Annotated in this window: 95 protein-coding genes and 1 pseudogene (1 of these 96 running past the window's edge); 64 read left to right on the top strand and 32 right to left on the bottom strand. The window is 73.3% G+C overall.

What is annotated here, in order from left to right; all coding sequences use genetic code 11:
- Positions 1 to 90: 90 nt before the first annotated feature.
- From ABZX11_RS14295 to ABZX11_RS14310, 4 genes are all read right to left on the bottom strand, one after another.
- Positions 91 to 786: a hypothetical protein gene (locus ABZX11_RS14295; RefSeq protein ID WP_354913127.1), complete on the bottom strand. Its 696-nt coding sequence runs from the start codon at positions 784 to 786 to the stop codon at positions 91 to 93.
- A gap of 71 nt (positions 787 to 857) precedes the next feature.
- Entirely contained in the window at positions 858 to 1,460 is a 603-nt protein-coding gene (dgt, locus tag ABZX11_RS14300; RefSeq protein WP_354913128.1) for a dGTP triphosphohydrolase, read from the bottom strand.
- A 179-nt stretch (positions 1,461 to 1,639) separates the two neighbouring features.
- Positions 1,640 to 3,001: an amino acid permease gene (locus tag ABZX11_RS14305; protein ID WP_354913130.1), complete on the bottom strand. Its 1,362-nt coding sequence runs from the start codon at positions 2,999 to 3,001 to the stop codon at positions 1,640 to 1,642.
- Between the two features lie 67 nt (positions 3,002 to 3,068).
- The gene (locus ABZX11_RS14310; RefSeq protein ID WP_354913132.1) at positions 3,069 to 4,016 is read right to left on the bottom strand and encodes an EamA family transporter; all 948 of its coding nucleotides are present in this window, start codon (positions 4,014 to 4,016) and stop codon (positions 3,069 to 3,071) included.
- 230 nt (positions 4,017 to 4,246) lie between these two features.
- Between ABZX11_RS14310 and ABZX11_RS14315 the strand changes: the two genes are divergently transcribed.
- Together ABZX11_RS14315 and ABZX11_RS14320 are read left to right on the top strand one after the other, a co-directional pair.
- A complete protein-coding gene (locus ABZX11_RS14315) occupies positions 4,247 to 4,783 on the top strand; it encodes a hypothetical protein (RefSeq protein WP_354913134.1) in 537 nt (178 codons plus the stop codon).
- Positions 4,784 to 4,892: 109 nt separating this feature from the next.
- The gene (locus ABZX11_RS14320) at positions 4,893 to 5,384 is read left to right on the top strand and encodes a hypothetical protein (protein ID WP_354913136.1); all 492 of its coding nucleotides are present in this window, start codon (positions 4,893 to 4,895) and stop codon (positions 5,382 to 5,384) included.
- 30 nt (positions 5,385 to 5,414) lie between these two features.
- Here ABZX11_RS14320 and wrbA read toward each other — a convergent pair whose 3' ends face one another.
- Together wrbA and ABZX11_RS14330 are read right to left on the bottom strand one after the other, a co-directional pair.
- Entirely contained in the window at positions 5,415 to 6,029 is a 615-nt protein-coding gene (gene wrbA, locus ABZX11_RS14325) for an NAD(P)H:quinone oxidoreductase (protein WP_354913138.1), read from the bottom strand.
- A gap of 34 nt (positions 6,030 to 6,063) precedes the next feature.
- Positions 6,064 to 6,879: a lysophospholipid acyltransferase family protein gene (locus ABZX11_RS14330; RefSeq protein WP_176171554.1), complete on the bottom strand. Its 816-nt coding sequence runs from the start codon at positions 6,877 to 6,879 to the stop codon at positions 6,064 to 6,066.
- Positions 6,880 to 7,035: 156 nt separating this feature from the next.
- Here ABZX11_RS14330 and ABZX11_RS14335 point away from each other — a divergent pair, with 156 nt between their 5' ends.
- Both ABZX11_RS14335 and ABZX11_RS14340 read left to right on the top strand, forming a co-directional pair.
- Positions 7,036 to 9,519 (top strand): DNA translocase FtsK, encoded by a 2,484-nt coding sequence (locus tag ABZX11_RS14335; protein WP_176171553.1) that lies wholly within the window; start codon positions 7,036 to 7,038, stop codon positions 9,517 to 9,519.
- A gap of 38 nt (positions 9,520 to 9,557) precedes the next feature.
- A complete protein-coding gene (locus ABZX11_RS14340; RefSeq protein WP_354913141.1) occupies positions 9,558 to 9,971 on the top strand; it encodes a hypothetical protein in 414 nt (137 codons plus the stop codon).
- On the opposite strand, the pseudogene ABZX11_RS14345 reads toward ABZX11_RS14340, so the two are convergent.
- From ABZX11_RS14345 to ABZX11_RS14355, 3 genes and pseudogenes are all read right to left on the bottom strand, one after another.
- Positions 9,964 to 10,227 (bottom strand): annotated as a pseudogene (locus ABZX11_RS14345) (nitroreductase family protein); the annotation flags it as partial. The gene ABZX11_RS14340 and the pseudogene ABZX11_RS14345 overlap by 8 nt on opposite strands.
- 177 nt (positions 10,228 to 10,404) lie before the next feature.
- Positions 10,405 to 10,839: a phospholipase gene (locus tag ABZX11_RS14350; RefSeq protein WP_176171551.1), complete on the bottom strand. Its 435-nt coding sequence runs from the start codon at positions 10,837 to 10,839 to the stop codon at positions 10,405 to 10,407.
- An 86-nt stretch (positions 10,840 to 10,925) separates the two neighbouring features.
- The gene (locus tag ABZX11_RS14355) at positions 10,926 to 11,435 is read right to left on the bottom strand and encodes an amino-acid N-acetyltransferase (protein ID WP_176177811.1); all 510 of its coding nucleotides are present in this window, start codon (positions 11,433 to 11,435) and stop codon (positions 10,926 to 10,928) included.
- 96 nt (positions 11,436 to 11,531) lie between these two features.
- On the opposite strand from ABZX11_RS14355, the gene rimO reads away from it, so the two are divergent.
- From rimO to ABZX11_RS14390, 7 genes are all read left to right on the top strand, one after another.
- A complete protein-coding gene (rimO, locus tag ABZX11_RS14360; RefSeq protein WP_176171550.1) occupies positions 11,532 to 12,968 on the top strand; it encodes a 30S ribosomal protein S12 methylthiotransferase RimO in 1,437 nt (478 codons plus the stop codon).
- Positions 12,965 to 13,606, top strand: a complete 642-nt coding sequence (gene pgsA, locus ABZX11_RS14365) for a CDP-diacylglycerol--glycerol-3-phosphate 3-phosphatidyltransferase (protein ID WP_176171549.1) — start codon at positions 12,965 to 12,967, stop codon at positions 13,604 to 13,606. Before rimO ends, pgsA begins: the two co-directional genes overlap by 4 nt.
- Positions 13,607 to 13,608: 2 nt before the next feature.
- Positions 13,609 to 14,070, top strand: coding sequence for a nicotinamide-nucleotide amidohydrolase family protein (locus tag ABZX11_RS14370; protein WP_354913144.1), 462 nt, complete (start codon positions 13,609 to 13,611; stop codon positions 14,068 to 14,070).
- 99 nt (positions 14,071 to 14,169) lie between these two features.
- Positions 14,170 to 14,628: a helix-turn-helix transcriptional regulator gene (locus ABZX11_RS14375; protein ID WP_167454979.1), complete on the top strand. Its 459-nt coding sequence runs from the start codon at positions 14,170 to 14,172 to the stop codon at positions 14,626 to 14,628.
- 291 nt (positions 14,629 to 14,919) lie between these two features.
- Entirely contained in the window at positions 14,920 to 15,759 is an 840-nt protein-coding gene (locus ABZX11_RS14380) for a PspA/IM30 family protein (protein ID WP_354913146.1), read from the top strand.
- Positions 15,760 to 15,782: 23 nt separating this feature from the next.
- On the top strand, positions 15,783 to 16,772 hold the full coding sequence (locus ABZX11_RS14385; RefSeq protein WP_176171547.1) for a hypothetical protein: 990 nt from the start codon (positions 15,783 to 15,785) through the stop codon (positions 16,770 to 16,772).
- A gap of 457 nt (positions 16,773 to 17,229) precedes the next feature.
- Positions 17,230 to 18,636 carry an amidase family protein gene (locus ABZX11_RS14390; RefSeq protein WP_354913148.1) on the top strand — a complete coding sequence of 469 codons (1,407 nt, stop codon included), beginning with the start codon at positions 17,230 to 17,232 and terminating at the stop codon, positions 18,634 to 18,636.
- On the opposite strand, the gene ABZX11_RS14395 is transcribed toward ABZX11_RS14390, so the two are convergent.
- The 5 genes from ABZX11_RS14395 to ABZX11_RS14415 all read right to left on the bottom strand — a co-directional run bounded on the left by ABZX11_RS14395 (position 18,608) and on the right by ABZX11_RS14415 (position 23,520).
- On the bottom strand, positions 18,608 to 19,639 hold the full coding sequence (locus tag ABZX11_RS14395) for a quinone-dependent dihydroorotate dehydrogenase (RefSeq protein WP_354913150.1): 1,032 nt from the start codon (positions 19,637 to 19,639) through the stop codon (positions 18,608 to 18,610). The genes ABZX11_RS14390 and ABZX11_RS14395 overlap by 29 nt on opposite strands.
- 65 nt (positions 19,640 to 19,704) lie before the next feature.
- Positions 19,705 to 20,265 carry a GNAT family protein gene (locus ABZX11_RS14400; protein ID WP_176171544.1) on the bottom strand — a complete coding sequence of 187 codons (561 nt, stop codon included), beginning with the start codon at positions 20,263 to 20,265 and terminating at the stop codon, positions 19,705 to 19,707.
- A gap of 367 nt (positions 20,266 to 20,632) precedes the next feature.
- Positions 20,633 to 21,679: an adenosine deaminase gene (gene add / locus ABZX11_RS14405; protein WP_354913153.1), complete on the bottom strand. Its 1,047-nt coding sequence runs from the start codon at positions 21,677 to 21,679 to the stop codon at positions 20,633 to 20,635.
- Positions 21,680 to 21,804: 125 nt separating this feature from the next.
- Positions 21,805 to 22,614, bottom strand: coding sequence for a DNA-formamidopyrimidine glycosylase family protein (locus ABZX11_RS14410; protein ID WP_354913155.1), 810 nt, complete (start codon positions 22,612 to 22,614; stop codon positions 21,805 to 21,807).
- 3 nt (positions 22,615 to 22,617) lie between these two features.
- Positions 22,618 to 23,520: a ParA family protein gene (locus ABZX11_RS14415; RefSeq protein ID WP_176171541.1), complete on the bottom strand. Its 903-nt coding sequence runs from the start codon at positions 23,518 to 23,520 to the stop codon at positions 22,618 to 22,620.
- A gap of 106 nt (positions 23,521 to 23,626) precedes the next feature.
- Here ABZX11_RS14415 and ABZX11_RS14420 point away from each other — a divergent pair, with 106 nt between their 5' ends.
- The 3 genes from ABZX11_RS14420 to ABZX11_RS14430 all read left to right on the top strand — a co-directional run bounded on the left by ABZX11_RS14420 (position 23,627) and on the right by ABZX11_RS14430 (position 26,307).
- The gene (locus ABZX11_RS14420; protein WP_176171540.1) at positions 23,627 to 24,352 is read left to right on the top strand and encodes a methyltransferase domain-containing protein; all 726 of its coding nucleotides are present in this window, start codon (positions 23,627 to 23,629) and stop codon (positions 24,350 to 24,352) included.
- Positions 24,353 to 24,431: 79 nt separating this feature from the next.
- A complete protein-coding gene (dinB, locus tag ABZX11_RS14425; RefSeq protein ID WP_354913498.1) occupies positions 24,432 to 25,652 on the top strand; it encodes a DNA polymerase IV in 1,221 nt (406 codons plus the stop codon).
- A gap of 250 nt (positions 25,653 to 25,902) precedes the next feature.
- Entirely contained in the window at positions 25,903 to 26,307 is a 405-nt protein-coding gene (locus tag ABZX11_RS14430; RefSeq protein ID WP_354913157.1) for a DUF3040 domain-containing protein, read from the top strand.
- Between the two features lie 582 nt (positions 26,308 to 26,889).
- Here the strand turns inward: ABZX11_RS14430 and ABZX11_RS14435 are convergent.
- The 3 genes from ABZX11_RS14435 to ABZX11_RS14445 form a co-directional block, all read right to left on the bottom strand.
- Positions 26,890 to 29,430 (bottom strand): DUF3488 and transglutaminase-like domain-containing protein, encoded by a 2,541-nt coding sequence (locus ABZX11_RS14435; RefSeq protein WP_354913159.1) that lies wholly within the window; start codon positions 29,428 to 29,430, stop codon positions 26,890 to 26,892.
- A 309-nt stretch (positions 29,431 to 29,739) separates the two neighbouring features.
- Entirely contained in the window at positions 29,740 to 31,014 is a 1,275-nt protein-coding gene (locus ABZX11_RS14440; protein ID WP_176171538.1) for a DUF58 domain-containing protein, read from the bottom strand.
- Between the two features lie 26 nt (positions 31,015 to 31,040).
- Entirely contained in the window at positions 31,041 to 32,108 is a 1,068-nt protein-coding gene (locus ABZX11_RS14445) for a MoxR family ATPase (protein ID WP_176171537.1), read from the bottom strand.
- Between the two features lie 294 nt (positions 32,109 to 32,402).
- Between ABZX11_RS14445 and ABZX11_RS14450 the strand changes: the two genes are divergently transcribed.
- The 17 genes from ABZX11_RS14450 to ABZX11_RS14530 all read left to right on the top strand — a co-directional run bounded on the left by ABZX11_RS14450 (position 32,403) and on the right by ABZX11_RS14530 (position 50,933).
- A complete protein-coding gene (locus ABZX11_RS14450; RefSeq protein ID WP_176171536.1) occupies positions 32,403 to 32,756 on the top strand; it encodes a hypothetical protein in 354 nt (117 codons plus the stop codon).
- Positions 32,749 to 33,309 (top strand): DUF3558 domain-containing protein, encoded by a 561-nt coding sequence (locus tag ABZX11_RS14455; RefSeq protein ID WP_354913500.1) that lies wholly within the window; start codon positions 32,749 to 32,751, stop codon positions 33,307 to 33,309. Before ABZX11_RS14450 ends, ABZX11_RS14455 begins: the two co-directional genes overlap by 8 nt.
- A 14-nt stretch (positions 33,310 to 33,323) precedes the next feature.
- Positions 33,324 to 33,881 carry a PPE domain-containing protein gene (locus tag ABZX11_RS14460; RefSeq protein WP_176171535.1) on the top strand — a complete coding sequence of 186 codons (558 nt, stop codon included), beginning with the start codon at positions 33,324 to 33,326 and terminating at the stop codon, positions 33,879 to 33,881.
- Entirely contained in the window at positions 33,878 to 34,603 is a 726-nt protein-coding gene (locus ABZX11_RS14465) for an ESX secretion-associated protein EspG (RefSeq protein ID WP_176171534.1), read from the top strand. Before ABZX11_RS14460 ends, ABZX11_RS14465 begins: the two co-directional genes overlap by 4 nt.
- 543 nt (positions 34,604 to 35,146) lie before the next feature.
- Complete coding sequence (gene mraZ, locus ABZX11_RS14470) at positions 35,147 to 35,578, top strand: division/cell wall cluster transcriptional repressor MraZ (RefSeq protein WP_004561064.1); 432 nt, start codon at positions 35,147 to 35,149, stop codon at positions 35,576 to 35,578.
- 213 nt (positions 35,579 to 35,791) lie between these two features.
- The gene (gene rsmH, locus ABZX11_RS14475) at positions 35,792 to 36,745 is read left to right on the top strand and encodes a 16S rRNA (cytosine(1402)-N(4))-methyltransferase RsmH (protein ID WP_354913163.1); all 954 of its coding nucleotides are present in this window, start codon (positions 35,792 to 35,794) and stop codon (positions 36,743 to 36,745) included.
- Positions 36,742 to 37,461: a hypothetical protein gene (locus tag ABZX11_RS14480; RefSeq protein WP_176171532.1), complete on the top strand. Its 720-nt coding sequence runs from the start codon at positions 36,742 to 36,744 to the stop codon at positions 37,459 to 37,461. The genes rsmH and ABZX11_RS14480 overlap by 4 nt, the downstream gene beginning before the upstream one ends.
- A complete protein-coding gene (locus ABZX11_RS14485; protein WP_354913166.1) occupies positions 37,461 to 39,386 on the top strand; it encodes a penicillin-binding protein 2 in 1,926 nt (641 codons plus the stop codon). The genes ABZX11_RS14480 and ABZX11_RS14485 overlap by 1 nt, the downstream gene beginning before the upstream one ends.
- A 259-nt stretch (positions 39,387 to 39,645) precedes the next feature.
- Positions 39,646 to 41,190, top strand: a complete 1,545-nt coding sequence (locus tag ABZX11_RS14490) for a UDP-N-acetylmuramoyl-L-alanyl-D-glutamate--2,6-diaminopimelate ligase (RefSeq protein WP_354913501.1) — start codon at positions 39,646 to 39,648, stop codon at positions 41,188 to 41,190.
- Entirely contained in the window at positions 41,187 to 42,689 is a 1,503-nt protein-coding gene (murF, locus tag ABZX11_RS14495; protein WP_354913168.1) for a UDP-N-acetylmuramoyl-tripeptide--D-alanyl-D-alanine ligase, read from the top strand. The genes ABZX11_RS14490 and murF overlap by 4 nt, the downstream gene beginning before the upstream one ends.
- Positions 42,686 to 43,768, top strand: coding sequence for a phospho-N-acetylmuramoyl-pentapeptide-transferase (mraY, locus tag ABZX11_RS14500; protein WP_176171529.1), 1,083 nt, complete (start codon positions 42,686 to 42,688; stop codon positions 43,766 to 43,768). Before murF ends, mraY begins: the two co-directional genes overlap by 4 nt.
- A gap of 2 nt (positions 43,769 to 43,770) precedes the next feature.
- The gene (gene murD, locus ABZX11_RS14505; protein ID WP_354913170.1) at positions 43,771 to 45,177 is read left to right on the top strand and encodes a UDP-N-acetylmuramoyl-L-alanine--D-glutamate ligase; all 1,407 of its coding nucleotides are present in this window, start codon (positions 43,771 to 43,773) and stop codon (positions 45,175 to 45,177) included.
- Positions 45,164 to 46,666, top strand: coding sequence for a putative lipid II flippase FtsW (gene ftsW, locus ABZX11_RS14510; RefSeq protein WP_176171528.1), 1,503 nt, complete (start codon positions 45,164 to 45,166; stop codon positions 46,664 to 46,666). Before murD ends, ftsW begins: the two co-directional genes overlap by 14 nt.
- Positions 46,663 to 47,787 (top strand): undecaprenyldiphospho-muramoylpentapeptide beta-N-acetylglucosaminyltransferase, encoded by a 1,125-nt coding sequence (murG, locus tag ABZX11_RS14515; protein ID WP_354913172.1) that lies wholly within the window; start codon positions 46,663 to 46,665, stop codon positions 47,785 to 47,787. The genes ftsW and murG overlap by 4 nt, the downstream gene beginning before the upstream one ends.
- The gene (gene murC, locus ABZX11_RS14520) at positions 47,780 to 49,177 is read left to right on the top strand and encodes a UDP-N-acetylmuramate--L-alanine ligase (protein ID WP_354913174.1); all 1,398 of its coding nucleotides are present in this window, start codon (positions 47,780 to 47,782) and stop codon (positions 49,175 to 49,177) included. Before murG ends, murC begins: the two co-directional genes overlap by 8 nt.
- A 4-nt stretch (positions 49,178 to 49,181) precedes the next feature.
- Positions 49,182 to 50,030 carry an FtsQ-type POTRA domain-containing protein gene (locus ABZX11_RS14525; protein ID WP_354913176.1) on the top strand — a complete coding sequence of 283 codons (849 nt, stop codon included), beginning with the start codon at positions 49,182 to 49,184 and terminating at the stop codon, positions 50,028 to 50,030.
- Positions 50,031 to 50,102: 72 nt separating this feature from the next.
- Complete coding sequence (locus ABZX11_RS14530) at positions 50,103 to 50,933, top strand: NAD(P)H-binding protein (RefSeq protein WP_354913178.1); 831 nt, start codon at positions 50,103 to 50,105, stop codon at positions 50,931 to 50,933.
- On the opposite strand, the gene ABZX11_RS14535 is transcribed toward ABZX11_RS14530, so the two are convergent.
- A complete protein-coding gene (locus ABZX11_RS14535; protein WP_354913180.1) occupies positions 50,930 to 51,844 on the bottom strand; it encodes an AraC family transcriptional regulator in 915 nt (304 codons plus the stop codon). The two genes, ABZX11_RS14530 and ABZX11_RS14535, sit on opposite strands and share 4 nt — an antisense overlap.
- Before the next feature lie 94 nt (positions 51,845 to 51,938).
- On the opposite strand from ABZX11_RS14535, the gene ABZX11_RS14540 reads away from it, so the two are divergent.
- Positions 51,939 to 52,838: an MBL fold metallo-hydrolase gene (locus ABZX11_RS14540; RefSeq protein WP_176171522.1), complete on the top strand. Its 900-nt coding sequence runs from the start codon at positions 51,939 to 51,941 to the stop codon at positions 52,836 to 52,838.
- On the opposite strand, the gene ABZX11_RS14545 is transcribed toward ABZX11_RS14540, so the two are convergent.
- Entirely contained in the window at positions 52,833 to 53,753 is a 921-nt protein-coding gene (locus tag ABZX11_RS14545; protein ID WP_254896861.1) for an EamA family transporter, read from the bottom strand. The two genes, ABZX11_RS14540 and ABZX11_RS14545, sit on opposite strands and share 6 nt — an antisense overlap.
- A 38-nt stretch (positions 53,754 to 53,791) precedes the next feature.
- Between ABZX11_RS14545 and ABZX11_RS14550 the strand changes: the two genes are divergently transcribed.
- Positions 53,792 to 54,691 carry a LysR family transcriptional regulator gene (locus tag ABZX11_RS14550; RefSeq protein WP_354913183.1) on the top strand — a complete coding sequence of 300 codons (900 nt, stop codon included), beginning with the start codon at positions 53,792 to 53,794 and terminating at the stop codon, positions 54,689 to 54,691.
- Here ABZX11_RS14550 and ABZX11_RS14555 read toward each other — a convergent pair.
- Complete coding sequence (locus ABZX11_RS14555; protein ID WP_176171520.1) at positions 54,688 to 55,857, bottom strand: MFS transporter; 1,170 nt, start codon at positions 55,855 to 55,857, stop codon at positions 54,688 to 54,690. The genes ABZX11_RS14550 and ABZX11_RS14555 overlap by 4 nt on opposite strands.
- A gap of 79 nt (positions 55,858 to 55,936) precedes the next feature.
- Between ABZX11_RS14555 and ABZX11_RS14560 the strand changes: the two genes are divergently transcribed.
- From ABZX11_RS14560 to ABZX11_RS14570, 3 genes are all read left to right on the top strand, one after another.
- Complete coding sequence (locus ABZX11_RS14560) at positions 55,937 to 56,485, top strand: ABATE domain-containing protein (protein WP_176171519.1); 549 nt, start codon at positions 55,937 to 55,939, stop codon at positions 56,483 to 56,485.
- Between the two features lie 236 nt (positions 56,486 to 56,721).
- Positions 56,722 to 57,282 (top strand): phosphoribosyltransferase family protein, encoded by a 561-nt coding sequence (locus ABZX11_RS14565; RefSeq protein WP_354913186.1) that lies wholly within the window; start codon positions 56,722 to 56,724, stop codon positions 57,280 to 57,282.
- A 41-nt stretch (positions 57,283 to 57,323) separates the two neighbouring features.
- On the top strand, positions 57,324 to 58,217 hold the full coding sequence (locus tag ABZX11_RS14570) for a LysR family transcriptional regulator ArgP (protein ID WP_354913188.1): 894 nt from the start codon (positions 57,324 to 57,326) through the stop codon (positions 58,215 to 58,217).
- Between the two features lie 4 nt (positions 58,218 to 58,221).
- On the opposite strand, the gene ABZX11_RS14575 is transcribed toward ABZX11_RS14570, so the two are convergent.
- Both ABZX11_RS14575 and ABZX11_RS14580 read right to left on the bottom strand, forming a co-directional pair.
- Positions 58,222 to 60,543 (bottom strand): LuxR family transcriptional regulator, encoded by a 2,322-nt coding sequence (locus ABZX11_RS14575; RefSeq protein WP_176171517.1) that lies wholly within the window; start codon positions 60,541 to 60,543, stop codon positions 58,222 to 58,224.
- Positions 60,544 to 60,689: 146 nt separating this feature from the next.
- Positions 60,690 to 62,846, bottom strand: a complete 2,157-nt coding sequence (locus ABZX11_RS14580) for a non-ribosomal peptide synthetase (RefSeq protein WP_354913190.1) — start codon at positions 62,844 to 62,846, stop codon at positions 60,690 to 60,692.
- A 201-nt stretch (positions 62,847 to 63,047) separates the two neighbouring features.
- On the opposite strand from ABZX11_RS14580, the gene ABZX11_RS14585 reads away from it, so the two are divergent.
- Positions 63,048 to 66,398 carry an amino acid adenylation domain-containing protein gene (locus tag ABZX11_RS14585; RefSeq protein ID WP_354913192.1) on the top strand — a complete coding sequence of 1,117 codons (3,351 nt, stop codon included), beginning with the start codon at positions 63,048 to 63,050 and terminating at the stop codon, positions 66,396 to 66,398.
- The gene (locus tag ABZX11_RS14590) at positions 66,398 to 69,412 is read left to right on the top strand and encodes an amino acid adenylation domain-containing protein (protein ID WP_354913194.1); all 3,015 of its coding nucleotides are present in this window, start codon (positions 66,398 to 66,400) and stop codon (positions 69,410 to 69,412) included. Before ABZX11_RS14585 ends, ABZX11_RS14590 begins: the two co-directional genes overlap by 1 nt.
- 42 nt (positions 69,413 to 69,454) lie before the next feature.
- On the opposite strand, the gene ABZX11_RS14595 is transcribed toward ABZX11_RS14590, so the two are convergent.
- Positions 69,455 to 70,585: a glycine amidinotransferase gene (locus tag ABZX11_RS14595; protein WP_354913196.1), complete on the bottom strand. Its 1,131-nt coding sequence runs from the start codon at positions 70,583 to 70,585 to the stop codon at positions 69,455 to 69,457.
- Positions 70,586 to 70,692: 107 nt separating this feature from the next.
- Between ABZX11_RS14595 and ABZX11_RS14600 the strand changes: the two genes are divergently transcribed.
- From ABZX11_RS14600 to ABZX11_RS14620, 5 genes are all read left to right on the top strand, one after another.
- Positions 70,693 to 71,433: a hypothetical protein gene (locus ABZX11_RS14600; RefSeq protein ID WP_354913198.1), complete on the top strand. Its 741-nt coding sequence runs from the start codon at positions 70,693 to 70,695 to the stop codon at positions 71,431 to 71,433.
- A gap of 449 nt (positions 71,434 to 71,882) precedes the next feature.
- Positions 71,883 to 73,139, top strand: coding sequence for a cytochrome P450 (locus ABZX11_RS14605; protein ID WP_176171512.1), 1,257 nt, complete (start codon positions 71,883 to 71,885; stop codon positions 73,137 to 73,139).
- Positions 73,136 to 78,166, top strand: coding sequence for an amino acid adenylation domain-containing protein (locus ABZX11_RS14610; protein WP_354913200.1), 5,031 nt, complete (start codon positions 73,136 to 73,138; stop codon positions 78,164 to 78,166). The genes ABZX11_RS14605 and ABZX11_RS14610 overlap by 4 nt, the downstream gene beginning before the upstream one ends.
- Positions 78,144 to 78,356, top strand: a complete 213-nt coding sequence (locus ABZX11_RS14615; RefSeq protein WP_176171511.1) for an MbtH family NRPS accessory protein — start codon at positions 78,144 to 78,146, stop codon at positions 78,354 to 78,356. The genes ABZX11_RS14610 and ABZX11_RS14615 overlap by 23 nt, the downstream gene beginning before the upstream one ends.
- Positions 78,353 to 79,723 (top strand): hypothetical protein, encoded by a 1,371-nt coding sequence (locus ABZX11_RS14620; RefSeq protein WP_354913202.1) that lies wholly within the window; start codon positions 78,353 to 78,355, stop codon positions 79,721 to 79,723. Before ABZX11_RS14615 ends, ABZX11_RS14620 begins: the two co-directional genes overlap by 4 nt.
- A 36-nt stretch (positions 79,724 to 79,759) precedes the next feature.
- On the opposite strand, the gene ABZX11_RS14625 is transcribed toward ABZX11_RS14620, so the two are convergent.
- The 3 genes from ABZX11_RS14625 to ABZX11_RS14635 all read right to left on the bottom strand — a co-directional run bounded on the left by ABZX11_RS14625 (position 79,760) and on the right by ABZX11_RS14635 (position 86,027).
- Positions 79,760 to 82,825: an amino acid adenylation domain-containing protein gene (locus tag ABZX11_RS14625; RefSeq protein ID WP_354913203.1), complete on the bottom strand. Its 3,066-nt coding sequence runs from the start codon at positions 82,823 to 82,825 to the stop codon at positions 79,760 to 79,762.
- Between the two features lie 74 nt (positions 82,826 to 82,899).
- Positions 82,900 to 84,201 (bottom strand): MFS transporter, encoded by a 1,302-nt coding sequence (locus tag ABZX11_RS14630; RefSeq protein WP_354913205.1) that lies wholly within the window; start codon positions 84,199 to 84,201, stop codon positions 82,900 to 82,902.
- A 308-nt stretch (positions 84,202 to 84,509) separates the two neighbouring features.
- Positions 84,510 to 86,027, bottom strand: coding sequence for an amino acid adenylation domain-containing protein (locus tag ABZX11_RS14635; RefSeq protein ID WP_354913207.1), 1,518 nt, complete (start codon positions 86,025 to 86,027; stop codon positions 84,510 to 84,512).
- Between the two features lie 191 nt (positions 86,028 to 86,218).
- On the opposite strand from ABZX11_RS14635, the gene ABZX11_RS14640 reads away from it, so the two are divergent.
- The 8 genes from ABZX11_RS14640 (at position 86,219) to ABZX11_RS14675 (ending at position 99,474) form a co-directional block, all read left to right on the top strand.
- Positions 86,219 to 90,478, top strand: a complete 4,260-nt coding sequence (locus tag ABZX11_RS14640) for a condensation domain-containing protein (protein ID WP_354913209.1) — start codon at positions 86,219 to 86,221, stop codon at positions 90,476 to 90,478.
- Positions 90,475 to 92,133: a condensation domain-containing protein gene (locus ABZX11_RS14645; RefSeq protein WP_354913211.1), complete on the top strand. Its 1,659-nt coding sequence runs from the start codon at positions 90,475 to 90,477 to the stop codon at positions 92,131 to 92,133. The genes ABZX11_RS14640 and ABZX11_RS14645 overlap by 4 nt, the downstream gene beginning before the upstream one ends.
- On the top strand, positions 92,130 to 92,891 hold the full coding sequence (locus tag ABZX11_RS14650) for a thioesterase domain-containing protein (RefSeq protein ID WP_354913213.1): 762 nt from the start codon (positions 92,130 to 92,132) through the stop codon (positions 92,889 to 92,891). The genes ABZX11_RS14645 and ABZX11_RS14650 overlap by 4 nt, the downstream gene beginning before the upstream one ends.
- A 3-nt stretch (positions 92,892 to 92,894) precedes the next feature.
- Positions 92,895 to 94,232: a condensation domain-containing protein gene (locus ABZX11_RS14655; RefSeq protein ID WP_354913215.1), complete on the top strand. Its 1,338-nt coding sequence runs from the start codon at positions 92,895 to 92,897 to the stop codon at positions 94,230 to 94,232.
- Entirely contained in the window at positions 94,229 to 95,221 is a 993-nt protein-coding gene (sbnA, locus tag ABZX11_RS14660; RefSeq protein WP_354913217.1) for a 2,3-diaminopropionate biosynthesis protein SbnA, read from the top strand. Before ABZX11_RS14655 ends, sbnA begins: the two co-directional genes overlap by 4 nt.
- On the top strand, positions 95,218 to 96,258 hold the full coding sequence (locus tag ABZX11_RS14665; RefSeq protein WP_176171502.1) for an ornithine cyclodeaminase: 1,041 nt from the start codon (positions 95,218 to 95,220) through the stop codon (positions 96,256 to 96,258). The genes sbnA and ABZX11_RS14665 overlap by 4 nt, the downstream gene beginning before the upstream one ends.
- Before the next feature lie 19 nt (positions 96,259 to 96,277).
- A complete protein-coding gene (locus ABZX11_RS14670) occupies positions 96,278 to 98,578 on the top strand; it encodes a M20/M25/M40 family metallo-hydrolase (protein ID WP_354913219.1) in 2,301 nt (766 codons plus the stop codon).
- Positions 98,579 to 99,006: 428 nt separating this feature from the next.
- Positions 99,007 to 99,474, top strand: coding sequence for a hypothetical protein (locus tag ABZX11_RS14675; RefSeq protein WP_354913221.1), 468 nt, complete (start codon positions 99,007 to 99,009; stop codon positions 99,472 to 99,474).
- Positions 99,475 to 99,489: 15 nt separating this feature from the next.
- Here ABZX11_RS14675 and ABZX11_RS14680 read toward each other — a convergent pair whose 3' ends face one another.
- A complete protein-coding gene (locus tag ABZX11_RS14680) occupies positions 99,490 to 100,098 on the bottom strand; it encodes a hypothetical protein (protein ID WP_354913223.1) in 609 nt (202 codons plus the stop codon).
- Between the two features lie 88 nt (positions 100,099 to 100,186).
- Here ABZX11_RS14680 and ABZX11_RS14685 point away from each other — a divergent pair, with 88 nt between their 5' ends.
- The 12 genes from ABZX11_RS14685 (at position 100,187) to ABZX11_RS14740 (ending at position 111,612) form a co-directional block, all read left to right on the top strand.
- Complete coding sequence (locus tag ABZX11_RS14685) at positions 100,187 to 100,891, top strand: flavodoxin family protein (RefSeq protein WP_354913225.1); 705 nt, start codon at positions 100,187 to 100,189, stop codon at positions 100,889 to 100,891.
- A 3-nt stretch (positions 100,892 to 100,894) separates the two neighbouring features.
- Positions 100,895 to 102,085 carry a cation:proton antiporter gene (locus ABZX11_RS14690; protein WP_354913227.1) on the top strand — a complete coding sequence of 397 codons (1,191 nt, stop codon included), beginning with the start codon at positions 100,895 to 100,897 and terminating at the stop codon, positions 102,083 to 102,085.
- 41 nt (positions 102,086 to 102,126) lie between these two features.
- A complete protein-coding gene (locus ABZX11_RS14695; protein ID WP_354913229.1) occupies positions 102,127 to 102,771 on the top strand; it encodes a sigma-70 family RNA polymerase sigma factor in 645 nt (214 codons plus the stop codon).
- Positions 102,768 to 102,998 (top strand): zf-HC2 domain-containing protein, encoded by a 231-nt coding sequence (locus ABZX11_RS14700; protein WP_354913231.1) that lies wholly within the window; start codon positions 102,768 to 102,770, stop codon positions 102,996 to 102,998. Before ABZX11_RS14695 ends, ABZX11_RS14700 begins: the two co-directional genes overlap by 4 nt.
- Positions 102,995 to 103,870, top strand: a complete 876-nt coding sequence (locus tag ABZX11_RS14705) for a hypothetical protein (RefSeq protein ID WP_354913233.1) — start codon at positions 102,995 to 102,997, stop codon at positions 103,868 to 103,870. Before ABZX11_RS14700 ends, ABZX11_RS14705 begins: the two co-directional genes overlap by 4 nt.
- Positions 103,871 to 104,067: 197 nt before the next feature.
- Positions 104,068 to 104,775, top strand: coding sequence for a response regulator transcription factor (locus tag ABZX11_RS14710; protein ID WP_354913235.1), 708 nt, complete (start codon positions 104,068 to 104,070; stop codon positions 104,773 to 104,775).
- 159 nt (positions 104,776 to 104,934) lie between these two features.
- Positions 104,935 to 106,356: an aminotransferase class III-fold pyridoxal phosphate-dependent enzyme gene (locus tag ABZX11_RS14715; RefSeq protein ID WP_354913237.1), complete on the top strand. Its 1,422-nt coding sequence runs from the start codon at positions 104,935 to 104,937 to the stop codon at positions 106,354 to 106,356.
- Positions 106,353 to 107,396, top strand: a complete 1,044-nt coding sequence (locus ABZX11_RS14720) for an NAD-dependent epimerase/dehydratase family protein (protein WP_217709601.1) — start codon at positions 106,353 to 106,355, stop codon at positions 107,394 to 107,396. Before ABZX11_RS14715 ends, ABZX11_RS14720 begins: the two co-directional genes overlap by 4 nt.
- A gap of 28 nt (positions 107,397 to 107,424) precedes the next feature.
- Positions 107,425 to 108,435, top strand: a complete 1,011-nt coding sequence (locus ABZX11_RS14725) for a glycosyltransferase family 2 protein (protein ID WP_354913239.1) — start codon at positions 107,425 to 107,427, stop codon at positions 108,433 to 108,435.
- A complete protein-coding gene (locus ABZX11_RS14730) occupies positions 108,432 to 109,559 on the top strand; it encodes an endonuclease/exonuclease/phosphatase family protein (protein ID WP_354913241.1) in 1,128 nt (375 codons plus the stop codon). Before ABZX11_RS14725 ends, ABZX11_RS14730 begins: the two co-directional genes overlap by 4 nt.
- The gene (locus tag ABZX11_RS14735) at positions 109,556 to 110,494 is read left to right on the top strand and encodes a hypothetical protein (protein WP_354913243.1); all 939 of its coding nucleotides are present in this window, start codon (positions 109,556 to 109,558) and stop codon (positions 110,492 to 110,494) included. The genes ABZX11_RS14730 and ABZX11_RS14735 overlap by 4 nt, the downstream gene beginning before the upstream one ends.
- A 320-nt stretch (positions 110,495 to 110,814) precedes the next feature.
- The gene (locus ABZX11_RS14740) at positions 110,815 to 111,612 is read left to right on the top strand and encodes an AfsR/SARP family transcriptional regulator (RefSeq protein WP_176171489.1); all 798 of its coding nucleotides are present in this window, start codon (positions 110,815 to 110,817) and stop codon (positions 111,610 to 111,612) included.
- 43 nt (positions 111,613 to 111,655) lie between these two features.
- Here the strand turns inward: ABZX11_RS14740 and ABZX11_RS14745 are convergent, their stop codons facing one another.
- The 3 genes from ABZX11_RS14745 to ABZX11_RS14755 all read right to left on the bottom strand — a co-directional run bounded on the left by ABZX11_RS14745 (position 111,656) and on the right by ABZX11_RS14755 (position 113,616).
- Positions 111,656 to 111,874 carry a hypothetical protein gene (locus tag ABZX11_RS14745; RefSeq protein WP_354913246.1) on the bottom strand — a complete coding sequence of 73 codons (219 nt, stop codon included), beginning with the start codon at positions 111,872 to 111,874 and terminating at the stop codon, positions 111,656 to 111,658.
- A gap of 63 nt (positions 111,875 to 111,937) precedes the next feature.
- On the bottom strand, positions 111,938 to 112,564 hold the full coding sequence (locus tag ABZX11_RS14750) for a response regulator transcription factor (RefSeq protein ID WP_354913248.1): 627 nt from the start codon (positions 112,562 to 112,564) through the stop codon (positions 111,938 to 111,940).
- Positions 112,561 to 113,616 carry a sensor histidine kinase gene (locus ABZX11_RS14755; RefSeq protein ID WP_354913250.1) on the bottom strand — a complete coding sequence of 352 codons (1,056 nt, stop codon included), beginning with the start codon at positions 113,614 to 113,616 and terminating at the stop codon, positions 112,561 to 112,563. The genes ABZX11_RS14750 and ABZX11_RS14755 overlap by 4 nt, the downstream gene beginning before the upstream one ends.
- Positions 113,617 to 113,771: 155 nt before the next feature.
- Between ABZX11_RS14755 and ABZX11_RS14760 the strand changes: the two genes are divergently transcribed.
- Entirely contained in the window at positions 113,772 to 114,344 is a 573-nt protein-coding gene (locus tag ABZX11_RS14760; RefSeq protein ID WP_354913252.1) for a hypothetical protein, read from the top strand.
- Here ABZX11_RS14760 and ABZX11_RS14765 read toward each other — a convergent pair.
- Together ABZX11_RS14765 and ABZX11_RS14770 are read right to left on the bottom strand one after the other, a co-directional pair.
- Complete coding sequence (locus ABZX11_RS14765) at positions 114,314 to 115,300, bottom strand: methyltransferase (protein ID WP_354913254.1); 987 nt, start codon at positions 115,298 to 115,300, stop codon at positions 114,314 to 114,316. The two genes, ABZX11_RS14760 and ABZX11_RS14765, sit on opposite strands and share 31 nt — an antisense overlap.
- 40 nt (positions 115,301 to 115,340) lie before the next feature.
- Positions 115,341 to 115,343 carry the 3' end of a three-helix bundle dimerization domain-containing protein gene (locus ABZX11_RS14770; protein WP_354913503.1) on the bottom strand. The gene runs 291 nt beyond the window's last position, so 3 of the gene's 294 nt are visible here — the last part of the coding sequence; the start codon falls outside the window, past its right edge; it ends in the stop codon at positions 115,341 to 115,343.

A 115,343-nucleotide genomic window follows, 5' to 3' on the forward strand; every position in this document is an offset into this window, starting at 1 on the left:
CGCCGCCATCTGGCACAACCGCGCCACCGGCCAACCCATCACCCGATCACTGACCGCCTACGACCACTGACCGAGTTACGCATTACTCGTCTAGCTGAACCAGGCCCCGAACATCGAACTGTGCGAGCGGCCGCCCAGCCGCTCGTCCAGATAGACGGCTTGGGCTTCGGTCAGCAGGCACATGTAGTCAACGACCGCTCGTGCCCGCCGGGCCGTCGATGTCCTGGTGCAGGCGGCCATGAAGTCCGGGTCCTGGCCCAGGTCGTGGTGTATCGAACGGAGGTGGACGGGAAGGCGAGGGCTCTTGGGGGAACTGGCCAGACAGCTGCTGAGACGGTCGTAAAGCGACTGGATGATGTGTTTCTGTCCCTCCTGCATCACCGCCAGCGAAGGTCTGTCGATGACGTAGAACCAGGTCAGCTCCTTGAGTGCCTCGACAAGGTACTGGCATCGGGGATCCACCGAGACGTACGGGGGTTCGTCCACGAGGGAAACGGCGGCCACGCATTCGGTGAGGTTGGCGGTCGTGATCTTGTTCATGGCCGCACGGTTGCGACTGGTGTCCCAGCACGAGGACTTGATGCCCCCATCGAACCGGCCGATGGCTTTGTCCAGTTCGACCTCGAACCGGGTCATATCGAAATCCGGCAGTTTGCCGAGCCGGCGGCGAGCGTGCTTCGCGATACGGTCCCGGTCGTCGACCAGGTTGTGAAGAGGTATCAGCCCGGCACGGAAGTAGTCCTCGATGTCGTGAGTCGCGTACGTGATGTCATCGGCCCAGTCCATGAGAACGGCGTTCGCGGATCTGAGGTTCCGGGTGGCGCCCTTGCGCGCCCAGCGGAAGTCTTTCAGTTCACTCAGGTAGGCGCCCCACTTGTTGCCGTACCCTCGATCTGTCCAGGCCGGGCCGTGAACGGTGAGCCGGCCGCCGCCGATCTCGGCCGAGGGTATTTAAGTATCGCGTCGAGCGTGGCGCGGGTGAGGTCCAGCCCGGGATGCTCCAGCCGCCTCCTGGCGAGTTTCGTGACGATTCGGAACGACTGGGCATTGCCCTCGAATCCTTCGAGTCCGCCGGCTTCGCGCAGGCAGGCGTCGAGGACCGGTTCGGCGACGTGCCCGAAGGGTGGGTGCCCGATGTCGTGGACGAGCCCGGCCGTTTCCACGACGTCGGCCTGGATGCCGGAGAGGTGCCGGAGGTCTCGCGCCGCCGCGGATTTGTCGTGCTTCAGGTGCTGAACCAACCTGCGGCCGAGTTGCGCCACCTTGAGGCTGTGGGTGAGGCGGTTGTGGAGAACTCGCTGCTCGTTCACCGCAGCAACCTGGGCGACTCCGGACAGCCGCCGGAACGCGGACGAATACAGAACCCGGTCGCGGTCCCGTTGAAATGGTGTCCGGAAAGGGTCCTTCTCGAACTTGACGTGCCGTCGCGCTTCTTCGGGCTTTGGCTTCCGCATTTTCATCCCCTCGCCGGATGGTGGTAGCCATTACCAACGTTGCGGCGAGTCGGCTGTTACGTGATGTCTGCCCGGCGGCCGACATAGTTGCGGCCTCGTGCTGTATCCGGAACGATCTTCCGATGGCCGGACGGCGGGCGTTTCAGTTCAGTATCACTGAGCGCGCACCTGGCGTTTCCGGTCGATCACCCGGCGGCGCGGGCGGATCGACGGCGGATGACCGCGTAGACGCCCAAGATCACCGCCAAGCTGACCAGACTCAAGGACAACTGCGCCCGGGTGTCCGCGTCCACGAACAGCATCGACGCCACCACCACCAGCGTCAGTCCCAGCGTCACCCAGCTCAACCACGGGTACCCCCACATCCGCAGCTTCAGCTTCTCCGGCGCCGACGCCTCGAGCGTCCTCCGCATCCGGATCTGCGAACCGCAGATGATCGCGTACACGATCAAAGCCACCGCGCCCGCCGAATTGATGATGAAGTAGAAAATCTTGTCCGGGGACACGTAACTCATCACCACCGCCACGTACCCGACCGACGTCGACGCCAGGATCGCCTTCCACGGCACGCCTCGCGCGTTCGTGTCCGCGATCCAGCCCGGGGCCCAGCCGTGGCGGCGCAACGCGAACAACATCCGGGATGCCGTGTACAGCCCCGAATTCAGCACCGACAGCGCCGCCGTCAGTACCACCGCCGACACGATCGTCGAGGCCGCCGGGACGCCGAAACGGCCGAACGCCGCCGCGAACGGGCTCGTCTCGCTCGGGATTTCGCGCCAGGGCGTGATCATCACCAGCAAGGCCACCGAACCCACGTAGAACACGATCACGCGCCAGACGATCGTCGACGTCGCCTTGCGGACCGCCGTCTCCGGCTGGTCGGACTCCGCCGCCGCGATCGTCACGATCTCCGCTCCGAAATAGGAGAAAATCACGATCACCACGCCGTGCACCACCGAAAACGGGCCGTTCGGGACGAAGCCGTCGAGGCCGATGTTGCCCACCGAGAAGTGCGCGTCCGGCCAAAGCCCGAGCACGAACAGCGTGCCCAGCACCAGGAACACGACGATGGTGGCGACCTTGATCGACGCCAGCCAGAACTCCGTCTCGCCGAACGAGCGCGCCGAGGCCAGGTTCGTCGCCGTCAGCAGCAGCATCAGGGCCAGGGAAAACACCCACTGCGGCACGCCGGGGATCCAGCCCTGCAGGATCTTCGCGCCCGCGACCGCCTCGAACGCGACCACGCCGACCCAGAAGTACCAGTACAGCCAGCCGATCGTGAAGCCGGCCCAGCCGCCGAGGGCGTCGCGCGCGTACTCCATGAACGAGCCCAGTGACGGCGCCGCGGTCGCCATCTCGCCGAGCATCCGCATCACCAGCACCACGAGCAGCCCGCCGACGGCGTAGGACAGGACAGCCGCCGGGCCGACGGTGTGGATCACCGCGCCGCTGCCGATGAACAGGCTCGCGCCGATGATGCCGCCGAGGGCGATCATCCGGACGTGCCGCTGCCGCAGATCGGGCCGCAGCCCGGATTTCGTCGCCACGTGTCCTCCCCGGGGTGAGCCTGGATTTTCCCACTCGGCGGCTATCCGGTGCAGGATTTGCGCAACGTCACCGCGTGAGCAGCTCCGAGTTGCGCTGCACGACGTACGCGCCGCCCAGCAGGATCGCCGAGCCGAGCAGCTGGGGCCAGGCGAGCTGCTCGCCGAGCAGGACCCACGCCGCGACCGTCGTGATCACCGGCTCGACCAGCCCGAGCACGCTCGCCACCGACGCGGGCAGGTGCCGCAGCGACGAAATGCCGCACACGTACGCGAGCACGGTCGCGACCAGGACCAGCAGCGTCAGCAGCAGCCACACCGGCGGGCGCCAGGCGCCGAACCCGACCTCCGTGCCGAGCAGCCCGGCGGGCCACGTCCACGGCGGCGCGACGAAGCCGATCGCCACCGCGCCGATCACCATGCCCCAGGTGACCAGGCCCAGCGGGTCGATGCCGGCCACCGCGCGTTCGCCGAGCAGGAAGTACCCGGCCGAGCACAGCGCCGCGCCGAAGCCGGCGAGCAGGCCGAGCCCGTCGAGCGTGACGCCTTCCCAGACCTGCGCGACCAGCGCGAGCCCGGCCATGGCGAGCGCGATCCCGCCCCACACCGCCCGCGGCAGCCGGTGCCGCCGCACGAACCGCACCCACAACGCGATCAGCACCGGCGAGACGAACTCGAGCAGGATGGCGATCCCGACCGGGATCCGCCCGGCGGCGACGAAGTAGAGCAGCTGCACGCCGGCCACGCCGAGCAGGCCGTACCCGGCCAGGACCGGCAGCTCGGCCCGCCGCACCCGCAGCTTCCGCGGCGCCACCAGCGCCACCCCGGCGAGCAGCACGACCCCGGCCAGCGAGATCCGGGCCGCGGCCACCTGCTCCGGGGTGATCCCGGCGGACATCGCGGACTTGCCGAGGGTGCCCGACGTGCTGAAGAACAGAGCGGCGAGCAAGACATAGGCGGTCCCGCGGCCCCGGTGGGCAACCCGGGGCGGCGTGACGACGGGCAGTTCGGTGGTCACCACCGGGACTGTAGGTGGCCCGGCGTCACCGCCGAAACCATTTTCCCGGTTATGCCGATCACGTCGACGCCGAGTCCGTTTCGTTACGTTCGGGCGGGAACCGGGCACGGGGGCAGGCGTCTTCCGGATGTCTCGAAAGAGACGGGGGACCCCGCGATTCTTTTCGGCGGGGAAGAGATTCACGCAATTCTCGCGTGCTGTCGTCATGCGATGAATCCTGGAGGGAAACAATGCGAAGAGTTCTTGCTGCCGTCGGTGTGGCCGCCGGTTTCGCGCTGCTGTCGCCGATCACGGCGTCGGCCGCGGAAAAGCCGGAAAACCCGACGATGAAGGTCACGGTGTCGGGCAGCGTGGTGACCATCTCGGCTGTCTGCGACACCGCCGGCACCACGGCCGAAGGGGGTTACGCGGAGCCTCGTGGGCACGAGCCGATCGGCTGGGGAGTCATGAAGGCGAGCGGGAAGAAGCGGTCCATCACGTTCACCGGGGTCCGGCGGGGGAACTACGTGGCCTCGATGTATTGCCACGAAGGCGGACCCGGCTCCGGGGGCGCCGTGCGGAACTTCACCGTCGGGAAGCCCGTCAAGCCGCCGGTGAAGACCGCGCCGCAGGTTGCGGTGAAGCCGCAGGGGGCGCCGCAGACCGGTGGTGGCCCGGCCGATGACGAATCCGGCGGCGTCGCACCGCTCGTCGCGGGCGGCGGCGCGCTCGCCCTGCTGGGTGCGGGCGGCGCCGTGGCCCTGCGTCGCCGCGCGGCCCGGGGCTGACCGGACCGCCGGAGGCGAGTCCGTTTCGTTACGTCCGAGCCGCAACCACGGCGACGGCGGCAGGCGTGTTCCCGGTGCCCCGAAAATCCCGCGATCAATTGGAGGGAAAATGCGAAGATCCATTGCCGCCGCGGGTGTGGCTGCCGGTTGCGTGCTGCTGTCGTCTGCCGTGGCTTCGGCCGATGAGGCGTACCCGGGCAATCCGACGTCGATGAAGGTCACCGTGAAAGGGAATGCGGTGACCATCACGGGTACGTGTGCCACCGCCGACGTCAGGGCCTTGGCGGCTTACGACTTCTACCGTGGTCAGCGGCCGAGCCAACAGGGGATCATGGTTCAGAACGGGAACAAGCACTCCATCACGTTCAGCGGAGTGCAGCCGGGCGTGTGGTACGCCACCATGTCCTGCCTCGAGGGCGGCACCGGCAGTTGGTGGCGGCAGTTCACCGTGGGGGCCACCGGCACGCCGACGCCCACCAAGCCGGCGCCGAAGCCCACCAAGCCGAAGCCGAAGCCCGCGCCGCAGGTGGTGGTGAAGCCGCGCGGGGCGCCGCAGACCGGGGGTGGTCCGGCCGATGGCGAACTCGCCGACCGGCGCTGATCCGGGGGCCGGGCTGGAGCGCCCGGACCTTCACTCCGCCTGCTTCAGCCCGGTCGCGACGTGCGTGGTGATCGTGGCCAGCCGCCGTCCCTGCAGGCGCAGGGCGTCGAGGGCGATGTCGTCCGGTGCCGCGGACTTGCGGGACACGAACGAACCGCCGTACGGGTTTCCGGACTCCTTCAGGTGCGGGTCCGTGTAGCCGAGCGGGACGACGATCGCGCCCCAGTGGTAGAAGACGTTGTTGATCGCCAGCAACGTCGATTCCAGGCCGCCGTGGGCTGTGGACGCCGTCGTGAACGACGTGGCGACCTTGTCCGCCAGCTTTCCCTGCGCCCACAGGCCACCCGTGCTGTCCAAAAAGGACTTGAGCTGGGCGGCCGGGCCGCCGAACCGGGTCGGGCTGCCGACGGCGAGCCCGTCGGCCCACTCGAGGTCGTCGAGGGTGGCGAGCTCGTGGTGCGGGCCGGCGTCGACCCAGGCCTGCCAGCGCGGGTTCCGCGCGATCGCCTCGGCGGGCACGGTCTCCGGCACCGTCCGCACCCGCACGTCGGCCCCGGTCTCGCCCGCGCCCGCGGCGAGGGACTCGGCGAGGGCGGCGGTGTTCCCGGTCGAGCTGTAGTAGACGACGAGTATCCGTGTGCTCACGTCCGCCGACTCTAGGGGTGCGCGGCCGCGCGTCTCACGATCCGGACTGCGGCTTCCAGGGGCTGACCGTGTCGGTGGGCCGCGTCGGGTCGTGGAACCGGGGCCGGTCCAGCTCGTCGCGGCGCAGCGGGACGAGGCCGTCGGTGATCGCCTGCATGATCTTCGCGTGCGCGCGCACGCCGGCGCCCGGCCGCTGCGTGTCGATGTCCGACAGGTCGACGGGGTCGCCGAAGTGCACCCGGAACTTCGGCCGGCGCAGCGGCGCACTGAGCCCGGAGCGCGCCAGCGGGACCAGGTCGGCCGGGCCGTTGACGGTCTCGGTACCCCAGTAGACGGCCTCGTGCGCGCCCCACTGGCTGATCGGGATCACCGGCACGCCCGCCGCCAGGGCCAGCCGCGCCGCGCCGGTCTTGCCGCGCTCCGGCCACAGGCCGGGGTCGTGGCTGATCCGGCCCTCCGGGTAGACGATGATCGGCTCGCGGGTGGTCTTCATCGCCTCGACGGCCTCGGCGAACTGCCCGACGGCGGTGCCGGCGTGCTTGCGGTCGACCCGCAGGTGCCCGCTGACCCGCAGCGCCGGCCCGATCACCGGCGCGTCGAGGATGCCGCCGGCCAGCATGAACCGCGGGTTGATGCCGATCCGCTTGCACGCGGCCATCAGCACGAAGGCGTCGAACACCCCGATGTGGTTCGCGGCCATCAGCAGCGGCCTGCCCCGCAGCTGCGCGGGCACCCGGCCGGTCACCGTGAGCCGCCCGACGAGGTTCACCAGCCCGCGGTCGATGTTGAGCATGGTCCGCCAGATGGCGGGCGCCCGGCGAGCGGTGTTGTCGGAGTTCAGCGCGACCATGGGGCAGAGCATGGCAGACGCCGATTTCACCCGTTTGCGCACTGGCCGGATCGGTTCACCCGGATGGCCGCTCAACCCGCGGTGTGAGGCAGAAGTTCACCCTGGGCCGAGAGTGGCGCGTGGGACGAACCGCCACGGCCGGTTACCGTAAAAGGCATGGCTGGGTCGGCGACGAGGAAGAGAAGCACGGGAAGCGGCGCGAAGGGGGCAGCGGCGCGTAAGCCGCGTACACCTGCGAAGCCCCGTACGTCCGCTCGCAAACCCCCGCCACGCGCCCGCCGCAAGACGCCCGGGATCTTCGGCAAGGGCGTCCGGGGGACCTGGAACCTGCTGGCCAAGGGCCTCGGCACGCTGGCCAGGACGGTCGGCCGCACCCGCGAGCTCGAACCGGAACACCGCCGCGACGGCCTGGCGCTGGGCCTGATCGGCCTGGGCATCGTCGCGGCCGTCGGCGTCTGGTGGCGGGCGGCCGGGCCGATCGGCACCGGGGTGGAGATCGCCACCCGGACCGTCCTCGGCGCCGGGGCCGTCACCCTGCCGCTGGTGCTGGTCGTGGTCGCCGTCGCGCTGATGCGGTCCGAGCCGCACCCGGAGACGCGGCCGCGGATGGTCGTCGGCACGATCATGGTCGTCCTGTCCGTGCTCGGGATGCTGCACATCTTCACCGCGCTGCCCGAGACCAACGACGGCCGGATGTATGCCGGCGGCATCGTCGGCGCGTTCTCCGGCGGCCTGCTCACCATGGGTGTCACGACCTGGGTCGCCGTGCCGCTGCTGATCCTCGCCCTGTTCTTCGGGGTGCTCGTGTTCACCGGCACGCCGGTCCGCCAGATCCCGCACCGGCTGCGGAACTGGGGCCTCGACGAGGACGAGATCGCCGAAGCCGAGGCGCAGCGCTCGGGCTTCGCCACCGACGAAGAGAAGGTCACCGACGCCGACCCCAAGGCCGCGCGGCTGCGCAAGCCGTCCCGGCGCCGCCAGTCCAGCGACGCCGAGCCCGAGCAGCTGGACATCGACGCGATGCTGGCCGAGGCGCCGACGCCGATCAAGCCGCCCAAGCCCAAGCCGGTGCCGGAGGTCGTCGAGAAGAAGCCGAAGAAGCCGGTCGAACCGCCGCTCGCGGTCACCCGGACGGTCGAAGGCGACTACCAGCTCCCACCGCCCGACCTGCTGAAGCTCGGCGACGCGCCGAAGTCCCGCAGCAAGGCCAACGACGCCATGATCGAGGCGATCACCGGCGTGCTGGAGCAGTTCAACGTCGACGCGCAGGTCACCGGCTTCACTCGCGGCCCGACGGTCACCCGCTACGAGGTCGAGCTCGGCCCGGGGGTGAAGGTCGAGAAGATCACCGCGCTGACCAAGAACATCGCCTACGCGGTGGCCACCGACAACGTCCGCCTGCTGGCGCCGATCCCCGGCAAGTCCGCGGTCGGCATCGAGGTGCCGAACTCCGACCGCGAGATGGTTCGCCTCGGCGACGTCCTGCGGGCGCCGTCCACGGTCAAGGACAACCACCCGATGGTGATCGGCCTCGGCAAGGACATCGAGGGCCACTTCGTCACCGCGAACCTGACGAAGATGCCCCACCTGCTGGTCGCCGGTTCCACCGGTTCCGGTAAGTCGAGCTTCGTCAACTCGATGCTGGTGTCGCTGCTCGCGCGCTCGACGCCGGACGAGTGCCGGATGATCCTGATCGACCCGAAGATGGTCGAGCTGACGCCCTACGAGGGCATCCCGCACCTGATCACGCCCATCATCACCCAGCCGAAGAAGGCCGCCGCCGCACTGGCCTGGCTCGTGGAGGAGATGGAGCAGCGCTACCAGGACATGCAGGTCAACAAGGTCCGGCACATCGACGACTACAACAAGAAGGTGCGCTCGGGCGAGATCACCGCGCCGCCGGGGTCCGAGCGCGAGTACCGCCCGTACCCGTACATCATGGCGATCGTCGACGAGCTCGCCGACCTGATGATGACCGCCCCGCGCGACGTCGAGGACGCGATCGTCCGGATCACCCAGAAGGCGCGTGCGGCCGGTATCCACCTGGTCCTGGCGACGCAGCGGCCGTCGGTCGACGTCGTCACCGGCCTGATCAAGACCAACGTGCCCTCGCGGCTGGCCTTCGCGACGTCGTCGCTGACCGACTCGCGGGTCATCCTGGACCAGCCGGGCGCGGAGAAGCTGATCGGCATGGGCGACGCGCTCTACCTGCCGATGGGCGCCGGGAAGCCGGTCCGCATCCAGGGCGCGTTCGTCGGGGACGAGGAAATCGCCGCGGTCGTCAATTACGCCAAGGAGCAGGCGCAGCCGGACTACCAGGACGGCGTCACCGCGGCCAAGGCGGGCGAGAAGAAGGAGATCGACCCGGACATCGGCGACGACCTCGACGTCCTGCTGCAGGCGGCCGAGCTGATCGTGACGTCCCAGTTCGGTTCAACGTCGATGCTGCAGCGCAAGCTCCGGGTCGGCTTCGCCAAGGCGGGGCGGCTGATGGACCTGCTGGAGAGCCGCGGGGTGGTGGGCCCGTCGGAGGGCTCGAAGGCCCGGGACGTGCTGATCAAGCCGGAGGAACTGGAGTCGGTCCTGTTCATGATCCGCGGCGGCGGCCCGGTGGACGCGGACGCCGGCGACGACGAGTAGCCGTGCAACCCGGCCCGGCTCCGTTCCGTCCTGGGTGCGTGGACCTTCAGCGATTCGTAGCCGGACTGTTCGCCTTCGCCGTCGTCACGGTGGGTGCCGGGAGCTCGGTCGCCGCCGGGCAGCCGGTCGCCGGGCCGGCCGTCAGCGCCGCCGCCGGGCAGGAGGTCACGCTGCGGCTGGGGCAGGAGGCCGCCGTGGCGGGGAAGGACCTCACCGTGCGCTTCACGCGGGTGGTCGCCGACTCGCGGTGCCGGCCCGGGATGACCTGCATCTGGCAGGGGGAGGCGACCCTGGCGTTCCTGCTGAAGGAGCCCGGCCGCGGGGAAAGCACCACGGCCGAGCTCCACAGCGGCATCCGGACCGGCCCGCAGGCGACGTCGTTCGCCGCCAGCCGGATCGAGCTGGTCTCGGTGAGCGAGGACGGCGGGGAAGCCACGGTCCGGATCAGCTGAGCGGCGTGCCCCAGTGGTCGAGGTAGGCCACTTCGGACAGCGGGGTGCGCGGCGCGGGCTTGAAGTCCGGCACCGTCGTGTACGCCACCGGCAGCAGCCCGGCCTGCGTGTGGCCCTCCGGGATGCCGAGGATCTCCGCCGCCTCCGCCTCGCGGGCCAGGTGGTAGGTCGTCAGCGTCGACCCCAGCCCGCGCGAGCGCAGCGCCAGCTGGAAGTTCCACACCGCAGGGAAGATGCCGCCGTAGAACGCCGCGTCGAGTCGCGGCCGGGACTCGCACCACGAAGACATATGCACTCGATCAGCTGCTCTCAGGTGCCGCTGAGGCCGGGCGCATGTCCATCGGATCAGTTGCTCGGGTCGCCCGTCGTCCTGGCCGCTCGGGAGTGATCTTCGGCCATTGCCCGGGCCGCGTGTGCGACCCGGGCGCCGACCTCAGCCGCCGAACTTGCGCACCGCCTCGTAGTACGTCCAGGCCGCGCCCTTGCAGGCGATGTTCGACCCGCACACGCTCTTCAGGTCCGTGTACAGGTTGTCGTCGATCTTCAGCCGGTTCGCCTCGGTGAAGCGGCCCTGCTTCTTGTAGTTGCGGTAGCCGAAGTCGTGCCGGTGGCAGCCGGGCAGGAACTTCCAGCCGAACGGGTTGTCCGGGGCCCACGAGCAGCCGTCGGACGACCAGTCGAGCTGGCCGTTGTAGGGCGCGGAGTTCCGGATCGTCTCGAAGTTCGAGAGCGAGGTGCTGAAGAGGTACTGGTCGGTGACCGCCGGGATGTCGACGGCGGCCGCGGTGCCGGTGCCCAGCAGGGCGCCCGCGCCGACAGAAACGGCCACCGTCACGGTGGCCCCCAGGTTCCGCAGTGTCGTGCGCATCGGTTTCCTTGCCGATCGGGGACAAGTGCCCGATCAGCTTCGAGCAGGGCAGTGGCGCACGTCACCGCCCGAAAGGAGGTTTTCACTCACAATTCGAGCAGCATGCGGGAATTTCCCAAGGTGTTCGGCTTGACGTAGGGCAGGTCCAGGAATTCCGCGACGCCGGTGTCGTGCGAGCGCCGCATCTCCTCGTAGACCTCGTGCGACACCGGCGTGCCGTCGATCTCCACGAACCCGTGCCCGGCGAAGAACCCCGTTTCGAAGGTCAGCACGAACAGGCGCTTGAGGCCCAGCTCACGTGCCTCGTCGACCAGCCGGGCGACCAGCACCCGGCCGACCCCCTGGCCGCGGACGGCCTTGTCGACCACGACCGTGCGCAGCTCGGCGATGTCCTCCCAGAGCACGTGCAGCGCGGCCGCGCCGACCACCTCGTCACCCACCTCGGCGACCCAGAACTCCTGGACGTCTTCGTACAGCGTGACCAGGTCCTTCTCCAGCAGGACGCGGCCCGCGTCCGAGTCGACCAGGGCCTTGATCTTGCGGACGTCGGCGATGCGGGCGCGGCGGACGGCCGGGCGGGGCGAGTCGGACAGCACGATCGTCAAGCCTGCCACATCGCTTGCCGGGCGCGGGGACACGACCGGGCTACGCCGTCGTCGGGCCGCCCGGGACCGGCGGCTACCCTGAACGTCGTGCCTTCCCCTGCCGCGGACCCAGCTGCCACCCGACGCGTCTCCCTGCTGACCCTGGGCTGCGCCCGCAACGAGGTCGACTCGGAGGAGCTCGCGGGCCGGCTCGCGGCCGGCGGCTGGGAGCTGGCGGCCGACCCGGAGGACTCCGACGTCGTCGTGGTCAACACCTGCGGCTTCGTCGAGTCGGCCAAAAAGGACTCCGTCGACACGCTGCTCGCCGCGTCCGACACGGGCAAGAAGGTCGTCGCCGTCGGCTGCATGGCCGAGCGGTACGGCCACGAGCTCGCCGACAGCCTCCCCGAGGCCGACGCGGTGCTGGGCTTCGACCACTACGCCGACCTCTCGGCCCGGCTCGACGACGTCGTCGCCGGCCGCAAGATCGCCTCGCACACCCCGGGCGACCGCCGCAAGCTGCTGCCGATCAGCCCGGTCGAGCGGCCCGCCGCCGCGGACGCGGTCGAGGTGCCGGGGCACGCCCAGCACGGCTGGGGCCCGCGGGTGCTGCGCACGCGCCTGGACGACTCGCCGGTGGCCGCGCTGAAGATCGCCTCCGGCTGCGACCGGCGCTGCTCGTTCTGCGCGATCCCGTCGTTCCGCGGTTCCTTCGTCTCGCGGCAGCCGGACGAGATCGTCGCCGAAGCGATGTGGCTGGCCGAAAACGGCGTCAAGGAGCTGTTCCTGGTCAGCGAGAACTCGACGTCCTACGGCAAGGACTTCGGCCGCGACGGCGCCACCGCGCTGGAGCGGCTGCTGCCGCGGCTGGCGGAGATCGACGGCATCGAGCGCGTCCGCGTCTCCTACCTGCAGCCGGCCGAGACGCGCCCGCAGCTGGTCAAGGCCATCGCGACCACGCCGGGCGTCGCCGAGTACTTCGACCTGTCCTTCCAGCACTCGAGCGAGCAGGTGCTGCGCCGGATGCGGCGGTTCGGCTCGACCGACTCGTTCCTGGCGCTGTGCGAGCAGATCCGCGAGTACGCGCCCGAGGCCGGCATCCGCACCAACGTGATCGTCGGGTTCCCCGGCGAGACCGAGCACGACCTGAGCGAGCTGGAACGCTTCCTGACCGGCGCGCGCCTCGACGCGGTCGGCGTCTTCGGCTACTCCGACGAGGACGGCACCGAGGCCGAGGGCTTCGACGGCAAGCTCGACGCCGAAGAGGTCGCGAAGCGCGTCACACGGATCTCCGCGCTGGTCGAGGAGCTGACCGCGCAGCGCGCCGAGGACCGGATCGGCACCTTCGTCGACGTCCTGGTCGAGCTGGACGACGACGGCGAGCTGACCGGCCGCGCCGCCCACCAGGCGCCGGAGGTCGACGGCGAGTGCGTCATCCTCGACGCGCCGGAGAAGGTGCAGGTCGGCGACTTCCTCCGCTGCGAGGTCGTCGACTCCGCCGGCGTGGACCTGATCGTCCGCGCGGCACCGGACGCCGACCGGTGAGTGCGCTCCCCAGCGACGCCGCCGACGAGGGCCTCGCCCACGACGTCCCCGCGCAGGTCCCGGAGCCGACCCCGGTCCCGACGCTCAACGTCGCGAACCTGCTGACGCTCTCGCGCCTGGTCCTGGTGCCGCTGTTCGTGATCGCGTTGTTCGTCGGCGACGGCCACGACACGACCTGGCGGGCGATCGCGACCGGCCTGTTCGCCGTCGCGTCGGCCACCGACCAGCTCGACGGCTGGGTGGCCCGCAAGTTCGGCCTGATCACCGACTTCGGCAAGATCGCCGACCCGATCGCGGACAAGGCGCTGACCGGCGCGGCGCTGGTCGGGCTGAGCGTGCTGGGCGAGCTGGGCTGGTGGGTCACGATCGTCATCGCGGTGCGCGAGATCGGCGTGACGCTGCTGCGGTTCTGGGTGATCCGGCACGGTGTGATCCCGGCCAGCCGCGGCGGGAAGGCGAAGACGATGGCGCAGATCGCCGCGATCGTGGCGTACCTGCTGCCGCTGCCGTCCGGTGCCGACCCGGTGCGGTGGGCGCTGATGGGGCTGGCGCTGGTGCTGACCGTGGTGACCGGCGTCGACTACCTGGTGCGGGCGGTGCGGCTGCGCGCGGCCGGGCGCCGGGTCACCGGGAGCTGAGCGTGGACGAAACGGCCCTGGTCGCGGCCCTGACCGCGCGGGGCGAGACGGTGGCGGCGGCCGAGTCGCTGACCGCGGGCCTGGTCTGCGCCACCCTGGCGCGGGTGCCGGGGGCGAGCGCGGTGCTGCGCGGGGGACTGGTGGTCTACGCCACCGAGCTGAAGGCGGCGCTGGCCGGCGTCTCCGCGGAGCTGCTGGCCGAGCACGGGGCGGTCCACCCCGAGGTGGCGGCCCAGCTGGCCGAGGGGGCCCGCGACCGGTGCGGCGCCACGTGGGGACTCGGGCTCACCGGCGTGGCCGGGCCGTCGGCCCAGGACGGCGTCCCGCCGGGCACCGTGCACGTCGGGCTCGCCGGGCCGGGAACGCGTACAGTGCGTAGCCTGGCCTTGAGCGGCGATCGCGACTTGATCAGGACCGAGTCGGTCTTGGCCGCGTTTGCGCTGCTCGGGGAACATTTGGCGTGAAACACGCGTTCGCCCTTGGCGTACGTGCACACCAACTCCTGCGCCCGGGGCGCCGCTCTGGGTAACGTAGGGGGTACTTGTTCGGAAGGGAGGCGCGTGATGACCGTGCTGTTGCGTGAGGCGATCGGTGATCGGCTCCGTCATGCCCGCACCAACCAGCGTCGTACGCTGCGCGACATCTCCCGCGCCGCCAGGGTCAGCCTCGGCTACCTCTCGGAGGTGGAGCGGGGCCAGAAGGAGGCGTCGAGCGAGCTGCTGGCGTCCATCTGCCAGGCCCTGGACCTTCCGCTCGGCGAGCTGCTGCACAACGTGGCGGCGGACGTTTCGGCCCTCGACAACGTCGAGGTCCCACCGGTCGACGAGCGGATCGTGGAAGGCGCGCCCCGGGAGAAGCGGGGCGCCGAGGCGTCGGCAGCGGGCATCGAAGGCGGCCGCCTGATGTCCGAGCTGATCGGGAACGACCTCGCCGACCTGCGGGTTTCCCCGGCGCCGCGGATGAACACGACGTTGCGGACGACGATCGGCCAGCCCAAGCTGGCCTCGACCATCGCTGCGTAAGCGAGCATTGCGCCGACGGCCCCGGGCACCGAGCCCGGGGCCGTCGGCGTCCCCGCGCCACCCTCGATTTCCGTCGCCGGCCCCGGGCAACCCGCCCGGGGCCGTCCGCGTTGTCTACGGGTAGTGATCGGGGGGATCCCTGAATTCGGCCGGGTCGCCTGGAACGGACGTGGCCGACCTGACACGATGGAACCCGACGCCGGGGTTGGTGCGTTGAACTGTCAGCAGGGGAGCGACGCCCCACACCCCGAGTACCTAGGCCCGTGGGACGCAAGAAGGCAGGCGGAGGAGATGGCCAACCCGTTCGTGAAGTTCTGGAAGTACATGATGGCGGCGTTCTCGTCGAAGATCGACGAGCACGCCGACCCGAAGGTACAGATCCAGCAGGCCATCGAGGAGGCGCAGCGCAACCACCAGGCGCTGACGCAGCAGGCCGCCTCCGTGATCGGCAACCAGCGGCAGCTGGAGATGAAGCTCAACCGGCAGCTCGGCGAGGTCGAGAAGCTGCAGGCCTCGACCCGGCAGGCGCTGGTCCTCGCGGACGAGGCGCGCGCCAAGGGCGACGAGCAGAAGGCGACCGAGTTCGAGAACGCCGCGGAGAGCTTCGCGACGCAGCTCGTCACGGCCGAGCAGAGCATCGAGGACCTCAAGACGCTGCACGACCAGTCGCTGCAGGCCGCGGCGCAGGCGAAGCAGGCCGTCGAGCGCAACTCGCAGATGCTGCAGCAGAAGCTGGCCGAGCGCACCAAGCTGCTCTCGCAGCTGGAGCAGGCGAAGATGCAGGAGCAGGTCTCCGCTTCGCTGAACCAGATGAGCCAGCTGGCCGCGCCGGGCAACACGCCTTCGCTGGAAGAGGTCCGCGACAAGATCGAAAAGCGCTACACCACGGCGCTGGGCCAGGCCGAGCTCGCCCAGAACTCGGTCCAGGGCCGCATGATGGAGGTCCAGGCCTCCACCACGCAGCTGGCCGGCCAGTCGCGGCTGCAGCAGATCCGCGCGTCGATGCACGGCGACTCGGTCGCCCAGGTCACCGACGGTGGCAAGACGGCCCCGGCGTCGACCAGCCAGTCCGACATCCAGCGTGAGATCCAGGCGCGCGTGCAGGCCGAGCAGGGCAAGAACCCGGCCTGACGACGCCGAAGGGGGCGAGCACCATGGCGCAGCAGGGCGGCAGACGCCGTGACTTCAGCGAGCTGAGCGCGAAGCTGGAGAAGCACATCGAGAAGCTGCCCGACTACGCGGTGCGCGCCCAGGAGAAGCTCCAGAAGGTGCAGAAGTACTTCCCGCCGGCCGACCAGGCCGGCGGGAAGCCTGCACCGCAGCGCCCGAACCCGCTGCAACGGCCGCCGGTCCGGCGGCCCGACATGACGGCCTCGCTGTCGTCCATGGCCAGCCAGGTCCCCGCGTTCGCCGAGGCGCGCGCCAAGTGGGATCGCTGGAACCACCCGGCCGCGAAGCTCGAACGCCGCAAGCGCCGGACGTCGAAGGCGCTGACGCTGTGGATCATCCTGACGATCCTGTGCGGCGTCGTCACCGTGGCGGCCGCGCTGGGCTGGATCAGCCCGACCCACGCCGCGATGATGCCGCAGGCGATCACCGCGTTCGCCGGGGTCGTCATCTTCGGCACCTTCAGCGTCCGGTCCGGGCTGAAGCTGCGTGACCTCAAGCGCACCCCGATCCCGGCGGCCCCGGCCGGCCCGCCGCCGCTGCCGCCCGCCCGCTCGGCGGCCCGCGAGCCGATGGAGCGCCTCGCCGAGTGCGAAGCCTCGCTGGGCGAGCTGCTGCGCCAGCTCTCGGTGCCGTCCTCGCTGGGCGCGCCCCCGGTCTCGGAGGTCTCGGTCGCCGACGCCCGCCAGACGGCCACCGAAGCGGCGGCCGCGTTGCGCGGCCTGGCCGCCCGCATCCAGGCGATCGAGCGCGGCCGCGACTCCGCGCCGGCCCGCGAGAAGCCGGCCCTGGACGCAGCGGTGGCCAAGCTCCGCGACCAGCTCGACGACGGCCTCGAGGGCTACCGCGGCCTGGTCGCCGCGGCCGGCCACACGGTCGCCGCGGCCGGCGACGGCCTGGTGACGTCCAAGCAGGCCCTCACCGACGCCACCGACCGCCTGGCCGGCCTCGCCCTCGCCCTCCGCGAACTCTCCTGACCGTGATCCGCAGGTCGACACGCGTGATTGCGGAGTCGACACGCGTGATTGAAGGGTCGACACGGCCAACCGACTCCCGGCCCGGCGTGTCGACCCCCTGATCACGCGTGTCGCCCCCCTGATCACGCGTGTCGACCCTCCCGTCACGCGAATTCGGGGGTTGCTGGGCCGTTCGGATCTCAAACTCGGCCGTTCGAGTGCCGCCGGATGGGTGAGGCGGGGGTTCGTCGCCCGGCGTGCGTGATCGTGCGTTTCACCCCGGCGTCGCGCCCTGTTCACCTTCCGGTGCCGAAACCCGCGCGTAATCGGAAACTGATGGCGACGGAAACGTCCACGCCCTAACGTTTCTGTCATGCATGCAGAGGTGTCACTCGCCGGGAGGCCCGCCGTGCACTGAGGATCGCCGGCGCCGACCGTACACAGTGGACTTTCTCGACCGCCGAGGAAAGGACGCCCCGTGAACACGCTCCCGCCGGATCCGGACCCCGTGCCGATCACCCCGCCCACCGCCTCCCAGCGCGTCATCGCGGCCTTCGAACGCCTCACCGAGGCCGGCCGCCCCGAACTCTGGACCACCCTCCGCGCGGTCGAAGACGTCCTCGTCGACGCCAAGGCCGTCGACGAACGCGTCAAAGCCGGCGAGGACCTGCCGCTGGCCGGCACGGTCGTCGCCGTCCAGGACCTGATCGACGTCGCGAAGCAGCCCTCCGGCCGCAGCGTCCCGGAAACGAGCGCTCCCGTCGTCGCCCGGCTCACGTCGGCCGGCGCTGTCGTGCTCGGCAAGACCGGCGCCGCCATGCTTTCCGGCGCCTGGGACCGCACCAAGGCCGGCGGCAACGGTGCCGCGGTCGCCGTCGCGCTCGGCGTCGTCGACTTGGCGCTGAGCACCGGCGGCGCGGTCCCGGCGGCGCTGAACGCCGTCGCCGCGGTGAAGCCGACGCGTGGCCTGCTGCCCGCCGCCGACAATGTCTCCGTGTACGCGAACGGCCTGGTCGCGGCCCACCGCGCGCTCACCCTGATGACCGGGGGCGAGCGGTCATGGCCCGCCGACGTCCGCCTCGGCGCCGGCGAGCACCCGCGGATCGCCTACCCCGCCGACCTGCCCCTCGGCGAAGCGGCGGGCCTCGCGCTCAAGGCCGTCGTCGCCCGGCTGACCGCGGCCGGCGCCGTGCTCACCCCGGTCCCGGTCGCCGAGCAGGGGTTCGACGGCTTCGACGCCCTGATCGTCCCGACCGTCCCGGAGCAGCCGGGGATCGCCGAAGCGCTGGCCGACCCGGCCGGCGTCGGCCACCGCCTGGCCTCGTGCACGGCCTTCGCGAACCTCCTCGACGTGGCCACGGTGACCGTCCCGGTGCTGCCGGGCGACCGCCGCCCGTTCGGCGTCACCTTCCTGACGCGGGCGTTCGAAGACCAGATCGCCCTCGACCTGGCGACCGTCTGCACGGACGAGCCGATGGCGCCCTACCCGGAGCCGGGCGAGGACGTCGTCGTGTTCGGTGCCCACCTGCGCGGCCAGCCGCTCAACGCCGACCTCACCGCCCTCGGCGCCCGGTTCAGCGGACCGGTCCGGACCACCGAGGGCTACCGGATGGTGCTCCTGGACACCGCGCCACCGCAGCCGGGTGTCGTCGAAGGCGCCACGGTCCTCGACGGCGAACGCTGGCGGCTGTCCCCGGCCGCGTTCGAACGGTTCGCCGCCACGCTGAAGGAGCCGTTCGTGCTCGACCGCGTCGTGCTCGACGACGGCACCGCGCCCTTGGCCGTCCGGTGCCTGGCGGCGGAAGGACCCGGTCTGGACCGCTACGAGTCCTGGCGCGGGTACGTCCGCTTCGCGTCTACCGCCGGGCTGCGAGACGCCGGCTGACGCGGCGCACCAGACCCGGCCCGTGCAGCGCGAAGCCCGTGTAGAGCTGCACGAGCGACGCGCCGGCGTCGACGAGCCGGACGGCGTCGTCCGGGCTCGTGATCCCGCCGACGCCGATGATCGGCAGGCTCCCGCCGGTGTGGTCGTGCACGAACCGCACGACCTCGGCCGCGCGGGTGGTCAGCGGCCGGCCGGACAGTCCTCCCGCCTGTCCGGCCAGGCCGCTCTCCGCGGGCGCGACCCCCTCGCGGGACAGGGTCGTGTTCGTGGCGATGATCCCGGCGACGCCGTGCTCGAGTGCGACTTCCAGCAGCTCGGCCAGGGCGTCGTCGGTCAGGTCGGGCGCGACCTTCACCAGCACCGGCGTCGGGCTGCCGGTGCCGGCCAGCTCGGCCGACGTCGTGCGCAGCTCGCCGAGCAGCTCGGCGAGCGCGGTGCGGTCCTGCAGCTGCCGCAGCCCTGGTGTGTTCGGCGAGCTGACGTTGATCGCGAAGTAGTCCGCGTACGGGTGCAGCGCGCGCAGCGAGAACCGGTAGTCCTCCACGGCGTCCTCGAGCGGCGTGACCTTCGACTTGCCGATGCTGATCCCCAGCGGCACACCCGGTTTGCCGTCGCGGGCGAGCTTGGCGGCGAGGGCTTCCGCGCCGTCGTTGTTGAAGCCCATGCGGTTGATGATCGCGTCACTGGTGGGCAGGGTGAACAGCCGCGGCTTCGGGTTGCCCGGCTGCGCCAGCCGCGTCACCGTGCCGACCTCGACGAACCCGAAGCCCAGCGCGGCCCACGCCGGCAGCGCGCGGCCGTTCTTGTCCATCCCGGCGGCCAGGCCGACGCGGTTGGGGAACCGCAGGCCCAGCACGGTCACGGGGTCGTCGACGCGCAGGACGCCGCCGGGCGCGAACTTGCCGAGCCGGGCCAGTACGCCGATCGTGCGCTCGTGCACCAGCTCGGGATCGTGGTAGGACAGCCGGTACAGCGCCGGGCGGACGATCTTGTCGAAGAACACGCCCCTATGCTGCCAAATCGGCCGGGAGCCGCGACCCGAGCGTCACTCTCGCGTGAAGGCCGACACTAATCGCGGTCCTTCCACTCGTCCTCGAGCATCGCGTAGATCAGCTCGTCGGTCCACTCGCCCTTGACGATCTCGTTTTCCCTGAGGTGCGCCTCCCGGCGCATGCCGAGGCGTTCCATCAGCGCGGCGGACGCGGTGTTCCGGCCGTCGCAGCGGCCGATGATGCGGTGCAGCCCCAGGTCTTCGAAGCCCAGCCGCAGCAGTTCGGTGGTCGCCTCGGCGGCCAGGCCCTTGCCGTGGTGGTCCGGGTGGAAGACGAACCCGATTTCGCCCTGGCGGTGTTCGCTGCTCAGCCACTCGAGGTTCAGGTCGCCGATCAGCTGTCCGGTCGCGGCCAGTTCGACCGCCACGGCCAGGAACTGCCCTTCCTTCGTCAACGTCGAGCTGTGGACGCGTTTCGCGAGCGCCGCGGCCGACTCGGCGCGGCTGCGCGGGCCCCAGTAGAGGTACCGGGCGACGTCGGCGCGGGACTGGAAGGAGTTCAGCGCGTCGAGGTCCCCGGGCGTGAACGGGCGCAGGAGCAGCCGAGCCGTGGTGATCGGGTAGTCGGGCCGGAGCATGCGTCCAGGCTAGCGAGCTTCAGCCGTCTGGGGGACAGAACACCGAAACCCTGATCGCCGGGCGGTCGTCCTGCCACGCCGGGTGGCATGACCTGCACAGATGAGCAGAATGAAGGGACCCCCGGGGTGGCTCTCAGACGCCGTCAAACGTCTGAGCCCGAGCCGGACTGGTGCTCGGAAACCCCGGGGGCACGGTGACTGCCTGGTATTCGCTATCAGGCACCACGTGAAGCAGGCGATGAGCCGAAGGTGGCTCGGTTGTATCGCTGCTCAAAGTCCTCCACGTGCCATCCGCTAGCGGACAGCCACCTCACGAGTCCTGTTGGAATACAACTTAGGACCACCTCCTTTCTCGTGTACTGCCACGCTAGGTGAAGTCCGCGGTGTCGTGCAACGTCATTTGTGTGATCTCGCCCCGCAGGACGGCTTTCCGCTGCTCGCCGAGGAAGGACGCGTCGACGGCGTTCTCCGCGAGCCGGGCCAGTTCGGCCGCGGTGAGCCCCAGCGCCTCGGCCACGGCGACGTACTCGCCGGTGAGCGTGGCGCCGAACATCGGCGGGTCGTCGGTGTTGAGCGTCACCACGACACCGTGGTCCAGCATGCGCCGCACCGGGTGCGCGGCGATGTCCGGGACCTGCCCGGTGCGCACGTTCGACGTCGGGCACACCTCCAGCGGGATCCGGTGCGCCGCAAGGTGTTCCAGCAGCGCCGGGTCGGCCGCGCAGCTGGTGCCGTGGCCGATCCGCTCGGCGCCGAGGTCGTGCAGCGCGGACCAGATGGTGGCCGGCCCGGTGGTCTCCCCGGCGTGCGGGACGCTGTGCAGCCCGGCTTCGCGCGCCCGGATGAAAAACGGCTCGAACTGCGCGCGCCCGACGCCGAGTTCGGGGCCGCCGAGCCCGAACGACACCAGGCCCTCGGGGCGTTCGCGGAGCGCGAACACCAGCGTCTCCTGCCCGGCCCGGACGCCCTTTTCGCCCGGGATGTCGAAGCACCAGGCCAGTTCCACGCCCAGTTCGGCGGCGCGGGCCCGGCCGGTTTCCAGGCCGGTCAGCAGGTCGTCGCCGGACATGCCGTCGAGCAGGTGGTTGTACGGCGTCACGGTGACTTCGGCGTAGCGGCAGTTGTGTGCGGCGAGATCCGCCGCCAACCCCGTGACGAGGGTGTGGATGTCGTGGCGGTCGCGCACCAGCGAGGTGACCGCGAGGTACACGGTGAGGAAGTGGGCGAAGTCGCGGAAGGTGAAGAACTCGGCGAGCGCGCGCTCGTCGGTGGGGACACCGGCGGACGGGCGGCGCCGGGCCAGTGCGAGCACGGTCGGCAGGCTCGCCGAGCCGACGAGGTGGACGTGCAGTTCGACCTTGGGCAGGGCGTGCGCGAACGCGCGCAGCGCCTGCCCGGTCAGGATTCCGGGCATGGCAAAGCTCCCTGGAGTGTTCGGCGAAGGTGACGGGAGGAGCGCGCGCGGCTCAGGGAGCGAGGTCGCCGCGTTCGGTGTCGGCCCCGTAGAGCGGGAGCTTGAACGTCGTCACGCCGCACAGCCTACTGCGGCGGGTAGGTGCCTGTCTGGTCCTTCGGGCAGAACCACGTCGGCCGCCGCTGGACGTCGTGGCCCTGCGTGCGGACCAGGACCTTGCCGCCGCAGCGGAAGCAGCCCTGGCGGGTGCGCTCGTAGACCCAGTTCTTGCGGTTGCGGTCGAGGTGGCCGGTGGTGCTCTGCTCGAAGCGCCCGGCGATGGCGTTGGCCAGCAGCAGCCTGCGGGCCAGCGCGACCGTCCGTTCGGCGTCCACTTCGGACACCGGCGTCCACGGCGTCACCCCGAGCAGGAACGCGATTTCGCACTTGTAGAGGTTCCCGACCCCCGCCATCAGCCGCTGGTCGAGCAGGGCGAGGCCGAGCTCCCGCGCCGGATCGGCGGTGAGGTTGGCGACCGCCTGCTTCCGGTGGTTGTCCGTCCACTTCGGATCCAGCAGGTCCGGGCCGAGGTGGGCGACGAGGTCGTGCTCCTTGCTCGTGGCCACGAGTTTCAGGTCGTGGACGCGGAAGCCGATGGCCTGGGCGTCGGCCGCGGCGAGGATCACGCGGGCGTGGTGGCCGGGCCGCCGCCACTTCGCGCCGGCCGGGTAGACGTCCCACATCCCGTCCATCAGCAGGTGCGAATGCAGCGTCAGGTCGCCGGAGAAGCGGGTGAACAGGTGCTTGCCGACCGTCCCGACGCCGAGCACGTCGCGCCCGGCGAGGTCCACAGTGGCCAGCTGGGGTACGCGGAACTCGCCGCGCAGCAACGTCTTCCCGGCCATGGCCTTGGCGAAACGGCGGGCGACCAGGAAGACGGTGTCACCTTCGGGCACGGCTCACCCCGTGGATTCCGACACCTCGGCCGGCGTGTCGGGCGCTTCGGGTGTCTCCGGGGCCGGGCCCTCGGGCCAGTCCGGGCCTTCGGGCTCCTCGCCGGCGATGCGGTGGCGGCCCGCCCGGTTGGAGCGCAGGATCTTCGCCAGCACCATGTTGAACGTCAGCGCGATCTCCTGGGCGCCCGGCGAGTGCCACTCGTGGATCGGGCTGCACGCGCCCTGCGCCTGCTGCACCGCGAGCCGGTCGGTGATCGCCGTCGGCATCACCAGCGAGCCGAAGTTCTCGCGCAGCTCGGCGATCCGGAACTGGTGTTCGTAGGAGCGCACGCGCAGCTTGTTGACCAGGACGCCGATCGGGCGCAGGTCCGGGTTGAGCTCCTTGCGGATCTTCTCGATCGCCTCCAGGGCGCGGCCCGCGCCGGCCACGGCGTACATCGTCGGCTCGGTGACGATCAGCGCGCTGTCCGCGGCGACCAGCGCCGACTTCGTCAGGCGGCCCAGCGACGGCGGGCAGTCGAGGATCACCAGCTCGTAGGGCGTTTCCCGCAGCGGCGTGCGGTGCAGCTCGTCCAGCGCGCGCGAGAAGTTCGCCAGGCGCTCGCTGTCGGCCTCCGGGTCGTTGAGCAGCTCCAGCTCTTCGGCGCCGACGAGGACGTCGACGTCTTCGCTCCAGACGCTCGGCGCGATCGCGCGTTCCAGCATCTCCCGGGTCGGGGTCTCGAGCACGTCCGCGAGGGTGGCGTCGGTCAAGGGCGGGTCGAGCGAGGTGGTGGCGTTGCCCTGCGGGTCGAGGTCGACCACCAGCGTCCGCGTGCCCCTACGCAAGGCGGCGGACGCGATACCGAGAGCGACCGTCGTCTTGCCGACGCCTCCCTTGAGGCTGAGTACGGCGACCGTGTGCACGTTCACCAGCCTACGGGTGCGGGCTCCCGGTGCCGCCGGGCAAGGGCCGTTCACTCGAAGGGAGGAGGCCGGGAGGCGGGCCGGGGCGGGCACTACCCTGTGCGACATGAAGACGGAGACCGTGGCCGCCCGGGGTTCGGGTGCCGTCCGCCGGGTGCTCGAGGCCGAGATCGAGGCCGCACGCGCCCGGGGCGCCGAGCACCCGCGCGTCGTCGACGTGGGTGGCGGCAGCGGCGGCTGGGCGGTGCCGTTCGCGGCGGCGGGCTGCCGGGTGACGGTCGTCGAGCCGAGTCCGAACGCGCTGGCCACGCTGCAGCGGCGGGCCGAGGAGGTGGGCGTCTCCGAGCTGATCACGGTGATCGCGGACGACTCCGACGCGCTCGGGCGGCACGTCGAGGCCGGCTCGGCCGACCTGGTGCTGGCCCACGGGCTGCTGGAGATCGTCGACGACCCGGCCGTGGTGCTCGCGGCGCTGGCCACCGCGGTCGCACCGGGTGGCGCGGTGTCGGTGCTGGTCGCGAACCGGCATGCGGCGGTGTTCCACCGGGCGCTGGCGGGGCGGGTCGGCGAGGCGCGGCAGCTGCTCGAGAGCGCCGACGGGGTCGTCCCCGGCGACACGGTGCTGCGCCGGTTCACCGCGGCCGGCCTGCAGGCCGGCCTGGAGGCCGCCGGCCTGGAAGTGACCCTGCTGCAGGGCGAGCGGGTGATCTCGGACCTGGTGTCCGGCGACGTGCGTGACGACGAGCTGGCGGAGTTCGAGCGGGTGGCGGCGGCGACGCCGGCGCTGCGGGAGGTCGCCGGCCGGCTGCACGCGGTGGCGCGTCCAGCCTGACCTGCTTCTTGCCCGAAACTGTCGGTGGTGGCCGGTAGCGTCCTGGGGTGTGGGACGAAATGCCGAGTTGCCGGGCGGGATGGGCCGGTTCCGGGTCCGGCCGGGTGAGCCGGTGCCGGACGACACCGGGTGCGGGCTGCTGCACGTCGACATGGACGCGTTCTTCGTGTCGGTGGAGCTGCGGACCCGGCCCGAGCTGGCGGACAAGCCGGTCGTGGTGTCCGGGGGCGGGCCGCGGGCCGTCGTGGCCGCGGCGAACTACCCGGCGCGGAAGTTCGGCGTGCGCTCGGCCATGCCGTTCTCCACGGCGAAGCGGCTGTGCCCGCAGCTGATCAACATCCCGCCGACGTCCGGGCTGTACGGCTCGGTGTCCCGCGGGGTGATGGGGATCTTCCGGGAGCTGACCCCGCTGGTCGAGCCGCTGAGCCTGGACGAGGCGTTCCTGGACGTCAGCGGGGCGCTGCGGCGGCTGGGGGCCACTCCGGCTTCGCTGGGTGCGGAGATCCGCGCGCGGGTCGCGGCCGAACACGGGATCACCTGTTCGGTGGGGGTGGCGAAGGTCAAGTTCGTCGCGAAACTGGCTTCGGGGATGGCGAAGCCGGACGGCATGGTCGTGGTGCCGGCGGCGGAGACCCTGGCGTTCCTGCACCCGCTGCCGGTGTCGGCGCTGTGGGGCGTCGGCGCGCGGACCGAGGAGCACCTGCGGCGGCTGGGTCTGGACACGATCGCCGACGTCGCCGCGTTCCCGCCGGAGCGGCTGAAGAAGTCACTCGGGGTGGCGGTCGGCGAGCACCTGTACCGGCTGGCGCACGGGGTGGACGAGCGGTCGGTGGTGGTCGATTCGCCGGAGAAGTCGATCGGGGCGGAGCACACGTTCGACGTCGACCAGCATTCCCGGGCTTCGTTGGGGCTGGAGCTGCTGCGGTTGTCTTCGCGGGTCGGGGCGACGTTGCGGGAGCGGGGCGTGCGCGGCCGGACGGTGTCGATCAAGGTGCGGTTCGCGGACTTCCGGACGATCACCCGGGCCCGCACGCTGGTCTCGCCGACGGACGTGGCGCGGGAGATCCACGCGGTGGCCGTGGCCTTGCTCACCGAGCACGCGCCGACCGGGGCCGTCCGGTTGATCGGCGTCCGGGTCGAAGGGCTGGACACGGGGGAGGCGGGGGAGCAGCTGGTGTTCGACTCCCCGGCCCCGCGCTGGCGGGACGCGGAGGTGGCGGCCGACGTCGCCCGCTCGAAGTTCGGCTCGGCCGCGGTGCGGCCGGCGTCACTGCTCGGACCCCGGGAAAACGGACGGTGATCTACGGCTTGGTGACGTTCCCCCACAACGGCGGTGAGGCGGCAAAATGGTCACGATCGGCAACGGTGACGGTCCGCAACGCCCGTCGGGCGGGATTTAGCCCAATTCGATCCCTTCTGGATGCGGGATCGGGTAGTCGTGCGGGCGCGGGCCTCGTATCCTGGACAGTGCCACCCCGCCTGGGGTTGGCTGTTGGGTCCAGGACGTTGCGCGGCCCGGCGCCCGCGACAGCTGTGCCGGAGGAGGAAAGATGCCACTCTCCGAGCATGAGCAGCGGCTGCTCGATCAGATCGAGCGCGAGCTCTATGCCGAGGACCCCAAGTTCGCATCCACGGTGCGTGGCACCCGGTTGCGTCGCCCCGCTCGCCGACGGCGTATTCAGGGCATCGCCCTGTTCGTAGTGGGCGTGGCCCTGCTGGTGCTGGGCGTGGTGGTGCCGCAGTTCCGGGTGGCCGACATCCCGCTGATCAGCGTGCTCGGGTTCCTCGTGATGTTCTTCGGAGTCATGATGGCCGTCACATCGATTCGGCACGGAGCCGACGGAGACGGCAAGGGCGGTAGACCAGGCGCACGCGGCGGCAAGGCATCGGGACGCCGGAGTTCCTTCACCCAGAGGATGGAGGAGCGCTTCCGCCAGCGTTTCGAGGAGCAGTAGCGCCGCAAGACCACGAGATCCGCGTCCCTCCATCCGGGGGGACGCGGATCTTCTTGTGTGCTCAGCCTGGTTGGGGCGGTCTGGCTGGGTGTGGTGACGGTGGGTGACCCCCACAAGGGTGAGGCGTCCGACCCGCGCGCTCGCTCCCGCACTCACCCGACCGCTCGGCCCCGCACCTCCGGCTCGCCCCGCATCCGACCACCCGTGGTTCCGCTCGCGGCTCGCCGCGCAGACGGGCGCCTCCCGCCGCGATCATTCGGCCTCGGCGGCTCTCGATCGCGCATGATCACTCCGCCCGGCGGAACCGAAGCCGCCTTCGGCGGACCCTCCGAGGGGTGATCAGCCCCGAACTCGCGTGATCAGAGCCGGAACTCGCGCGATCGAGGGCGGGACTCGTGATTGAAGGGGCATCTCGCGTGATTGAGGAGGCATCTCGCGTGATTGGAGGGGCGACACGCGTGATTGGCGGGGCGACGCGCGTGATTGGCGGGGCATCAGGCTGATGCCTGGCTGATCACGGGTGATGCCTGGCTGATCACGCGTGACGCCTGGCTGATCACGCGGGCAGGAGAGGCGAGGGGGTCAGGTGCGGTTGCGGAAGACCGATCGGGGGAACAACTTCCCCTTCCACGAAAGCGGAGCGTTCCGCCGGAGACTCCGCCGCAGGCCCTCGAAAGCCGGCGGCAGGTCCGGCTGGGGCGTCTCGTCCCCGCCGTACCACGACCTCTCCAGCGCGCCGATCACCGTGCGGAGGTCTGCTCGGCCTTCGTCGTCGAGGTGGTGCTTGGCCGCCAGCTTCTGGCCCGCCACGCGGACCGTGTCGCTGTCCGGGATCGGCAGGCCCCGGTCCGCGCACTCCGCCCGCAGCTCCGCCCACGCCGCGTCGGCCGCGGCCGGCTGGTGCTGGGCGATCTTCTGCAGGCGCCTGCGGCGGACGACCTCGCGGGCCAGCGCCGGACCCGCCACCAACAGCAGCAGGAGCACCACCAGCACCCCCAGCCACCACGCCACCGTCGCCGCCAGCAGGCCGAGGGCGATGATCCACAACGTCACCGCCGCCAGCGGCAGCCAGCCCAGCAGCGCGCGGGGCCGGGACGGGGCCGCCACCTGGGCCGGGGCCCGGACCAGCAGGTCGCCTTCGCTCCGGTCCGGCTGCGGCGGTGCCGGGGCCCGGCTGTCCGGCAGCAGCCTCCTCAGCAACGTCGCCGCGATCAGGGCCGCCGCGCCCAAGGCCGCCAGGGCCAGCGCGATGGTGAACAGCCAGTCGTCGCTGCCCGAAGCGTCCTTGGCCGTCTGGGCCGGGAGGTTCGGCTCGGTGTCGCGGGGGGCTCCGGTCGGCGCCGCGCTCGACTGGACCGTGCTCGGCGCCACCTGGGTGTCGTCCGGCTGGTTGCCGTTCTGCGGGCCGGCCTGCAGGTACGACGGGGTGATGCCGCGGCCGTCGGACAGCGGCGTCGGGTCGAACGTCACCCAGCCCTTGCCGCCGAAGTACGCCTCGACCCACGCGTGCGCGTCCTGGGTGCTGATCGACAGGTAGTCGTTGACCGGCACGCCCGGCGTGAACCCGATCGCCACCCGCGACGGGATACCCGCCACCCGCAGCATCACGGCCATCGCCGACGCGAACTGCTCGCAGAAGCCGCGCTTGCCCTTGAGGATGAAGTCGGCGAGCGCGTCGGCGTCGTTCGCCGGCGCTGTCTTCGTGTCGTAGACGAAGCCGTTCTGCGCCGTGAAGTAGCGCCAGATCGCCGATGCGCGGTCGAAGTCGTTGGACGCGCCGGTGATCAGCTGCTGCGTCTTCGTGCGGACCCGCTCGTCGACCTGGTCGATCTGGCTGTAGCGCGGCGGCAGGTCGTCCACGCGCGGTGTCACGCGCAGCTCGGCAGCCGTCGGTTCCCGCAGCGACGCGTATTCGGTGTACGCCGGTGGCGCTTCGCTGCGGGTGGTGAACACCGTGCCGCTGATCTGGTCGTAGAGGTAGCCGTCGGCGGCGCCGTCGATCACCCGCGGCGCGCCGTACACCGGCAGCCAGTTGTCCCGCCAGCTGGTCGGCTCGACGTCGATCCGGCGGGCGGTGCCGGTGCCGTCGTCGCCCGGGGCGGGCGGCAGCTGCGGCCCGACCGGGACGCCCTGCTGCGAACGGCCTTCGTCGTGCAGGCCCCAGCCCTTGTTGGGGTAGTAGGTGTCGAGCGTCATCGCGCGCAGCAGCCGCCGGTCGGTGCCGAGGCCGCGGACCTTGAACAGCTCGCGGTTGGACCCCTGGTCGAGCATGCCGCGCAGCTCGGTGAACGGCTGGATGCCGAAGCCGCCGGAACCGGCGCCGGGGCCGTTGCCGCCGTCGCCGAACGGCATCCGGCCGACCGTGCCGACCCAGGTGATCGCGCCGCCCAGCAGGCCGAGCACGATCGCCGCGCAGACGACCGCGACCGGCGCGGACAGCATGCCCGGCTTGCCGCTGCGTCCGGGGGCCTCCCGGGTGCGCCAGCGCTGGTGCCGGTGGTTGCCGTCGACGGCCAGCAGGCCGGCGAAAGCCGCCCCGCCGAGCAGGAACGTCCACCACGGCAGCATGTCTTCGCTCAGCGCGGCCGGCACGGCGTAGACGCAGAGCAGCACGAGCCCGGTGGCGGCGGGCGCGGCGGCGGCGACGGTCAGCGTGTCGACGAGGACGGCGACCAGGCCGATCAGGATGGTGACCAGGCAGAGGATCGGCTGGCTGCCCTCGACCGGCGGCAACCCGACCCGGATCTGCTCGGCGGCGGCCGACAGCGTGGTCCCGATCTCGGAAAACGCTTCCGGGCCGGGGATGACCTGCAGGATGCCGTGCGTGGTGAAGGCGCCGGTGATGAGGAAGAGCAGGACGAGCAGCTGCCCGAAGCCGACGAGCACGGTCGGCACCTGCAGCGAGCGGAGCGCCAGCCCGGCCGCCCCGATGAGCAGGACGGCGACGAACAGGTACCCGAACCAGGCCAGCCCGGAGACGACGCTGGTGACGGAGGTGGCGGCGCAGAGGGTGGCGACGCCGGCGGCGGTGGGCGCGAGAATGCTGCTGCGCCAGGCGGAAAGCGGCCGCTCGGGCCGGGGAGCGGGCCGCTCGGACTTCCGCGGTGGGGCGGCGGTGCTCATCGCGAGCCCCCGATCGGGAAGCTGTGGTGGGTGGGGGTGCGGCTGGTGTGCGCGGCGGCGGGCCCAGGCTCGGCTTGGCGCGCGTTCGCCGCGGGCTGCGGGTTCGCGGGCAGCCCGAGCTTTCGCGGCGGGTGGGCGGAGCGCTCGCGGCGGGTGGCTGGGGCTCGGCGCTCGTCGCGGGCCGGGCGCGTGTTCGCGGGTCGCTCGGATTTCCGCGGTGGGGCGGCGGTGCTCATTGCGAGCCCCCGATCGGAAAGCTGTGGTGGGTGGGGGTGCGGCTGGTGTGCGAAGTGTTCGCTGCGGCGATACTCATCGCGGACCCCCGATCAGCGTGCCGCGGCGGGCGCCGCTGCGGCACAGCTCGGCCCACACCTGCGGCATCGGCGAGCCCGGCCCCGCGATGATCACGCCCCACCCGGCCGCGCGCAGCAGCGCCGCCGAATCCTCCGTTGCCGCCGCCCTCTGCTCCGGCGCTGTCACCCCCGCCGACCACGTCGGCGTGTCCAGCAACACCGCCAAGCTCCTGATCCCGCGCGGGCGGTACTGCGTCAGCTCGTGGACCGCCTCCGTGCTCACCGTGCCCAGCACCGCGATCAGCTCCTGACCCTCGGCCGGGTCGCCGGCCAGGGTGATGTCGCGCTGGTGCGCCGGCTGCAGGGCCGCCAGCGCGTCCAGCACCACGTGGTCGTAGTGGTCGCCGCCGTCGCCCGGGGTGTCCGCCAGCGTCACTCCGTGCTCGCTCACCAGCCGGACGCGGTGTCCCGATCGGCGCAGGTGCAGGGCCGCCGATGCCGCGAACGACACCGCCCACTCCAAGCTCGCCGCCGGGCCGCTTCCGTGGTGGGCCGCCGCGCGGTGGTCCAGGAGCACCGTCGTGCCGCCGCGCCACGGGCGTTCCTCGACGCGGACCATGATCTCGTCGCGGCGGGCCGTCGAGCGCCAGTGCACCTTCCGCAGGTCGTCGCCCTGGCGGTACTGGCGGACGATCACGTCCGCCTCGCCCTGCCCGGCGTGCAGCCGGACCGTTCCGTCGTCGCCGACGCCGATGCCCGCGCCGCTCGGCAGGCCCCACAGCGGCACCACCCGGGGCACCACGACCAGCCGCGAGTGCCCGATCAGCTCACGCTCGAACTCGCACAGCCCGAACGGGTCCGTGATCGTCGCGCGCAGCGGGCCGACCTGCTGGATCCCGCGCAGCACCGGCTGGAGCGGGTAGCGCAGGGCGACGCGCCGGTCGTGCGGGAGCCGCTCGACGACGAACCGCGGCCGCGACCCCAGCGCGTACGGCACGCCGTCCTCGAGCAGGATCTCGCCGGCCGGCAGCCGCCCGCTGCGCCACAGCTCCAGCTGGACCTCGCCGTTGCCGCCGACCGCGACCCGTTGCGGGCGCAGCGTTCTGGTGGCGCCGATGCGCAGCCGCGTCGCCGAGATGAACGCGGCGACCAGCAGCGGCAGCGCCACCACGAACACCGCCACCCGCAGCAGGTCGCGCTCGTTGAGCACGAACGAGCACACCGCGGCGGCGATCCCCGCGGCCAGGAGGCAGCGGCCGCGGGTGGTCAGGCCGGACAGGGCACGCAGCATGCCGTTCTCTTCCCCTTCGGCGGAGACTAAGGCCGGGTGCCCTGCGGCACCGGCACCCGGTGCAGCACCGCGCGCACGACGTCGGTCGCCGACCGGCGGGCCGCGTGGGCCTCCGTGGTCAGCACCAGCCGGTGCGCCAGCACCGGGACCGCCACCGTGTGCAGGTCGTCCGGCACGACGTAGTCGCGGCCCGACAGCGCCGCCTGCGCCCGCGCCGCGCGGACCAGGTGCAGGGTCGCCCGCGGGGACGCGCCGAGCCGGATCTCCGGGACCTGCCGGGTCGCCGCGACGACGTCGACGGCGTACCGGCGGACCTCCGGCGCCATGTGCACCGCGCGGACCGTCTCGATCAGGCGGTGCACGGTCTCGCCGTCGGACACCGGCTGCAGGTCTTCGAGCGGGTTGTGGCCGGCGTGCTCGTCGACCATGGCCAGCTCGGCCTGCTGGTCGGGGTAGCCGATGGAGACGCGCGCGGTGAACCGGTCGCGCTGGGCCTCGGGGAGGGCGTAGGTGCCTTCCATCTCGATCGGGTTCTGCGTCGCGATGACCATGAACGGCTGGTCGAGGCGGTAGGTCGAGGTGTCGACGGTGACCTGGTGCTCTTCCATGCACTCCAGCAGCGCCGACTGCGTCTTCGGCGAGGCGCGGTTGATCTCGTCGCCCACCACGATGTTCGCGAACACCGGGCCGGGGCGGAACTCGAACTCGCCGGACTGGCGGTTGTAGATGGAGACGCCGGTGACGTCGCTCGGCAGCAGGTCGGGGGTGAACTGGATGCGGCTGACCGTGCAATCGATCGACCGGGCGAGGGCCTTGGCCAGCGACGTCTTGCCGACGCCGGGCACGTCCTCGACCAGGAGGTGGCCTTCGGCGAGCAGGGTGACCAGCGCGATCCGGATGACGTCGGGCTTGCCGACCAGCACGCGTTCGACGTTGGCGGCGATCCGGCGCGCGGTGTCGTGCAGTTCGTCCAGCGGCACTCTGCCGGGGTGGCCGTGGACCCGGCCGTTGCCCGAGGGCTCCGCCGGGTAAGGCGGCCGCCCGGATGCCTGCTCGCCCGATCCGGGCGCGGCAGACTGGATTCTCGACGTCACTCGACCTCCTGGTGGCGCATGGCCGCGCGCGTTGTGCGCACCGCCGGGCCGAACGGCCCCCTCGCTGCTGTCCGCGCGCAGCGACCAGCCTTCCACCCAGTGTGTCAAACCCGGGCGAACCGGGGGGCGGAACCCCGCGAGCACTTCCGGCACCGCGGATGATGACACTGCGCAAGCAGGGACGATACCCCGAACGGGTGCGTATTCACCCGATTCTGGGTGCTCCCGCTGACGCCCCGCTCTGTCGTATGCTGCGGTTCGAGGTCGCCCGGCTACGGAGAGGCGTATCCCCTTATGAGCGAGCTGCGAACCCAGCCGTCGTATGACGTGCGCGGTTTCGCGGTCGCGCCCGAGCTGGCCACGGACGCGTACGCGAAGCTCGGCCGGCTGCAGGACGTCGTGGGGGAAATGGTCCGCGAGGCCAAGGTGCTCGGCCGGAGCGTGCCGCTGGGTGGTGGTTACGCCGGGGAGATCGGCGAGTTCATGGCCGAGTACGGGATCGGCGGCCAAGGCTCGGCAGTGCAGCAGCTGACCGCGTTCGGCAAGGAGCTGGAGACGCTCAAGCAGCGGATCGGCGAGGCGCTGGCGAAGTACCAGCACGCGGACGAGCAGGCGGCCGGCGGCGTGGACTGCGTGGGTGGTGGCTGAGCCGGTGCGCGCGCAGCCGAGGGTGCGGCGGTGGCTCGCGCCCCTCCTTCTTCTCCTGCTCGCCGGCTGCGGGCGGCCGCCGAGCGCCGAGCCGGCGGGGCACGCGGTGACTTCCGCGTCCGCCTCGGCCGCGGCCCCGCCGGTCGCCTGGACCGGCCTCGCCGCGCTCGACCCCTGCACGCTGCTCTCCCCGCAGGACCGGTCGGCCGCCGGGATCAGCGTCCTCGGCAAGCCCAAGGACATCGCCGGCGCCCGCGCGTGCGACTGGAGCGTGCCCGGCACCTTCGGTGTCACCGTGACCCTCACCGCCACCGACGGGCTTGCCGATCTCGACGTCGCCAAGAAGAACGTCACGAAGACGACGGTCGGCAGGCACCCGGGCTGGAAGGTCGCGGACAAGAAGGCCGCCGACGGCACCTGCGCGGTACTCCTCGGGGTCGGCGACGGCGCCAGCGTCCAGATCGACGTCAGCAACACCGGCTTCTCGGACACCCCGCTCGCGTGCCGCCGCGCGGGCACGGTGGCCGGGCTCGTCGAACCCAAGCTGCCCTGACCAGGAGGTGCGCCGTGCCCGAACCCCCCGTCGCCACCGCGCGGTACGAGGCCTACAGCCACGAGGCGATGGCCGCCGAGGTCTCCCGCGGCAACGACCCGGTGGCCGCGGGCGAAGCGGGCGCGCGCTGGGACGGCCTGGCGAAACGGCTGCAGGAGTCCACGGCCGACGTCGCCGCGCTGGTCGCCTCGTCGGACGAGCACTGGCGCGGCCAGGCCGGGGACGCGGCGCGGGCGGCGCTGGGCCGGGCCGCGCAGTGGCTTTCGCACTCGGCCGCCGTCTCGGCGTCGGTGGGCCAGGCGGTCGGAGCGCAGGCCGAGGCGGCCGCGCGGGCCCGGGCCGACATGCCGCCGCCGGTGACCTACGACCCGGCGTCGATGATCCGCGACGCCGCGTCCAGCGGGAGCGTCTTCGTCCTGGCCGGGCTGGCGGAGGAGATGGCGGCCCGCCGGGCCGCGGCGGAGGCCGCGCGGCAGAAGGCGATCGACGTCCTCCGGACGCGGGACACCGCGCTGCGCGGGCACGTGCCCGCCGAGACCTTCCCGGCCCCGCCGGCGCTGGGGCGGGCTTGATCCGGGTTTCGGCGTCGGCGTTCGACATCCTCTGGACCGACCTCGGCCACGACCGGCCGCCGGAGCCGCTGAGCGTGCGCAGCGTCGGCGTCACCGAGGCCGAGCGGGCCGAAGTGCGGAAGGCCGTCTACGAAAACCTGGCTTCGCGGGGCCTCTACGACGGGGGCAGGCTGGAGCCGGCGCTGGCCGCGCGGCTGGAGCTGCTCGCGGACGCGGACGTGTTCGTCGCGTGCGAGGCGCTGGCCGACATGACGGCGGCGGAGCCGTTCCGCGCGGTGACGGCGGCTCGCGGCCGCCGTGGCGTCCTGGCGACCCAGCCGGAGCAGACGATCAGTCTGGATTCGATCCACCCGGGCGAGCTCGCCTCGGCGATCGTCGACGTCCTGCCGGAGCTGGCGGCCGGCCCGGGTTACGGGGTCAGCCTCCCGGCGTCGACGCTGTCTTCGCAGGTCGCGTCGGGAACGGCGGCGGCCCAGCTGGAGGAGGTCCGTGCGATCCAGGCGCGGCCGGTGTTCGCGGCGGGGCAGTTCAGCGTGAGCCGCCGGTCGGGAGCGGGCCGGGTCGAGCGGGTGGGCGGGCTGACGTGGTTCGACACCGACGTCGGGGCCTACTGCGCGACGAAGACGCCGGGCCGGGGTGGGGCGGAGTGGGTGACGGTCAGCCCAGTCGACAGCACCCGCCTCGCCGCCCGCGTCACCGCCCTCCTCACCCCGGAGGACTGAGCCTCGGAGCGTGATCCGGGGCGGAACCGGCGTGATCGAAGCCGGAACCCATGTGATTGAAGCCGGAACTCGCGTGATTGGGGCCGGAACTCGCGAGTTACGGCTCTGATCACGCCGGTCACGTGTCTCATCACGTGGGTTCCGGCCCGGATCACGGCGGATCCGGGTTCCGTCACGCCTGGTTCCCCACTGGGCCCCACCCGCGTCCCCCACTGGACCCCACCTGGGTCTCCACCTTGACCCACTGGCCGGTCTGCTGGGTGGGGGTGGGTTCTTTCGCGGCCGTTATGCGGACGTTTCAGGAACAGCTGAGGTTGCTCCGGCCCCCGGTGCGGGGGATCTTGGCCACCGTCCCCCACCACGCCCCCCACCAGGCCCCACCCTGCTGACCTGCGCAAACGGAACACTCGACGGAGTGGTCTGCGCTTTTGTCGCGTTGACTGTGGTGAAAAGTGGGGTACGGTGGTGGCCAGTGGGGCGGAAGGGAAGCCCCGTGGCCGTCCGGGGTGGTTCGCCACCGTGGGCGGTAGGGAGGTGGAGGCCGTGTTCCTCGGCACCCACACCCCGAAGCTGGACGACAAAGGGCGGCTCGCGCTGCCCGCGAAGTTCCGTGACGCCTTGGCGGGTGGGCTGATGGTCACCAAGGGGCAGGACCACTGCCTCTTCGTCTTCCCCCGCGCCGAGTTCGAGCAGATGGCGCGCAAGGTCGCCGAGGCCCCGTTCACGAACGAGGCGGTTCGGGCCTACCAGCGCTACCTGTTCGCCGGCACGGACGAGCAACGTCCTGACGGCCAGGGGCGCATCACCATCGCGCCCGAGCTCCGCCGCTACGCGGGGCTCAGCAAGGAGTGCGTGGTGATCGGGGCGATCACCAGGCTGGAGATCTGGGACGCCCAAGCGTGGCAGGCGTACCTGGAGGAACACGAAGACAGCTACGCGAAGGCTCGAGAGGAAGTACTGCCGGGCGTCTTCTAGACGGGCGGTCGCGGTGCACCTTCGTCGTCGGGGGACGACAGGTTCGCCGTCCGTGCGAAGAGGGGATGCCCACCCGGATGCCGTGAGGCCTCTGTCCGCTCAACAGCCCTGGTGCACCTTCCCCGGTACCAGGTCCGCAGCGGGCGGACAGGGACCTGACGGCATCCGCCATATTTCCCCCGGGCCGATCGGGCGAGAGAGGGGGAGGGGAACATGACGGCACCCGAGCACGTCCCGGTGCTGCTCGACCGGATCGTCGAGCTGTTCACCCCCGTGTTCGCCGACCGCGACGGCGTCCTGGTGGACGCCACCGTCGGCCTCGGCGGCCACTCCGACGCCCTCCTCGAGACCTTCCCCCGGCTGCGCCTGGTCGCGCTGGACCGCGACCCCGCCGCGCTCGAGAAGTCCGCCGAACGCCTGACCCGCCACGGCGACCGCGTCGACTTCGTCCACACCGTCTACGACGGGCTGCCGGAGGCCCTCGCCGGGCTGGGCATCGCCAAGGCCGACGGCATCCTGTTCGACCTCGGCGTCTCGTCGATGCAGCTGGACCGCGCCGAGCGCGGGTTCGCCTACGCCAAGGACTCCCCGCTGGACATGCGGATGGACCCGACCACCGGGTTCACCGCGGCCGACGTCCTCAACACCTACGCGCCGGGCGAGCTCGTCCGCATCCTGCGCGACTACGGCGAGGAACGGTTCGCGCAGCGGATCGTCAAGTCGGTCGTGGCGGAGCGGGAGAAGGAACCGTTCACCACCAGCGGCCGCCTGGTCGAGCTGCTCTACGCCGCCGTCCCGGCCGCCACCCGCCGCACCGGCGGGCACCCGGCCAAGCGCACCTTCCAGGCGCTGCGGATCGAGGTCAACGGCGAACTGGAGGTGCTGCGCCGCGCCATGCCGGCGGCGCTGGGTGCGCTCAGGACCGGCGGCCGGATCGTCGTCGAGTCGTACCAGTCCCTGGAAGACCGGCTGGTCAAGCAAGCGCTGGCCGAGCTCGCGAAGTCCCGCACCCCGGAGGGGCTCCCGGTGGAGCTGCCCGGGCACGGGCCGGAGCTGAAGCTCCTCACCCGCGGGGCCGAGAAGGCCGGCGAAGAGGAGATCGAACGGAACCCGCGGGCCGCCTCGGTGCGGCTGCGGGCCGCAGAGAGGATCGGAGAGCCGCGATGACCGCTCCCGCGAAGTCCCGCCGCCGGGCCGCGCCGGCGACGCGGGCCCGCAGCGAGGCCGCCCGCACCTCGGCCACCGTCGAGCCGGACCAGCAGCCTGCCCCGGCCCGGCGCGGTTCGCGCGGCCGCACGTCCGCGGCCGAGCGCGCCTACGCCCGCCGCGCCCAGCGCGCCGACCTGCTGAAGGACCGCGAGGCGCGCCCGGAGCCGAAGGCCCGGCCCGCCGCGCAGGCGGCGAAGCCGAAGCTCCAGCTGAAGGAGCTGCTGCCGAAGTCGCGCGCGTCCTTCGTGCTGATGATGATGGCGCTGCTGGCCGCCGGCGTGGCGACCACGCTGTGGCTGACCACGCAGGCGATCGCCGACTCCTACCGGCTGGAGCAGCTGCGCACCACCAACGCGAACCTGGCCGAGCAGAAGGAACAGCTGCAGCGCGACGTCGCCAAGGCCGAGTCGCCCGCTTCGCTGGCCCCCGCGGCCCAGCAGCTGGGCATGGTGCCCGGCGGTGACCCGGCGCGGATCGTCGTCGGCCCGGACGGGAAGACCTCGCTCGTCGGCGAGCCCAAGAAGGCCAAGGCGGACGCCCCCGTCGTGCCGGCCGCGCCGCCCGCCGCGCCCGCCGCGGGCACCCAGTCGCAGCAGGGCGCCCCGATCGAGGGCGACCAGCCGGCCGTGCCCGCCGAAGAGCAGCCGCCGGCCCAGCCGGGAGGCGGCCAGTGATGGCTTCGGGCCGCAGCCAGGTCCGCGCGCGGGCCGCGGGCAGCGCGCGCCGGACGTACGCCGCCGGGACCCGTAGCGCGGCCGCGCGCCGCGGGAACGGCGGGCACCGCAGCCGGTTCTCCGCCGTGCGCCTGCTGCTGGTCGCCGTCCTGCTCGTCGCCGGCGTGAAACTGGTGCAGGTGCAGTGGTTCGACGCCGCCGCGCTGTCGGCCGCGGCCGAGCGGCAGCGGGCCCAGACCATCGACATCCCGGCCCAGCGCGGGTCCATTGTGGACCGCAACGGCGCCAAGCTGGCGTTCAGCGTCGAGGTGCGCACCCTTTCGGTGAACCTCAAGGCACTGCACAAGAGCATGGACGACTTCGCGGCCAAGAACCCCGGCACACCGAAGACGTTCGACGCCGAGACGGCCGCGGCCGCCAAGTACATCGCGGGCAAGCTGCCCGCCGTGGTCAGCGAGCAGCAGCTGCTCGACCTGTTCCACAAGCAGGCGTCCTTCACCTACCTGGTCAACAACATCGAGCCGTCCATCGCCGCCGACATCGTCAAGCACTTCGCGTGGATCGGCGTCGAAAAGCGCGCGCTGCGCGAGTACCCGGGCGGCAGCCTGGCGGCGAACATCGTCGGCGCCGCGAACTGGCGCTCCGACGACCCGGACGTCTCCAAGCACAACCTGCACGGCCTGGTCGGGCTGGAGCTGCTGCGCGACAACGACCTGGCCGGCACGCCGGGCCGGATGATGGTCAACACCAAGAACGGCAGCGACAACGTCGTCATCCCGGGCACCGAGCGCGACCTGCAGGCCGCCGTGCCCGGCTCGGACCTCGAGCTGACCATCGACTCCGACCTGCAGTACGAGGTGCAGCGGCAGCTGGCGGACTACGTCCAGCAGTCGCACGCCAAGGGCGGGCAGGCGGTCGTGCTCGACGCCAAGACCGGCGAGGTCTACGCGCTGGCCAACAGCACGACGTTCGATCCCAACGACCAGGCGAGCTGGACCAACGACGCGCTCGCCAACCCCGCGGTGACCACGCCGTTCGAACCCGGGTCGGTCAACAAGCTCGTCACCGCCACCGGCGCGATCGACTACGGCATCGCGACTCCGGAGTCGACCGTCGAGGTGCCCGGCGCGCTGCAGGTGGCGGACAAGACGGTGCACGACGCCTGGACCCACGGCACGCAGACGTTCACCACCACCGGCATCTTCGCCAAGTCCTCCAACATCGGCACGCTGCTGCTGGCGCAGAAGATCGGCGAGGAGCGGTACGCGAACCTGCTCAAGTCGTTCGGCCTCGGCCAGCGCACCGGCGTCGGCCTGCCCGGCGAGAGCGCGGGCGTGGTGCCCGCGCGCAGCCAGTGGTCGGCGACCACCTTCGGCAACCTGCCGATCGGGCAGGGCCTGTCGATGACCATCCTGCAGATGGCCGGGATGTACCAGGCGATCGCCAACGACGGCCTGCGCGTCGAACCCCGGATCGTCAAGGCCAAGGTGAACCCGGACGGCACGACCGTGCCCGAGCCGGCGCCGAAGTCGGTCCGGGTGGTCAGCCCGCAGACCGCCAAGACGGTGCGCGACATGATGCGCGCGGTCGCCCAGAACGGCAAGGGCCTGCAGAAGGGCACCGCGCCGACGGCGGCGGTCGAGGGCTACCAGATCTCCGGGAAAACGGGCACCGGCCAGCAGGTCGACCCGCGGACGAGGGCCTACAGCGACCACCTGTACAACATCACCTTCGCCGGCATCCTGCCCGCCGACCACCCGCGGTTCGTCATCGGGATCCGGCTGGACGCGCCGGACACGACGCTGCCGGTGGGGCACTCCGCCGCGCCGCTGTTCCACACCATCGCGTCCTATGTGACGCAGCGGTACCAGATCCCGTTGTCCGACGGTCCGTCGCCGGAGGTTCCGCTCATCATCGCCCCGTAGCCGGAAACCGGGAGGGGCACCCTGGTGGACTTCGGGTCCACGAGGGTGCCCCTTGCGGCTTTTCGCGGGGCGGGTGTCCACATGGTGGGGTCGGTGGCCGGGGAAAGCCTTGCGGGGCAAGGATGTCGAGTTCCGCGCCTAGCACATGTGCCTCAGCCGTGCGCAATCGCCGTACCGCGTGCGGGTGCCCGAACCGCCCGCCGGTAGCCTCTTGGCCGTGTCCGTGTCCTCGTCCAGTTCCCAGGTGCCGGAAAGCCCGGTGAAAGCGGTCCCCGCGCCGCCCCGCCCGGCGCGCATCGACCCGGTCCCGCTGGCGACGCTGCTCGCCAGGGCGGACGCTCGCCTGATCGCGGAGAGCCCCGACGCGGCCGAGCTCACCGTCACCGGCACCACGCTGCGCGCGCAGCACGTGCTGCCCGGTGACCTCTTCGCCGCCCTCCCGGGCGCCCGCGCCCACGGCGCCGACTTCAGCGACCAGGCGGTCGCGGCCGGGGCCGTCGCCGTGCTGACCGACGCCGAAGGGGCCGAGCGGCCCGCCCTGCGCGACGCCGGCGTCCCGATCCTGGTCCACGCCGACCCGCGCGCCGCGCTCGGCGAGATCGCCGCCTGGATCTACGGCGAGCCCTCGCTGAAGCTGTCCGTCCTCGGCGTCACCGGGACCTCCGGCAAGACCACGACGTCCTACCTGGTCGACGCCGGCCTGCAGGCCGCGGGCCTGACCACCGGCCTGATCGGAACCGTGGAGACCCGGATCGCCGGCGAACGCCTGGTCAGCGGGTTCACCACCCCGGAGGCGCCGGACCTGCAGGCGCTGCTCGCGGTGATGCTCGAGCGCGGCGTCACGCACGTGCCGATGGAGGTCTCCAGCCACGCGCTCGCGCTGGGCCGGGTCAACGGCACCCGCTTCAACGTCGGCGCCTTCACCAACCTCTCCCAGGACCACCTGGACTTCCACAAGGACATGCAGGAGTACTTCGCCGCGAAGTCCCTGCTGTTCGACGGCCGCTCGACGCACGAGGTCGTCGTGGTCGACAGCGCGTGGGGCCAGGCGCTGCTCACGCCGCAGACGATCACCGTCACCACCGACCCCGGCACCGACGCCGTGTGGAAGGCCACCGACCTGGAGGCCACCCCGCAGGGCGAGCAGACGTTCACCCTGCACGGCCCGGACGGCGTCCGCGCCGCGGCCCGGATCCCGCTGCCGGGCGAGTTCAACGTCGCCAACGCCGTGCTCGCCGCCGCGATCCTCGGCACCGCGGGCGTCGGCGTGGAGCACATCGTCGCCGGGCTGGCCCAGGTGCAGGTGCCGGGCCGGATGGAGCGGGTCTACGTCGGCCAGGAGTTCACCGCCGTCGTCGACTACGCCCACAAGCCGGCCGCGGTCGCCCAGGGCCTGGACGCGCTGCGGGCCCGCACCGAAGGCCGGATCATCACCGTGCTCGGCTGCGGCGGCGACCGGGACACCGCCAAGCGCCCGATGATGGGCGAGGCCGCGGCCCGCCGCAGCGACGTCCTGATCGTCACCGACGACAACCCCCGCTCCGAAGACCCGGCGGCCATCCGGGCCGCCATGCTCGCCGGCGCCCGCGCCGTGGGGCCCGCCGAAGGGGGCGAGGTCCTCGAGATCGGCGACCGCCGTGAGGCCATCGCGCACGCCGTCTCACTCGCCGGGCCGGGCGACATCGTCTTCCTCGCCGGCAAGGGGCACGAGTCCGGCCAGGAGGCCGGCGGCGTCGTGCACCCGTTCTCCGACCGCGACGAGCTGGCCGCGGCCATCCGCAACAAACTCGAGGTGAGTGTGTGATCGTGCTCAGCCTGGCCGAGATCGCCGACGTCGTCGGCGGCCGGCTGCACCGCGCCGAGCCGGGCGCGCAGGTGACCGGCACCGTGGAGTTCGACACCCGGAAGCTCACCCCCGGCGGCCTGTTCGTGGCCCTGCCGGGGGAGAAGGTCGACGGCCACGACTTCGCCGCGCAGGCCGTCGAGGCCGGGGCGGTGGCGGTGCTGGCCGCCCGCGAGGTCGACGCGCCCGCGATCGTCGTCCCGCCGATCGGCGCGGGCGAGGCCCACGAGCGGTCGGTCGCGCTGACCGGCGACAAGGACGGCTCCGGCGCCGCGGTGCTGGCCGCGCTGGCCAAGCTCGCCCGGTTCGTCGTCCAGCGGCTGGCCGAGGGCGAGCTGACCGTCGTCGGCGTCACCGGTTCCTCCGGCAAGACCTCGACCAAGGACGTCATCGCGCAGCTGCTCGAGCCGCTCGGCCCGACGATCGCGCCGCCCGGGTCGTTCAACAACGAGCTCGGCCACCCGTGGACGGCGCTGCGGGCCGACGCGGCGACCCGGCACCTGGTGCTGGAGCTGTCCGCGCGCGGCCCGGGGCACATCGCCCACCTCGCCGCGATCGCGCCGCCGAAGATCGGCGTCGTGCTCAACGTCGGCAGCGCGCACGTCGGCGAGTTCGGCTCGCGCGAGGGCATCGCGAAGACCAAGGGTGAGCTGGTCGAGGCACTGCCCGAGGACGGCGTCGCGGTGCTCAACCTCGACGACCCGCTGGTCGCGGCCATGGCGAGCCGCACGAAGGCCCGGGTGGTCTTCGTCGGGGAGAGCCCGTCGGCGCAGATCCGCGCGGAGGACATCACCGTCGACGACGAGGCCCGCGCGTCCTTCCGGCTGGTCACCCCGGCCGGCGCGGCCGACGTCAAGCTGCCGCTGCACGGCGAGCACCACGTCGGCAACGCGCTGTCGGCCGCTGCGGTGGCCCTGGAGCTGGGCGTGAGCCCGGCCGACATCGCCGCCCGGCTCTCGAACCTCGAACGGCGCTCCGCGCGCCGCATGGAGGTCGTCACCCGGCCCGACGGCGTGACGATCCTCAACGACTCCTTCAACGCCAACCCCGAGTCGATGCGGGCCGGCCTGAAGGCCCTCGCGGCGATGACCCGGGACACCGGCCGCCGCTCCTGGGCCGTGCTCGGCGTGATGGGCGAGCTCGGCGCGGACTCGGTCACCGCCCACGACGAGATCGGCAGGCTCGTCGTCCGGCTCAACATCGCCAAGCTCGTCGTGATCGGGCCCGAGGCGGCGGCCATGCACCAGGGCGCGCACCAGGAGGGTTCCTGGGGCGAGGAGTCGGCACTGGTACCCGACGTCGAGGCCGCGATCGCCCTGCTGCATGATCAGCTCCGCCCCGGGGACGTGGTGCTGGTCAAGGCCTCCAAGGCCGCAGGCCTCTGGCGGGTCGCCGAAGCTCTGCTCGAACCCCGGGAAACCGACAACTCCGAGAATCGCTCGAACGGTGGTGACGCGTGATCAGCATCCTGATCGCGGCCGCGGCGGGCCTGCTGATCTCCATCCTGCTCACGCCCTACCTGATCCGGGTCTTCTCCCGGCAGGGCTTCGGCCAGGAGATCCGCGAGGAAGGCCCCCAGGGACACAAGTCCAAGCGCGGTACCCCGACCATGGGCGGTGTCGCGATCATCATCGCGATGGTCGTCGGGTACTTCGCCGCGCACCTGATCAACTGGATGTTCAACTCCCGCAGCGGCGCGCCGACGGCCTCCGGGCTGCTGGTCCTGATGCTCGCGGTGGGCCTGGGGATCGTCGGGTTCCTCGACGACTTCATCAAGATCCGCAAGCAGCGCAACCTGGGGCTGAACAAGACCGCGAAGCTGGTCGGGCAGCTGGTGGTCACCATCGCGTTCGCGGTGCTGGTGCTGAACTTCCCGAACGAGCACGGCATCACGCCGGCGTCGGAGAGCCTCTCCTACGTCCGCGACCTCGCGCTGATCACCTTCCCGTCGGTGATCTTCGTGATCTTCTGCTACATCGTGATCTCCGGCTGGTCGAACGCGGTGAACTTCACCGACGGCCTCGACGGCCTGGCCGGCGGCGCGGCGGCGATGGTGCTGGCCACCTACGTCGTCATCTCGTTCTGGCAGGAGCGGCTGTCCTGCTCGAACGGGCCCGCCCCGGCCTGCTACGACGTCCGCGACCCGCTGGACCTGGCCGTGGTGGCCGCCGCGGCGACCGGCGCCTGCGTCGGGTTCCTCTGGTGGAACGCGGCCCCGGCGAAGATCTTCATGGGCGACACCGGCTCGCTGGCTCTCGGCGGCCTGGTCGCCGGCCTGTCGATGACCACCCGCACCGAGCTGCTCGCCATCGTCATCGGCGGCCTGTTCATGGTCGAGATGATCTCGGTGGTCGCGCAGATCGCGGTGTTCCGGACAACCCGGCGCCGGCTGTTCCGGATGGCGCCGTTCCACCACCACTTCGAGCTCGCCGGCTGGGCCGAAACCACGGTGATCATCCGGTTCTGGCTGCTCTCGGCGATCTGCTGCATGTTCGGGCTCGGCCTGTTCTACAGCGAGCAGCTGGGTCTCGGCGGCTGACCGTGGAGATTTCGGGTCGTCACGTCCTGGTCGCCGGAGCCGGCGTCACGGGCAAGTCCGTGGTGCCGGTGCTGGTCGAGCTGGGTGCGCGCGTCACCGTCACCGACGGCAACGCCGAGCGCCTGGCCGAGCTGGACGGCCTCGGCGCCGAGCTGGTGCCGGGCCTGACCGAGCCGCCGTCCGACGTCGTCCTCGTGGTCACCAGCCCCGGCTGGCGGCCGACGTCGCCGCTGCTGGTGGCCGCGGCCGAAGCGGGGGTCGAGGTGATCGGCGACGTCGAACTGGCCTGGCGGGTCGGGCAGCTGCGCGAACACCCGCCGTCCTGGCTGGTGGTGACCGGCACCAACGGCAAGACGACCACCGCCGGCATGCTCGAAGCGATCCTCAAGGCGGCCGGGGCCAACGCCGTGGCCTGCGGGAACATCGGGTACGCGGCGCTCGACGCGGTCCGCGCGGGCTACGACGTGCTGGCCGTGGAGCTGTCGAGCTTCCAGCTGCACTGGTCCTCGACGCTGGCCCCGGACGCCGCCGTGGTGCTGAACCTGGCCGAGGACCACATCGACTGGCACGGCTCGATGGACGAGTACGCGGCCGCGAAGGGCCGGGTCTACGCCCGGGCCAAGGTCGCGGTGCACAACGCCGACGACGACTGGTCGACCCGGATCGCCGACGAGCACGCGCCCGAGAGCGCTCGCCGCGTCGGTTTCCAGCTCGACACCCCGCGCGCCGGTGAGCTGGGCGTGGTCGAGGACCTGCTGGTCGACCGCGCCTTCGTCGCCGACCCGGCGAACACCGCCGAGCAGCTCGCCACGCTGTCGGACGTCCGCCCGGCGGGCCCGCACAACGTCGCCAACGCACTCGCCGCGGCCGCGCTGGCCCGCGCCCACGGCGTCACGCCGGAAGCCGTGCTGAAGGGCCTGCGCGAGTACCAGCCGGCCCCGCACCGGGCCGCCGAGGTCGCCGAGGTGGCCGGGGTGCGGTACGTCAACGACTCGAAGGCGACCAACCCGCACGCGGCCGCCGGCTCCCTGCGCGCCCACGAGTCGATCGTGTGGATCGCCGGTGGCCAGCTCAAGGGTGCCTCGGTCGACGAGCTGGTGAGCAGCATCGCCGGCCGCCTCCGCGGGGTCGTGCTCCTCGGCGTGGATTCACCCGTGATCGCCGCCGCGGTTGCGCGACACGCGCCGGATGTCCCGGTGAACAGCCTCCGTCCGGGTGACGATGAACCCATGACTGCGGCGGTGAGTGCGGCCAGCGCGATGGCCCGACCCGGTGACGTGGTGCTGCTGGCACCCGCCGCGGCGTCGTTGGACATGTTCCCGAACTACGGCGCGCGCGGTGACGCGTTCGCCGCGGCGGTGCATGTCCTCCGCGACGACGCAGCGGGGGAGCCGAGTGCCGACAGCTGAGACCAAGCCCGGACCGCCGCCGAAGCGGCCGCGCCGCGAGCGCAAGGAGAGCGCCTTCGTCGCGGTCCGGACCGCGCTGACCGCGTGGCTCTCGCGGCCGCTGGCGTCGTTCCACCTCGTGCTCGCCCTCACCGGCGTGCTCACCGTCATCGGCATCGTCATGGTGCTGTCGGCGTCTTCGGTGGCTTCCTACAACCCGAAGACCGGCAGCGGCGTCTACTCGCTGTTCGTCAAGCACCTGGTGTTCGTCGCGCTCGGCTCGTTCGTGTTCTGGCTGGGCCTGCGGGTCAAGCTGGAGCGGATCCGGCGGATGTCGGCCACGGTGACGGTGATCTGCCTCGGCCTGCTGATGCTCGTGCTCACCCCGCTCGGCTCGACGGTCAACGGCTCGCAGGGCTGGTTCAAGATCGGCGAGTTCACCTTCCAGCCGGTCGAGGCCGCGAAGGTGGCGCTGGCCTTCTGGGGCGCGCACATCCTGGTGATCAAGTACAACGTGATCCACCAGTGGCGGCACCTGCTGGTGCCGGTGGTGCCGATCGCGCTGCTGATGTTCGCCCTGGTCATGCTGCAGCCCGACCTCGGCGGCACGGTCACCCTGGCCGTGGTGCTGCTGGCGCTGCTGTGGTTCGCCGGCGCCCCGAAACGGCTGTTCGGCGTCATCCTCGCCGGTGGCCTGGCCGGGGTGCTCGTGCTCGCCGTCATCGCGCCCTACCGGCTCGACCGCGTCATGTCGTTCCTCTCGCCGGACGCCGACACCAGCGCCGGCGGCTTCCAGGCGAACCAGGCCAAGCTGGCGCTCGCCGACGGCGGGCTGCTCGGCAAGGGCCTCGGCCAGGGCGCGGCCAGCTGGAACTACCTGCCGAACGTCCAGAACGACTTCATCTTCGCCCTGATCGGCGAGGAGCTCGGGCTGATCGGCTGCGTCGTCGTGCTCGCCCTCTTCGGCGGGGTCGCGGTGGTGGGCCTGCGGATCGCCACCCGCAACATCGACCCGTGGATCCGGATCGTCTCCGGCACGCTGACGGTGTTCCTGGTGGCCCAGGCCGGCATCAACATCGGCTACGTCGTCGGCCTGCTGCCGGTCACCGGTGTCACGCTGCCGCTCATCTCCTACGGCGGCACCTCGCTGGTGATCACCATGCTCATCATGGGCGTGCTCGCGAACGCCGCCCGGCACGAACCGGAGGCGGTGGCCGCACTGCGCACACAGGGGCCGGGTAAATTCGGGCGTCTGCTGCGGCTGCCCGCGCCCGACCCGTACCGCCCGCCCGCCACGCGCAAGGCGGCGGGGCGGAGTGGGGCGAAGGCGGCCAGGCCGGCGCCCCGTGCGGCCCGGCCCGCCCCGGCGCAGGAACGACGGAGGTCGGTCCGCGAACCGGTGCGCCGCAGCGCGGCACGGACGAGCACGGCCACGTCTCGCGGCGGGGCCGCGCGGACAACAGCGAGCCGTGGTACCCGGAGTACCGCGAACCGGAGAGGTCATAGGTGAGTAAGCCCGTCAAGGGAACCGAGCGATCAGCCACGGGCAAGGGGCCCGTGGTCGTGGTCGCCGGAGGTGGCACCGCAGGACACATCGAACCGGCCCTCGCCCTGGCCGACGCCGTCATGCGGCTGCGCCCGGACGCGACGGTCGTCGCGCTCGGCACCGAGCGCGGCCTGGAGAACAAGCTGGTCCCGGCCCGTGGCTACCCCCTCGAGCTGATCCCGCCGGTCCCGCTGCCGCGCAAGCCGACGCCGGAGCTGATCCGGCTGCCGCTGAAGGTCCGCGACTCGGTCCGCAAGACCCGTGAAGTGCTGGAGCGCGTCGGCGCGGACGTCGTCGTCGGCTTCGGCGGGTACGTCGCCCTGCCCGCCTACCTGGCGGCGCGCGGGCGCGTCCCGATCGTCGTGCACGAGGCCAACAAGTCGGCGGGCCTGGCGAACAAGGTCGGTGCCCGGTTCGCCGCGCGCGTCGCCGTCGCCGTCCCGGGCACGCCGTTGCCGAAGGCCGAGGTCGTCGGGATCCCGCTGCGGCGGTCGATCACCGCGCTGGACCGGCCCGCGCTGCGGGCCGAGGCGCGCGAGTTCTTCGGCCTGGACCCGGACGCGCCGACGCTGCTGGTCTTCGGCGGTTCGCAGGGCGCGCAGTCGATCAACGCCGCCGTGTCCGGTGCGGCCAAGGACCTGGCGGACGCCGGGGTCGGCGTCCTGCACGCGCACGGGCCGAAGAACACGCTGGTCGTGCAGGAGTTCCCGGGCAAGCCGGCGTACGTGCCGGTGCCGTACCTGGAGCGGATGGACCTGGCCTACGCCGCGGCCGACGTGGCGATCTGCCGCTCGGGCGCGATGACCGTCGCCGAGGTGACGTCGGTCGGGCTGCCCGCGGTGTTCGTCCCGCTGCCGATCGGCAACGGCGAGCAGGCCACCAACGGCCGTCCCGCGGTCGACGCCGGGGCCGCGCTGATGATCGACGACGCCGACCTGAGCCCGGCCAAGGTCGCCGAGCTGGTCGTCCCGCTGGTCACCGACGCCGACCGCGTCGCGAAAATGGGCGCGGCGGCGGTCGGCATGGGCCACCGCGAAGCCGACGAAACCCTCGCCCGGATCGTCCTGGAGGCCGCCCGTGCTTGAGTTGCCGGAAGAGCTGCGCCGGGCGCACCTGATCGGGATCGGCGGGGCCGGCATGTCCGGCATCGCCCGGATCCTGCTGGCCCGCGGGGCGTTCGTGTCGGGCTCGGACGCCAAGGAGTCGCGCGCGCTGCTGTCGCTGCGGGCGCAGGGCGCGGAGCTGTTCGTCGGCCAGGCCGCCGCGAACATCGCGGCACTGGCCGAGCCGCCGTCGGCGGTGGTCGTCTCGACGGCGATCAAGGAGACCAACCCGGAGCTGGCCGCGGCCCGGGAAGCGGGCATCCCGGTGCTGCACCGGGCGCAGGCGCTGGCCGGGCTGATGGAAGGCCACCGGGTCGCCTGCATCGCGGGCACGCACGGCAAGACGTCGACGACGTCGATGCTCACCGTGGCCCTGCAGCACTGCCGGCTCGACCCGTCGTTCGCCATCGGCGGCGACCTCAACGAGTCCGGGGCCAACGCCCACCACGGCGAGGGCGGGCTCTTCGTCGCCGAGGCCGACGAGAGCGACGGCTCGTTCCTGACCTATTCGCCGTCGGTCGCGGTCGTGACGAACGTCGAGCCGGACCACCTGGACCACCACGGCACGGCCGAGGCCTACACCAAGGTGTTCACCGAGTTCGTGAGCCGGATCGTGCCGGGCGGGCTGCTGATCGTCTGCGCCGACGATCTTGCGGCCGACGAGCTGGGCCGGCAGGCCGCCGACCTGGGCGTGCGGGTCCGCCGCTACGGCCGCACGGTGACCGAGCCGGGCGACGCGCGGGTCCTGGACTACGTCCCGGCGCCGGACGGCGGGGTCGTGCGGCTGCTGCTCGACGGCGCCGAGCTGTCGGTGCGGGTCGCCGTGCCGGGCGAGCACATGGCGCTGAACGCGATCGCGGCGCTGCTGGCCGGGATCGAGCTGGGCGCGCCGGTCGACGGCATGGTCGAGGGTCTCGGGGCCTTCGGCGGGGTGCGGCGGCGGTTCGAGTTCAAGGGCCGGGCCGGCGACGTCCGGGTCTACGACGACTACGCCCACCACCCGACCGAGGTGGCCGCGCAGCTGCGCGCGGTGCGCACGGCGGCCGGGACCGGCCGGGTGATCGTCGTGTTCCAGCCGCACCTGTACTCGCGGACCAAGACGTTCTCGACGGAGTTCGCGGCCGCGTTGTCGCTGGCCGACGAGGTCGTCGTGCTGGACGTCTACGGTGCGCGCGAGGAGCCGGAGCCGGGGGTGACCGGTGCGTTGATCGCGGACGAGGTGACCGCGTCGGTGCACTACGAGCCGGCGTTCGACGTCGCCGCGCCGCTGGCGGCCGGGCTGGCCAAGCCCGGCGACCTCGTGGTGACCATGGGCGCCGGGGACGTGACGCAGCTGGGGCCGGAAATCCTCGCCGAGCTGGACAAGCGCTGAGGCCATGAGTCCGACCAGGGAACGCCGTCCGCAGTCCGCCGCCTCCTCCGCGGAAGACGACGCGCCGGATCGGGCGACCCTGGCCCGGCAGCGGCGCGGGCGGCGCTCCGAGGAGGAGCGCCGCCGGACCCGCGCTGCCGCCGCGCGTCCGTCGCCGCGCAACCGGCCCAACCGGCAGGTGGAGATCCGCCGCCGGTGGGTCGCGCTGCTGTCCGTGCTCACCGTGGTGGCGCTGGTCTACCTGCTGTTCTTCAGCTCGATGCTGGGCGTGCAGGACGTCGCGGTGAACGGGGCCCGCACGGTGCCGGTGGACCAGATCCGCACGGTGGCGGCGGTCCCGGCGGACAAGCCGATGCTGCGGTTGAGCACCGACGACATCCGCGACCGGGTGGCGGCGATGCCGGGCATCGCGACGGTCGAGGTGTCGCGCTCGTGGCCGAACACGGTCGAGATCACGGTGACCGAGCGGACGGCGATCGCGTTCTTCGACAGCGGCCCGGGCGGCGACGGCGTCCACCTGGTCGACGGCGGCGGCGTGGTGTTCAAGACGGTCCCGGCCCGGCCCGTGGGACTGCCGGAGCTCAAGCTGCCGAAGGTGTCGGCCGACGACCCGGTGACGCGCGCGGTGACGGCGGTGCTCGGGGTGATCCCGGAGCAGCTGCTCAAGCAGGTCACCACGGCGACGGCGAAGACGCCGGCGAGCGTGGAGTTCACGCTGGGCAACGGGAAGATCGTCCGCTGGGGGACGGCGGAGCAGACCGACCGCAAGGCCAAGGTGCTGGCGGCGCTGCTGACCCAGGACGGCAAGGTCTACGACGTCGCGGCGCCGGAACTGCCGACCATCACTTCCTGAGGTTTTCGGTTCTCCTGTGGTTCTCGTATGCCGTACGATCTCGTACGGCATACGAGAATGAGGAGGACGCTCATGACGATCCTGGTGACCGGAGCGACCGGCAGCGTCGGCCGGCTGGTGGTCGACGAACTCGTCGCGACGGGGGTGCCGGTGCGGGCGCTGACCGTCGACCCGGACCGCGCACAGCTGCCTGCCGAGGCGGAGGTCGTCGTCGGGTCACTGGCCCGGCCGTCGACGCTGCCCGTGGCGCTCAAGGGCGTCGCGGCGGTTTACCTGGCGCCGATGGCGCGGACCGTCCGGCGGTTCTGCGAGCTGGCTTCGGACGCCGGCGTCGAGCGGGTGGTGGCGTTGTCGGGCAGCAGCGTCGGCGACGAGCACGAGGGGTCCAGCGGGCACGAGTACGCCACGGTCGAAGCGGCCGTCCGGGATGCGGGGTTCGCCTGGACCTTCCTGCGGCCGGGCGCGTTCATGAACAACACGCTGGACTGGGCACCGATGGTCCGCGCGGGCGAGGTCGCGATGGCCTACGGCGACGCGACGCAGACACCCATCGACCTCGGTGACATCGCGGCGGTGGCGGCCCGGGTCCTGGTGTCCGACGGGCATGCCGGGGCGACGTATGTCCTCAGTGGACCGGAGGCGGTGAGCCTGCGTGAGCAGGTGCGGGTCATCGGCTCGGTGCTGGGCAAGGAGATCCGGTTCCGGGAGCTGACTCCGGTGGAGCAGCGGGCGCGGTGGATCGGTTACGGGGTCCCGGAAGACGCGGTCGGGTGGCTGCTCGAAGGCTTTGCGGAGACGGTGCGGAATCCGGAGGTGCCGACCGGTGTGGTCGAGGAACTGCTGGGCCGCCGGGGGACGACCTACGCGGAGTGGGTGGCCGCGCGGCGGGATGTCTTCGCTTAGGCCGGAGCCGCGGCGGATCGCTCCGCCGCCTGGGCGCGGTACCGGCCCGGCGTGACACCGAATTCCCGTTCGAAGGCGTGGGAAAGCGCGTACGGGCTGCCGTAACCGACTCGGGTGGCGATGGTCGCCAAGGTGTCCGCGGTGGTGCGGAGCCGGCCGGCCGCGAGGATCAGGCGCCACCACGTCAGGTACGCCATCGGCGGGCGGCCGACCAGGGAGGTGAACCTGCGGGCCAACGTCGGGCGGGAGACGCCCGCCTCCGCGGCCAGGCGGTCGTTGCTCCACGGCGCCGCCGGGTCCGTGTGCAGTGCCCGCAGGGCCGCCGCCGTCACCGGGTCGCCCAGTACCCGGGGCCAGGTTCCGGCCGTGGCCTCGGTCAGCCAGGAGCGGATGAGGTAGACCAGCAGCAGGTCGAGCAGGCTGGGCAGGGCGATGCAGGCGCCGGGGCGTCGCTCGTCCAGCTCGCCCGCGAGCAGGTCGATCGCCGCGCGGAGCTCCAGGTGGCTGCCCACCCGGCTGGGCAGGTGGACCACCTCGGGCAGCTCGGTCAGCAGCGGGTGCAGGCGGCTGCAGTCGAGCCGGTACTCGCCGCAGAGCAGCTCCGTCTCGGCGGGCTCGACCGATCGCGCTCGCGCCGCCCAGCGCTCGAACGGCTCCGCCTTCTCCGCGGCCTCCGGGGAATCGGCGATCACGTGGCCGGTGCCGTGCGGCAGCAGCACCGAGTCGCCCACGCCGAGGAGCACCGGGACGCCCCCGTCGGGCAGCAGCCAGCAGCTGCCCTTCAGGACGACGTGGAAACCCGCGCCGTCGTAGGGATCGAGCCGCGCGCACCAGCTCCCCCCGGCGCGCACCCGGTGCGACGACGGGTGCCCGAGGCGCACCGCGGAGATCGCGTCGCTCACCACGTCCACGCCCGCAGGATATCCCACGCCTGAGCTGCATGCGTATTTTCATGAGCTCGACGAGCATTGAGAAGATCAGCCGCTCATTCCTAGGGTCGAACGCATGAACAACGAGCGTGTGCAGACCATGGTGCTGGGGGACGTCGAGGTCATCCGGATCGTGGAGTGGCAGAAGCCCTTCGCGCCGGCGTCCGGGATCGTCCCGGACGCGCCCGCCGACGCCTGGCGCGACCTGGCTCCGGACCACTGGGACCCGGACAGCGGCTGGGCGGTGCTCGCGCTGCAGACGTGGGTGCTGCGCAGCGGTGGCCGGACCGTCGTGGTCGACACCGGCGCGGGCAACGGGCGGGAACGGCCGGGCATGCCGCCGTTCCACCGGTGCCAGGGTGATTTCCTCGAACTGCTGACCGCAGCCGGCGTCCGGCCGCCGGACGTCGACGTCGTCGTCAACACGCACCTGCACGCCGACCACGTCGGCTGGAACACCGTCGACGCCGGCGGGGAATGGGTCCCGACCTTCCCGAACGCCCGGTACTTCGTCCCGGCGGCGGACGACTTCCACTACGGCCCGGCCAACGGGTACGGCGACCGCGAGGTCGACCGCCTGGTCTACGAAGACAGCATCGCGCCCGTCCACCGGGCCGGACAGGCCGTGGTGTGGGACGGCAGGCACCGCATCGACGAACACCTCACGCTGGAGTCCGCGCCCGGCCACACCCCCGGTTCCGCCGTGCTCCGGCTCGCCTCCGGGACCGACCGGGCCGTCTTCGTCGGGGATCTGGTGCACAGCCCGGTCCAGCTCCGGCACCCCGGCTGCAACAGCAGCGCCTGCCTCGCCCCGGAGCAGGCGGTGGCCAGCCGCCGCCGGGTGCTGCAGCGGGCCGCCGGCGAACGGGAACTCGTCGTCCCCGCGCACTTCGCCGGCGCGGGTGCGGTGGAAGTCCGGCCGGAGGGCGACGGGTTCGCCTTCGCCCCCTGGGCGGCCGCCGCTCGTCCGTCATGACGATGTCGTCGGCGAGCGGGGCTGCAGACCCGGCTCGTGGTCACCGGCCGGCTCGCGCGCGCCGGTCCGTTCCGCGCCGATCCCGGCCGCGACGACGAACACCACGCCCGCGGCCGCGCCCGCGTCCGGGACCTGGTGCAGTACGAGGAACCCGATCAGCAGGGCGATGGCCGGTTCCAGGCTCATCAGCGTCCCGAACGCGGAGGTCGTCAGCCGTCGGAGGGCGAGCATTTCGAGCGCGAACGGCACCACCGGCAGCAGCACCGCGAGCCCGAGGCCGGTGAGCAGCAGCGGCCACGTCAGGTGCGTGAGCACGCCGGGCCCGGAGGCGAGCGTGGCGACGAGTCCCGCCACCGGCATCGACACCGCGAGCCCGCGCACGCCCGCCACCTCGTCGCCGACCCGTTGCGTCAGCACGATGTAGCCGGCCCAGCAGACCGCGGAGCCGAGCGCGCAGCCGATGCCCACGAGGTCGGCGTCGCCCTGCCACGGCCGGGTCAGCAGCACCACCCCGGCCGCGGCGAGGACGGGCCACCGCCGCTGCCCGCCGCGGGTGACCGCGACGGCCAGCGGGCCGAGGAACTCCAGCGCGCTCGCCGTGCCGAGCGGCAACCGGGCGGCGGCCTGCATGAACAGCATCGTCATCCCCGCGGTGACCACGCCCAGCCCGCAGCAGGCGAGGAAGGCGCTGCGCCGGAACGACGACGGCCGCGGCCGCACCACGACGAGCAGCAGCACCCCGGCCCAGGCCAGGCGCAGCCACGCCGCGCCTTCCGGACCGATGCGGTCGAACAGGCCGACCGACGCGGCGAGGCCGAGCTGGACGCAGAGCATGGCGGCGACGGCGAGGGTCGCTCCGGTGCGGGACGAGGACGGCACGGGTCCAGGAAAGCCGACCCGATCGTTCGTGTCCACGTGGCAATCGTGGACATACCGTTCACGATTCGTGGACAATGTCCGGGGTGGACACCCGCCGCCTCCGGTTCCTGCTCGAGCTGTCCCGCCACGGCTCGATGCGCGCGGTGGCGGACGTGCTCGGGACCACGACGTCTTCGGTCTCGCAGCAGATCGCCGTGCTGGCGCGGGAAACCGGCGTGCCCCTCCTGGAGCCGGACGGCCGCCGGGTCCGGCTCACCCCCGCGGGCCGGCGCCTGGCCGAGCACGCCGTGACGATCCTCGCGGCGGTGGAGGCCGCCCGGGCCGACCTCGATCCGGACGCGGAGCCGGCCGGCACCGTGCGCGTCGCGGGCTTCGCGACGGCGGTGCGGCGTTCGGTGCTCCCCGCGGCGGCCGCGCTCGCCGCGCACCACCCGCGGGTCCGGTTGCGGATCAGCGAGTACGAGCCGGCGGAGGCGATCGAGGCCCTGCTGGCCGACGACGTCGACCTGGCGTTGACCTACGACTACGACCTCGCCCCGGCGCGGGTGGACCCGGCGCTCGCGGTGCGTCCCTTGTGGACGGCCGGGTGGGGCTTGGCCGTCCCGGCCCCGGACGCGGGCCGGGTCCGTGGCGAGGGAACGGTGGCGGTCTTCGAGGCGTTCCGGGACCACGGGTGGATCGTGAACTCGCGCAACACGGCCGACGAGGACGTGGTCCGCCGGCTGGCGGCGAAGGCGGGGTTCACGCCGGACGTGACGCACCGGGCCGACAGCCTGGAGCTGGTCGAGGACCTGATCGCGACCGGGCCGGCACCGGCGGTCGGGTTGCTGCCGTCGGGGCGGGTGACCCGGGACGGGGTGGCGCTGCTGCCGTTGGCGGGGCCGGACGTGCGGCAGCGGGCGTTCGCGTGCACGCGGCGGGGGCGGGAGGTCTGGCCGCCGCTGGCTTTGGTGCTGGGGTTGCTGGCGCGTTAGACGCGGGTGCGCGTCATCCCGGCCAGGCCGAGCAGCGGGAGCACCCCCGCGAACACGACGACGGCCGTCCAGCCGCCGAGGTGGTAGGCGATCGAGCCGGCCTGGGACCCGATGGCGCCGCCGATGAAGAACGTGCCCAGGTACATGCTGTTCACGCGGGCGCGCGCCGACGGGTCGAGCTGGTAGATCACGTGCTGCCCGGTCACCAGCGTCGCCTGGACCGCCGTGTCGATCGCGATCGCCGCGATCGCCAGCAGCACCACGCTGTGCGCGCCGAACCCGGCCAGCGCGAACGCCGCCGCGCAGACGACGAACGCCGCCGCGGTCAGCCGGCGGCCGTGGCCGTGGTCCGACCACCGCCCGGCCAGCGGGGCCACCGCCGCACCCGCGGCGCCCGCCAGTGCGAACAGGCCCACGCCCAGCTGGGAGTAGTTGAACGGCGGGGCCGTCAGGACGAACGCGATCGTCGTCCAGAACGCGCTGAACGCACCGAACATCGCCGCCTGGTACAGGGCCCGGTGCCGCAACGCCGGGTGCTTGCGGGCCATCGCGAACGTCGAGCGGAGCAGCTCGCCGTAGGGGACGTCGGTCTTCGGCGCGCGCGGCGGCAGGATGAAGCGCAGCACGACGGCGAGCACCGCCATCGCCCCGGCCGAGATCAGGAACACCACCCGCCAGCTCGTCACCTCGGCGAGCAGGCTGGCGACGACGCGCGAGAGCAGGATGCCGAACAGCAGGCCGCTGACCACGCGCCCGACGATCCGGCCGCGGATCGCGTCGGGGGACAGGTCCGCGGCGAACGGGATCAGGATCTGCACGACGACCGACGCCGCCCCGACGGCCAGCGAAGCCAGCAGCAGCACGGCGAAGCCCGGCGCGATCCCGGTGACGACCAGCCCGGCGCAGGCGACCGCGAGCAGCGTCGCGACCAGGCCGCGGTTCTCCAGCCGGTCGCCGAGCGGGACGAGCAGCAGCATCCCGGCGGCGTACCCGAGCTGGGTGGCGGTGACCACCCCGCCGGCGGCGGCTTCGCCGACGCCGAACGCCTGCCGCAGCTCGGCGAGCAGCGGCTGGGCGTAGTACAGGTTGGCGACCGTCAGTCCACAGGAGACGGCCAGCAGCAGCACGAGCCAGCCGGGCGGGGCCTTCTGTTCGGTCTCGGTCATCTGCGCCCCCAGGATTGGAACCGGTTTGATCGGTTCCCGACGGTACCAGTCAAACCGGTTCCGGCGTACTGTGACCCGTATGACGGAGAGATTCCGCGCGGGGGCGGGCCGCCCGTGCCTCGACTTCATCCGGACGCTCCGGTACCGGGGGACACCGTCGGAGACCGAAGAGCTGCCGGACGCGCCGGCGTGGGGCGCGTGGATCGACCGGTTCGGCCCGTTCGCCACGCCGGTCCGCCCGGAGTCGGCGGCGGAAGCCCGCGCGGTCCGCGAGGCGATCCACGAGCTGCTGACGACCTCGGTGCGCCCGGCGACACGGCAGCGGCTGAACCGGACGGCGGCCCTGCCGGTGCCGTCGCCCGCGCTGACGCCGTCGGGCGAACTGCGCTGGCAGGCCGAGGATCCCGCGTCGGCGATGCTGGCGCTGCTGGCCCGGGACGCGCTGGAGCTGGTGACGTCCCCGGAGTTCGCGCGGGTCCGGCGCTGCGAGGGAACCCGGTGCGGCGCGTTGTTCCTGGACACGTCCCGCCCGGGGACGCGGCGGTGGTGCTCGATGGGGGTGTGCGGCAACCAGGCGAAGAAGTCGACTTATCGAGCCAAGGCTGCTCCGGTGCGAACGCCTGGGTGAGCGGGGCCGCTCGGGATGAGTGCGGACACGCGGCTGGAGGAGCCGGCGTTCTCGGCACCGGCGGGAGACCTTCGCGGGCCGCCCGACGGTGCGGGCGTGGCTGTACCGGATCGCCGCCGACGCCTGCCTCGACCTGCCGGCCCGCTGCCGCCAGGAGCCCGCGGCCGGCGGGGACGTGCCGTGCGCCGACGGTAATCCGATTGCCCCCGGCCCGGCCGCGCGGCGATCATCGGCGGGTGTCTGCAGATGTGCGGCTGGAAGAGGTGAAGTCCGGGCTTCGCCGCGCCTTCGCCTGGCGCGGGGACCGCTCGGACGAATACCGCTACGCCGACATCACCGGCTGGTGGCGCCGGCCCGAGCTGCTGGCCGGCCTCGGGCCCGCGCTGGCGGAGCTGTTCGCCGAGCGGCCGCCGACGGTCGTGCTGGGGCCGGAGTCCAGCGGCTGCCTGCTGGGGCCGCTGGTCGCGCTGCACTTCGGCGTCGGGTTCGTGGAGGTGACCAAGAACCGGGGGACGTCCGTCGACAGCGACGCCTGGCTGCGGCGCACGTCGCCGCCCGACTACCAGGACCGGCACCTGAACTTCGGCTTCCGCAGGCACCTGCTCGGCGGCGGCGACCGCGTGCTGTTCGTCGACGACTGGATCGAAACCGGGGGACAGGCGCACAGTGCCTGGCTGCTCACCGGCGATGCCGGGGCCACCTGGCTCGGCGCCGCGACCGTGGTGGACGCGTTGCACGGCAACCAGGTGCGGCGGCGGCTGAACGTGCGGTCGCTGCTGCACGTCCGAGAGCTCTGAACAGGGCTGCTCATGATTTCGCCGTAACATCAGGTTGCGTGATGACCGATCTCCCGCTGGACCAGGTCCGGACGTTGCTCGCCGTCGTCGACGCGGGGACTTTCGACGCGGCCGCGGCAATCCTGCACGTGACGCCGTCCGCGGTGAGCCAGCGGGTGAAGGCCCTCGAACAGCGGACCGGGAGCGTGCTGGTGACCCGCACGAAACCCGTGCGGGTGACGGAGTCCGGGCAGATCGTCGTCCGGTTCGCGCGGCGGCTCGCCGCGCTGGAGCGGGACGCGCGGGCCGAGCTGGGGATGAGCGGCGAGCCCGTGCGGGTGCCGATCGCCGTCAACGCCGACTCGCTGTCCACCTGGTTCCTGCCCGCGCTCGCCGGGATCGCCGCCGAACCGCCGATCTGTTTCGAACTGCACCGGGAAGACCAGGAGCACACGACGACGTTGCTGCGCGAAGGCCGGGTGATGGCGGCGGTGACGTCCTCGGCCGCGCCGGTGCAGGGCTGCTCGGTGCGGCCGCTCGGTGCCCTCCGCTACCTGCCGCTCGCCCGGCCCGAGTTCGTGGCGCGGTGGTTCACGGGTGCGCTGCGCGACGACCTGGCGACCGCACCCGTGGTGCTGTTCGACGACCACGACGACCTGCAGGACGCGTTCGTGCGGCTTTTGGGCGGCGCCGGGGCGAGCCCGTTGCGGCACTACGTCCCGGCTTCGGAGATGGTCGTGGCCGCGGTGGAGGCGGGGCTGGGGTGGGGCATGGTGCCGGAAGTGCAGGCGGCGCCCGGGTTGCGGGCGGGGAGGCTGGTACCGCTCGCGGCGGACCGGCCGGTGGACGTGCCGCTTTACTGGCAGCAGTGGAAACTGGACCTGCCTGCACTGTCCACAGTGGCCGATGCGGTGGCGGCTACGGCGTTGTCGGCGTTGCGCCGCGGGGGTTCTTGACGGGTCAGGCGGGCATCAGCCGTTCGGAGCCGACATGGGCCGACGGGTCCGTCGGGTGGGCGAACGCCGGGATCGGGGGACCCCCGGGTGTGGAGACCGAGCGGCCCACGATGGTCGCGAGCTGGGCCCGCGAGCACAGCGCGAGCTTCTTGAAGATCCGCGCCAGGTAGGTCTCCACCGTCTTGTGGCTCAACCCCAATGTCCGCGCGATCTGCTGGTTCGTCCGGCCGTCGCTGACCAACCGGGAGATCTCGCGCTCGCGGCCGCTCAGCTGGGCCAGCTCCGACGGCAGGTCCGCCGTTCCGCCCTCCGGCTCCTCGCGCGGCGGGCCCGGCACGTCCGCGGGCGGGCCGTCCGGCTCCGGGTTGCGGTCGGTGTCGAGGTGGTCGAGCAGGGTGGTGAGGCTTTCGAGGACGTACCGGTGCCCGTACCGGGTGGCGATCGCGAGGGCGCGGCGCAGGTGGTGGCCGGCCTGGTCGTCTCGGGTCAGCGCGTGCTCGGCCCGGGCCAGCCAGTACAGCGGGGCGACGTCCGGGGCCAGGTCCGCGTCGGCCGCGTTGGCCATCAACGTCCTTGCCTTCAGCAGCTGGTCCTCGGCCGCCCGGCCGGTCGGGTCGGTGAGCGTCGCCATGGCCAGCAGCAACGCTCGCGGTCCCGCGTCGGCGAGGGGGTCCAGGTGGTCGGCCAGCTGGGCGAGGCCCGGGATGCCCTTCACGGACGAGAGGATCGACAGGTCGGGGACCGCCGTGGGGCGGCTGCCGACCGTGGTGGCGAGGAGCTCCGCGACCAGCCGGGCCTGCGTTCGGTGGTCGCCGGGGTCGGCGATGCGCAGCCCGATGCGGAGCAGGTCGCCCGCGGCCTCGCGGTTGCCCTCCAGGTGCAGGGCCCGCCCCGCCCACAACGCCGTCTCCGGGCAGTGGGCCACCTGGTCGAACAAGGCGCGGGCGTCGGCCGTGCAGCCGGTGACCACGAGCGCGATCGCCAGCAGCGGCACGTGGTCCGCGCACACCGGGCCGCGCGGGTCCAGCGCGCGGCGCAGCCAGGCGGCGGCGTCCGCCGGTCTCGTCCAGCGGACTTCGCGGGCGGCGTCGACCAGGATCCCGGCCGCGTCGTTCTCCTCGGCCAGCGCGCAGTGGGCCAGGTGGAACGCGATTTCCGGGGCGGGGGCCTCCCGCTCGCGCAGGGCCGCGGCCGCCCGGGCGTGCGCGCCGAGCCGCCAGGCCGCACCGGCGGCCCGGTGCGCGGTCGCGCGCAGCAGCGCGTTGCGGAACCGGAACGTCCCGGTGGCCGCGTCCACCCGCAGGATGTCCTGCGCGACGAGCTCGTCGACGGCGGCCCTGGTCGGGACTTCGCCGCCTTCCGCCACCGCCGCCAGCAGCCCGGTGTCGAACGACTCGCGCAACAGGGCCGCGGCGTGCGCGACGGTCCAGGTGAACGGGGTCAGCGTGCGGAACTCGCGCAGCGGCGACACCGGGAGCGCGGATCCGGCGGAGGAGTCCTCCGCCGCCAAGGCGCGCAGCACGCCCGGGTTGCCGTCCGCGGCGTCGATCAGGGCCCGGCGGCGGTCGGCGGGCAGGCCCGGCGGCAGCAGCGGGCCGAGGTGGTCGTCGGGCAGCGCGGGCAGCTCGATGTGCGCGACGCCGTCGACACCCTCCTCGAGCAGCGCCAGCAGGTCGCCCGGGGTCTGGCGGGGGCGCAGCGCGGTCACCAGCAGGACCGGCGCGTCCGGCGGGCGCCGGATCAGGTGGGTGAACAGGTCGACCGACGCGGGGTCCGCCCACTGCAGGTCGTCGACCACCAGCAGCAGCGGGCCGCCCGCGCTGAGCCGTTCGAGCAGCGCGCGCACCGCGTGGAAGAGGTGCCGCAGCTCCGACGGCTCGGTCGGGACGGCCGCGTCGGGCGAGTACTGGGCCAGCGCCGGGTAGATGCCGGCCAGCCAGGAGACGTGGTACTTCGGGAAGCCGTCGAGCAGCGCCGGGTGCCGGGTGGTCAGCAGGTCGTCGAGGGCGTCGGAGAAAACGCCGAAGGGCAGTGCTCCCGGCAGCGGGCCCGCCGCGCCGCAGGCGACCGCCCAGCCGCGGGCCTTCGCGTGGCCCGCCAGCGCGGCCAGCAGCCCGGACTTCCCGCTCCACGGCTCACCGCTGATCCGCACCGCGCGGACGCCGGGCTCGGCGCCGTCCACGATGCCGGTGAGCCGGGCGAGCTCCGCCTCGCGGCCCCGCGCGTCCTGCCACCACGGGGCGGCGGAACGGGGACGGGGGACTTGCGGAGCCGGCCCGGGTGAAGCCGGCTCGGGCACGTCGTTGTACCCGTGAATCGATGGCATACCTTGATCCCCCAGGATGTCGGTGTCCTCCCGATCGATGCGTCCTGATGGCCCACGACCGCCATCCACTTGTACCACAGATGTCGTACGGGTGTCGTGGATCCAGCCCCCTCGTCCACTGTGGACTACCAACTTTGGTAGTGGTGTCACGACAGCGGGGCCTCGAAGCTTTCGCGCAGCGGACGCAGCTCCTCCAGCTCGGCCAGTTCGGCGATCGTCGGGCTGAGGTAGAACGTGCGCGCGGGCAGCTCCACACCGAAGTCCTGCTGCAACTGACCGAGCAGGTCGGCCGCGACCAGCGAATGCCCGCCCAGCTCGAAGAAGTCGTCGTCGACGCCGACGCTGTCCACCATGAGCACCTTCGCCCACAGGGCGCAGAGGAACCGCTCGAGCCCGTTCTCCGGCGTGCCGTTCGCTTCGGGCACGACCGGATCGCCGGCCGCGGCGGGCAGCGCGGCCCGGTCGAGCTTTCCGTTGGGGGTCAACGGGAACGCATCGAGGGTGACGATCCGGGCGGGCACCAGGAACTCCGGGACCCGCTCGCGCAGCCAGTCGCGCAGCGCCGGCCCGGAGACGCCGTCGCCGGACGGCACGACGTAGGCGGCGAGCCGGGTGCTCCCGGCCGCCCCCGGTTCCGGCAGCGCCACGGCGGCGGTCACCGCGGGGTGCGTGCCGAGCACGGCGGCGACCTCGGCCGGTTCGACCCGGTAGCCGTTGATCTTGACCTGGTCGTCGGCCCGGCCGAGGAAGTCCAGCGAGCCGTCCGGCCGCCAGCGCGCCAGGTCCCCGGTGCGGTACTGGCGTCCCCCGCCGCCGGCCGGCGTGAACACGGCCGCGGTGGCCGCGGGACGGCCGAGGTAGCCGAGGGCGAGGCCGTCGCCGAGCGCGTGCAGCTCGCCCACCACCCCCGGCGGCACCGGTCTGCCGAGCCGGTCGAGCACCCGGACCCGGGTGCCCCGGATCGGCCTGCCGATCGGCAGCGGGCCGGCCCCCGGCGGTTCCTCGAAGGTGGCGCAGGCGGTGAAGGTGGTGTTCTCGGTGGGGCCGTAGCCGTTGGTGAACACCAGGCCCGGGTGGGCGGTCAGCAGCCGTCGCACGGCGTCGGCGGCGATGACGTCGCCGCCCGCGATCAGGTGGCGCACCCCGGCCAGCCGGTCGAGGTGGTGGTCGGCCAGCTGGTGGAAGAGCCCGGCGGTCAGCCAGAGGACGCTGACCCGCTCGGCCGCCACGACGGCGGCGAGCTCGGCCGGGTCGACCCGGCCGGGCGGCAGCAGCACGAGCCGGGCCCCGGTGGTCAGCGGCGCCCAGATCTCCAGCGTGGACGCGTCGAAGGCGACCGGGGCGGCCTGGAGGAAGACGTCGTCGGCGCGCGCGTGCAGCCAGTCCGGTTCGTGCACGAGCCGGGCCACTGCCCGGTGCGGCACGCAGACGCCCTTGGGGGCGCCGGTGGACCCGGAGGTGTAGCTGACGTAGGCGAGCGAGCCGGGGGACAGGCCGCGAGGCAGTGACGCGGACGCGGCCGGTGCCGCGTCGAACGGGATCGCCGTGCGGCCGCCCGGCACCGGCCCGGACGGCTCCGGGGCGGTCAGCACGACCCGGACGCCGGCGTCGTCGAGCAGGCCGGCGAGCCGGGCTTCCGGCCAGTCCGGGGCCAGCGCCAGGTACGCGCCGCCCGCCTTCAGCACGGCCAGCAGCGCGGCGATCAGCCCGGCCGACCGGTCGCCGAGCACGCCGACCACCTCGCCGGGCCGCACGCCCGCCTCGGCCAGCCGGCCGGCCAGCGCCTCGGCGCGCTCGGCCAGCCACCGGTAGGAGAGCGTGGTGCCGCCGTCGGTCAGCGCCGGGGCGTCCGGGGTCCGCCGGGCCTGCGCGTCGACCAGGTCGTGCACGAGCCGGGCGGGCGCGGCCGGCGCCCCGCTCTCGAACGTGGCGACCAGGGCCCGGTCGGCGTCCGAGGCGAGGTCGAGCTCGGACACCCGGAGTCCCGGGGTGTGCGATGCGCAAGCGAGTGCGCGGTCGACCTGGCCGGCGACCCGCGCGAGTTCGCCGTCGCCGTGCAGGGAGACCCGGCCGTCGGCGACCGCCAGCCGGATGCCACCGACGGCGTACTGCGGGCCGGTCAGGGTGGCGACCCGGGCGGTGAGGGTGGCGAACGCCGGGTCGGCGGCCAGGTCCAGCTCGACGGGGACGTCGCCGGTCACGGCGATCGTGTCGCTGTGCGTGCGCCGGGCGGTGACCGCCACGAGTGCGGCCAGCACCTCCTGGGGCGCTGCCGTCCCCCCGACGCTGACTCCTTCGAGCATGATCGCCGATCCTCCAGACGTCGCGGGGTGGGGCCGCCCGCGACCCGAGCGTGTCGGGGCCGTCATCCGGCTGCCAGTCAGGGAACTCCCTGATGTGCCCCGGCCGGCGGCGGAGGGATCCCCGACTTTCCCGCGCCGGTGCGGGCGGGAAGCCTCGGGGCGGAGGGGCGGGTGCGCCGAAACGGACTGGGGAGACGCCGGATGACCGACGAGCAGCTGTCCGACGCCGACCGGCTGAACCGGGCGGTCAGCGAGCTGTCCGAGGAGCGCCGGGCCCTGCTGCTCAGCCGGCTCGGCGCCCGCCGGGCCGAGCGGACGAGCACGGGGGAGATCCCCCGCCGGCCACCCGGCACCGACCGGCTGCCCTGCTCGCCGGGCCAGGAACGGCTCTTCTACCTGCACCAGCTCGACCCGGGCTCGGTGACCTACCTGCTGCCGATCCGCCTGCGGCTGCGCGGCACGCCCGACCCCGCGGCCCTGCGGGTGGCGCTGGCCGGCCTGGTGGCGCGGCACGAGCCGCTGCGCACCGGGTTCGAGGTCGGCGACGACCACGTCCCCGGCCAGGTGGTGCACCCGGCCGCCGCGGTGCCGCTCACCGAGGGCGCGGGCACCGCCGCAGAGGTCGACGCCGAGGTGTTGCGGCTGACCGGCGAACCGTTCGACCTGGCCGGGCCGCCGCTGCTGCGGGCCGGGCTGTGGCGGGTCACCGACCGGCCGGAGGAGTGGGTGCTCGCGCTGTGCGTCCACCACGCCGTCATCGACGGCTGGTCGCTCGGCGTGCTGGTCGAGGAGCTGGCCGAGCTGTACGGCGCCGCCGTGGCCGTGCGGCCGCCGGACCTGCCCGAGCTGCCCGTCCAGTACGGCGACTACGCGCTCTGGCTGCGGGACCGCCCGGCCGACGCCGTCGCCCGCGACCTGGACTTCTGGCGGCAGGCGCTCGACGGCGCGCCACCGCTGGACCTGGCAGGCGACCGGCCCCGCCCGGTCCGGCCGACCTTCGGGGGCGCCTCGGTCCCGGTCCGGATCGAGCCCGCGGTGGCCGCGGCACTGGGCGCGCACGCCCGCGCGGCGGAAGCGACCCCGTTCATGGTGCTGCTGGCCGCGTTCAGCGTCGTGCTGCAGCGCTGGTCCGGGCAACCGGACCTGGTGGTGGGCACCCCGGTGGCCGGGCGGTCGCGCCCGGAGCTGGAACGGCTCGTCGGGTTCTTCGTCAACACGCTGGCGCTGCGGGTCGACCTGACCGGCGCCGGTTCGTTCCGCGAGCTGGTGGCCCGGGTCCGCACGGTCTGCCTGGCCGCCTTCCGGCACCAGGACGTGCCGTTCGAGCAGGTCGTGCGCGAGGCCGGGGTGACCCGCCACGGCGGACGGCCGGACCTGCCGCGGGTGCTGTTCGCGCTGCGCAACGTCCCGCTGGCCGCGCCCCGGCTGAGCGGCCTGGACGTGGTCAACGAGGAACTGCCCCGCGTGGGGTCCGACCTCGACCTCAGCCTCGAACTCGCCCCGGACGACGACGGCGGCTGCTCGGGCTGGCTGGTCTACGCGACCGACCTGTTCGACGCCGGCACCGCCACCCGGATCGCCGTCGCGCTGCGGACGGTGCTCGCCGCGGTCGCCGAAGACCCCGGGCTCGCCCTCACCGCCATCCCGGTCCTCACCCCGCAGGAACGGGACCGGGTGCTGACCGGGGCGAGCGGCGCGGCCGTGCCCGCGGTGGCGCCCACGTCGATGCACGCGCTGGTGGAGGCGCAGGCCGACCGGACGCCGGACGCCGTCGCGGTGCTCGGTGGCGAGCCCCTGACCTACCGCGAGCTGGACGAGCGGGCGAACGGGCTCGCGGCCGCCCTCGTCGCGCGCGGGGTGCGCCAGGAGGACCGGGTCGGCGTCGCCCTGCACCGGGGCCCCGGCCTGCTCGTGGCCCTGCTCGGCGTGCTCAAGGCGGGCGCGGTCCACCTGCCCCTCGACCCCGACCAGCCGGCCGAGCGGCTCGACCTGATCCTGCGCGACGCCGAGCCGTCCGTCGTGGTGACTTCGCCCGAGCTCGCCGGGGGGCCCGCCGCGGCGGGCCGCACCACTGTGCTCGTGACCGAGACCGCCGGCCGGGCCGCGCGGCCCGGCGTGCCCGTCGACCCGGCGAACGCCGCCTGCCTGCTCTACACGTCCGGCTCCACCGGCACGCCGAAGGGTGCGCTGCTGACCCACCACGGCGTGGCCAACCGGATGGTGCAGATGGTCACCGGCCACCGGTTCGGGCCCGGCGACGTCGTCCTGCAGAAGACGCCGATCGGCTCCGACCCGTCGCTGTGGGAGATGCTCGTGCCGCTGTGCGCGGGCGGCCGGGTCGTCTTCGCCGAACCCGGGCGGCACACCGACGCCGGCCACCTGCTCGAGCTCATCCGCGAACACCGGGTCACCGCGTGCGACTTCGTGCCGTCGATGCTGGTGACGGCGCTGGCCGAACCCCGCTTCGCCGAGTCCGCGGCGACGCTGCGGCTCGTCGTCTGCGGCGGCGAGGAACTGCCCGCGCCGGCCGCGGAGCGGTTCCTGGAGCTGGTTCCCGGCGCCGTGCTGACGAACTACTACGGCCCCACCGAGGTCTGCTTCGACGCCACCGCGGCCGAGGTGACCCGCCCGGTGCCGACGCCGGTGCCGATCGGCCGCCCGCTCGCGGGCGTCGAGGCGTACGTGCTCGACGCGGACTTCGCGGTGACACCGGACGGGGTGCCCGGGGAGCTGTTCCTCGGCGGCGTGCAGCTCACGCGCGGCTACCTCGACCGGCCGGGCCACACCGCGGAAACCCTGGTGCCGCACCCCTTCCGCGCCGGCGACCGGCTGTACCGCACCGGCGACCGGGTCCGCCGCCGCGCCGACGGCGAGCTGGACTTCCTCGGCCGGCTCGACAGCCAGGTCAAGATCCGCGGCTACCGCGTCGAGCCGGGAGAGATCGAGAGCGCGCTGCGCACGCACGCGGCTGTCGAGCACGTCGCGGTGCGGGTCTTCACGGGCGAGGCCGGCCCCCGGCTGGCGGGCTTCTTCACGGTGCCCGAGGGGGCGACGCCGCCGGACACCGCCGAGCTGCGCCGCCACCTGGCCGGCCGGCTGCCGGCACCGATGATCCCGGCCGCGTTCGCCGTCCTCGACGAGCTCCCGCTGCTGCCCAACGGCAAGGTCGACCGGAACGCGCTGCCCGAGCCGGGGCAGCCCGCCGAGGCGTCCGTGCCGCCGGAGACGGCCCTGCAGAAGGTGCTCTGCCGCATCTGGGAGCAGGTGCTCGACGCGAAGGACATCGGCGTGCACGACGACTTCTTCGTGCTGGGCGGGCATTCCCTGCTGGCCACCCAGGTCGTCTCGCAGGTGCGCGAGGTGTTCCGGACCGACTTCCCGCTGCACTTCTTCGTCGAAACGCCGACGGTGGCGGCGTTCGCCGCGCTGCTGCGCGAGCGCGGGGTGGCCGCGGGGGTCGACGTCGACAAGGTGGCGGGCATCGTGCTGCGGATCCAGGCGATGTCGGCCGCCGAAGTCGGCGACCACCTCGGAGCGGAAGCGAGGCCGTGATGACTGCGGTGTCCGAGCAGGCGATCGAGGGCGCGCCGGCCATTCCCCGCTGGGCGACCGGGCTGACCGGGATCGCCGAGCACCGGTTCCCGCTGCCGGAGGGCGCCGGGGACAGCGTGTTGTTCGCCGCACACGCGGTGGTACTGGGCGCGCTGACCGGCGAGCCGGTGGTGACGGCCGTCCACAACGGCCGCGCGCGGGCGGTCGATCTCGGGCACCGCACCTGGCGTGAGCTGATCGCCCACGTGGAAGACGCGCCGGCGGTTCCGGCCCGCTGCGACACCGTGGTCGGGGACGGCGAGCTGGGCGCGGACGCGATCGTCCACATCGGACTCGACCGGGACGTGCTCGTCGTGCGGTGCCGCCGGGAGTGGGTCGACGACGCCTACGCCGCCCGGATCGCCGACTACCACCGCACCGCCCTGCGCCTGGCCGCGGCCGACCCGGACGCCGCGCACGCGGGCCGGTGCCTGCTCGGCGAAGCCGAACTGCGGCACCAGCTCACCGCGTTCAGCGGGGCGCCTCGCGACCTGCCCGACCGCCGGGTGCACCAGCTCGTCGCGGACACCGCGGCCGCCCGGCCGGACGACATCGCCGTCGTCGCCGGGCTCGACCGGCTCACCTACCGGGAGCTCGACGAGCGCGCCAACCAGGTCGCGCACGCCCTGCTGGCCGACGGGCTGGCCGCGGAGGACGTCGTCGCCGTCGTCGGCGAACGCGCCATCCCGTGGCTGGTCGCCGTGCTGGGCGTGCTCAAGGCAGGCGGCTGCTACCTCCCGGTGGAACCGCACTTCCCCCTCGAGCGGATCGCCGCCATGGTCACCCGGTCGGGGTGCCGGCGCGCGCTCACCGACGACGTCGGTGCCGCCGTGGTCGACCGGCTCACCCCGGGCATCGAGACGCGCGGGATCGACGAGGTCCTGCGGGCCGGCCACCCGGCCACCGACCCGGGGACGCCGGTGATCGCCGGGCAGCTCGCCTACATCTACTTCACCTCCGGCTCCACCGGCGAACCCAAGGGCGTCATGTGCGAGCACGAGGGGATGCTCAACCACGTGCTGGCCAAGATCGACGACATGGGCGTGCGGGGCGGCACGGTGGTGGCGCAGACCGCGCCGCAGTGCTTCGACATCTCCCTGTGGCAGCTGCTCGCCCCGCTGCTGGCCGGCGGCACCGTGGTCATCGTGTCGCAGCAGGCGCTGCTCGACGTCGAGCAGTTCGTGGCCGAGCTGGACCGCAGCCGGGTCGAGGTCGCCCAGCTCGTCCCGTCGTACCTGGAGGTGCTGCTGGGCCACCTCGAGCGCCGTCCGCGGGCGCTGCCCGCCCTGCGGTGCGTGTCCGCGACCGGCGAGGCGCTCAAGGCCGCGCTCGTCCGCCGCTGGTTCACCGTGCTCCCGGACGTGCTGCTGGTCAACGCCTACGGGCTCACCGAGACCTGCGACGACACCAACCACGAGGTGATGGACCGGGCGCCGGAGGGGGCGCGCGTGTCGCTGGGCCGGGCGATCCCGGGCGTGGGTGTGCACGTCGTCGACGGCAACCTGATGCCCGTCCCGCTCGGCGCGACCGGCGAGATCGTGTTCTCCGGCCGGTGCCTGGCGCGCGGTTACGTCAACGACCCGATCCGCACCGCGCCTGCCTTCACCGCGAGTCCCTTCCAAGCGGGGCAACGGCTTTACCGCTCGGGGGACTTCGGCCGGTGGACGCCCGACGGGCGGCTGGAGTTCTCCGGACGGCGGGACACCCAGGTCAAGATCCGCGGGTTCCGCGTCGAGATCGCCGAGATCGAAGACCGGCTGCTGCGCCTGCCCGGCGTGCGGGAGGCGACGGTGATCGTGGCCGGCGCCGCCGAGACGGCCCGGCTGGTGGCCTGCTACTCCGCGCCGCCGTCGCTGGCGCCGGGTCCGCTGGTGGAGGCGCTCGCGCGGGTGCTGCCCGACTACATGGTGCCGCGCGACTGGTACTGGCTCGACGTGCTTCCGCTGACCGGCAACGGAAAGGTGGACCGCAAGGAGCTGGCCCGGATCACCGGCGGCCTGCACCGGGCGATGGCCGAGGACGAGCGGCCCCGCGACGGTGCCGAGCGCCGGCTCGCCGCCGCGTGGGCCACCGTGCTGGGCGTCGCGCCCGACCGCGTCGGCCGCACCGACGACTTCTTCGCCTCCGGCGGTTCGTCGCTTTCGGCGCTGCAGCTGGTGATCGAGCTGGACCGGGCGATCTCGCTCGGCGACGTCACCGCGCACCCGGTGCTCGCCGACCTGGCCGCGGTCCTCGACACCGGCGTGCCCGAGGCCCGGCCGGTGCTGCACCGGCTGACCCCGCCGGCGGGCCGGACCCTGGTGTGCTTCCCGTACGCGGGCGGCAATGCGGTGACGTACGTGCCACTGGCCGGCGAGCTCGCCGCGGCGGGCTGGGCCGTGTACGGCGTGGAACCGCCGGGCCGGGACGGCGGCTCGGCCCCCGTGCCGGTGGCCGAGCTGGCCGAGCTGGTCGCCGGCGAACTGCCTCCGGGGCCGGTGACGGTGTGGGGGCACTCGATGGGCGTGGCCGCGGCACTGGCCACCGCGCGGCTGCTGCGCTCCCGCGGTCACGACGTCCGGCGGGTCTACCTCGGCGCCCAGGTGCCGGGGGACAGCGATGCCCGGCGGGCGCAGGCCGCGGCCGTGGCGGCACTGCCGGACGAGGAGGTCGTCACGGCGCTCGTCGGAAGCGGACGCCGGGAGCTGGCCGAGGTCGCCGGGGAGCACCGGAGGCAGCTGGCGGCGGCGTACCGGCACGACGTGGCGGCGGCGTGCGGGTACCTCGCGGAGGCGCTCGACGCGGGCGAGCGGCTCGACGTGCCGGTGACGGTGGTGCTCGCGGCGGACGACGACCCGGACGAGGTGCCCGGCGATCCGGGGGACTGGAGCCGGCTGGCCCGGGACGTGCGGGTGGTGGAGCTGCCCGACGGCGGCCACTACTTCGCCGCTTCGCGGCCGGCGAGCGTGGCCAGGCTGATCGCCGAGCAGGATTGAGGCCGGGGAGCGGACTTCCGGAAGCCGGAAGCCCACCCGGTCTCACACGTTCTGGTTGGGGAAGTAGTCCTCGCACCCGCCGTCGCGGCGGATGTCCCAGGTCGCGCAGTGCAGCGAACCGCCGTACTCGTACACGTGCCGGAACGGGATCGGCAGCACCTCGAAACCCAGGCTCGACAACAGGTCCTGCAGCGGCTTCTCCTGCTCCTCCACGATGATCTTCGACGGCGAGATGCTCAGCACGTTGATCGAGACCCACTTGGACGACTGGCAGTACCGGGGCATTTCGTCGTTGCTCGTGAGCGGCTGGGGCGCGGTCACGAACTCCCAGTCGTTGGCCAGGAACAGCTTCTCCTCGCCGCTGCTGATCGGGCGCTCGGGGTTGGTGAGCACCAGGCCCGCGCGCAGCGGGATGAACGTCGCGTCGATGTGGGACGGGAAGTAGTCCAGTGGGAAGTGCACCGGGTGCACGCGGAAGCCCCGCGGCTCCAGGTGCCGGGTCAGCCACCGGATGCCGGCGCGGTTGGTGGTCATCGACTCCTGGACGAAGACGTCCTTGCCCATCCGCGCCATGTCCGCGGCGTCGAAGACGACCTCGTCCTGCGTCACGCAGAACTCGAAGTTGTGCATCTCCTCGTGCCGCTTCGACAGCGGCCACGTCCAGAAGTCCTGGCGGTACATCTCGTCGGCCATGGACGGCTTCGGCGCCACCGACCAGGTCATCTGCGGGTCCTCGTCCCAGTACTCGTAGACGAGGCTCCGGTAGGCCTCGTACTCGAAGTACCGCGACCGCCGCGACATCGTCGCTTCGAGGACCTCGTTGCCCAGGGTGATCATCACGTCCCGCGGGCAGACCGCGCAGTACTGGTTCTCCACCTCGAACGTGGGCGTCTTGAGCGGGATCGAGTAGTCCCGCGGCGACGGGCGGCGCACCTTGACGCCCTGGGATTCGAGCAGTGAGACGAGCCCGGCGAGCTCCTCTTCGGCCTTTTCGTTCAGCTCACGGGGTTTGGGGCCGGTGGGGAACGGGCGTGGCTCGGACAGCCCGCGCTCCTGGGGCCGGTGCCCCGGCTCGGTCGGCTCGAAGCAGGCGTTCTCCGCGGTGCCCACGACGACCTCCTGGAGAGTGTCCCACTCGTTCCAGGAGTTGACGATTCTGGTGTCAGTCCGCATCGGCTCGTCACATCTCTCTGTAGGACGGTTGCTCGTCCCCATTCCACCGCCTCCGCCGGTGGCGGCCACAGTCCGGAGAACCCCGCACCGGGCGGGGTGTGCGGGGAATGTCGGACTTCGCGGGACCCGCTCCGCCGGGCACAGTGGACGGCGTGCCGCTCACCATCGACGCCCGCTTCAACGGCCCGGACGACAGCGCCAACGGCGGCTACGCGTGCGGGCTGTTCGCCAGTGCGTGCGCGGAGCCGGTGGCGGTGACCCTGCACGCCCCGCCGCGGCTCGGCGTGCCGTTGCGGACCGAGCCCGGCGGCCGCCGGACCCACCTGTGGGACGGCGGCGCGCTCGTCGCCACGGCCGCGCCGACCCGCCACCGGGTCGTGCCGCCCGCGCCGGTGCCGGTTTCCGTGGCCCGCGCGGCGGTCCCGGGCTACCGCGGCCGCCGCGGACACCCGTACCCGCACTGCTTCGCCTGCGGACCCGACCGCGAATCCGGGGACGGCCTGCGGCTCTCGCCCGGGCCGGTGCCGGACCGGGTCGACACGGTGGCCTGCCCGTGGGTGCCGGACGCGGGACTGTCGGCCGCGGACGGCCGGGTGCGCGCGGAGTTCGTCTGGGCCGCGCTGGACTGCCCGTCCGGCTGGACGGCGGACCTCGTCGCCGCGCCGAAGGTGCTCGGCTGGATGCGGGCGGAGGTGCTCCGGCGGCCGGTCGCCGGGGAGGTGTGCGTGGTGGTGGCTGCCCTGGACAGCTTCGGTGGCGGGGGGCTCGCGGCCGGCTCGGCGCTGTACGACGAGTCGGGGGTGTTGCTCGCGCAGGCCACGACCCGGTGGTACGCCCCGGCGGGGTGACGCCCGCGCCCCCGAGCAGGCCGCGGGGGCACGCCTGGCGGCCCGGTGGATGGGTGCGCGGTGGCTGGGGACGGTCGTGGGTGTGAGGGGCGGCTTCGGCGGGCGAAGGCTTCGGCGGGCCTGCCGAGCTCGGTGGCCGCGGGTGGCCGCGGCGCGAAGGGCGGCTGCGGGTGGTTGCGGTGTGAGGGGCGGCTTCGGCGGGTCTGCCGGGCTCGGTGGCTGCGGCTGGTCGCGGCACGAAGGGCGGCTGCGGTGTGCGGGGTGGCTTCGAGCTCGCGGCCGGAAACCCGGCCGCTGTACTCGGCCTTCCCGGCTCCTCGGCGGCCTTCCCCTACACCGGCGCCGGGAGCGTCCGGGGTTTTCCGGACTCATCCCGGCCCCCGGGAGCGCGGTTCGATGGTCCGGGCGGCCCGCGACTGCGTGCTGTCGACGAACGGGGAGAGCGCGCCATGCGAATTCCGACTTCGGTCGACGCGATCGGGGACAACACCATCGACCTCGACGCCGTCGACCTCGTGGACCCTCGGACGTACTCCGAGGGCGACCCGCACCCGATCTGGGCCGAGATGCGCCGGCGGGAGCCGGTGCGGTGGCACCCCGTCGGCAGCGATCTCGGGTTCTGGTCGGTGACCACCTACGAGCACGGCTCCTGGGTGCTGCGGGACCACGAGACCTTCACCTCGCAGCGCGGCACCCTGCTCAACCTGCTGGGCAAGGACGACCCCGCGGGCGGGCAGCAGATGGCCGCCACCGATCCGCCGAAGCACACCCGGATGCGGGAGCCGCTGCAGCGGGCGCTGACCATCAAGTCGGTGGAACGCTCCGGCGACCAGATCCGGGCCCAGGTGCGCCGGCTGCTCGACCCGGCCAAGTCGGGGGAGCCGTTCGACCTCGCGCAGGCCGTCACCCGGCTGCCGATGGCGGTCACCGGGATGCTGATGGGCCTGCCGGAGCAGGACTGGCCGCGGCTGACGCAGCTGACCCTGATGTCGATCGCGCCGGACGACCCCGAGTTCAACGAAGGCGCCGACACCCAGGCCACGCTGCAGCGCGCGCACCGGGAACTGTTCGCCTACTTCGCCGAAATCGTGCGGGCGCGGCAGAAGAACCCGGGCGGCGACGACCTGATCAGCCTGCTGCTGACCATCGACGTCGACGGCCGCACGATGGGCCTCGGCGAGGTGCTGGCCAACTGCTACAGCCTGCTGCTCGGCGCGAACGTCACCACCCCGTACGTGCCGACGGCCGCGCTCGACGCCGTCATCGGCACCCCCCTGCTCCACGAGGTCCTGGAAAGCGCGAACACCAACACGATCCTGACCACCGTGGAGGAATCGCTGCGCTGGGCTTCGCCGGCCAACCACTTCATGCGGCACGCCGTGCGCGACGTCGACCTCGGTGACCGCAAGGTGCGCTCCGGTGACGCCGTCGTCGTCTGGCTCGGCTCGGCCAACCGGGACGAGACCGCGTTCGAGGACCCGTTCACCTTCAACCCGCGGCGCAAGCCCAACCGGCACATCGCCTTCGGCGTCGGCGGGCACTACTGCGTCGGGCACACCGTCGCCCGGGTGACGCTGCGCGCGCTGTTCGACGAGATCGTCAGCACCTTCGCCGACCTCGACCGCGCGGGGGAGGTCGAGCACCTGTCGTCGAACTTCGTCGCGGGCATCAAGCACATGCCGGTGGTCGCGAAGGTGCGCGGATGAACCGAGGGACCCTGGCCGGTCTCCTGCGCGGCCGGGCCGAGGACACCCCGTCCCGCACGGCGTTCGAGTTCCCCGGCGAGCGGCTGGTGGTCGATTACCGCGACCTGGACCGGCGTGCGCGGTTCGTGGCCGCCGCGCTGCGCGAGCGCGGCCTGGCCGGCGAGCGCGTGGTGCTGCTCTTCCCGCCCGGGATCGACTACGTGGCCGGGTTCTTCGGCTGCCTGTACGCCGGGGTCGTCGCGGTTCCGGTGTACCTGCCGACCGGCGTGCGCGGGACGGCGCGGATGCTCGACGTCGCCGCGAACGCCGGCGCCCGTGCCCTGCTGTCGACGACGGCCACGCGCGATGCGCTGGCCCCCTCGATGTCCACAATGGAGGGACCGGAGTGGCTGCCGGTCGACGACACCGGCGAGGACACGGCGTTCGACGGACCCGGTCCCGGCCAGGACGACCTGGCCTTCCTGCAGTACACGTCCGGCTCCACCGGCACGCCGAAGGGCGTGCGCGTGCGGCACGCGAACCTGATGGCGAACCTGGCCGAGATCGGCCGGCTGCTCGGCGCCGGTGCCGACGGCCGCGCGGTCAGCTGGCTGCCGCCGTACCACGACATGGGGCTGATCGGCGGCATCCTGCAGCCGGTGCACGGCGGCTTCCCGTGCAGCCTGCTCTCGCCGGCGGCGTTCCTGCGCGCGCCGGTGCGCTGGCTGGCCGAGATCAGCCGCAGCCGCGCGACGTTCACCGCCGCGCCCGACTTCGGCTACCGGGAGTGCGTCCGGCGCATCCCCGAGGCCGAGCGCGCGGACCTGGACCTGTCGTCGCTGCGGCACGCGCTGGTGGGTGCCGAGCCGGTCCGCCGCGCGACGCTCGACGAGTTCACCCGCGCCTTCGCCGGGGCCGGTTTCCGGCGGACGGCCTTCCACCCGTGCTACGGCCTCGCCGAGGCGACGCTGCTGGTGACCGGCGGGCTGCGGCCGGCCGGGCCGGCGGTGGCCGAGGTGGGCCGCGCGGAGCTGGCCGAGGGCCGGGTGCGGCTCGACCCGCCGGCCGGGCACCCGTCGGTGGCCCTGACCGGCTGCGGTGCCGCGACGGGCGACGACGTGGTCGTCGTCGACGCGGAAGCCGGGGCGGTCGGGGAGATCTGCGTCAGCGGGCCGAGCGTCACCGACGGCTACCACGGGCGGCCGGCGCCCCGGTTCGGAGCCGAGCTGCCGGGCCACCCGGGGCGGCGGTTCCTGCGCACCGGCGACCTCGGGTTCACGCTGGACGGGCAGCTCTACGTGACCGGCCGCCTGACGGACCTGATGGTGCTGCGCGGCCGCAACCACCACCCGGAGGACGTCGAGCAGACGGCGGAGGCGGCCCACCCGGCGCTGCGGCCGGGCCGGTCGGCGGCGTTCTCGGTGGACGACGGCGACGACGAGTACCTGGTCCTGGTGCACGAGGTGCCGGCCGGGACGAGCGCGGAGACGGCGGAGGCGGTGCGCTCGGCGGTCCGGGCGGCGATCGCGACCGAGCACGGGGTGACACCGCGGGAAGTCGTATTGGTGCGCCAGGGCGCGATCGCCCGGACGACCAGCGGCAAGGTCCGGCGGGCCGAGACCAGGGGGAAGTGGCTCGAGGGCGCGCTGACGCCGGTGGCCGGCGCTTCCGCCGTCCCGGCCGCCGAGGCGGACGACCGGCTGGCCGCGGTCGTGGGCAGGGTGCTCGGCCTGGACCGGGTCCCCGCCGGCGAGCCGCTCGTCGGCCTCGGCCTGGACTCCCTGCGGGCGGTCCGGCTCGCCGAAGGGGTCGCCGACGCCTTCGGGGCCGAACTCCCCGTGCCGCGCCTGCTCGACGGGCTCACCCTGACCGGGCTGCGCGACCTCCTCGCGGAAGCCCCCGGACCGCAACCGGCCACAGTGGACACCACCGCGCCGACGCGGGCGCAGGAAGCCCTCTGGCTGCTGGACTCCCTGGGCGCCGGCCCGGCGTACCACGTGCACGGTGGCGTGCGGCTGACCGGGCCCGTCGACCCCGGACGGCTGGCCCGGTGCCTGGACGACCTCCTCGCCCGCCACCCCGGCCTGCGCACCACCTTCGCGCCCGACGCCGACGGCACCCTCACCGCGACCGTGCGCCCGCCCGGCCCGTTTCCCCTGCGGCAGGGGGAAACCGGCGACTTCGCCACCGCCCCGTTCGACCTCGCCGAAGGGCCGCTGGTGCGGGCCGTGCTGGTCCGGCGCCCCGGCGACTGGTACCTCGGCATCGCCGCGCACCACATCGCCGTCGACGGGTGGTCGCTCGGCGTCCTCCTCCGTGAGCTCGGCGACGCCTACCGCGGCACCCCGCTGCCGGCGGCGAAGCCGGTCCCGCCGCCGCACCGGGACGACGACGGCTTCTGGCGCACGGCCCTCGACGGCGCCCGCCCGCTGGACCTCCCGCTCGACGCCCCGGCCCGGCCCACCTGGCGCGGCCGCTCCTTCGGCTTCGGCCTGGACGCGGCATCCACCGAGCGCTTGGTCGAGTACGGCGCCGCGCGGCGGGCGACGCCGTTCATGGTGCTGCTGGCCGCGCTCGGTGTCGTCGCGGCCCGCTGGTCGGGCCAGGACGACTTCGTGCTCGGCGCCCCGGCCGCCAACCGGGACCACCGCAACGCCGACGCGGTCGGGCTGTTCGTCACCGTCGTCCCGCTGCGCCTGGACACCTCCGGCGCGCCCGCGTTCGGCGAGCTGCTGGACCGGGTGCGGGCCCGCTGCCTCGCCGCCCAGCGGCACCAGGCGGTGCCGCTCGACGAGATCGTCCGGCTGCTCGACCCCGACCGCTCCGACGGGCGCGCCCCGCTCGTGCGGGCCGTCCTGGCGCTGCAGAACGTGCCGCTGCAGCCGTGGCAGGCCGGGGACGTGCGGGCCGAGGCGGTCGAACTGCCCGCCCCCGGCGCGCAGTTCGAGCTGTCGGTCCACCTCACCCAGCAGGCCGACGGCAGCCTGGCCGGGCACTTCACCTACGCCGCCGACCTGCTGTCCGGCGACACCGCCCGCCGGTTCGCCGACGCGTTCCGCCACGTCCTGCGCAGCGTCGCCGACCTCGACGACGTCCCCGTCGCCGACGTCCCGCTGTTCGACGCGGCCGAGCGCGCCCGGATCACCGGCCACCTCAGCGGCGCCGGCACCGACCCCGCACCGCCGGGACTGCTGCACGAGCTGTTCGAACGGCAGGCCGACCGCGATCCCCGCGCGACGGCGGTGCTCGGCGACCGGACGCTCGGCTACGGCGAACTGGACGCCGAAGCCAACCGCCTCGCCCGGCTGCTGCGCGAGCGCGGTGCCGGCCCGGAGCGGGTGGTCGCCGTGTGCCTGCCCCGCTCGGCCGACCTGGTCGTGGCGCTGCTCGCGGTGCTCAAGGCGGGGAGCTGCTACGTCCCGCTCGACCCGGCCAACCCCACCGCCCGGCTGACCGCGCAGCTGCGGGACGTCCGGCCGGTCGTGGTGGTGACCGACGACGACCTCGCCCCGCGGTTCCCGGGGCACGCCACGGTCCGCGTCGCCGACGCGGCCGGGTTCCCGGCGCACCGGCCGGAAGCGACGGCGACGCCCGGCAACCTCGTCTACGCCATCCACACCTCCGGCACCACCGGCACACCCAAGGCCGTGGCGAACGAGCACGCCGGGCTGGTCAACCGGATCCGCTGGATGCAGGCCGAGTACCGGCTCACCGCCGGGGAACGGGTGCTGCACAAGACACCCATCGGCTTCGACGTGGCGGGCTGGGAGCTGTTCTGGCCGCTGTCGGCGGGCGCGACCGTGGTGCTGGCCCGCCCGGACGGCCACCGCGACGCCGCCTACCTCGCCGGCCTGATCCGCGAGACCGGCGTGAGCACCTGCCACTTCGTGCCGTCGATGCTGCGGGCGTTCGTCGAGGAGCCCTCGGTCGCCGGCTGCGCGGGCGTGCTGCGCCGGGTCGTGTGCAGCGGGGAAGAGCTGGCGCCGTCGACGGTCACCCGCCTCCGGGCGCTGGTGCCGGACGTGGCCGTGCACAACCTGTACGGGCCGACGGAAGCGGCCATCGACGTCACCGCCGTCGAAATCACCCCGGACCACGAGACGCGGCCGCGGCTGCCGATCGGCCGCCCGATCACCGGGGCCCGCCTGTACGTGCTCGACCCGCGGGGCGCCCCGGCACCGGTCGGGGTGCCCGGCGAGCTGGTCATCGGCGGGGTGCAGGTGGCCCGCGGCTACCTCGGCCGCGCCGCGCTCACCGCCGAGCGGTTCGTGCCCGACCCGTTCGCACCCGGCCGGCGGCTCTACCGCACCGGGGACCGGGCCCGCTGGACCCCGGACGGGCTGCTGGAGTTCCTCGGGCGGCTCGACCAGCAGGTCAAGATCCGCGGCGTCCGGATCGAACCGGCCGAGGTGGAGGCCGCGCTCGCCGGCCACCCCGGGGTCACCGCCGTCGCGGTCGACGCCCGGCCGGGCCCGGACGGGGAACCGCGGCTGGCCGGCTACCTCGTCGGCGTCGACGACGTGCCCGACAGCGCCCTGCGGTCGTTCCTCGCCGAGCTGCTGCCGCCGGCGGCGGTGCCCTCGGCGTTCGTCCGGCTGCCCGCGCTGCCGACCGGGCGCACCGGCAAGCTCGACCGCGCCGCGCTGCCCGAGCCCACGGTCGTCCAGCCGGGTGGCACTGCCCCGCGTGACCCGGTGGAGCAGGTGCTCGCGGACATCTGGGCCGAGGTGCTCGGCCTGCCGGAGGTGTCGGTGACGAGCGGGTTCTTCGAGCTGGGCGGGCACTCGCTGCTGGCCACCCGGATCGTGGCCCGCATCCGCCGCGAGTTCGGCGTCGAGCTGTCCGCCGCCGACCTGCTCGGCGGCGGCGCCACCGTCGCCGGCCTGGCCGCGGCCGTGCGGGCCGCCCGGCTGGAGCAGGCCGACCCGGACGAGCTGCGGCGGGCACTGGACGAGCTGGCCGACCTGACCGACGACGAGGTCGCCGCGCTGCTCGCGGACGACCCGACGACACCGAGGAGGACCGATGACAGCCGCGGAAACCGATGAGCAGACCTACCTGGTCGTGCTCAACGACGAGCTGCAGTACTCGATCTGGCGGGCGGACGCCGACGTGCCCGCCGGGTGGCGGGCGGAGGGCACCTCGGGCACGAAGGAAGCCTGCCTCGCCCACATCGACCGGGTGTGGACCGACATGCGGCCGCTGAGCCTGCGGCAGCGGATGGACGCCTCCTCGTGACCGGCACGCCGAAGGAGCGCCTCGGCGGCGTCATCGACGCCATGCGGGCCCGCTGGACCGGCCGTGACGTCGTCATGGCCGTCAACCACTTCAACGGCGGCATGAAGGCGCTCGCCGAAGAGCTGCGCCTGTCCGGCGCCCGGCTGCGGGCCGTGGTGATCAACACCGTGCCGCGGCCGGACGACCCGCCGGCCGAGCACGTGTTCAGCTGCGCCGAGCACGGCCTGGAGATGTCGCACCGGCAGTACGAGGCGTGGCTGGCGACCAAGCCGCCGGAGATCGTCGACTGGCTCGACGGCCTCGACCCCGGCCGCGAGTGGGAGGTGCTCGGCACCACCTACGGCGAGTTCGCCGAGCTGGGCGGCCGTCCGGCCTACGGGCACTGGCGGCCGCAGTGGGCCGGCTGGGAGGACAAGACCCGCATCGACCGGCTGTGGCAGCGGGTCGGCATCCCGGCCCCGCCGCACGCGATCGTCGACGTCGACGACCCCGGCCTGGCCGCCACCGCCGTGTCACTGGACCGCGGCCACGGCGTGATGATCGCCATCGACACCACCCTGGACGTGCTGGGCAGCTCCCAGGGCCTGCGCTGGGTGCGGTCCCGCGCCGAGCTGGGCCGGGCGGTCGAAGCCCTGCGGGTGCGCACCGAACGGGTTCGGCTCGCGACCTTCGTGCCCGGCGTCCCGTGCAGCCTGATGGGCATGGTCTTCGACGACGGCGTGGCCGTCTTCGACCCGATCGAGGTGATCACCCTGCACCGGCCGAGCACCGGGCAGCTGGTGTACGGCGGCTGCTCGACGGCCTGGCGCCCGGCGGCCGCCCGCACGGAGACGTTGCGCGGCTACGCCCGCCGCGTCGGGGAGGAGCTGTCGGCGTCGCTGGGCTACACCGGGGTGTTCAGTGTGGACGGTCTGTCCGGCGAGGACGGCTTCGTGGCCACCGAGCTGAACCCGCGGCACGTGTCGGGTATCGGCGTCCGGCCGGGCTGGCCGGAGTTCCCGACCCGGCTGCTCAACCGCGCCGTCCAGGACCACCGCCCCGAGGCGGCCGGGGTCCGGTGGCAGGACGTCGAGCAGGTGTACCGGGAGGTCGTCCGCGAGACACCGTCGGCGTCGCTGTGGATCGAAGTGCCGGGGACGGACCTCGGGCCGGAGGAGCGGACCACGACGGTTCCGGTCGACGGCTCGCCGGTGGCGTGCACCTACCGCCCGCAGTGTGGCGGGGTGTGGATCCTCGGCGCGTCGGGTTCGCCGGTCCCGCACGACGGCGCGCTGGGGCCGGTGACCGCGGCGCTGGCGGAGCAGCTCGGGGTGCCGGACCTGCGGTCCTTCGGGGAGATCACGGCTCGTTCGACGTTGGCCGGCTGAGGTTTCCTGCCTGTCGTGGGTGGGGGAGTCCCCCGCTCACGACAGGCAGGCGACTGCCGTCAGGCGCGTGAGCAGCTCGTCGGCCAGGCGGTGGACCCGGGCCGCCGGGAGCAGGTGCGGCCGGTGGGTGAACGCGATCCGGAGCGTCTCGCCCGGGGTGACCAGCAGGCTCAGCGCGTAGTGCGTGTCGTCACTGTGGCGCACGTCGAGGATCCGCGGGTCGTCCAGCAGCAGGTCCGGGTTCTCGAACACCAGCAGCGTGTCGAACTCCGACTCCCACGACGCCAGGCGCCGGATCGCGCCGAGGCCGAGGTGCTGGTGCGGGGCCAGGGCGAGCTGCTCGGCCCGCACCCGCCGCAGCAACGCCCGCACCGGCTCGCGGGGGTCCACGGTCACCACCACCGGCACCGTGTTGACCAGCATCGCCACCAGGCTCTCCACCTCGGGCACCTCGGCCGTCCGCCCGGACACCGTCGTCCCGAACACCGCCGGCCCGCCGCCCGTCTCGGCGGCCAGGACGGCACCCCACAGCGCCACCACGACCGTGTTCAGCGTCAGCCGGTCCGCCCGCGCCAGCGCCACCAGCCGGGCCGTCTCCGCGGCCGGCAGCTCGACGACGTGGTGGGCCGAAGCCGACGTGCCGTCCACCGGCGGGGCGAGCACCGTGGGGGCCACGCCGTCCACTGTGGACTTCCAGGCCGCGGCCGCCGCGTCCCGGTCCTTGGCGCGCAGGACGCGGAACCAGCTGCGCAGCGGCGGCACCGGGGTCTCCGCCGGGGTCAGCAGCTCGCGCACCAGCAACGTCACCGACCAGCCGTCGAGCAGCAGGTGGTGGTAGTCGAGGACCAGGTGCGCGGTGCCGCCCGGCAGGTGGACCAGGTGCAGGCGCAGCAGCGGCGGGGTGCGCACGTCGAAGGGGGTGGCCCTGCTCCGGCCGGCCAGGACGTCCGCCCGGGCCCGCGCCTCGGCCGGGGCCAGCGCCCGCAGGTCCGTTTCGCGCCACGGCAGCTCGGCTTCGCCCACGATCACCTGCAGGGGCTCCGGCAGGCCGGCGACCTCGAACGCGGCGCGCAGCGGGGCGTGCCGGCGCAGGGCCGAGACGGCCGCCGCGCGCAGGGCCGCCGCGTCGACCGGGCCGGCCAGCTCCAGCCGCAGCTGCTCGGTGTAGCTGTCGGTGTCCTGCAGGCGGTGGAACAGGAAACCCCGCTGCACCGGCGTCACCGGCAGGATCTCGGTCAGGCCGGGGTGGACCGCGCGCAGCCGGTTGAGCTGGTGGTGGTGCAGGGCCACCAGCGGCCGCACCGGGATCGCCGGGGCCGCCGCGGCCGCCGCGCCCGCGGCCAGCCGGCGCGGGGTGCCCAGCTCGAAGACCTGCCGGGTGTCCAGCGCCAGCCCGGCCCGCCGGGCGAGGACCACCAGCCGCACCGCGCCGAGGCTGTCGCCGCCGAGGGCGAGGAAGTCGTCGTCCACCCCGGCGGGGACACCGAGGGCGGCGGTGAACGCGTCCACCAGCGCCTGCTGCTCCGGCGTCTCGGCCTCGGCGGCACCGGTCGCGAACGCGGGGGCGGGCAGGGCTTTCAGGTCCACCTTGCCGTTCGGGGCGACCGGCAGCTCGGGCAGGGAAAGCACGGCGGCAGGAACCATGTGCGCGGGCAGCGACCGCACCAGCTCCGCCCGGATCGCCGTGGCGTCCGGGTCCGCGCCGACGACGTAGGCCACGAGCTGCTTGCCGCCGCCTGCCGTCGGCCGGGGCAGCACCAGGGCCTGCCGGATGCCCGGCAGCGCCCGCAGCCTGCCCTCGACCTCGCCCGGCTCCACCCGGAAACCGTTGATCTTGACCTGGTTGTCCTTGCGCCCCAGGCAGTCCAGTTCCCCGTCGGCGGTCCACCGGGCGAGGTCGCCGGTGCGGTACATCCGGTCACCGGGCGCGCCGAACGGGTCGGGCAGGTAGCGCTCGGCGGTCAGCCCCGGCCGCCCGAGGTAGCCGCGGGCCAGGCCGGCGCCCGCGACGTAGAGGTCGCCCACCTCGCCGTCCGGCACCGGCCGCAGGTCCTCGTCCAGCACGTGCACCCGGACGTTCCACAGTGGACGGCCGATGGTCGGTACCGGACTGCCGCCGGACGACCACGTGGTCGCGTCCTGCATTTCGGTGGCGCCGTAGTGGTTGTGGACGCGCAGCCCGGGGTGGGTGCGGAGGAAGCCGCGCAGGGTCTCGCCGAGCACCAGCGGCTCGCCGGACTGGACGATGTCGCGCAGGTCGGCCAGCGCCACCCCGGCCACGGCCGCCGCCTCGCACAGGGACTCGATGAGCACGTTCGGCAGGAACACCTGGTGCACCCGGTGCCGGTCGAGCCAGCGGGCCAGCCGGATCGGGTCGGTGCGGACGTCCTCGGCCGGGACGACCAGGCACTTGGCGTGCACCAGGGCGGCCAGGACCTCGTGCATGGCGAAGTCGAAGCCGATGGCCGAGAGGTTGGCCGTGCGCGTGCCCGGCCCGGTCGCGAACCGGTCGCCGTGCCAGGCCAGCAGGTTGACCAGGCTCGTGGCCGGCATCGCGACGCCCTTGGGGACGCCGGTCGAGCCGGAGGTGTAGATCAGGTAGATCGGGTGCGCCGGGTCCAGCGGGGCGACGCGGTCGGCGTCGGCCGGGTCGGTGTCCGGGAAGTCCCCGAGCGCGAGCGTGTCCCACCGCAGCACCGGAGCCGGGCCGAGGTCGAGGCCGTCCGCCGCGAGCACGGCCACCGGGGCGGCGTCGCCCACCATCACGGCGAGGCGTTCGGCCGGGTACTCCGGGTTGAGCGGCAGGTAGACCGCGCCGGCCTTGAGCACGGCCACCATGGCGACGATCGCGTCCGGCGAGCGGGGCAGGGCCACCCCCACCACCCGCTCCGGCCCGGCGCCCCGTGCGATCAGCAGGTGCGCGAGCCGGTTCGCCCGGGCGTTCAGCTCGGCGAAGGTGAGCACGCCCGTCTCGTCGGCGAGCAGCGCCGGGGCCGTCGGGTGCGCCCGCACGGCCGCCTCGAACAGCTGCGGGAGGGTGGCCGGCGGCACGGCCCTGACCTCGCCGTCGACCGGCCGGGACGACACAGCTGACCCAGTCATGCGGCTCCATCCCCTCGTGGCGGTTTCGTCGATCCTCGGACGGTGTGACCGGGGCGGGGAAGTCGGGGAAACCGCTACTCCCGCAGCCCGCGCAGCAGCCGCGGGCCCAGCACCACCAGCGCCGCGGTCGCCGCCGCCGCGACGAAGAACGGCGCCCGCAGCGAGAACTGCTGGGCGGCGAGCCCGCCGGCGAAGGCGCCGAGCGGGGCCAGGCCGTTGACGAACAGCCGGTAGGCGGCGTTGACCCGCCCGTAGCTCTCCGCCGGGATCAGCCGCAGCCGCAGCGTCGTGCTCACCACCCCGCCCAGCGACGCGGCCGCGCCGACCAGCAGCAACGCGGGCGCCGCCACCCAGGCGTCCGAGGTCAGGGCGGCCACCAGCAGCGGGACCGGGCACAGCGCGAAGGCCAGCAGCAGCGTCCGCCGCGCGCCGATCCGCGCGCTGAGGGCCGGGGTGACCGCGAAGCCGAGCAGGCCGCCCACCGCGATGAGGGCCATCAGCACGCCGTACAGCACCGGGCTGACGTGCAGCACCTCCAGCGCGTACAGGACGGCGATGCCGAGCACGCCGACGACGGCGAAGTTCAGCACCCCCATCAGCAGGCACAGCGACCGCAGCAGGCGGTGGCGCAGCAGCCACCGGACGGCCCCGGCCGTGTCGGCGGCGACCGATCCCCGTGCCGCCGCCGGGGGCCGCGGCACGGGCGGCCGACGGCGGCCCAGCGCCATGATCAGCAGCGCCGACACCACGAAGCTGACCGTGTCCACCGCGAACGGCACCGCGTACGCCCAGGCGAACAGCAGCGCCGCGATGGGCGTGCCGATGAACTCGGTGGTGACCATCTGGCCGCCGAAGAGCAGGCTGTTGGCCGAGTCCAGCGACCGCGACCCGGCCACGTCCGGGGTGATCGCCTGCGACAGGTTGTCGGCCAGCGTGTCCAGGCAGCTGAGCAGGAACGCCGTGCCGACCAGCACCGCGATGCCGGTCCCGCCGAGCACGGTGACCAGGGTGAACGCGCCCATGGTCGCGGCCCGGCCCAGTTCGCAGAGCCACAGCGTCCGCACCCGGTCGAACCGGTCGACCACCACCCCGGAGAACGGGCCGACCAGCAGCCACGGCAGCTGCCCGGCCACCGTCACCAGCGCCACCGGGAGCGGGTCACGGGTCAGCACCGCGGCGAAGAGCGCGAAGGCGGCGAACCGCACACCGTCGCCGAGGCCGGAGATGGTGGTGGCGCTCCAGAGGTACCAGAACCGCAGGTCCGGCCGCTTCGCCGTGGTTTCGGTGGCGGGCTCGGTCGAGGCCGGTGGTCGTGTGGCGGAACCGCTGGGGCTGTCGGGGTGCGGGGTGGAGGTTCCGGGTTCGGTGGTGGCCATCGCCTGGGTGGGGCGGGGAGCGTGGCCGGGTCGAGTCGGCCGGTTCGCCGTGGTTCCGGTGGCGGGCTCGGTCGAGGCCGGTGGTTGCGTGCCGGAACCGCCGGGGCTGTCGGGGTGCGGGATGGAGGTTCCGGATTCGGCGGTGGCCATCACCCGGGCGGGGCCGGGAGCGCGGCCCGGTCGAGTCGGCCGGTTCGCCGTGGTTCCGGTGGCGGGCTCGGTCGAGGCCGGTGGTCGCGTGGCGGAACCGCCGGGGCCGCCGGGGCTGTCGGGGTGCGGGGCGGAGGTCCCGGATTCGGTGGTGGCCATCACCCGGGCGGGGCCGGGAGCGCGGCCCGGTCGATCTTGCCGACGGCGGTGAGCGGGAACTCGGCCAGCCACACGAACACGGCCGGGATCATCGCCGGCGGCAGCTGCCCGGCCAGCGTCCGCCGCAGTGCCGCGACCGGCAGCTCCGGCGCGCCCGCCGCGCGGGTCAGGTAGGCCACCAGCCGGTGCCCGCCGCCGGGTGCGGGCCGGGCCACCACCAGCGCCTGGGCGATCTCGGGCCGCGCGGCCAGCGCGGCCTCCACCTCGGCGGGTTCCACCCGGTGGCCGCGGATCTTGACCTGGTGGTCCAGCCGGCCGAGGAAGTCCAGGACGCCGTCCGGCCGCCACCGGGCCCGGTCCCCGGTGCGGTACAGGCGTTCCCCGGCGCGGGCGGGGTGCGGCACGAAGCGTTCCGCGGTCTGCGCCGGCCGTCCCTGGTAGCCCCGCGCCAGCTGGCCACCCCCGATGACCAGCTCGCCGGTCACCCTGGGCGGGCACGGCACGCCCGCCGGGTCGAGCACCAGGATCTCCGTGCCCGGGACGGGCCGCCCGATCGGGATGGGGTCGGCCGCACCCGGCGCGACCTCGTGCAGGGTGACCGCGATCGTCGCCTCGGTCGGCCCGTAGAGGTTGTACAGCGCGGCACCGGGCAGCACCTCGGCGAACCGGGCGGCCAGCTCGGCGTTGAGTTCCTCGCCGCCGCAGATCACCGTGCGCAGCGCGGCCGCCCGCTCGGCGGCCCGCGGTTCGGCCAGGAAGTGGCGCAGCAGCGAGGGGAAGAAGTCGCACGCGGTGACGCCGTAGTGGTCGTGCACGTCCAGCAGGTAGGCCGGGTCGCCGTGGTTGAGCGGCTCGGCGAGCACCAGCCGTCCGCCGCTCATCACCGGCACCAGCAGCTCCCACAGCGACGGGTCCGACGCCAGCGGCGTCTTGTGCAGGACGACGTCGTCCGCGCCGAACCCGAACCGGGTGCAGAGCCACCCCAGCTGGGTCGCGAGGGCCTCGTACGGCACGACCACGCCCTTCGGCGTCCCGGTCGACCCGGACGTGTAGACGACGTAGGCGGCACCCGCACCCAGGTACGGCACGTCCGGCCGCGTGGCCGGGAAGTTCGCCCAATCCGCGTGCAGCGCCTCCACCGGAAGGGCGCCGTCCAGCGGGAGAGCGCCGGAAGTGAGCGTCACCGCGGGCGCCGAGTCGGCCCGGACGTGGGCCAGCCGGGCGGCGGGCAGGTGCGGGTCGAGCGGCACGTAGACCGCGCCGGCCTTGAAGACGCCGAGCAGCACGGCGATCAGGTCGAGGCCGCGGTCGAGGTGGACGCCCACCCGGTTTTCGGCGCCGACGCCCTTGGCCCGCAGCCAGTGGGCGATCCGGTTGGCCGACTCGTCGAGCTCGCGGTAGGTGCGCGACACCGCTTTCAAATCGGTGTCGGCGAGCACCGCCACCGCGTCCGGGGTCTCGGCGGCCCGCTGCTCGACCCACCGGTGCACCGGCTGGATCCCTGTCCGGAGTGACATGTCCGCCTCTCGTGTCCGGGGTCGGTGGCCAGCGTCCCGGCGGCGCGGCCCGGGGCGCCAGTCGGGGAAACGACCCCGGGCCCGGCGGCGTCCGGGACGTCACCGACTACCGCCGTCCGGTGGGCTGGGAAGGATGGGCCCCACCGATGTTCGTGCGCGGGATCTCTTCGGAACGAAGGTGGTTCGACTCCATGGGGAACGACTGGCTCAGTCCGGAGCAGCGCAAGCTCCTGGACCGGATGCTCGACGAGGAGGGCGTCGACCGCGGGGAGTCCCCGATCGTGGCGCGCGGTGGCGACCGGTCGGCGCTGCCGCTGTCGTTCGCCCAGGAGCGCATGTGGTTCTTCCACCGCCTGCAGCCGGCGTCCACGATGTACAACATCGTCGGCGCGGCCACCCTGCGCGGGCACACCGACCCGGCCGTCCTGCAGCGCTGCGTCGACGAACTGGTGCGGCGGCACGAGGTGCTGCGCTCGACGTTCCACCTCGTCGACGCCGGCACCTCGGTGCAGCGGGTCAACCCGCCCGGCCCGGTCCCGATGCCCGTCGCCGACCTTCGCGAGCTCGACCCGGCTGCCCGTGACGAAGCCGTGCGCGCCCGGTACGCCGAAGAAGTCGACCGCCCCTTCGACCTGACGAAGGACCTGCTGCTGCGGCCGGCCCTGCTGCGCGTGGCCGACGACGAGCACCTGCTGCTGCTCAGCCAGCACCACATCGCCACCGACGGCTGGTCGCTCGGCATCCTGCTGCAGGAACTGGCTTCCCTGTACGACGCCTACGCCGCGGGCCGGCCGCCTGCGCTGCCCGAGCCGGAGCTGCACTACGGCGACTTCGCGCTGTGGCAGCAGGACTGGCAGGCCACCGGCGCGCTCGACGAGCACCTCGAGTACTGGCGCACCCGGCTCACCGGCGCGCACGCACTTGACCTGCCCACCGGGCGGCTGCGGGTCGCCGACCGCAGCTGGGACGGCGGCATGTGCGAGGTGCACGTCCCGGCCGAGCTGGTCGGCCGGCTCACCGCGCTGGGCGAGTCCGAGCGGGCGACCCTGTTCATGGTGCTGCTGACCGCGGTGTCCACCGTGCTCTCGCGGTGGACCGGGCAGCAGGACCTGGTGGTCGGCGTGCCGGTCGCCAACCGCAACCGCAGTGAGATCGAGTCGATGGTCGGCAGCTTCGTCAACACCCTGCCGATGCGGGTGGAGCTGACCGGCGAGCCGACCTTCCGCGAGCTGCTGCGCCGCTGCCGCCAGGAAGCCGTGGACGGGTACGCCCACCAGGACGTGCCGTTCGAGAAGATCATCGAGGAGATCAACCCCGAGCGGGAGGCCAGCGCGCACACCCCGCTCATCCGGCACATGCTGGGCCTGCACAACACGCCGTGGCAGGAGCTGCGGGTGCCCGGGCTCGCCGTGGACATCCTCACCCTCGACACCGGCAAGGCCCGGTTCGACCTCGAGTTCGAGCTGACCCCGGCCGACGACGGCGCCATCACCGGGCAGCTGTGGTTCGCGGCCGACATCATGGACGAGCCCTACGTGCGGCGGCTGCTGGATTCGGTGTACGCGGTGCTCGCCGCCGCGGTCGCCGACCCGGACACCCCGGTGTGGCGGCTGCCGCTCGGTGTCACCCCCGTCGAACCCGCGGCCGGCGAAGTCCCCGCGGCTCCCGTGGCGCCCCCGGTGGACGTGGTGCCGAGCCGCGCGGAGGTCACCTCGCTCGCCCGGGACCTGCGTGACCACCACGGCGTGACCGAAGGCAGCGTGGTCGCGCTTTGCCTGCCGCACAACGCGGAACTGGCGGTCGCGCTGCCCGCCGTCCTCGCGGCCGGGGCGGTGGCGCTGCCGCTGGACCCGGGCCTGAGCCGCGCCGAGCTCACCGCGGCGATCACCGAGGCGGCCGCGGAACGGGTGCTCACCACCGCGGCCCTGACGGACCGGTTCGGGGACGCGGCCGTCGACGTGGCCACGCTCGGCTCCGCCGGCACGGACCCGCTGCCCGCGCCGGAGGCGGCCGCGGTGTGCCTGCGTTCGCGGGGCGGCACGCTGACCACCCACTCCGCTGCCGACCTGATGGCCCGGGCCCGCACGCTGGCGGACCGGTTCCCCGCCAGGACGATCGCCGTGTCACCCGGTGCCAGTCCCGATCTGCTCGTCACCGCCCTGCTGTGGCCGGGTGCCACGGTGGTCTTCGGCTCCGGGCAGGCGGACCTGCTGCTGACCACCCCGGCGCATTTGTCCACTTCGGACATCAGCGCGGCCCGCGTGCTGAGCACGGGCGAGCCGTTGTGGCCGGACGCCGTCGCGGCGTTCGCCCGCGCGTTCCCCGGGAGCGAGCTGGTCAACCTGTACTCCCTCACCGAGGTGGGCCCGGTGGCCGCGCACGTGGTGGACCCGGCCGCCCCGGTGCCGTCCGGCCGGATCCCGGCCGGCACCCCGCTGGGCGCCCGGCCGCAGGTGCGCGACGAGCGCGGCGAACCCGTCCCCGACGGCGTGGCGGGCGATCTCCACGTGTTCGCGTCCGGTGTGCTGGTGCCCACCGGCGACCGGGCCCGCTGGAACGTCCGGGGCGAGCTGGAGGTCCTGGGCAAGCCGGCCGGCCGCACCTGGGTCGACGGACGACCGGCCGAGCTCGGCGACGTCGTCGCGGAGCTGACCGCGCACCCGGCGGTGTCCCGTGCCCACCTCGCCCGCACCGAGGCGGGCGAACTCGTCGCGCACGTCGTGCCCGAGACCGCTCCGGTGGCCGGCGACGGCGGCCGCGAGCGGTTCGTCCAGGACTACCTCGCGCGGGACCCGGAAAGCGACCCGCTGCTCAACCTCACCGGCTGGCGGAGCCCGGACAGCGGCGCGGACCTGCCCGCGGCCGCGCTGCGCGAGTGGCTCGACGGCGGCGTGCGGCACATCCTGGACACCGGACCGCGGCGGGTGCTGGAGATCGGCTGCCGCAACGGGCAGCTGCTGTTCAAGCTCGCTCCGCGCTGCGACGCCTACCGGGCGACCGAGCTCTCCGGGCGCGCCCGCCGCTCGATCGAGCGGCAGCGCGACCGGCTCGCCGCCAAGGCCGGCGTCGTCGAGCTGGCCGACCTGCCGCCCGACGACCTCACCGGCCTCGGCGGGGACTTCGACACCGTCGTGGTCAACGGGCTGGCCGGCTACTGCCCCGGCCCCGCCTACCTCGAGCGCATCCTCGCCGAAGCGGTCCGGGCGACCCGGCCCGGCGGCACCGTCTTCGTTTCCGACGTGGCGGACCTGACCGCACGGGAAGCAGCGCACCTGGCCGCCGAAGCCGCCCGGCTCCCGGTCGGTGCGCCCGCGTCCCGGCTGCGGGAGGCGCTCGCCCGGCGGGCCGCCACCACCGGCGGCCTGGCCCTGCACCCGGACTGGTTCCGCGCGGTGGCGACCCGGCTGCCCGGGGTGCGGGACGTCGCCGTCCTGCGCCGGATCGGGACGCACCCCAGCGAGCTGACCCGGTTCCGGTTCGACGTCGTCCTGCACGTGGCAGGCGAGGACGACCCGCTGCCGCCCGTGCGGGAGCTGGACTGGGCGGACGTCACCCGCGAAGGACTCGCCGACGCGCTGGCCGACGGACCGGACCTCGTCGTCCTGCACGGCATCCCGGTGGCCGGCCTGACCGGGGTGGCGGCGGCGCTCGCCCGGCTCGCCACCGCGGACACCGCCGGCGAAGTGCGCACGGTCCTCGACGCCCCCGACGCCGGGGTGGACCCGGCCGAGGTGGTCGCCACCGCGGCCGGGCTGGGTTTCGACGCGGCGGCCGGGCCGTCCGGGGGCGGGTTCGCCGAGCTGACCGTGGCCCTGCGCCGGCAGGGGAGTGCCGCGGCGCCGCTGTCGCGGGTGCTCGCCGCGGCCGTCACCGCCGGCGCGTGCCCCGGCCCGCTGACCGGGGACACCGCCTTCGCCGAGTGGGCCAGGACCATGCCCGCGGTCGTCCGCGGCTGGCTGCGGGACCGGTTGCCGCTCAACGCCGTTCCCGCGTCGGTGGTACCGGTGACCGCGTGGCCGTACCGGCCCGACGGCTCCACCGACACCGCCGCCTTCACCGCGCCGGCCGGGTCGGCCCCGGAGTCCGAAGTGGACTCCGGAGAGCCGCGGACCCCCACGCAGAAGACCGTGCTGACCATCTGGTCGGACATCCTCGGCGTCGACCACATGGGGATCAACGACGACTTCTTCGCGCTGGGCGGGCATTCGCTGATGGGTGCCCTCGTCGTCGACCGGCTGCGCGAGGAGTTCGCCGTCGACCTGCCGCTGGGCCAGCTGTTCCAGACCCCCACCGTCGCCGAGGTCGCCGAGTACCTCGACGGCCGCGGCGCCCCGGGCCCGGAGGCGGTGCCCGGAGAAGCAGCGCCGGCCGCGCCCATCCGCGCGCTGGACCGCTCGGCACACCGCCGCAAGCGGCCGGCGTCCTCCCGCGCACAGGAGCGGAGCCGATGACCGACCTCCAGGAAGAAGAGCAGGACGTCTTCGTCGTGCCCACCTCGTTCGCCCAGCAGAGCATGTGGCTGGAGAACGAGCTGGACCCCGGCCAGGCCACCTACCACGTGGTGGCCGCCGTCCGGCTGGCCGGCGAGCTCGACCGGGACGCGCTCGAACGCGGCCTCAACACCGTGGTGGCCCGGCACGAGGCGCTGCACACCGTGTTCGAGCTCGACGACGACGGCCCGGTGCAGGTGATCGGGGCGCCGCCGGTGCTGACCATCGGCGTCACCGACGTCGACCCGGCCGGCGCCGAGGCCGCGGTCGCCGCCGAGGTCCGGGTGCCGTTCGACCTCGAACGGGGCCCGCTGGTGCGGCTGGCGCTGCTGCGCACCGCGCCCGAGGAGCACATCGCCGTGCTCACCATGCACCACATCGTCACCGACGGGCTCTCCTCTGCGATCTTCGTCGCCGAGCTGGCCGCCTGCTACGTCGCCTACCGCGAGGGGCGCGAACCCCCGCTGCCGCCACTGCCCATCCAATACGCCGACTTCGCCGTGTGGCAACGGGAAAACCTGACCGGCGCCAAGCTGGAGGCGCTCCGGGCGTACTGGGCGGACAGCCTCGCCGGGGCTCCCGCGCTCACGCTGGCCACCGACCGGCCGCACCCGGCCGTCCCCTCGGCCGACGGCGCCACGCACGTCTTCGCGGTCCCGGCCGCCCTCGTCGACCAGGTCGAGGCGTTCGCCAGGGCGGAGCGCGTCACCGCGTTCATGGTCTTCCTCGCCGCCTTCGACGTGCTGCTGGCCCGCTACAGCGGCCAGCGCGACATCACCGTGGTCTCCCCGATGGCCGGGCGGGTCCGGCCGGAGGTGGAGAACCTCATCGGGTTCTTCGTCAACCCGCTGCTGCTGCGGGTCGACCTCGGGGACGCGCCTTCGGCCCGCGACCTCGTCGCCCGCGTGCGGGCCGCCTGCACCGGGGCGTACGAGCACCAGGAGTTCCCGTTCGAGCTGGCGCTGGAGATCCTGCGGGAGGATCGGGGTGCCGCCGCCGGCACCCCGCAGGCGCAGGCGATGCTGGTGCTGCAGAACCAGCCCCCGGTCGACCTGCGGGCCGCGGGCCTGGCCTTCGAGCCGCTGCGGGCGGACACCCGCACCGCGGGCTACGAGCTGGCCCTCGACCTCGAACCGGACGGCACCGGGGCGTACCGGGCCTTCCTGGAGTACGCCCGGGACCTGTTCGACGAGGCCACCGCGGTGGAACTGGCGGAAGCGTTCGTCGATGTCCTCGCCTGCCTGGTCGCCGACCCCGACGCCGCGGTGGACCTGACCGCCGTGCGCGAGCCACCGCGGGCACGGCCCGCCGAGCCGCAGCCCGAACCCGCCGAGGCCGCCTACCGCGCCCCGGAAACGCCGATCGAGCTCGAGCTGCAGGAGGTGTTCGGCGAGCTGCTGGGCGCCGAGCGGGTGGGGCTGGACGACGACTTCTTCGTGCTGGGCGGCGATTCGCTGTCGCTGATCCAGCTGCGCAACCGGATCCGCGAGCGGTTCGGCGTGGAGTTCCGGGTCCGCGACCTGACCACCCGGGTCGACATCGCCACCCTGGCCCCGATGGTGCTGCAGCGGATGCTCGACCAGGACCCTGCGGCGTCGGTGAAGGAGGACTCGTGACCGCCACCCGCGCGCCCCGCCGTCCCCGGTGGTTCCTGCGGGAACCCGCCCCGGACGCCGGGGTCCGGCTGTTCTGCCTGCCGTACTCCGGCTGCGGCGCCAGCATGTACCGGCAGTGGCCGGCCAGGGTCGCCGACATCGAGCTCTGCCCGGTGCAGCTGCCGGGGCGGGAGAACCGGATGCGGGAGGAACCGTTCTCCTCCTTCGGTTCCCTGGCCGAGACGCTCTGCGACGCCCTCGCGCCCTACCTCGACCGGCCGTTCGCCTTCTTCGGGCACTGCAGCTCGGCCCTCGTCGCCTACGAAACCGCGCTGCGGCTCCAGCGGCGCGGCCTGCCGGTGCCCACCCGTCTCTTCGTGTCTTCCCAGGTCGCGCCGCACAAGGGCCCGCACGGGCGGTTCCTGGAGATGTCCGAGGACGAGCTGCGCGCGGAGGTCGTCACGCTGATCACCGAGCTCGGCGGCGTCCCGCGCCCGGACATGGTCGACCTGAGCCTCGAGGTGCTGCTGTCCGATGTGGACGCGCACAAGGCGTACGGGGTCAGCCCGCCGGACCCGTTGCCCTGTCCGGCTTCCGTGCTCGGCTGGGACGCCGACGTCGAAGTCCCGCACGAGCTGCTCCACGACTGGTCGGACCTCGGCGAGACCTCGTTCCGGCTGCTGCCCGGGCCGCACTACGGGTTCATCCCCGGTCCCGACGCGCTGCTGCGCGCGTTCGCGACCGACCTCGGCCGCACCCACCAGCCGCAGGGCGGGTGAGGCGTGGGACCCGCTGAAACGACTTCGCGCGCCGAGCTGGAAGCCGCCTTGCTGCGCCGGCTGCGCGGCAAGGACCAGGGCATCCCGCGCCGGCCGCGCCCCGCCGGGCCGGCCCGGTTCCCGGCGTCCGCGGGACAGGCCGCGGCGTGCGTCAAGGCGTGGCGCGACCCGGCGCGGCCGGACCGGATCGTCCTCAGTGGACTCCGGCTGCGCGCCGCGCTGGACGTGCCCGCGCTCGAGCGCGCGCTCGCGGCCGTGGTCCGGCGGCACGAGACGCTGCGGACGACGTTCGAGCCGGACGGCGACGACGTCGTCCAGGTGGTCCACCCGGCGATGGACGTGCCGGTGACCGTCGTCGAAGCCACCGAGGACGACTTCGCCGCCCAGACCCTGGCCGCCCTGGAACCGGCGATGGACCTGCGCACCGGCCCGCTGCTCCGGTTCCGGGTGCTCCGGCTGGCGGCCGACGACCACATCGTCGTCGTGGTGCTGCACCACGTCATCGCCGACGCCCGGGCCACCGAGGTGCTGCTCGCCGACCTCGCCGAGGCCTACCTCGGCGGCGACCTGGCGCCCCTGCCGATCCAGTACGCCGACTACGTGCTGTGGCAGCGGGAGCGGCCCGCGGCGACGGCCGGGTACTGGCGCACCCGGCTCGCCGGCGCGACGGCCGTCCCGATCCCGTCGGACTCCCCGCCGTTCGACGGGCCCGCGCACCAGGGCGACCTGCACACTGCGGCCGTCCCGGACGCGCTGTTCGCGCGGCTGCGCACGGTCGGCCGGGCGCACGGCGTCACGGTGTTCGTCACCGCGCTCGCCGCGTTCCAGGTGCTGCTCGCGCGGCTCGGCGGCGTCCGGGACGTCGCCGTCCCGGTCCCGGTCGCGGTCCGCGACCGCGCCGAGGTGGAAGGGCTCATCGCCGACTTCTCCCACCCGATGGTGAGCCGGCTCGACCTGGCGGGCGACCCGTCCTTCGAAACTCTGCTGGCCACCGTGCGGGACCGCTTCGCCGAGGACCTCGACCACGCCGACGTGCCCCGGGAGCTGTTCGACCACCTCGAGTTCGGCGTCGACCGCGAGACGGCGACCGACGGGGCCGGGCCGGCCCTGGAGCCCCTGCCGCCGCGCTGGCCGTACGCCGAGCGGCCGCTCACCGTGCGCCTCGGCCACGACGACGAGCACGCGACGCTGTACGTCACCTACCGTTGCCGCGACTTCTCCCGGCAGCGCGCCGCCGACCTGGCGGAGGATTACCTGACCGTGCTGGCCGGCTGCCTCGCGGACCCCGGCGCGAGCCCGTTCGGCCCGGGCGCCCCCGCCCTGCGGATCGGCTGCCGATGACCCGCATCCACCGCGACGCCACCGAGCTCGTGTTCGACGACGTGTTCCTCGAACTGCCCGACGTCCTGCCCGGCAGCCGGGTCATCCTCAAGATCGAGGGCCTCAACCCGGCCGGGTCGATCAAGTTCAAGACCGCGCTCGGCCTGGTGGACTCGGTCGAGCGCGACGGCAGGCTGCGGCCGGGCGGGCGGATCGTCGAGTCGTCGTCCGGCAGCCTCGGGGTGGCCCTGAGCCTGGTCTGCGCCCAGCGCGGCTACCGGTTCACCTGCGTGGTCGACCCGGTGACCAACCCGCAGGCGATCGAGCACATGCGGGCCATGGGCGCGGACGTGCTGACCGTGCGCGACCGCGACGAGAACGGCGGGTTCCTGGCCACCCGGATCCGGCTCATCGAGCGGCTGCTGCGCGAGGACCCGGACCTGGTGTGGGTGAACCAGTACGCCAACCCGGCCAACCCCGGCGTGCACGCGCGGCTCACCGCGCGCTCGATCCTGGCCGCCGTGCCGCACGTGCACTACCTGTTCGTCGGGGTCGGCACGGCCGGCACGCTCATGGGCTGCGTCGAAGCCTTCCGCCGGGCGTCCCCGGCCACCCGGATCATCGCCGCCGACTCGGTCGGCTCGGTCACCTTCGGGCAGGCGCCGGGCCCGCGGCACATCCCCGGCCTCGGCACCAGCAGGCACCCCGAGATCTGCGACCCGACCGCACCCGACGACCTGGTCCGGATCCGCGAGATCGACACGATCCGCGAGTGCCGCGAGCTGTCGCGCCGCATCGGGCTGCTCGTCGGCGGCTCCACCGGCACGGTGGTCCGGGCCATCCGCGGCTACGCCGAGCGCATCCCGCCGGGCAGCACGGTGGTCGCGATCTCGCCGGACTTCGGCGACCGCTACCTGAGCACGATCTACGACTCGGACTGGGTCGAGCGGACCTACGGGCTCAGCCCGGCCGAGCCCCTGTCCCCGAGCGAAACGGTGATGAGGTCATGAGTTCCTGGCTGACCGGCGCACTGGCCGAGCCCCGGCCCGAGTCCCTGCTCTTCCTCCGCCGCGACGAGGTCGTCGAGTGCCTGGCGGACTGCGACCCGGTCGGCGTCGTCCGCGACGCCCTCCTCGCCCACGGCGCCGGGGACACGACCCTGCCCGGCGAGGCGTACCTGGCGTGGCACAACGGGAAGGGCGCCTACACGCGCTCGATCGGCATGCCCGGCGCGGTGGCGGGCCGGGACTTCGGCATGAAGATCATCAACGCCAGCGTCACCAACCCGGAGCTCGGCATGGAGCGCGCGGGCGGGCTCGGCCTGTGCTTCGACTCCGAAACCGCGCGGGTGACCACGGTGATGGAGGTCGGGGTCCTCAGCGCCGTGCGCACCGCGGCGGTCAGCGCCCTCGCCGTCGACGCGGCCGGCTACGGCGCCGCCGAGCGGGTCGGTGTCGTCGGCTGCGGCACCCAGGCCCGGCTCCACCTGGCCCTGCTGCTGTCCCGCACGGACACCGTCACCGACGTCACCCTCTTCGACGAGCGGACCGCCGCCGCGGAAGCTCTGGCCGGGTCGCTGACCGCCCGGCACCCCGGGCTGCGGGTCACCCTCGCCCCGGGCGTCCCGGAGGCCATGGCGGGCCGTGATGTCGTCTTCTTCCTCACCACCGCGTCCGAGGGCTACGTCCGCGAGGAGTGGATCGCCCCGGGGGCGCTGCTGGTCAACGTCTCCCTCGGCGACCTGACCGACGAGGTGCTGATCGGCGCCCGCGCGCTGTACATCGACGATCTCGAGCTCATCGTCGAGAACCCGCGCCGTCCGCTGGGCCGGCTGATCGGCGAGGGCCGGATCGCCCCGGCCGCCGCCGCGGGGCCCTCGGTCACCGCGACGATCGCCGAACTGCTGGCCGAACCGGCCAAGCCGGTCGAGGAGGGCTACGTCGTCGTCAACCCGTTCGGCCTGGGCGTGCTGGACGTGGCGCTGTTCGCCGAAGTCCGCGCCCAGGCGGAGAAAGCCGGCCGGGGCCAGCGGCTCCGGCTCCTGTGAGGAGCCCACCCTGACCACGGTGAAGGAACCCGATCCCCGGTTCGCCACTCCCGACGAGCGGCCGGTTGTGCGTCGGGCGTGGCCCGCGTGGGCCGCCGGTGCGCTGGTCCTGCTGCTCGGCGTGCTTTCCGTGCTGCAGAGCGCGATCGCGCCCGCGCCGCGGCCGTCGAACGCGCCGGCGGCCGGCTTCTCGGCGATCCGGGCGCAGGCCGAGCTGGCGCAGCTCGCCGAGCAGCCGCACCCGGCCGGGTCGGCCGCCAACGAGCAGGTCCGGGACCGGCTGGTGGTCCGGCTCACCGAGCTGGGGCTGCGGCCGTCGGTGCAGCGGGCGGGCGCGGGGGACGGCGGGCGCACCTACGGCTGGGTGCAGAACGTGTCCGCGACGCTGCCCGGCACCGCGCGGGCGGGCCGGGTGCTGCTGGTGGCCCACTACGACTCGGTGGAGATCGGCCCCGGCGCCACCGACGACGGCGTGGGCGTGGTGACTCTGCTGGAGATCGCGCGGGCGCTGACCTCGGGACCGGCCCCGCGGGCCGACGTCACCTTCCTGTTCACCGACAGCGAGGAAGCCGGGCTGCTGGGCGCGCGGGCGTTCACCGAGGCGGGCCTGGCCGGGGACCCGGCGCGGGACGTCGTGCTGAACCTGGACGCCCGGGGCACGACGGGCCGGACGATCATGTTCGAGACCGGGCCGCACAGCGCCGCGCTGATGCCGGCGGTGCGGGCCGGTACGCCGCTGGCGACGTCGCTGTCCCGCGAGGTGTACCGGCTGCTGCCGAACGACACCGACTTCACGGTCTTCCGCGGCGCGGCCCACACCGGGCTGAACTTCGCGATGATCGACGGCAGCGCGCCGTACCACTCCGAGCTGGACGACCTGTCCCATGTGGACCCGGCGAGCCTGCAGGACATGGGGAACACGGTGCTGGCGGCGACCAGGACGCTGGCGGACGGCGTCCCGGCACTCACCGGGGAGGCGGAGTACTTCACGGTGTTCGGCTTCCTGGTGAGCTACCCGGCCGGAGCGGTCCTGCCGCCGGCGGCGCTGGCCCTGCTCGCGGCGGCCGCGGCGGTGTGGTTCGCCCGCCGCCGCGGCCGGCTGCGCCTGGCGGCGTCGGCGCGGTACGCGGGCGCGGCCCTGCTGGTGCCGGTGGCCGGGGCGGCGATCGGCTGGCTGGCGTGGCAGGCGCTGCTGCTGGCCGACCCGGGCGACGGCCGCTTCCTCGGCGGCGACCCGTACGACCCGGTGCTCGCGCGGGTCGGGCTGATGCTGCTGGTGCTGGTGGTGTCGGCGTTGTGGCTGCTGTGGCCGGCCCGCCGGGCCCGCCCGGCCGAGGTCGCGGCGGGTGGGACGGCGATCCTGGCGGTGCTCGCGGTGGCGACCGCGCTGCTGCTGCCGGGGGCGGCTTATGTGTTCACCTGGCCGGCGTTGGCCCGGGCTGCCGGGCTGGCGGTGACGGCCTGGTTGCCGCCGGAGTCGCCGTGGCGGGCCGCGGTCACCTGGTTGTCCGGCGTGCCGTTGGTGGTGCTGGTGGCCCCGCTCGGGTGGCTGCTGTTCGGCACGGTCGGGCTCGCCCTGGCGGCGGTTCCGTTGCTGCTGCTGGGTTTGGCGGCGGTGACGGTGGTCCCGGCGTGGCGGACGCCGCCGTCCACCCGGCCGGCGCTGGCGGTGGCGGCGGTCGTGGCACTGGCCGGGACGGGCCTGGTGGTGGCCGGCGCCGCGGCCGACTCGGGCGACCCGGCCCAGGCGAGCTTGGTGTACGCGCTGGACGCCGACCGCAACCAGGCGCTGTGGGCGACCGAGGGCGACGGATCGGGCGCGTGGGTGGAGCAGCGCGCCCCGCACGACGATCCGGGGCTGGAGCAGCGGTTCCCGGGGTTGTCCGGCTCGGAGGGGATCCGCAGTGGCCCGGCCCCGGTGGTCCCGGTACCGGCGGCCACGGTGAAGGTCGTGGGCGAGACGGCAACCGGTGACGCTCGCCGGGTCCGGCTGCGGATTTCGGTGACGGGCCGCCCGACGCGGGTGGTGCTGTACGCCGCGGGCTCGGTCGTCCAGGCGGCGGTCGGGAATGCGACGTTCCCGGGCGGAACGAACCGGCCGTCCACGGAGAGCGACTGGCGCTGGGGGCTGACGCTTTCCGCACCACCGCAGGAGGGGGCCGAGGTGACGCTCACGGTGCGAGGGCCGGTCCGGCTGTCGGTGGTGGCGCAGAGCGCGGAGTTCCCGCTGTCCGCATTGGACAGTCCACGACCGGGGTCGGTGCGGTGGGGAGGCTATGCGAGCGGCCTGACCTTCGCGGCGCGGTCGTACCGGATCTGAGCCGGGCCGGTCAGCGAGCGGTCCGGCTGCCGGCTGTGATCCATCGGATCGGAAGCAAGAGCGCGACGATCCGCAGTCCACGGCGAGCCGCGTTTCGGCGCCCCGAGACACGATCGAGGGACGCTTCGTAACAGCACTCGGGCAAAATTCGATGGGTGTACCGACGACCACTCCGTTTGTCCAGTCGCGAGGAGCGCGGTGAATTCGGGTACCACTGCGATCATTGTCGCGGGTCTCAGCATCGTCGTGATCGGCATCGGTCTCCTGGTTGCCGCCACAACCCACGGCGAACTGCTGCTGCGAAGGGTTTTCCACCCGCGCACCGGTTCGCCGATTCCCCACGGAGCATGGTCGGCACTCCGCGTGCTGGGCGTCTTGGCTGTGGTGATCGTGATCCGACACCGACGACCTCGTCGACGGCGTCGTCCGTGCCGACCACGTCGTCGCCGACCCGAACCCCGACCGAGGAACCCTCCGAGATGTTCCTCTCCGACATCAAGGTCGGCGACAGCCGCGGGTTGAACCAGAACCCCGCCCTCACCTTGGATGGCACTTTCTACCCGGACAGCATCGAAGTCGGGTGCATTTTCGGCATGGGGAAGACGCTGGCACCGTTCGCAGTGGGCGGTTACCGCACTTTCGACGCCACGATCGGCGTGAACGACGCCGATCCGTCACCGGAAGTCCAGCAGGAGATCCCGTGCACGTTGAAAATCCTGACCGGCACGAAAGTCCTGTGGCAGGACACGGTCAAGCCGTCCGAGGTGAAACACATCTCCTTCCCGTTGCAGGGAGCTGCGCGGATCAACATCGAATGCAACCTCAACGGGCCGGCCAAGGGGTACAACGTCGGCCGGTACCCGCTCGGATTCGGCTCGGCCAAGATCGTCCGTTGACCGGCGCTCGCCTCATCACAAAGCGGTGCGGCCTTCCTCGAAGAACGCCGCGATCGCGGCCGCGTCGCCGAGCTCCGACACCGCGCGTGCCGCGCCGAAGGGTGCGTTCCAGAAGCCGCCCTCCCGCGGGGTGAACGGACCGACGTAGGCATACGGCTCACCGACGTACCCGTCGCCGGGGGAGACCCCGTAGTTCACCTCCGCCACCGAGATCGCGACGTCGAAGTGCTCGGGCCACAGGATCGGGACCGACTCCGGCGCGAAGGCCCGCAGCGCGCGGTCGCCCTCGGTGAACGCCCGCACCAGCGCGGCCAGCACGTCGGCGGCGAAGACGATCGGCTCGTCCGGCCGGATGCCCGGACCCCCGGAATAGACCCCCGCCGGGGCGCCCGCTTCGATCCCCGCCTCCGCCGCGACCTCGGCGTACGTCCGCCCGGCCAGCCGCAGGCGGGTGTCACCGGCCACCAGCTCGGCACCCTCGACGCGCAGCGCGGGCCCGGCTGCCGTGGCGAAGCCGCCGTCGGTGACCGACAGGTCGATGCGGCCCGTCGCGCGGTGCTGGGGGCCGGCCAGCAGCAGCTCGGCCACGCCGTGCAGGGACCTTCGGGTCGGTTCCCAGTCCATCCGAACTCCTCGTGTAACGCCCGGGCCGGTTCCGGGCACTGAGCCTGCCGTCGAAGCAGTGTGCCCGAACTCCTCCGAAAGGACGACCATGCCGACCTACGACGACCTGCGCGCCCTGTTCCTCAACGGCACCCTCAAGCGCTCGCCGGAGCCCAGCAACACCGACGGCCTGATCGACGTCAGCCGCGGGATCATGGAGAAGAACGGCGTCCGGGTCGAGGTGCTGCGGGCGATCGACCACGACATCGCCACCGGCGTCTGGCCGGACATGACCGAGCACGGCTGGCCCGCCGACGCCTGGCCGGCCATCTACGAGAAGGTGCTGGCGGCCGACATCCTCGTGCTCGCCGGGCCGATCTGGCTGGGGGACAACAGTTCGGTGATGAAGCAGGTCATCGAGCGGCTGTACGCGTGCTCGCACCTGCTCAACGACGCCGGCCAGTACGCCTACTACGGCCGCGTCGGCGGTTGCCTCATCACCGGCAACGAAGACGGTGTCAAGCACTGCGCGATGAACGTCCTCTACAGCCTGCAGCACCTCGGCTACACCATCCCGCCGCAGGCGGACGCGGGCTGGATCGGCGAAGCCGGGCCCGGACCGTCCTACCTGGACCCGGGCTCGGGCGGCCCGGAGAACGACTTCACCAACCGCAACACCACGTTCATGACGTGGAACCTGCTGCACCTCGCCCGGATGCTCAAGGACGCCGGCGGCATCCCCGCGCACGGCAACCAGCGCAGCGAATGGGACGCCGGCTGCCGGTTCGACTTCGCCAACCCCGAATACCGCTGAGCCGTGCCCGGCGTCGGCTTCGTCAACCTGTTCGCGGTCGCGGCCATCGCGCTCGCCGCGCCGCTGCTGCTCGGGCTCGTGCCGAAGCTGCGGGTGCCGGCCGTGGTGCTGGAGATCGGGGCCGGGATCGCGCTCGGGCCGTCCGGGCTCGGCTGGGTGCAGCCGGACCTGCCGGTGCAGATCGCCGCCCTGCTCGGGCTCGCCTTCCTGCTCTTCCTGGCCGGGCTGGAGATCGACGTGCACCGGCTGCGCGGGCGGGCGCTGCGGGCCGCGCTGCTGGGATACGTCCTGACGCTGACGCTCGGGCTCGCCGCCGGTGCCGGGTTCGCCGCCGCCGGGTGGGTGCGCAGCCCGCTGCTGGTCGCCGTGGCGCTCTCGGCGACGTCGCTCGGCCTGGTCGTGCCGGTGCTCAAGGACGCCGGGCAAGCCGAAAGCGGGCTCGGGCAGGCGGTCATCGCCGCCTCCTCGGTAGCCGACTTCGCCGCCGTCCTGCTGGTCTCGCTGCTGTTTTCGGCCTCCGGTGGCAGCACGGGCGCGCGGCTGGTGCTGCTCGCCGCGTTCGGCGGGCTGGTCGTCGTGACCGCCGCCGTGATCGCGCTGGCCGGCCGGTCGCGCCGGCTCGGGGCGACCCTGGTGCGCCTGCAGGACACCACGGCCGAGATCCGCGTCCGCGCGGCCGTCGCGCTGCTCGTCGCGTTCGTGGCACTGGCGGAAACTTTCGGCCTCGAAAGCATTCTCGGGGCGTTCCTGGCGGGCGCGGTCGTCGGCCTGCTCGACCGCGACTCGGCGTCGCACCCGCGGTTCCGGGTCAAGCTGGACGCCATCGGGTACGGCTTCCTGGTGCCGGTCTTCTTCGTCACCAGCGGCCTGCGCCTCGACCTGTCCGGGCTGCTCGCCGACGCGGCCGCGCTCGCCAGGGTTCCGCTGTTCCTGGCCGCGCTGTTGCTGGCCCGCGGGGTCCCGGCGCTGCTCTTCGCCCGCGAATCCGGGCTGCGGCAGGCGATCGCGGCCGGCCTGCTGCAGGCGACGTCGCTGCCGTTCCTGGTGACGGCCACCCAGATCGGTGTCCTCACCGGACTGATGACGCCGGTGACCGCGGCCGCGCTCGTCTGCGCCGGGCTGCTTTCGGTGCTGGTGTTCCCGGCCGCGGCACTGTCGCTGCTGCGGCCGCGGGACCGGGCGGCCGTAAGATGACCGTCACCTGTTTCGCCCGTGCCGGCGCTTATATTCGTCCGGTGAGCCAGCTCCCGCCGGACACCGAACTCGTCGCCGCGCTGCGCGGCGGGGACGACGGCACCTTCGCCGCCGTCCTCGACGCGTGGTCGGCGTCGATGCTGCGCCTGGCCCGCTCGTTCGTCTCCACCCACGCCTCGGCCGAGGAAGTCGTCCAGGACACCTGGCTGGCCGTGGTCAAGAGCCTCGACGCGTTCGAGGGGCGCTCGGCGTTCAAGACCTGGGTGTACCGGATCCTGGTCAACACCGCGAAAAAGCGCGGTGCCGCCGAGCACCGCAGCATCCCGTGGGCCAGCCTCGCCCCCGACGGCGAGGACCGCGGGCCCACCGTCGACCCGGCCCGCTTCCGCGGGCCCGGCGACCGTTACCCGGGCGGATGGCGGGAGTTCCCCGCCGCGTGGCCGTCACCGGAAGGCACCGCGCTCGCCCTCGAAGTCCGGCGGGTGATCGCCGGAGCGCTCGACGAGCTGCCCGCCCGCCAGCGCGCTGTCATCAGCCTCCGCGATGTCGCCGACCACAGCGCCGACGAGGTGTGCGAGCTGCTCGAAATCACCGCGGCCAACCAGCGGGTACTCTTGCACCGCGCGCGGGCCGTGGTGCGGGAACGGCTCGCGGAATACCTGGGCGCCGAGGGGAAACCGGCATGACGTGCGAAGAGTTCGTCGAGCTCGTCACCGCTTTCCTCGAGGGAGCGCTCGGCCCGGAGACCGAGGCCCGTTTCGTCGAACACCTGGCGCTGTGCGAAGGCTGCGAAACCTACCTCGACCAGTTCCGCACGACGATGACGGAACTGGGCTCGCTCCCCGCCGAGACGCTGTCACCCGAAGTCCGCGACAGCGTCCTCGGCGCCTTTCGCGATTGGCACGCCCGATGAACACTTCCCGAACGTCCTTTGGAGACTCATCCGCCGACCGCGTCCGCCCCGCGACGCGGGTGCTCGCCGTGGTGATCGTGCCGTTCCTGGTGGCGGCCTTCGTCATCTGCTACCTGGTGCCGACCCGGACGGCGCAGCTGTTCGCCTGGGGGATCAAGCCGCCGTTGACGGCAATGCTGCTGGCGGCGGTCTACCTCGGCGGAGCGTTCTTCTTCGTCCGCGTGGCGACGGCGAAGCGCTGGTCGGAGGTCGCGCTCGGCTTCCCGCCGGTGGCGTTGTTCGCGTCCCTGCTCGGCGTTACGACGGTGCTGCACTGGGACCGGTTCAGCCACGGTCACGTTGCGTTCTTCGCCTGGGCCGGGCTGTACTTCGCCGCGCCGGTCTTCGTGGTCGTGATCGCGGTCGTGAACAGCCGGGCGGCTCGCCAGGCGGTGATCGCCGCGGAACCACGGCTGCCGTCGCCCGTCCGGATCGTGCTGGGCGTGACCGGGCTGGCCGAACTGGTGGTGGCGGCGGGGTTGTTCGTGCTGCCGGGCGGGGTGGGCGGTCTGTGGCCGTGGGCGGTGACGCCGTTGACAGCCCGCACGTTGGCCGCGGTGTACGCGCTCGGGTTGGCCAACGTCCTGATCGCGGTGGACGGCCGGGCCGCGCGGGTGCAGATCCAGCTGGAGGTGCAGACGGTCATGCTGACCCTGATCGCGATCGCCGTCGTCCTGCGGCGCGGGGACTTCGCCGCGGGACCGGGCGCCGGGTACGCGTTCGCGGGCATCGTGCTCGCCGAGCTGGCGGTGGTCACGGTGGGGTTGGTCGGCATCGCGCGCAGGGGAGCGGCCGCGGCGCGGCTGGGGCACGTCGGAGGTCACCGGGTGTAGCACGCCTTCCGGGGTGGTTCACCCGGTTGCCCGGTCGGTGCGTCTCCGCGCTGACCGGCGGTTGGTGAAGTGGTCCTTGAACCTTCCTTGAGTACCGCGCGACACGCTCGCCTGCGGTCGGAAGCAGGACCCACCCACCATGACCGACGAAGAACGGCCGTGCCGTGGGCACGATACTTTTGCGACTGGGGAGCGAAGTGGCATTCGAGCGCGAACACCGCACGGCGGGACCGGAAACCGAGGTCCTGCTGGCCGAGCAGTGGCCGCTGAACCGGGCCGAAACGAGACGGAAGCTGGAGCAGGACCCGGCGCTGCGCGTGTCGGCGGAGGTCGAGTCGCTCGTGTCGCTGAGAGGGGTCGTGCGTGCCGTGTCGCCGTCGGCGGTCGTCGTTGCCGTCGATCTGCTCGGTAGCGGGGACGAAGCCGCGCTGGCCGAACTCGCGGTGCCCGTGCTGCTCATCGGCGAGCAGGACGACGGCGACCGCGTCGCGCGCCTGCTCTCCCCGCGCGTGCGGGGGTTCGTGTGCCGATCGGACGGCGCGTCCGAACTGGCCGGCGCTGTGCGCGCGGTGGCCGCCGGCCAAGCCAGCCTGCCGCCCGCGGTGGCCGGGAAGCTGCTGGACACCCTCGTGCGGAACCCGCCGCGGCCGGCCGTGTTCGACCAGCTCACCCAGCGGGAGCAGGATGTCCTGCAGTACATCTCGCAGGGGCTGACGACGGCCGAGATCGCCGCCGAAATGGTCGTGCAGACCAGCACGATCAAGTCGCACATCTACCACCTGCTGCAGAAGCTGCGGGTGCGGGACCGCACGCAGGCCGTCGCACTGGCCTACCGGTCGGGCATCGTGCACGTGCCCGCGCCCCGGTTCGCCGACCGTGGGGACGTGCCGCTGCCGTCGGTGTGAGAAAGCGTTTTCGATGGCCGGGCACGTTCGTGTCCGGCCATCTCATTCGTTTGGCGGAGAACAGGACAGGGGACATCTCAGACCGGCGGCGGACGCGTCGCGCGAGTGCTCTGCCGTAGTTTTCATCGGAGTCGGCCGTAAATCGTCCCGAGGAGCAAGATGGCCAGCCTGATCTCCGTCGAAGAATGCGAATCCCTCACCGTCAAGCAATTGCAGTCGCTTTACCGGGACCACGTGAGCAGGGCCCAGGTCTCGCTCATGTCGACGTTCGGTTTCGGCAAACGGCTGGTGGAAAGCGCGGACGGGGTGTGGATCACCACCCGCGACGGCGAGCGCATCCTCGACTTCACCGGCGCGGTCGGTGTCCTCAACCACGGCCACAACCACCCGCGCATCCTCGCCGCGAGAAAGCGGTTCCACGATCTGCACCGGATGGAGGTGCACAAGGCGTTCTTTTCGCCGTACGTCGCCGCGCTCAGCCACAATGTCGCCCAAGTGCTGCCCGGTGACCTGAACATCTCCTACTTCCCCAATTCCGGTGCCGAGGCCAACGAGGGCGCGGTCAAACTCGCCTACAAGTACCACGAGGGCAACCGGAACACGATCCTGCGCTCGGACATCAGCTTCCACGGCAAGCTCTTGGCCACCGGCAGCCTGACCGGATCGCGGGAGAACAGCTTCGAGTTCCCCGGCATCCCCAACGTTCCCTACCCGTACGGCGACGTCGGAGCCGTGCGCGAGCTGGTGGCCGCGCACCGCAAGGCCGACGGGACGTCCGACGTCTACGCGATCCTCGTCGAGCCGTTCAGCGCTTCCACCATGCGTCACTGGAGCGAGGACGCCCTGCGCGAACTGCGGGAACTCTGCACCGCCGAAGACATCGTGCTGATCTTCGACGAGATCTACACGGGCTGGGGCAAGACCGGCAGCCTGTTCTACTTCATGCGCCACGAGGGCTTGGTGCCCGACGTGCTCACCTACTCGAAGTCCTTCGGCGGCGGCAAGGCGTCGATCTCCGGCTACACCGTGCGCGAGCCGCTGTTCCGCCAGGCCTACGACCGGCTCGGCGACGTCATCCTGCACACCACCACCTACTACGGCTTCGGCGAGGAGACCGCGACCGCGATCGAGGCCGTCAACGTCGCGGTGGAGGAGGACTTCCCGCGCCGGGCCAGGGAGATCGAAGCCGTGCTCGGCGCCGGCCTGGAACGGCTGCAGAAGGAGTTCCCCGAGACGATCACGCGGGTGTCCGGTACCGGCTCCCTGTTCGGCGTCTTCCTCGACAGCGGACCGGCCATCCTGAACATGGCCGCCCGGCTCGCGCCGTCGGGGTTCGCCAAGGACCCGAAGTTCCGGACCAAGCTCGTGACCAGTGCGGTGATCAGCGAGCTCTACCGCGAGCACGGGATCCTGACCTACTTCAGCCCCAACGGCGACACGCCACTCGTGGTCGCGCCGTCGCTGGTGGTCGGCCGCGAGGAGATCGAACAGTTCCTCGACGCGCTCGGCAAGACCCTCGCCAAGGGCCTGCCGCGGCTGCTGGCGAAGTTCGTCAAGGACCGCGTGAGGGCGCAGTGGTGAGCCGGGTGCTGGTGACCGGCAGCAGCGGGATGCTGGGCGGCAACCTCGTCCGGCGGCTGCGGGCCGACGGCGCCGAGGTCGTCGGCGTCGACCTGAACCCGCCGCGGGAACCCGTGGCCGGGGTCACCGAGGTCCGCGGCGACATCCGCGATCCCGCGCTGCTCGACCGGGCCGCCGACGGCGTCGACGCCGTGGTGCACTGCGCAGCCGCGCTGCCCAGCTACGCCGACGACGAGATCCGCTCGGTCATCGTCGACGGCACCCGCAACGTGCTGCGAGCGAGCCGTGACCGGGCGGTGCCCCGGGTCGTGCACATCTCCTCGACCGCCGTCTACGGCCTGCCGGACGTCGTCCCGACCCCCGAGTCCTACCCGCGCCGCCCGGTCGATCCCTACAGCCGCGCCAAGACGGCGGCCGAAGAGGTCTGCGAAGCCTTCCGCAGCGACGGGCTGTGCGTGGCGGTGCTGCGGCCCAAGACGTTCCTGGGTCCGGGCCGGATGGGCCTGTTCGCGATGCTGTTCGAGTGGGCGGCCGAAGGCCACAACTTCCCGGTGCTCGGCCGCGGCGACGTGCGGATCCAGATGTTCGGCGTCGGCGACCTCGTGGACGCCGTCGTCACCACCCTCGGCGCCGAGCGGGCGATCGCCGACGACACCTACAACCTCGGCGCCGCCGACTTCGGCACCATCCGCGAGGACTTCCAGTGCGTGCTCGACGCGGCCGGCCACGGCAAGCGGGTCGTGTCGCTGCCGGCCAGGCCGGCGCTCACGGTGCTCCGGACGCTGCAGCGGTACAAGCTGTCACCGGTCTACGGGCGCCTGCTGCACAAGCTGATGGCCGATTCCTACGTCAGCATCGACAAGGCCCGCGAGCGGCTCGGCTTCGTCCCGCGGCTGTCCAACCGGCAGGCCATCCTGGACACCTACCGCTGGTGGTGCACGCAGCGCGGGCCGTCCCGCAAGCCGGCCGCCGGTGCCGGCCGCACCTCGCGCGACCCGTGGAACCAGGGCGCGCTGGGCCTGGTGAAGGCCCTGTTCTGACCCCCACGGACGGATCGACGGAGAACCCATGATCGAGCGGACCCCGCTGGTATCGGTGATCATCCCCAACTACAACTACGCCCGTTCCCTGCGCCTGTGCCTGGAAGCGCTGGCCGGCCAGACCTACCCGCGCCTGGAGGTGATCGTCGTCGACGACGGCAGCACCGACGACTCGGTCGCGGTGGCGCGGTCCCTCGGCGCCGAGGTCGTCCGAACGCCCGTCAACGTGGGCTGCGCCGGCGCCCGGAACGTCGGCGCGGAAGCCGCGACCGGCGAGGTGTTCTTCTTCCTCGACTCCGACGTCGGCCTCGCGCCGGACGCGGTCGCCAACGCGGTCACCCTGCTGCGCGCCGACGAGCGCGTGGGCGCGGTGTGCGGCATCTACGACGCCGACCCGCTGATCGACGACGGGCCCGTCGAGCGCTACCGCAGCCTGCAGCTGCACTACGTCCAGGTCGCGTGCGAGGGCCCGATCTCCGGGATCTACCCGGCGATGATGGCCATGCGCGCCGAGGTGTTCGCCGCGGTCGGGCCGTTCAACGCGAAGCTGCGGCACACCGAGGACGCCGACTACGGCGCCCGGCTGGGCCGGGACTACGAACTCCGGCTCACCTCCGCGGTGCGCGGCCGGCACGACCACGACGACAAGCTGAAGGTGTTGCTGAGCAAGGTGTTCACCCGGTCGCTGCTGCGGGTGCCGCTGTTCGCCGGCGGTCAGAAGCTCGGCAAGGGGCCGGAATCGCCGGCCCGCGCGGCCGGCAGCCTGGCCGCGCTGGGCGCGGTGCTGACCCTGCCGCTGCCCGTGCTCGCCGGACCACTGTGGACGGTGGTGCCGGCCGGCCTGCTGCTCGGCTCGGTCGCCGCCGACGGCGCGATGTACCGGTTCGCCGCGCGCCGCCGCGGCCTCGGGTTCGGGCTCTTCTTCGTCGGCACCAACCTGGTCTCCAACGTCGCCATCGCGGCCGGGGTGCTGACCGGCGCGGCGCAGTGGGTGCTGTCCCCGCGGTTCCGGCGGCTCTACGACGAGGTCCCCGCATGACGGCGGAGACGCTCGAGGAACCGGAGCGGTTGCTGCCGCGGCAGGTCCGGTGGTGCGCCGGCACCCGGGTGCTCGTCGGGCTCGCCGCGGCCTGGCTGCTGTTCACCGTGGCCTACGTCCTGTTCACCGGCGACCTGTGGGTGTGGCTGCTGCCCGGTCTCCTCCCGCCGCTGGCCTTCCTGGCCGGCCCGGTGCTGGTCGCGCTCGCCCTCGCGGTGCCGCGCCTGCTGCGGCGGCGGGTGCCGAAGACGGCGTTCCGGCTGGTGCTGGTGCTGGCCGCGGCCGCGCTGGTGACGGGCGCCGGGCGCAGCGGGATCAACGTGGCGGCGCTGGGCGGTGGCGGGGACGCGGCCCCGGCGGGTGCACCCGCCGTCGTCGCCTGGAACACCGAGTACTGGGACCAGACCGACGACCCGGACCGGTTCTACGCCTACCTGCACGCCCACCCGGCCGACATCTACCTGCTGCAGGAGTACGTCGACCAGGTCGGCTCCGACGGCGCCCGGGACGCCGGCGACCTGACCCGGCTGCGCGCGGAGTTCCCGGGCTACCACATCGTGGCCCGCGGCGAGCTGCTGACGTTGTCGCGCTACCCGGTGCTCGCGCAGCCACGGGTGGGCCCGGACCGCGGCCTGCCCGACGGGGTCCCGTACGACGAGGTGTTCGAGAGCGCGAAGGTGCTGCGGACCGACCTGCAGGTGGGCCGAGCGGTCCTGAGCGTCTACAACGTCCACCTGCCGGTGCAGGTCGACGTCACCCGGAACCCGCTGAGCCACGGCTTCTACAGCTACGTCCACGCGCGGGACGGCCTGCGCAAGGCCCAGCTGGCCGGGCTCGCCGAGGACGTCGCCGCGAACCCGAACCCGCTGCTCGTCGCGGGTGACTTCAACACCAGCCCGGCCATGGGCGACCTCGACGGCCTGCGCGGCACGCTCGTGGACGCGGACCGGGCGAGCTCGTCGCTCTACCCGGGGTCCTGGCCGGCGTCCGCCCCGCTGTGGCGGCTGGACTGGACGCTGACCACGCCGGGTGTGCGGGTGCACGACTACGGGTTCGACGACCCGGCCGGGCTGTCCGACCACGACCTGCAGCGGACCCGGATCTCGCTGGCCGGTGGGCGGTGACCCGGCGCGGGCTGTTCGCCGTGGTGCGGGCCGGCTGCTACGCCGCGGTGCTGGGGTTACTGGGGTACCAGCTGGTCACCCACCGCGGCGACGTCGTCCCCGTGGTGACGTCGCTGGGCTGGGGCCGGTTCGCCGCCGCGGTCGCGATCGCGGCGGCGGGCGGGTGGCTCGGCATGCTGGGCTGGCGGGCGCTGCTCACGGCGTCCGGCTGCCGGCTGGCGACACCGGTCGCGGCGAAGGTGTACTTCGTCGCCGGGCTGGGCCGCTACCTGCCCGGCGGCCTGTGGCCGGCCGTCGCGCACGCCGATCTCGCGCGCCGGCTGCGCGAGCCACCCGGCCTGCTGGCGAGTGCGTTCCTGGCCAGCGTGCTCGTCTCCACGGTCGCCGGCCTGGCGGTCGGTGCGGTGGCGGTGCCCGCGCTGGCCGCGGTCCAGCCCGCGTGGTGGGTGGTGGTGCCGCTGCTGGTGGCCGGCCTGCTGGTGATCGGCACCCCGCCGCTGACCCGGCTGGTGGCCGCGATCGTGCGGCGGCGCACGGGCAAGGACGTGCCGCTGCCCGGGCCGCGCGCGGTCTTCGGCGCGCTGGGCCTGATGGCGGCCGGGTGGCTGCTCGCCGGGCTGCACCTGGTGGTGCTCACGCACGGGCTGCCGACGGGCGGCCTGCCGGGCGCGGCGGTGCTCGCCGGCGGGTTCGCGCTGGCGTCGGTCGCCGGCGTGCTGGTGGTCGTGCTGCCGGCCGGGCTCGGCGCCCGGGAAGCCGTGCTGGGACTGGCGTTGACCGCCGCGCTCGCCGGGCCGCCGGTGCCGGCAGTCGTGGCCGTCGTCGCGATGAGCCGGCTCGTGGTGACCGCCGCGGACCTGCTCGCCGCCGGGGCCGCGGCGTTCGTGCGCCTGGCCCCGGAGCCGGTGGGCGTGACGCCGGCCGCGGCCGAGTGACGCCGGCGGGCGGAACACCCGCCCGCCGGTAAGCCCACCTCCGTCACCCTCGGCACCGATCGGTCGAATCCGCGTCGAAACCGGGTCGCCGCCACGAGATCCGCCGGACGGCCCGGCCGGTGGCGCATTTTTCGCGGATTTCGACTGGTTGGTCATTTTCGATTAATCGCGAATGGTGGGTACCGGACGGTGTACAATACGAACTCGGGGGTCGGTGACGGGCGGGCGGACCGGAGCAAGGGTTCCGGCGTTTCCGCAGTGCGCCCGAAAGTCGCTTCCGCATTCGTTCTGAAAAAACATTTTCCTGCGAAGGAGAAAGCATGGGGGACCGCACCACCATCACGATCCTGGGCAACTTGTCCATCCGCGGGCGACATCGCACCGAGGCCGCGCCCAGCGCGCCCAAGGAGCGCGAAGTGCTCGCGCTCCTGCTGTTCAACTACGCCCGCGTCGTGCCGGTGCACCAGCTGATCGACGAGCTGTGGCCGTCCGAACCGCCCCGGCGGGCGCGGACCGCGCTGCAGACCTACATCCTCAACCTGCGCCGCCGGCTCGCCGACGGCCTGCGCCTGCCGCCCGCGCACGTGCGGAACGAAGTGCTGGTGACGCGCAGCGAGGGCTACCGGTTCCAGCTCGAGGACAGCGTTTTCGACCTCCACGAGTACCTGAACCTGTCGGCCGCGGGCGAGCGCGCGGCCGCCGCCGGGGACGACGTCCCAGCGGTGGACCTGTTGCGGCGCGCGGAAAAGCTGTGGACCGGCCCGGTGCTGCCGGACATCGATCTGGGGCTGCCGCTGAAATCGGAGATCACCCGGCTGGAGCAGCGCCGGGTGGCGGCCAGGGAGCTCCGCATCGAGAGCGAGCTGCGCCTCGGCCGGCACCGGGAACTGGTCAGCGAGCTGTCGATGCTCGTGCACCAGCACCCGTACCACGAACGCTTCCACGAGTACCTGATGTTCTCGCTGCACCGCGTGGACCGCCGGGTGGAGGCCCTGGAAGTCTTCGAGCGCCTGCGGCACGCGCTGACCAGCGAGCTGGGGTTGCAGCCGTCCGAGCGGGTGCAGAACCTGCGCCGCGGCATCCTCGCCTCGGACGAGGTCGCGCTGGCCCTGACCTGACGTTCGCGCGCCCGGCCGGCGCTGGCGCCGGCCGGGCGGGGGGTCAGGCCGGTTCGTCCCGCGGGTCGCCGGTCGCCTTGGCGAGCACGAGCAGGAAGGCCGTGGCCACCGCGAGATCGATGGTGAGCCCGACGACGTCGATCTTCGGGCGCCCGCCGAACCTGCGCCGGCGCGTCACCGATACCGCGGATTTCCGATCGTCGTTCATGGTGCCTCCCGTTTCGCCGTGGCCGGGAATGACGTTACGGGTGCTGCTGCGCATTGTCCTCAGGCAAAAAACGGTGATTTCCGGCCGCGTTTCTCAGACCAGAGACTGAGGCGGTGTTCAGATCAGGCCGCGGTCCCGGGCGTAGATCGCCGCCTGGGTGCGGTCGCGGAGACCGAGTCTCGCCAGGATCCGGGAAATGTGGTTCTTCACCGTTCCCTCGCTCAGGTACAACCTCGTCGCGATCTCCCGGTTCGTCGCCCCGGTCGCGACCATCCGCAGCACCTCCGTCTCCCGGCTCGTCAACACCTCCGCGGACGCCGGGTGCGCCGACAGCGCCGCGGCCACGTGGCGGGCCGCCGTGTCGTCGAGCTGGGTGACGCCCGCGTGGGCCAGGCGGACCGATTCCGCCAGCTCCGCGGCCGGCAGGTCCTTCAGCAGGTAGCCGGCCGCCCCGGCCCGGAGGGCCTGCACCACGTACTCCTCGTCGTCGAACGTCGTCAGCATCACCACGCGGCAGGCCGGTGCGCGGCGGCGCAGCACCGCCACCGCGTCGACGCCGTCCATCTCCGGCATCCGCACGTCCATCAGCACCACGTCCGGGCCGAGCGCCAGGGTCCGCTCGATCGCCTCGCGGCCGGTGGCCGCCGTGCCGACCACCGCGATCCCCGGCTGGATGCCCAGCAGGGACGCGATGCCCTCGCGGACCAGCCGCTGGTCGTCGACCACCAGCACCCGCACGCTCACGGCACGGTCACCGTGACCCGGGTGCCCGCGCCCGGCTCGCTGTCGACCGACACCGTGCCACCGACGAGCGCGGCGCGTTCCCGCAGGCCCAGCAGGCCGTACCCGGACCGGGCCGCGCCGGGGTCGAAGCCGCGGCCGTTGTCGGTGACGACCAGGCGGGTGGCGGCGCCGAACGTGACCGACACCCGCACGTGGTCGGCCCGGCCGTGCCGGCGGGCGTTCGTGACCGCCTCCTGCGCGGCCCGGTGGAGCGTGGTGACCGTCGCCGGGCCGAGGTCGGGTTCCTCGCCGTGCACGTCGAGCGGCACGCCCAGCTCACCCAGCACGGCGGCCAGGGAACGGCCGCCGCCGCGCAGCGTGCCCACCGACGTCCGGACGTCCTCCAGCGCGTACCCCACCGACCGGCGGGCGTCGGCCAGCGCCTGGCCGGCGACGCCGGAGTCCCGGCCGGCGAACGCGGCCGCCTTCTCCAGCTGGATGGAGACGGCAGTCAGGTGGTGGCCGAGGCTGTCGTGGATGTCGCGGGCCAGCCGGTTGCGTTCGGCCGCGGCGGACAGCTCCGCGACCCGCGACGCCGCCCGCCGCTCCCGGACGGCGACGTCGGCCATCGCCAGGGCCAGCACCAGGCCGGTGGCGAACATGAGCACGTCGGACACGGACTCGGTGTCCCGGTACCAGCCGGGCACCCACACGGCGAACCCGCCGACGAGCACCGCCAGGCAGAGCCCGCCGAGCACCAGCCCGGCCGGACGCCCGAACGTCAGGTACGCGGCGAACGGCACCAGCACGAACAGCGCCCGCGCCAACCCGGACCCGTCGAGCGCGGCCACGGCGAAGAACAACACCACCCGCGCGGCGAGGAACGCGGCGGGCCACCGGGCCACCCGCCGCTCGACGGCGTCCAGCGCGAACAACGCCCCGATCCCGGCGACGAAGCCGGCGAGCCGGACCCCGTTCGCCGGGCCGAGGCCGGCGACCGCGGAGTACACCCCGGCCAGCAGCACGATCCCGTACACGGCACCGGAAACCCACGGCACGATCCGCGTCACCATCACCCGAGCCTACGGCCGTTCGCCGCCGTCCGGAGGCAAGTGTGGCCGGACGGCACGTGCCGTCCGGCCACGCGGACCCGGCCCGGCCGGCACTTCCGGCGGGCCGCCGCGGTTCGTAGCGTTCGCGGAAACTGTTGCCTGCCAAGGAGATTCCCATGCTGACCCGACTGGGTGCCGGGTGCGGGGTGCTCGCCGGCCTCGCCATCGCCGTTCCCGGCCTGATCGAGGCGTTCACCGGTGAGACCGCGCCGACGAGCTTCGTGCTCGGGCTGTCACCGGCGTTCGCCGTCCCGCTGCTGACCGTGCTCCACCTCCGGCAGGCCACCGCGGCCGGCGCGTTCGGTGCGGTGGCCTACACGGTGAACGCCGTCGGCCTCGGCCTGTTCGGCGGCGCGGCCTTCACCCTGAACCTGGCGTTGTTCTTCCTCGACGACGCGGTGACGAAGGAGCTGCTGCGCGGCCCGGCCGCGGTGGCGCTGCAGGGCAGCGCGCTGGTCTTCGCCGCGGGCGCGGTGCTGTTCGGGGTGGCCATACTGCGTGCCGGGAGCCACCCCCGCGTCCCGGCGGTGGCCTACCTCGTCGCGCTGCCCGTGCTGGCGGTCGCGGCCCGGCTGCCGGACACCCCGCTCACCAGCGTCGTGCACGTCGTGGCCGGGGGGTCACTGGTGTGGCTGTCGCTCGGCGTCACGCGGGCCCGTCAGGACGCGACCGTGAACTCCAGTGCGTAGCGGCCGTTCGTCACCGGGACCGCGCCGCGCAGGGCGAGCCCGCACGCGGCGGCCAGCTCGGTCAATTCCTCGACGGTGCGTTCCCGGCTGCCGAAGCACATCAGCATGAACAGGTCTATCGCGGTGTCGGCCCCGTGTCCCCGCACCGGCTCGATCAGGACGACGGACGCGTCCGGCGCCGCGGCCCGGCGGCAGCCGGCCAGGATTTCGCGGGCGTGCTCGTCGTCCCAGTCGTGCAGGATGTCGGAGAGCAGGTAGGCGTCGGCGCCGGTGGGCAGCGGGTCGAAGAAGCTGCCGGGCACCGCGCTCGCCCGGTCGCCGAACCCGTCGGCCGCCAACCGCGCGGCGGCGGCCGCGGCCGTCGGCGGCAGGTCGAGGATCCGGCCGCGGACGCCGGGGTGCGCTCGCAGGATTTCGCGCAGCAGCGGCCCGTCACCGCCGCCCACGTCGACGATGTCGCGGAAGCGGCCCCAGTCGAAGTTGCGGGCGATCAGCGGGGCCTGCTCCCGGAACCGCCAGTTCATCTGGGCGTCGAACGAGGTCCGCAGCTCCGGGTCGGCGTCGAGGTCGGCCCAGAACTCGCGACCGTACCGGCGCGGGTAGCCGGGAGCGCCGTCGGTGACCACGGAGAGCAGCTCGACGAAGGCCAGCTCGGCGCGGCCCCCGGCACAGGTGATGTCGAGCAGCGGCCGGACCCCTTCGGGGGCGTCCTCCCGCAGCTGGGCGCCGAGTGCGGTCGGGCGGTAGTGATCCGCGTCCCGTGCGAAGACCCCGGCGGTGACGAGGTGGTCCAGCAGCCGGGCCAGCGCCGCGGCGGACGTCCCGGTCAGGGCGGCGAGCTCCGCCGCCGTGGCGCCGTCCGGGCCGGCGTGGTCGGCCAGGCGGAGGGTCGCGGCCACCCGCACGGCCATCGGGGTGGCCAGATCGGCCAGGGACATGATCGACCGGGCGTCCATTCCCCCGAGCCTAGCGAGTCACCGGCGCCTTTCCCGATTCTCA

Origin of the sequence: Amycolatopsis sp. NPDC004169 (genome assembly GCF_040610315.1) — a bacterium.
Classification (GTDB): Bacteria; Actinomycetota; Actinomycetes; order Mycobacteriales; family Pseudonocardiaceae; genus Amycolatopsis.

Bases quoted from the DNA above. Each gene is read 5' to 3' on its own strand.
- ABZX11_RS14740 (WP_176171489.1), top strand. From the start codon at position 110,815: ATGGGGGACCGCACCACCATCACGATCCTGGGCAACTTGTCCATCCGC.
- ABZX11_RS14380 (WP_354913146.1), top strand. From the start codon at position 14,920: ATGGCCAACCCGTTCGTGAAGTTCTGGAAGTACATGATGGCGGCGTTC.
- ABZX11_RS14705 (WP_354913233.1), top strand. From the start codon at position 102,995: ATGAACACTTCCCGAACGTCCTTTGGAGACTCATCCGCCGACCGCGTC.
- ABZX11_RS14725 (WP_354913239.1), top strand. From the start codon at position 107,425: ATGATCGAGCGGACCCCGCTGGTATCGGTGATCATCCCCAACTACAAC.
- ABZX11_RS14765 (WP_354913254.1), bottom strand. From the start codon at position 115,300: ATGGACGCCCGGTCGATCATGTCCCTGGCCGATCTGGCCACCCCGATG.
- ABZX11_RS14755 (WP_354913250.1), bottom strand. From the start codon at position 113,616: ATGGTGACGCGGATCGTGCCGTGGGTTTCCGGTGCCGTGTACGGGATC.
- ABZX11_RS14640 (WP_354913209.1), top strand. From the start codon at position 86,219: ATGGGGAACGACTGGCTCAGTCCGGAGCAGCGCAAGCTCCTGGACCGG.
- ABZX11_RS14560 (WP_176171519.1), top strand. From the start codon at position 55,937: ATGACGGAGAGATTCCGCGCGGGGGCGGGCCGCCCGTGCCTCGACTTC.
- ABZX11_RS14700 (WP_354913231.1), top strand. From the start codon at position 102,768: ATGACGTGCGAAGAGTTCGTCGAGCTCGTCACCGCTTTCCTCGAGGGA.
- ABZX11_RS14745 (WP_354913246.1), bottom strand. From the start codon at position 111,874: ATGCGCAGCAGCACCCGTAACGTCATTCCCGGCCACGGCGAAACGGGA.
- ABZX11_RS14440 (WP_176171538.1), bottom strand. From the start codon at position 31,014: ATGCTGCGTGCCCTGTCCGGCCTGACCACCCGCGGCCGCTGCCTCCTG.
- ABZX11_RS14595 (WP_354913196.1), bottom strand. From the start codon at position 70,585: ATGCGGACTGACACCAGAATCGTCAACTCCTGGAACGAGTGGGACACT.
- ABZX11_RS14760 (WP_354913252.1), top strand. From the start codon at position 113,772: ATGCTGACCCGACTGGGTGCCGGGTGCGGGGTGCTCGCCGGCCTCGCC.
- ABZX11_RS14665 (WP_176171502.1), top strand. From the start codon at position 95,218: ATGAGTTCCTGGCTGACCGGCGCACTGGCCGAGCCCCGGCCCGAGTCC.
- ABZX11_RS14420 (WP_176171540.1), top strand. From the start codon at position 23,627: ATGAAGACGGAGACCGTGGCCGCCCGGGGTTCGGGTGCCGTCCGCCGG.
- dgt (WP_354913128.1), bottom strand. From the start codon at position 1,460: ATGAAAATGCGGAAGCCAAAGCCCGAAGAAGCGCGACGGCACGTCAAG.
- ABZX11_RS14550 (WP_354913183.1), top strand. From the start codon at position 53,792: ATGTCCGGGGTGGACACCCGCCGCCTCCGGTTCCTGCTCGAGCTGTCC.
- add (WP_354913153.1), bottom strand. From the start codon at position 21,679: ATGCCCGGAATCCTGACCGGGCAGGCGCTGCGCGCGTTCGCGCACGCC.
- ABZX11_RS14600 (WP_354913198.1), top strand. From the start codon at position 70,693: ATGTCGGACTTCGCGGGACCCGCTCCGCCGGGCACAGTGGACGGCGTG.
- sbnA (WP_354913217.1), top strand. From the start codon at position 94,229: ATGACCCGCATCCACCGCGACGCCACCGAGCTCGTGTTCGACGACGTG.
- ABZX11_RS14315 (WP_354913134.1), top strand. From the start codon at position 4,247: ATGCGAAGAGTTCTTGCTGCCGTCGGTGTGGCCGCCGGTTTCGCGCTG.
- ABZX11_RS14375 (WP_167454979.1), top strand. From the start codon at position 14,170: ATGACCGTGCTGTTGCGTGAGGCGATCGGTGATCGGCTCCGTCATGCC.
- ABZX11_RS14435 (WP_354913159.1), bottom strand. From the start codon at position 29,430: ATGAGCACCGCCGCCCCACCGCGGAAGTCCGAGCGGCCCGCTCCCCGG.
- ABZX11_RS14295 (WP_354913127.1), bottom strand. From the start codon at position 786: ATGGACTGGGCCGATGACATCACGTACGCGACTCACGACATCGAGGAC.
- dinB (WP_354913498.1), top strand. From the start codon at position 24,432: ATGGGCCGGTTCCGGGTCCGGCCGGGTGAGCCGGTGCCGGACGACACC.
- ABZX11_RS14335 (WP_176171553.1), top strand. From the start codon at position 7,036: ATGGCTGGGTCGGCGACGAGGAAGAGAAGCACGGGAAGCGGCGCGAAG.
- ABZX11_RS14320 (WP_354913136.1), top strand. From the start codon at position 4,893: ATGCGAAGATCCATTGCCGCCGCGGGTGTGGCTGCCGGTTGCGTGCTG.
- ABZX11_RS14590 (WP_354913194.1), top strand. From the start codon at position 66,398: ATGACTGCGGTGTCCGAGCAGGCGATCGAGGGCGCGCCGGCCATTCCC.
- ABZX11_RS14350 (WP_176171551.1), bottom strand. From the start codon at position 10,839: ATGCGCACGACACTGCGGAACCTGGGGGCCACCGTGACGGTGGCCGTT.
- ABZX11_RS14585 (WP_354913192.1), top strand. From the start codon at position 63,048: ATGACCGACGAGCAGCTGTCCGACGCCGACCGGCTGAACCGGGCGGTC.
- rsmH (WP_354913163.1), top strand. From the start codon at position 35,792: ATGACGGCACCCGAGCACGTCCCGGTGCTGCTCGACCGGATCGTCGAG.
- ABZX11_RS14570 (WP_354913188.1), top strand. From the start codon at position 57,324: ATGACCGATCTCCCGCTGGACCAGGTCCGGACGTTGCTCGCCGTCGTC.
- ABZX11_RS14685 (WP_354913225.1), top strand. From the start codon at position 100,187: ATGCCGACCTACGACGACCTGCGCGCCCTGTTCCTCAACGGCACCCTC.
- ABZX11_RS14630 (WP_354913205.1), bottom strand. From the start codon at position 84,201: ATGGCCACCACCGAACCCGGAACCTCCACCCCGCACCCCGACAGCCCC.
- ABZX11_RS14580 (WP_354913190.1), bottom strand. From the start codon at position 62,846: ATGCTCGAAGGAGTCAGCGTCGGGGGGACGGCAGCGCCCCAGGAGGTG.
- ABZX11_RS14610 (WP_354913200.1), top strand. From the start codon at position 73,136: ATGAACCGAGGGACCCTGGCCGGTCTCCTGCGCGGCCGGGCCGAGGAC.
- ABZX11_RS14575 (WP_176171517.1), bottom strand. From the start codon at position 60,543: ATGCCATCGATTCACGGGTACAACGACGTGCCCGAGCCGGCTTCACCC.
- ABZX11_RS14635 (WP_354913207.1), bottom strand. From the start codon at position 86,027: ATGTCACTCCGGACAGGGATCCAGCCGGTGCACCGGTGGGTCGAGCAG.
- ABZX11_RS14615 (WP_176171511.1), top strand. From the start codon at position 78,144: ATGACAGCCGCGGAAACCGATGAGCAGACCTACCTGGTCGTGCTCAAC.
- ABZX11_RS14625 (WP_354913203.1), bottom strand. From the start codon at position 82,825: ATGACTGGGTCAGCTGTGTCGTCCCGGCCGGTCGACGGCGAGGTCAGG.
- ABZX11_RS14385 (WP_176171547.1), top strand. From the start codon at position 15,783: ATGGCGCAGCAGGGCGGCAGACGCCGTGACTTCAGCGAGCTGAGCGCG.
- ABZX11_RS14605 (WP_176171512.1), top strand. From the start codon at position 71,883: ATGCGAATTCCGACTTCGGTCGACGCGATCGGGGACAACACCATCGAC.
- ABZX11_RS14730 (WP_354913241.1), top strand. From the start codon at position 108,432: ATGACGGCGGAGACGCTCGAGGAACCGGAGCGGTTGCTGCCGCGGCAG.
- ABZX11_RS14680 (WP_354913223.1), bottom strand. From the start codon at position 100,098: ATGGACTGGGAACCGACCCGAAGGTCCCTGCACGGCGTGGCCGAGCTG.
- ABZX11_RS14645 (WP_354913211.1), top strand. From the start codon at position 90,475: ATGACCGACCTCCAGGAAGAAGAGCAGGACGTCTTCGTCGTGCCCACC.
- ABZX11_RS14430 (WP_354913157.1), top strand. From the start codon at position 25,903: ATGCCACTCTCCGAGCATGAGCAGCGGCTGCTCGATCAGATCGAGCGC.
- ABZX11_RS14485 (WP_354913166.1), top strand. From the start codon at position 37,461: ATGGCTTCGGGCCGCAGCCAGGTCCGCGCGCGGGCCGCGGGCAGCGCG.
- ABZX11_RS14540 (WP_176171522.1), top strand. From the start codon at position 51,939: ATGAACAACGAGCGTGTGCAGACCATGGTGCTGGGGGACGTCGAGGTC.
- ABZX11_RS14555 (WP_176171520.1), bottom strand. From the start codon at position 55,857: ATGACCGAGACCGAACAGAAGGCCCCGCCCGGCTGGCTCGTGCTGCTG.
- ABZX11_RS14480 (WP_176171532.1), top strand. From the start codon at position 36,742: ATGACCGCTCCCGCGAAGTCCCGCCGCCGGGCCGCGCCGGCGACGCGG.
- ABZX11_RS14715 (WP_354913237.1), top strand. From the start codon at position 104,935: ATGGCCAGCCTGATCTCCGTCGAAGAATGCGAATCCCTCACCGTCAAG.
- ABZX11_RS14330 (WP_176171554.1), bottom strand. From the start codon at position 6,879: ATGGTCGCGCTGAACTCCGACAACACCGCTCGCCGGGCGCCCGCCATC.
- ABZX11_RS14525 (WP_354913176.1), top strand. From the start codon at position 49,182: ATGAGTCCGACCAGGGAACGCCGTCCGCAGTCCGCCGCCTCCTCCGCG.
- ABZX11_RS14450 (WP_176171536.1), top strand. From the start codon at position 32,403: ATGAGCGAGCTGCGAACCCAGCCGTCGTATGACGTGCGCGGTTTCGCG.
- ABZX11_RS14400 (WP_176171544.1), bottom strand. From the start codon at position 20,265: ATGCTCCGGCCCGACTACCCGATCACCACGGCTCGGCTGCTCCTGCGC.
- ABZX11_RS14530 (WP_354913178.1), top strand. From the start codon at position 50,103: ATGACGATCCTGGTGACCGGAGCGACCGGCAGCGTCGGCCGGCTGGTG.